The organism is Acinetobacter indicus (assembly GCF_009914475.1).
GTDB classification, from domain to species: Bacteria; Pseudomonadota; Gammaproteobacteria; order Pseudomonadales; family Moraxellaceae; genus Acinetobacter; species Acinetobacter indicus.
The window spans coordinates 461,372-576,714 of sequence record NZ_CP045198.1; the positions used below are offsets into that span (position 1 = coordinate 461,372).

At 45.9% G+C, this 115,343-nt stretch carries 106 protein-coding genes, 2 tRNA genes and 1 pseudogene (2 of these 109 running past the window's edge); 70 read left to right on the forward strand and 39 right to left on the reverse strand.

Annotated elements, in window-relative coordinates:
* Nucleotides 1-329: the 3' portion of a YceI family protein gene (locus GA693_RS02680; RefSeq protein WP_160241483.1), read on the forward strand. The gene continues 256 nt to the left of window position 1, outside the view; 329 of the gene's 585 nt are visible here — the last part of the coding sequence; its start codon lies beyond the left edge, outside the window; it ends in the stop codon at nucleotides 327-329.
* A 75-nt stretch (nucleotides 330-404) separates the two neighbouring features.
* Here GA693_RS02680 and GA693_RS02685 read toward each other — a convergent pair whose 3' ends face one another.
* The 5 genes from GA693_RS02685 to dapD form a co-directional block, all read right to left on the reverse strand.
* The gene (locus GA693_RS02685) at nucleotides 405-866 is read right to left on the reverse strand and encodes a peroxiredoxin (RefSeq protein ID WP_005176635.1); all 462 of its coding nucleotides are present in this window, start codon (nucleotides 864-866) and stop codon (nucleotides 405-407) included.
* Between the two features lie 156 nt (nucleotides 867-1,022).
* Entirely contained in the window at nucleotides 1,023-1,436 is a 414-nt protein-coding gene (locus tag GA693_RS02690) for a hypothetical protein (RefSeq protein WP_005176638.1), read from the reverse strand.
* Between the two features lie 16 nt (nucleotides 1,437-1,452).
* Entirely contained in the window at nucleotides 1,453-2,121 is a 669-nt protein-coding gene (gene queC, locus GA693_RS02695; protein WP_160241482.1) for a 7-cyano-7-deazaguanine synthase QueC, read from the reverse strand.
* 98 nt (nucleotides 2,122-2,219) lie between these two features.
* Nucleotides 2,220-2,930, reverse strand: coding sequence for a 7-carboxy-7-deazaguanine synthase QueE (queE, locus tag GA693_RS02700; RefSeq protein WP_160241481.1), 711 nt, complete (start codon nucleotides 2,928-2,930; stop codon nucleotides 2,220-2,222).
* Between the two features lie 95 nt (nucleotides 2,931-3,025).
* Nucleotides 3,026-3,847, reverse strand: coding sequence for a 2,3,4,5-tetrahydropyridine-2,6-dicarboxylate N-succinyltransferase (dapD, locus tag GA693_RS02705; RefSeq protein WP_005176646.1), 822 nt, complete (start codon nucleotides 3,845-3,847; stop codon nucleotides 3,026-3,028).
* A gap of 303 nt (nucleotides 3,848-4,150) precedes the next feature.
* On the opposite strand from dapD, the gene carO reads away from it, so the two are divergent.
* Complete coding sequence (gene carO / locus GA693_RS02710; protein WP_160241480.1) at nucleotides 4,151-4,879, forward strand: ornithine uptake porin CarO; 729 nt, start codon at nucleotides 4,151-4,153, stop codon at nucleotides 4,877-4,879.
* Nucleotides 4,880-4,924: 45 nt separating this feature from the next.
* On the opposite strand, the gene GA693_RS02715 is transcribed toward carO, so the two are convergent.
* The 7 genes from GA693_RS02715 to GA693_RS02745 all read right to left on the reverse strand — a co-directional run bounded on the left by GA693_RS02715 (nucleotide 4,925) and on the right by GA693_RS02745 (nucleotide 11,935).
* Complete coding sequence (locus GA693_RS02715) at nucleotides 4,925-6,139, reverse strand: OmpP1/FadL family transporter (RefSeq protein ID WP_160241479.1); 1,215 nt, start codon at nucleotides 6,137-6,139, stop codon at nucleotides 4,925-4,927.
* A gap of 274 nt (nucleotides 6,140-6,413) precedes the next feature.
* On the reverse strand, nucleotides 6,414-7,337 hold the full coding sequence (locus GA693_RS02720; protein ID WP_160241478.1) for a CysB family HTH-type transcriptional regulator: 924 nt from the start codon (nucleotides 7,335-7,337) through the stop codon (nucleotides 6,414-6,416).
* 54 nt (nucleotides 7,338-7,391) lie between these two features.
* Entirely contained in the window at nucleotides 7,392-8,453 is a 1,062-nt protein-coding gene (locus GA693_RS02725) for a sulfate/molybdate ABC transporter ATP-binding protein (protein WP_005176652.1), read from the reverse strand.
* A gap of 11 nt (nucleotides 8,454-8,464) precedes the next feature.
* Nucleotides 8,465-9,358, reverse strand: coding sequence for a sulfate ABC transporter permease subunit CysW (gene cysW / locus GA693_RS02730; protein WP_075167788.1), 894 nt, complete (start codon nucleotides 9,356-9,358; stop codon nucleotides 8,465-8,467).
* A complete protein-coding gene (gene cysT, locus GA693_RS02735) occupies nucleotides 9,355-10,188 on the reverse strand; it encodes a sulfate ABC transporter permease subunit CysT (protein WP_005176654.1) in 834 nt (277 codons plus the stop codon). Before cysT ends, cysW begins: the two co-directional genes overlap by 4 nt.
* 83 nt (nucleotides 10,189-10,271) lie before the next feature.
* Entirely contained in the window at nucleotides 10,272-10,877 is a 606-nt protein-coding gene (locus GA693_RS02740; RefSeq protein ID WP_005176655.1) for an alpha/beta hydrolase, read from the reverse strand.
* A gap of 47 nt (nucleotides 10,878-10,924) precedes the next feature.
* Nucleotides 10,925-11,935 carry a sulfate ABC transporter substrate-binding protein gene (locus GA693_RS02745; RefSeq protein ID WP_016660022.1) on the reverse strand — a complete coding sequence of 337 codons (1,011 nt, stop codon included), beginning with the start codon at nucleotides 11,933-11,935 and terminating at the stop codon, nucleotides 10,925-10,927.
* Between the two features lie 161 nt (nucleotides 11,936-12,096).
* Between GA693_RS02745 and pabC the strand changes: the two genes are divergently transcribed.
* The 5 genes from pabC (at nucleotide 12,097) to mtlD (ending at nucleotide 17,577) form a co-directional block, all read left to right on the forward strand.
* Complete coding sequence (gene pabC / locus GA693_RS02750; protein WP_160241477.1) at nucleotides 12,097-12,909, forward strand: aminodeoxychorismate lyase; 813 nt, start codon at nucleotides 12,097-12,099, stop codon at nucleotides 12,907-12,909.
* Between the two features lies 1 nt (nucleotide 12,910).
* The gene (mltG, locus tag GA693_RS02755; RefSeq protein WP_160241476.1) at nucleotides 12,911-13,969 is read left to right on the forward strand and encodes an endolytic transglycosylase MltG; all 1,059 of its coding nucleotides are present in this window, start codon (nucleotides 12,911-12,913) and stop codon (nucleotides 13,967-13,969) included.
* A gap of 2 nt (nucleotides 13,970-13,971) precedes the next feature.
* Nucleotides 13,972-14,583: a dTMP kinase gene (gene tmk, locus GA693_RS02760; protein WP_005176660.1), complete on the forward strand. Its 612-nt coding sequence runs from the start codon at nucleotides 13,972-13,974 to the stop codon at nucleotides 14,581-14,583.
* 61 nt (nucleotides 14,584-14,644) lie between these two features.
* Nucleotides 14,645-15,064, forward strand: a complete 420-nt coding sequence (locus tag GA693_RS02765; protein ID WP_045795123.1) for a PaaI family thioesterase — start codon at nucleotides 14,645-14,647, stop codon at nucleotides 15,062-15,064.
* 368 nt (nucleotides 15,065-15,432) lie between these two features.
* A complete protein-coding gene (mtlD, locus tag GA693_RS02770) occupies nucleotides 15,433-17,577 on the forward strand; it encodes a bifunctional mannitol-1-phosphate dehydrogenase/phosphatase (RefSeq protein ID WP_160241475.1) in 2,145 nt (714 codons plus the stop codon).
* A 105-nt stretch (nucleotides 17,578-17,682) separates the two neighbouring features.
* On the opposite strand, the gene nadB is transcribed toward mtlD, so the two are convergent.
* Nucleotides 17,683-19,329 carry an L-aspartate oxidase gene (nadB, locus tag GA693_RS02775; protein ID WP_160241474.1) on the reverse strand — a complete coding sequence of 549 codons (1,647 nt, stop codon included), beginning with the start codon at nucleotides 19,327-19,329 and terminating at the stop codon, nucleotides 17,683-17,685.
* A 228-nt stretch (nucleotides 19,330-19,557) separates the two neighbouring features.
* Here nadB and GA693_RS02780 point away from each other — a divergent pair, with 228 nt between their 5' ends.
* The 11 genes from GA693_RS02780 to miaE all read left to right on the forward strand — a co-directional run bounded on the left by GA693_RS02780 (nucleotide 19,558) and on the right by miaE (nucleotide 28,806).
* Nucleotides 19,558-20,943 carry a Do family serine endopeptidase gene (locus GA693_RS02780; protein ID WP_005176671.1) on the forward strand — a complete coding sequence of 462 codons (1,386 nt, stop codon included), beginning with the start codon at nucleotides 19,558-19,560 and terminating at the stop codon, nucleotides 20,941-20,943.
* A gap of 117 nt (nucleotides 20,944-21,060) precedes the next feature.
* Complete coding sequence (locus tag GA693_RS02785) at nucleotides 21,061-21,522, forward strand: acyl-CoA thioesterase (protein WP_005176672.1); 462 nt, start codon at nucleotides 21,061-21,063, stop codon at nucleotides 21,520-21,522.
* A 174-nt stretch (nucleotides 21,523-21,696) separates the two neighbouring features.
* Nucleotides 21,697-23,514 (forward strand): translation elongation factor 4, encoded by a 1,818-nt coding sequence (gene lepA, locus GA693_RS02790; protein WP_005176673.1) that lies wholly within the window; start codon nucleotides 21,697-21,699, stop codon nucleotides 23,512-23,514.
* Nucleotides 23,515-23,537: 23 nt separating this feature from the next.
* On the forward strand, nucleotides 23,538-24,365 hold the full coding sequence (gene lepB / locus GA693_RS02795) for a signal peptidase I (RefSeq protein WP_005176674.1): 828 nt from the start codon (nucleotides 23,538-23,540) through the stop codon (nucleotides 24,363-24,365).
* A 25-nt stretch (nucleotides 24,366-24,390) separates the two neighbouring features.
* The gene (locus GA693_RS02800; RefSeq protein ID WP_005176678.1) at nucleotides 24,391-24,762 is read left to right on the forward strand and encodes a DUF4845 domain-containing protein; all 372 of its coding nucleotides are present in this window, start codon (nucleotides 24,391-24,393) and stop codon (nucleotides 24,760-24,762) included.
* Nucleotides 24,734-25,435, forward strand: a complete 702-nt coding sequence (gene rnc / locus GA693_RS02805; protein WP_005176685.1) for a ribonuclease III — start codon at nucleotides 24,734-24,736, stop codon at nucleotides 25,433-25,435. The genes GA693_RS02800 and rnc overlap by 29 nt, the downstream gene beginning before the upstream one ends.
* A complete protein-coding gene (gene era / locus GA693_RS02810; RefSeq protein ID WP_016660033.1) occupies nucleotides 25,432-26,460 on the forward strand; it encodes a GTPase Era in 1,029 nt (342 codons plus the stop codon). The genes rnc and era overlap by 4 nt, the downstream gene beginning before the upstream one ends.
* A 21-nt stretch (nucleotides 26,461-26,481) precedes the next feature.
* Nucleotides 26,482-26,670 (forward strand): NF038104 family lipoprotein, encoded by a 189-nt coding sequence (locus tag GA693_RS02815; protein ID WP_005176688.1) that lies wholly within the window; start codon nucleotides 26,482-26,484, stop codon nucleotides 26,668-26,670.
* A gap of 17 nt (nucleotides 26,671-26,687) precedes the next feature.
* Nucleotides 26,688-27,398, forward strand: a complete 711-nt coding sequence (gene recO, locus GA693_RS02820) for a DNA repair protein RecO (RefSeq protein WP_016660035.1) — start codon at nucleotides 26,688-26,690, stop codon at nucleotides 27,396-27,398.
* 13 nt (nucleotides 27,399-27,411) lie between these two features.
* Entirely contained in the window at nucleotides 27,412-28,137 is a 726-nt protein-coding gene (gene pdxJ, locus GA693_RS02825; RefSeq protein WP_016660036.1) for a pyridoxine 5'-phosphate synthase, read from the forward strand.
* A 15-nt stretch (nucleotides 28,138-28,152) separates the two neighbouring features.
* On the forward strand, nucleotides 28,153-28,806 hold the full coding sequence (miaE, locus tag GA693_RS02830; protein ID WP_005176696.1) for a tRNA-(ms[2]io[6]A)-hydroxylase: 654 nt from the start codon (nucleotides 28,153-28,155) through the stop codon (nucleotides 28,804-28,806).
* A 261-nt stretch (nucleotides 28,807-29,067) separates the two neighbouring features.
* Here miaE and GA693_RS02835 read toward each other — a convergent pair.
* A tRNA-Asn gene (locus GA693_RS02835) sits at nucleotides 29,068-29,143 on the reverse strand.
* 236 nt (nucleotides 29,144-29,379) lie between these two features.
* Between GA693_RS02835 and GA693_RS02840 the strand changes: the two genes are divergently transcribed.
* A complete protein-coding gene (locus tag GA693_RS02840; protein ID WP_160241473.1) occupies nucleotides 29,380-29,838 on the forward strand; it encodes a hypothetical protein in 459 nt (152 codons plus the stop codon).
* A 95-nt stretch (nucleotides 29,839-29,933) separates the two neighbouring features.
* Here the strand turns inward: GA693_RS02840 and GA693_RS02845 are convergent, their stop codons facing one another.
* On the reverse strand, nucleotides 29,934-31,169 hold the full coding sequence (locus GA693_RS02845; RefSeq protein WP_005176698.1) for a pyridoxal phosphate-dependent aminotransferase: 1,236 nt from the start codon (nucleotides 31,167-31,169) through the stop codon (nucleotides 29,934-29,936).
* A gap of 219 nt (nucleotides 31,170-31,388) precedes the next feature.
* Between GA693_RS02845 and GA693_RS02850 the strand changes: the two genes are divergently transcribed.
* Nucleotides 31,389-31,571, forward strand: coding sequence for a hypothetical protein (locus GA693_RS02850; protein WP_005176699.1), 183 nt, complete (start codon nucleotides 31,389-31,391; stop codon nucleotides 31,569-31,571).
* A gap of 46 nt (nucleotides 31,572-31,617) precedes the next feature.
* Here the strand turns inward: GA693_RS02850 and GA693_RS02855 are convergent.
* Both GA693_RS02855 and GA693_RS02860 read right to left on the reverse strand, forming a co-directional pair.
* A pseudogene (locus tag GA693_RS02855) lies at nucleotides 31,618-32,539 on the reverse strand (GGDEF domain-containing protein); the annotation flags it as partial.
* Nucleotides 32,540-32,713: 174 nt separating this feature from the next.
* Entirely contained in the window at nucleotides 32,714-33,493 is a 780-nt protein-coding gene (locus tag GA693_RS02860) for an A1S_2505 family phage non-structural protein (RefSeq protein ID WP_016660041.1), read from the reverse strand.
* Nucleotides 33,494-33,802: 309 nt separating this feature from the next.
* On the opposite strand from GA693_RS02860, the gene uvrB reads away from it, so the two are divergent.
* From uvrB to GA693_RS02890, 6 genes are all read left to right on the forward strand, one after another.
* Nucleotides 33,803-35,824, forward strand: coding sequence for an excinuclease ABC subunit UvrB (uvrB, locus tag GA693_RS02865; RefSeq protein ID WP_045795108.1), 2,022 nt, complete (start codon nucleotides 33,803-33,805; stop codon nucleotides 35,822-35,824).
* 124 nt (nucleotides 35,825-35,948) lie between these two features.
* Nucleotides 35,949-36,536, forward strand: a complete 588-nt coding sequence (locus GA693_RS02870; RefSeq protein ID WP_005176705.1) for a lipocalin family protein — start codon at nucleotides 35,949-35,951, stop codon at nucleotides 36,534-36,536.
* 133 nt (nucleotides 36,537-36,669) lie between these two features.
* Nucleotides 36,670-37,599, forward strand: coding sequence for an EamA family transporter RarD (gene rarD, locus GA693_RS02875; RefSeq protein ID WP_160241472.1), 930 nt, complete (start codon nucleotides 36,670-36,672; stop codon nucleotides 37,597-37,599).
* 269 nt (nucleotides 37,600-37,868) lie between these two features.
* On the forward strand, nucleotides 37,869-39,326 hold the full coding sequence (locus tag GA693_RS02880) for a glyceraldehyde-3-phosphate dehydrogenase (protein WP_075167798.1): 1,458 nt from the start codon (nucleotides 37,869-37,871) through the stop codon (nucleotides 39,324-39,326).
* A gap of 172 nt (nucleotides 39,327-39,498) precedes the next feature.
* Nucleotides 39,499-40,209: an MFS transporter gene (locus GA693_RS02885; protein WP_407646725.1), complete on the forward strand. Its 711-nt coding sequence runs from the start codon at nucleotides 39,499-39,501 to the stop codon at nucleotides 40,207-40,209.
* Between the two features lie 12 nt (nucleotides 40,210-40,221).
* The gene (locus tag GA693_RS02890; RefSeq protein WP_160241470.1) at nucleotides 40,222-40,896 is read left to right on the forward strand and encodes a hypothetical protein; all 675 of its coding nucleotides are present in this window, start codon (nucleotides 40,222-40,224) and stop codon (nucleotides 40,894-40,896) included.
* A gap of 13 nt (nucleotides 40,897-40,909) precedes the next feature.
* Here the strand turns inward: GA693_RS02890 and GA693_RS02895 are convergent, their stop codons facing one another.
* Nucleotides 40,910-41,761: an SDR family oxidoreductase gene (locus tag GA693_RS02895; RefSeq protein WP_160241469.1), complete on the reverse strand. Its 852-nt coding sequence runs from the start codon at nucleotides 41,759-41,761 to the stop codon at nucleotides 40,910-40,912.
* A 115-nt stretch (nucleotides 41,762-41,876) separates the two neighbouring features.
* On the opposite strand from GA693_RS02895, the gene GA693_RS02900 reads away from it, so the two are divergent.
* Nucleotides 41,877-42,251: a winged helix-turn-helix transcriptional regulator gene (locus tag GA693_RS02900; protein WP_016660049.1), complete on the forward strand. Its 375-nt coding sequence runs from the start codon at nucleotides 41,877-41,879 to the stop codon at nucleotides 42,249-42,251.
* Nucleotides 42,252-42,745: 494 nt separating this feature from the next.
* Here GA693_RS02900 and GA693_RS02905 read toward each other — a convergent pair whose 3' ends face one another.
* Nucleotides 42,746-43,933: an MFS transporter gene (locus GA693_RS02905; RefSeq protein WP_160241468.1), complete on the reverse strand. Its 1,188-nt coding sequence runs from the start codon at nucleotides 43,931-43,933 to the stop codon at nucleotides 42,746-42,748.
* Nucleotides 43,934-44,199: 266 nt separating this feature from the next.
* Between GA693_RS02905 and cgtA the strand changes: the two genes are divergently transcribed.
* Both cgtA and proB read left to right on the forward strand, forming a co-directional pair.
* Nucleotides 44,200-45,411 (forward strand): Obg family GTPase CgtA, encoded by a 1,212-nt coding sequence (gene cgtA, locus GA693_RS02910; RefSeq protein WP_005176732.1) that lies wholly within the window; start codon nucleotides 44,200-44,202, stop codon nucleotides 45,409-45,411.
* A gap of 29 nt (nucleotides 45,412-45,440) precedes the next feature.
* On the forward strand, nucleotides 45,441-46,574 hold the full coding sequence (proB, locus tag GA693_RS02915; protein WP_005176735.1) for a glutamate 5-kinase: 1,134 nt from the start codon (nucleotides 45,441-45,443) through the stop codon (nucleotides 46,572-46,574).
* A gap of 83 nt (nucleotides 46,575-46,657) precedes the next feature.
* Here the strand turns inward: proB and GA693_RS02920 are convergent, their stop codons facing one another.
* A complete protein-coding gene (locus tag GA693_RS02920) occupies nucleotides 46,658-47,362 on the reverse strand; it encodes an SIMPL domain-containing protein (RefSeq protein WP_160241467.1) in 705 nt (234 codons plus the stop codon).
* Between the two features lie 468 nt (nucleotides 47,363-47,830).
* Between GA693_RS02920 and GA693_RS02925 the strand changes: the two genes are divergently transcribed.
* The 7 genes from GA693_RS02925 (at nucleotide 47,831) to sohB (ending at nucleotide 57,543) form a co-directional block, all read left to right on the forward strand.
* A complete protein-coding gene (locus GA693_RS02925) occupies nucleotides 47,831-49,204 on the forward strand; it encodes a diaminobutyrate--2-oxoglutarate transaminase (RefSeq protein ID WP_005176742.1) in 1,374 nt (457 codons plus the stop codon).
* A 3-nt stretch (nucleotides 49,205-49,207) separates the two neighbouring features.
* On the forward strand, nucleotides 49,208-50,740 hold the full coding sequence (locus GA693_RS02930) for a pyridoxal phosphate-dependent decarboxylase family protein (protein WP_104988856.1): 1,533 nt from the start codon (nucleotides 49,208-49,210) through the stop codon (nucleotides 50,738-50,740).
* A gap of 598 nt (nucleotides 50,741-51,338) precedes the next feature.
* Entirely contained in the window at nucleotides 51,339-52,364 is a 1,026-nt protein-coding gene (locus tag GA693_RS02935) for a substrate-binding domain-containing protein (RefSeq protein ID WP_005176746.1), read from the forward strand.
* Between the two features lie 101 nt (nucleotides 52,365-52,465).
* On the forward strand, nucleotides 52,466-53,845 hold the full coding sequence (pstC, locus tag GA693_RS02940; protein ID WP_005176748.1) for a phosphate ABC transporter permease subunit PstC: 1,380 nt from the start codon (nucleotides 52,466-52,468) through the stop codon (nucleotides 53,843-53,845).
* Nucleotides 53,845-55,239 (forward strand): phosphate ABC transporter permease PstA, encoded by a 1,395-nt coding sequence (pstA, locus tag GA693_RS02945; protein WP_160241466.1) that lies wholly within the window; start codon nucleotides 53,845-53,847, stop codon nucleotides 55,237-55,239. Before pstC ends, pstA begins: the two co-directional genes overlap by 1 nt.
* 13 nt (nucleotides 55,240-55,252) lie before the next feature.
* Nucleotides 55,253-56,182: a phosphate ABC transporter ATP-binding protein PstB gene (gene pstB, locus GA693_RS02950; RefSeq protein WP_005176754.1), complete on the forward strand. Its 930-nt coding sequence runs from the start codon at nucleotides 55,253-55,255 to the stop codon at nucleotides 56,180-56,182.
* Nucleotides 56,183-56,580: 398 nt separating this feature from the next.
* Nucleotides 56,581-57,543 carry a protease SohB gene (gene sohB, locus GA693_RS02955; protein WP_160241465.1) on the forward strand — a complete coding sequence of 321 codons (963 nt, stop codon included), beginning with the start codon at nucleotides 56,581-56,583 and terminating at the stop codon, nucleotides 57,541-57,543.
* A 32-nt stretch (nucleotides 57,544-57,575) separates the two neighbouring features.
* Here sohB and GA693_RS02960 read toward each other — a convergent pair whose 3' ends face one another.
* From GA693_RS02960 to GA693_RS02980, 5 genes are all read right to left on the reverse strand, one after another.
* Entirely contained in the window at nucleotides 57,576-58,214 is a 639-nt protein-coding gene (locus GA693_RS02960; protein WP_160241464.1) for a DUF2238 domain-containing protein, read from the reverse strand.
* 150 nt (nucleotides 58,215-58,364) lie between these two features.
* Nucleotides 58,365-59,753 carry an adenylosuccinate lyase gene (gene purB / locus GA693_RS02965; protein ID WP_005176761.1) on the reverse strand — a complete coding sequence of 463 codons (1,389 nt, stop codon included), beginning with the start codon at nucleotides 59,751-59,753 and terminating at the stop codon, nucleotides 58,365-58,367.
* Between the two features lie 50 nt (nucleotides 59,754-59,803).
* The gene (hflD, locus tag GA693_RS02970; protein ID WP_005176767.1) at nucleotides 59,804-60,535 is read right to left on the reverse strand and encodes a high frequency lysogenization protein HflD; all 732 of its coding nucleotides are present in this window, start codon (nucleotides 60,533-60,535) and stop codon (nucleotides 59,804-59,806) included.
* Between the two features lie 14 nt (nucleotides 60,536-60,549).
* Nucleotides 60,550-61,683, reverse strand: coding sequence for a tRNA 2-thiouridine(34) synthase MnmA (gene mnmA, locus GA693_RS02975; protein WP_160241463.1), 1,134 nt, complete (start codon nucleotides 61,681-61,683; stop codon nucleotides 60,550-60,552).
* A gap of 4 nt (nucleotides 61,684-61,687) precedes the next feature.
* Nucleotides 61,688-62,173 carry an NUDIX hydrolase gene (locus tag GA693_RS02980; RefSeq protein ID WP_005176771.1) on the reverse strand — a complete coding sequence of 162 codons (486 nt, stop codon included), beginning with the start codon at nucleotides 62,171-62,173 and terminating at the stop codon, nucleotides 61,688-61,690.
* Between the two features lie 318 nt (nucleotides 62,174-62,491).
* On the opposite strand from GA693_RS02980, the gene GA693_RS02990 reads away from it, so the two are divergent.
* Both GA693_RS02990 and GA693_RS02995 read left to right on the forward strand, forming a co-directional pair.
* The gene (locus GA693_RS02990; protein WP_228278815.1) at nucleotides 62,492-63,298 is read left to right on the forward strand and encodes a hypothetical protein; all 807 of its coding nucleotides are present in this window, start codon (nucleotides 62,492-62,494) and stop codon (nucleotides 63,296-63,298) included.
* Between the two features lie 407 nt (nucleotides 63,299-63,705).
* On the forward strand, nucleotides 63,706-64,500 hold the full coding sequence (locus tag GA693_RS02995; RefSeq protein ID WP_160241462.1) for a hypothetical protein: 795 nt from the start codon (nucleotides 63,706-63,708) through the stop codon (nucleotides 64,498-64,500).
* A 142-nt stretch (nucleotides 64,501-64,642) separates the two neighbouring features.
* Here the strand turns inward: GA693_RS02995 and GA693_RS03000 are convergent, their stop codons facing one another.
* The 4 genes from GA693_RS03000 to GA693_RS03015 all read right to left on the reverse strand — a co-directional run bounded on the left by GA693_RS03000 (nucleotide 64,643) and on the right by GA693_RS03015 (nucleotide 67,512).
* A complete protein-coding gene (locus tag GA693_RS03000; RefSeq protein WP_160241461.1) occupies nucleotides 64,643-65,173 on the reverse strand; it encodes a gamma carbonic anhydrase family protein in 531 nt (176 codons plus the stop codon).
* Between the two features lie 106 nt (nucleotides 65,174-65,279).
* Complete coding sequence (dacC, locus tag GA693_RS03005) at nucleotides 65,280-66,428, reverse strand: D-alanyl-D-alanine carboxypeptidase PBP5/6 (RefSeq protein ID WP_160241460.1); 1,149 nt, start codon at nucleotides 66,426-66,428, stop codon at nucleotides 65,280-65,282.
* A 119-nt stretch (nucleotides 66,429-66,547) separates the two neighbouring features.
* A complete protein-coding gene (locus GA693_RS03010) occupies nucleotides 66,548-66,943 on the reverse strand; it encodes an MCR_0457 family protein (RefSeq protein WP_016658407.1) in 396 nt (131 codons plus the stop codon).
* Between the two features lie 197 nt (nucleotides 66,944-67,140).
* On the reverse strand, nucleotides 67,141-67,512 hold the full coding sequence (locus GA693_RS03015) for an MCR_0457 family protein (protein WP_005176804.1): 372 nt from the start codon (nucleotides 67,510-67,512) through the stop codon (nucleotides 67,141-67,143).
* 110 nt (nucleotides 67,513-67,622) lie between these two features.
* On the opposite strand from GA693_RS03015, the gene surE reads away from it, so the two are divergent.
* The 3 genes from surE (at nucleotide 67,623) to GA693_RS03030 (ending at nucleotide 70,369) form a co-directional block, all read left to right on the forward strand.
* Complete coding sequence (gene surE / locus GA693_RS03020) at nucleotides 67,623-68,399, forward strand: 5'/3'-nucleotidase SurE (protein WP_075174788.1); 777 nt, start codon at nucleotides 67,623-67,625, stop codon at nucleotides 68,397-68,399.
* A 110-nt stretch (nucleotides 68,400-68,509) separates the two neighbouring features.
* The gene (locus GA693_RS03025; RefSeq protein ID WP_045795088.1) at nucleotides 68,510-69,346 is read left to right on the forward strand and encodes a peptidoglycan DD-metalloendopeptidase family protein; all 837 of its coding nucleotides are present in this window, start codon (nucleotides 68,510-68,512) and stop codon (nucleotides 69,344-69,346) included.
* Nucleotides 69,347-69,439: 93 nt separating this feature from the next.
* Nucleotides 69,440-70,369 (forward strand): LysR family transcriptional regulator, encoded by a 930-nt coding sequence (locus tag GA693_RS03030; protein ID WP_005176807.1) that lies wholly within the window; start codon nucleotides 69,440-69,442, stop codon nucleotides 70,367-70,369.
* A gap of 82 nt (nucleotides 70,370-70,451) precedes the next feature.
* Here GA693_RS03030 and GA693_RS03035 read toward each other — a convergent pair whose 3' ends face one another.
* A complete protein-coding gene (locus tag GA693_RS03035) occupies nucleotides 70,452-71,663 on the reverse strand; it encodes an aspartate aminotransferase family protein (RefSeq protein ID WP_005176809.1) in 1,212 nt (403 codons plus the stop codon).
* A 162-nt stretch (nucleotides 71,664-71,825) separates the two neighbouring features.
* On the opposite strand from GA693_RS03035, the gene grxD reads away from it, so the two are divergent.
* On the forward strand, nucleotides 71,826-72,167 hold the full coding sequence (grxD, locus tag GA693_RS03040) for a Grx4 family monothiol glutaredoxin (RefSeq protein ID WP_005176812.1): 342 nt from the start codon (nucleotides 71,826-71,828) through the stop codon (nucleotides 72,165-72,167).
* A gap of 55 nt (nucleotides 72,168-72,222) precedes the next feature.
* On the opposite strand, the gene GA693_RS03045 is transcribed toward grxD, so the two are convergent.
* Nucleotides 72,223-74,853, reverse strand: a complete 2,631-nt coding sequence (locus GA693_RS03045; RefSeq protein WP_407646726.1) for a Lon protease family protein — start codon at nucleotides 74,851-74,853, stop codon at nucleotides 72,223-72,225.
* A 202-nt stretch (nucleotides 74,854-75,055) separates the two neighbouring features.
* On the opposite strand from GA693_RS03045, the gene GA693_RS03050 reads away from it, so the two are divergent.
* The 4 genes from GA693_RS03050 to rpmE all read left to right on the forward strand — a co-directional run bounded on the left by GA693_RS03050 (nucleotide 75,056) and on the right by rpmE (nucleotide 79,186).
* Complete coding sequence (locus GA693_RS03050) at nucleotides 75,056-77,212, forward strand: AmpG family muropeptide MFS transporter (RefSeq protein ID WP_160241458.1); 2,157 nt, start codon at nucleotides 75,056-75,058, stop codon at nucleotides 77,210-77,212.
* 1 nt (nucleotide 77,213) lies between these two features.
* Complete coding sequence (gene gloA, locus GA693_RS03055; RefSeq protein ID WP_005176820.1) at nucleotides 77,214-77,615, forward strand: lactoylglutathione lyase; 402 nt, start codon at nucleotides 77,214-77,216, stop codon at nucleotides 77,613-77,615.
* 156 nt (nucleotides 77,616-77,771) lie between these two features.
* Nucleotides 77,772-78,752: a bile acid:sodium symporter family protein gene (locus GA693_RS03060; RefSeq protein WP_104472970.1), complete on the forward strand. Its 981-nt coding sequence runs from the start codon at nucleotides 77,772-77,774 to the stop codon at nucleotides 78,750-78,752.
* Nucleotides 78,753-78,958: 206 nt separating this feature from the next.
* Complete coding sequence (gene rpmE, locus GA693_RS03065; RefSeq protein ID WP_005176824.1) at nucleotides 78,959-79,186, forward strand: 50S ribosomal protein L31; 228 nt, start codon at nucleotides 78,959-78,961, stop codon at nucleotides 79,184-79,186.
* Between the two features lie 71 nt (nucleotides 79,187-79,257).
* On the opposite strand, the gene GA693_RS03070 is transcribed toward rpmE, so the two are convergent.
* The 3 genes from GA693_RS03070 to epmB are packed head-to-tail and all read right to left on the reverse strand — an operon-like array spanning nucleotide 79,258 to nucleotide 84,139.
* Nucleotides 79,258-81,375 (reverse strand): EAL domain-containing protein, encoded by a 2,118-nt coding sequence (locus tag GA693_RS03070; RefSeq protein WP_160241457.1) that lies wholly within the window; start codon nucleotides 81,373-81,375, stop codon nucleotides 79,258-79,260.
* Complete coding sequence (locus GA693_RS03075) at nucleotides 81,357-83,102, reverse strand: GTPase (protein ID WP_171502412.1); 1,746 nt, start codon at nucleotides 83,100-83,102, stop codon at nucleotides 81,357-81,359. Before GA693_RS03075 ends, GA693_RS03070 begins: the two co-directional genes overlap by 19 nt.
* A gap of 20 nt (nucleotides 83,103-83,122) precedes the next feature.
* Nucleotides 83,123-84,139 (reverse strand): EF-P beta-lysylation protein EpmB, encoded by a 1,017-nt coding sequence (epmB, locus tag GA693_RS03080; RefSeq protein ID WP_160241455.1) that lies wholly within the window; start codon nucleotides 84,137-84,139, stop codon nucleotides 83,123-83,125.
* A 378-nt stretch (nucleotides 84,140-84,517) separates the two neighbouring features.
* Here epmB and efp point away from each other — a divergent pair, with 378 nt between their 5' ends.
* From efp to rnhB, 15 genes are all read left to right on the forward strand, one after another.
* Nucleotides 84,518-85,087 (forward strand): elongation factor P, encoded by a 570-nt coding sequence (efp, locus tag GA693_RS03085; RefSeq protein ID WP_005176835.1) that lies wholly within the window; start codon nucleotides 84,518-84,520, stop codon nucleotides 85,085-85,087.
* 172 nt (nucleotides 85,088-85,259) lie between these two features.
* Entirely contained in the window at nucleotides 85,260-87,359 is a 2,100-nt protein-coding gene (locus tag GA693_RS03090; protein ID WP_005176837.1) for a carbon starvation CstA family protein, read from the forward strand.
* 11 nt (nucleotides 87,360-87,370) lie between these two features.
* Nucleotides 87,371-87,670 carry a YbdD/YjiX family protein gene (locus GA693_RS03095; protein ID WP_005176838.1) on the forward strand — a complete coding sequence of 100 codons (300 nt, stop codon included), beginning with the start codon at nucleotides 87,371-87,373 and terminating at the stop codon, nucleotides 87,668-87,670.
* 97 nt (nucleotides 87,671-87,767) lie between these two features.
* A complete protein-coding gene (locus GA693_RS03100; protein WP_005176839.1) occupies nucleotides 87,768-88,718 on the forward strand; it encodes an AAA family ATPase in 951 nt (316 codons plus the stop codon).
* A 2-nt stretch (nucleotides 88,719-88,720) separates the two neighbouring features.
* Nucleotides 88,721-89,632 (forward strand): DUF58 domain-containing protein, encoded by a 912-nt coding sequence (locus GA693_RS03105; RefSeq protein ID WP_005176842.1) that lies wholly within the window; start codon nucleotides 88,721-88,723, stop codon nucleotides 89,630-89,632.
* 2 nt (nucleotides 89,633-89,634) lie between these two features.
* Entirely contained in the window at nucleotides 89,635-91,644 is a 2,010-nt protein-coding gene (locus tag GA693_RS03110) for a transglutaminase family protein (RefSeq protein WP_160241454.1), read from the forward strand.
* A 31-nt stretch (nucleotides 91,645-91,675) separates the two neighbouring features.
* A tRNA-Val gene (locus tag GA693_RS03115) sits at nucleotides 91,676-91,752 on the forward strand.
* Between the two features lie 208 nt (nucleotides 91,753-91,960).
* Nucleotides 91,961-92,389 carry an I78 family peptidase inhibitor gene (locus GA693_RS03120; RefSeq protein ID WP_005176977.1) on the forward strand — a complete coding sequence of 143 codons (429 nt, stop codon included), beginning with the start codon at nucleotides 91,961-91,963 and terminating at the stop codon, nucleotides 92,387-92,389.
* 208 nt (nucleotides 92,390-92,597) lie between these two features.
* The gene (locus GA693_RS03125; protein ID WP_075166657.1) at nucleotides 92,598-92,834 is read left to right on the forward strand and encodes a hypothetical protein; all 237 of its coding nucleotides are present in this window, start codon (nucleotides 92,598-92,600) and stop codon (nucleotides 92,832-92,834) included.
* Between the two features lie 344 nt (nucleotides 92,835-93,178).
* A complete protein-coding gene (locus GA693_RS03130) occupies nucleotides 93,179-94,501 on the forward strand; it encodes an NCS2 family permease (protein WP_005176982.1) in 1,323 nt (440 codons plus the stop codon).
* A 67-nt stretch (nucleotides 94,502-94,568) separates the two neighbouring features.
* Nucleotides 94,569-95,567: an adenosine deaminase gene (locus GA693_RS03135; protein WP_160241453.1), complete on the forward strand. Its 999-nt coding sequence runs from the start codon at nucleotides 94,569-94,571 to the stop codon at nucleotides 95,565-95,567.
* Between the two features lie 145 nt (nucleotides 95,568-95,712).
* Nucleotides 95,713-96,471, forward strand: coding sequence for an HAD-IIB family hydrolase (locus GA693_RS03140; protein WP_160241452.1), 759 nt, complete (start codon nucleotides 95,713-95,715; stop codon nucleotides 96,469-96,471).
* A gap of 13 nt (nucleotides 96,472-96,484) precedes the next feature.
* Nucleotides 96,485-97,696 carry a glycosyltransferase family protein gene (locus GA693_RS03145; RefSeq protein ID WP_005176998.1) on the forward strand — a complete coding sequence of 404 codons (1,212 nt, stop codon included), beginning with the start codon at nucleotides 96,485-96,487 and terminating at the stop codon, nucleotides 97,694-97,696.
* 102 nt (nucleotides 97,697-97,798) lie between these two features.
* The gene (locus tag GA693_RS03150) at nucleotides 97,799-98,176 is read left to right on the forward strand and encodes a hypothetical protein (RefSeq protein ID WP_160241451.1); all 378 of its coding nucleotides are present in this window, start codon (nucleotides 97,799-97,801) and stop codon (nucleotides 98,174-98,176) included.
* Between the two features lie 61 nt (nucleotides 98,177-98,237).
* On the forward strand, nucleotides 98,238-98,816 hold the full coding sequence (gene rnhB, locus GA693_RS03155; RefSeq protein ID WP_104500160.1) for a ribonuclease HII: 579 nt from the start codon (nucleotides 98,238-98,240) through the stop codon (nucleotides 98,814-98,816).
* A gap of 93 nt (nucleotides 98,817-98,909) precedes the next feature.
* Here rnhB and csrA read toward each other — a convergent pair whose 3' ends face one another.
* The 3 genes from csrA to alaS all read right to left on the reverse strand — a co-directional run bounded on the left by csrA (nucleotide 98,910) and on the right by alaS (nucleotide 103,443).
* Nucleotides 98,910-99,164, reverse strand: a complete 255-nt coding sequence (gene csrA, locus GA693_RS03160; protein WP_016658388.1) for a carbon storage regulator CsrA — start codon at nucleotides 99,162-99,164, stop codon at nucleotides 98,910-98,912.
* Nucleotides 99,165-99,408: 244 nt separating this feature from the next.
* Nucleotides 99,409-100,689 (reverse strand): aspartate kinase, encoded by a 1,281-nt coding sequence (locus GA693_RS03165; protein WP_160232502.1) that lies wholly within the window; start codon nucleotides 100,687-100,689, stop codon nucleotides 99,409-99,411.
* A 60-nt stretch (nucleotides 100,690-100,749) separates the two neighbouring features.
* Nucleotides 100,750-103,443, reverse strand: coding sequence for an alanine--tRNA ligase (alaS, locus tag GA693_RS03170; RefSeq protein ID WP_171502411.1), 2,694 nt, complete (start codon nucleotides 103,441-103,443; stop codon nucleotides 100,750-100,752).
* Nucleotides 103,444-103,848: 405 nt separating this feature from the next.
* On the opposite strand from alaS, the gene GA693_RS03175 reads away from it, so the two are divergent.
* The 7 genes from GA693_RS03175 to GA693_RS03205 all read left to right on the forward strand — a co-directional run bounded on the left by GA693_RS03175 (nucleotide 103,849) and on the right by GA693_RS03205 (nucleotide 110,481).
* Nucleotides 103,849-104,883: a type I glyceraldehyde-3-phosphate dehydrogenase gene (locus GA693_RS03175; RefSeq protein WP_016658386.1), complete on the forward strand. Its 1,035-nt coding sequence runs from the start codon at nucleotides 103,849-103,851 to the stop codon at nucleotides 104,881-104,883.
* 163 nt (nucleotides 104,884-105,046) lie between these two features.
* Entirely contained in the window at nucleotides 105,047-105,361 is a 315-nt protein-coding gene (locus GA693_RS03180) for a hypothetical protein (RefSeq protein WP_005177014.1), read from the forward strand.
* Between the two features lie 298 nt (nucleotides 105,362-105,659).
* Complete coding sequence (locus tag GA693_RS03185) at nucleotides 105,660-106,826, forward strand: ATP phosphoribosyltransferase regulatory subunit (RefSeq protein ID WP_160241450.1); 1,167 nt, start codon at nucleotides 105,660-105,662, stop codon at nucleotides 106,824-106,826.
* Between the two features lie 71 nt (nucleotides 106,827-106,897).
* Nucleotides 106,898-108,217 carry an adenylosuccinate synthase gene (locus tag GA693_RS03190; RefSeq protein WP_005177019.1) on the forward strand — a complete coding sequence of 440 codons (1,320 nt, stop codon included), beginning with the start codon at nucleotides 106,898-106,900 and terminating at the stop codon, nucleotides 108,215-108,217.
* A gap of 136 nt (nucleotides 108,218-108,353) precedes the next feature.
* Nucleotides 108,354-109,139 carry a M48 family metallopeptidase gene (locus tag GA693_RS03195; RefSeq protein ID WP_104469896.1) on the forward strand — a complete coding sequence of 262 codons (786 nt, stop codon included), beginning with the start codon at nucleotides 108,354-108,356 and terminating at the stop codon, nucleotides 109,137-109,139.
* An 88-nt stretch (nucleotides 109,140-109,227) separates the two neighbouring features.
* Nucleotides 109,228-109,536: a hypothetical protein gene (locus tag GA693_RS03200; protein WP_005177024.1), complete on the forward strand. Its 309-nt coding sequence runs from the start codon at nucleotides 109,228-109,230 to the stop codon at nucleotides 109,534-109,536.
* A gap of 162 nt (nucleotides 109,537-109,698) precedes the next feature.
* Nucleotides 109,699-110,481 (forward strand): M48 family metallopeptidase, encoded by a 783-nt coding sequence (locus GA693_RS03205; RefSeq protein WP_005177027.1) that lies wholly within the window; start codon nucleotides 109,699-109,701, stop codon nucleotides 110,479-110,481.
* A gap of 82 nt (nucleotides 110,482-110,563) precedes the next feature.
* Here GA693_RS03205 and GA693_RS03210 read toward each other — a convergent pair whose 3' ends face one another.
* Together GA693_RS03210 and crp are read right to left on the reverse strand one after the other, a co-directional pair.
* Complete coding sequence (locus GA693_RS03210; protein WP_160241449.1) at nucleotides 110,564-111,613, reverse strand: NADP(H)-dependent aldo-keto reductase; 1,050 nt, start codon at nucleotides 111,611-111,613, stop codon at nucleotides 110,564-110,566.
* Between the two features lie 170 nt (nucleotides 111,614-111,783).
* Nucleotides 111,784-112,488, reverse strand: coding sequence for a cAMP-activated global transcriptional regulator CRP (crp, locus tag GA693_RS03215; RefSeq protein ID WP_005177031.1), 705 nt, complete (start codon nucleotides 112,486-112,488; stop codon nucleotides 111,784-111,786).
* Between the two features lie 147 nt (nucleotides 112,489-112,635).
* Between crp and GA693_RS03220 the strand changes: the two genes are divergently transcribed.
* Together GA693_RS03220 and clpB are read left to right on the forward strand one after the other, a co-directional pair.
* Complete coding sequence (locus GA693_RS03220; RefSeq protein WP_005177032.1) at nucleotides 112,636-113,058, forward strand: OsmC family protein; 423 nt, start codon at nucleotides 112,636-112,638, stop codon at nucleotides 113,056-113,058.
* A gap of 324 nt (nucleotides 113,059-113,382) precedes the next feature.
* Nucleotides 113,383-115,343 carry the 5' portion of an ATP-dependent chaperone ClpB gene (gene clpB / locus GA693_RS03225; RefSeq protein WP_160241448.1) on the forward strand. 619 nt of this gene lie beyond the right edge of the window, so the window shows 1,961 of its 2,580 coding nt (coding positions 1-1,961); the start codon lies at nucleotides 113,383-113,385; its stop codon lies beyond the right edge, outside the window.

Consider the following 115,343-nt stretch of genomic DNA (forward strand, 5'->3'; position numbering starts at 1 on the left):
TGCAGCTGAGTAAACCGTCTTTAAGACATATGATTCTGGGCGAGGACTTATTCCATGCCCAAAAATATAAAACCGTCAGTTTTAAAAGCACGCGTTTTACTGCTTTAGGTCCTGATCAATATCGTATTGTCGGTAATTTAACCCTACGCGGCGTGACGCGTCCGGTTGTTTTTCATACCAGTTTAAAACCGAATACAGGAAACCCGAAATTGCTGGATGTGCAATCATCAACCCAAATTCAGCGTAGTGATTTCGGTATGAAAAAGGCGATGGGTGGTGTTGGAGAAAAGGTCAATATTCAGCTTAAAGGTCAGTGGCGTGTTCAATAATGAGATAACAATAGACGTGATGAGTGAATTAAAAGCCTGATCTTGTATCAGGCTTTTTTCCGATCCAGCAATTGTTTAACTGTTGGCTTGTAAGGTTTTTAAATCTTCCAGTACCTGCTCGGCATGTCCTGCAGCCTTGACTTTACGGTATTCCTTGACCAGCTGGCCGTTATGGAAAATAAAGGTAGAGCGCTCAATTCCCATGACTTTTTTGCCATACATATTTTTTTCTTTAATCACATCAAAATGCTGGCACAGCACTTCCTCCTTATCACTGATCAGATCAATCGTCAGGTTCTGTTTGGCAGTAAAGTTCTGATGTGCTTTCACCGAATCACGCGACACGCCAAGAATGGTCGCACCCAATGCCTCAAACTGATCTTTCAGGCCAGAAAAATCTACCGCCTGCGTGGTACAGCCTGGAGTGGAATCCTTTGGATAAAAATACACAATTAACCATTCCGCCTGTAGTTCAGCCAGATTGATTTCCGCCGTGGTGGTCGGAAAAGTCTGATTCGGTAAGTTCAAGTCGCTCATGATATCGTCCTTTTAGATTGTGTCAGTTTTTAAATTGCCTCTATCATACCGAATTTCCTGCGTTTTCTCACAAATTACCGGTAGAGAAAAATGAACGCAGCAAACTGGGTAAAAAAAAGCCTGCAATGGATGCAGGCCTCTGGAGGAACTATATGATTATTTCTTTTGCTGCGCTTGCGCGGCTTTCATGGCTTCTTCAGTTAAGGTTTTTAATTTACCGGTTAACTGAGGACCAAAACATGCCTGTAAGTCTTTGTTTTGTTTTTGGACAAAAGCAAGAGTACTTGGGCTTTTCTTCTGGTTAATGGTACTTTGGATTTCCCATTTTTGTGCATTGGTCAGCTTGCCATCTGCTTCAACCGCACAGGTACAGTATTTGCTGACTTCAGCAGCGCTTAACTTTTTACCTTTGGCAGTTTCTTCTTTACAAACATTAATCAGCGCCGATTTTACATTGGTGCTTTTATATGCCTGTTGCAATTTGTCTGTGTTGGCCTGAGCAGATGTTGCGAATACGGCTACAGTAGACACAATCGCAGAAAGGATAATGTTTGATTTTAAATTCTTCATAGATTCTACCTTGTCATTACGGTATATAACGTGTTGGATCAGCCACACCTGCGTCTAGGAAACCCTGTTTACGTAAACGACAGCTATCGCATTTTCCACAAGCACGTCCTTGGTCATCTGCCTGGTAGCAAGACACCGTTTGACTATAGTCTACGCCATGATCAAGACCTAAGCGAATGATATTTGCTTTGGATAAATGTAACAAAGGTGTTTCAAATTTGAGTGATTTTCCTTCTACGCCCACTTTGGTCGCCAAACGCGCCATATTGGCAAAAGCCTCAATAAACTCAGGACGACAGTCCGGATAGCCGGAATAATCCACCGCGTTAATACCAATAACAATGGCTTCTGCATCAAATACTTCCGCTGCTGCCAGCGCATAAGACAGGAAGATGGTGTTACGTGCCGGCACATAAGTCACCGGAATACCATCCTGTTCCTGCTCGGGTACCTCAATATTATGATCGGTCAGGGCAGAGCCACCTAAGTTACCTAAATCTATATTAATGACACGATGTTCTACACCTGCACGCTGGGTTAAGGCTTTGGCAGCGTCCAGTTCAGTGGTTGAACGCTGGCCATAACGAAAACTGAGGGCGATACATTCATAACGCGCTTGCGCCCACGCTAAACAGGTTGTTGAGTCTAAACCACCAGATAACAATACAATGGCACGAGGGCGCATCAGAATCTCCAAAATAATAAAAAGCAATTTGAGCCGTGTATAAAGCTTTGCGTTTCGCAGCTTAATTTTGCAAACAGAGCAATTATACAGCAGCCTGATTAACGACCAGTTTCGTCATTCCACAGCAGTTTGTGTAACTGTAGCTGAAAACGAACAGGGAGATGGTCTTCTAAAATCCATCGGGCCAAATCACGGGCCAGTTGCGGCATGCGTGCGGCACCATTTTCAACTTCAAAGGCAGGGGAAAACCAGACGGTGCTGACTTTTTTATGCAGTTGATATAACTCTACTTGCTGCTTTGACCATTCATAATCTTCACGGTTACAAATTACGAACTTGATTTGATCATGCGCAGTCAAATAGTCCAGATTTGAAAGCAAATTTCGTGCAACTTCCCCCGAGGTTGGGGTTTTTAAATCTAAAACTTTGGAAACACGCGGGTCTACCTTAGATACATCTAAAGCACCGCTGGTTTCTAGGGACACTTCACAGCCTAAATCTGCTAATCGCTGCATTAAAGGCAGTGCATTCGGCTGTGCCAGCGGTTCACCGCCTGTCACGCAGACATATGGTGTGTTAAAGTCCAGCGTGGTCTGAATAATCGCTTCAAGTGACTGACGTTCGCCGCCTTCAAAAGAATAGGTGGTATCGCAATAAGTACAGCGCAGCGGACAACCGGTTAAACGGATAAATACGGTAGGCAGCCCTGAGGTATTGGCTTCGCCTTGTAATGAATAGAAGATCTCCGTAATGCGTAAACCCGCAGACGGATCAGAAACAGGAATAGCGGAAGATCGAAGCGTACTCATAACAAATTAACCACCGGGTAGAAAAACAAAAATCTCTACGATCATTGCTAACCGTAGAGATGAGGAGCGATAGCTCCGCTTAAACTAAAGAAAAATTAGTCTTCGCGTAATAAATCGTTCAGGCTGGTTTTCGCACGTGTTTGCGCGTCAACTTTTTTCACGATAATGGCAGCATATAAGCTGTATGTGCCGCATTTAGATGGCAGGCTACCAGAAACAACTACAGAACCGGCAGGAACACGGCCGTAGTGGATTTCGCCAGTTTCACGGTCATAAATCTTGGTAGATTGACCAATGTAAACGCCCATTGAAATCACAGAACCTTCTTCAACAATCACGCCTTCCACGATTTCAGAACGTGCGCCGATGAAGCAGTTATCTTCAATAATGGTCGGATTGGCTTGTAGTGGCTCAAGTACACCACCAATACCAACACCACCAGACAAGTGTACATTTTTACCAATTTGTGCACATGAACCGACAGTGGCCCAAGTGTCGACCATAGTGCCTTCATCTACGTATGCACCAATGTTGACATACGATGGCATCAGCACCACATTTTTTGCCTGGAACGAACCTTTACGTGCAACTGCAGGGGGTACTACGCGTACGCCAGCCGCTTTAAACTGTTCTTCAGTCCAGCCTTTGAATTTGGTGTCGACTTTGTCATAGAAACGAAGATCACATGACTCAATTGGTTTGTTGTCGTTCAGTTTAAAAGATAACAAAACGGCTTTTTTCAACCATTGGTGTACAACCCATTCACCGTCAATTTTTTCCGCTACACGCAGTGTACCGTTATCTAAGCCAGCAATAGCTTCCTCTACTGCCTGACGGATTTCAGCCGGGCAGTCTGCCGCGGTGAAATTAGCACGATCTTCAAACGCTTGTTCAATAATCGTTGAAAGCTGAGACATGATCTTCCTTCCAAAAAAATTTTCAAGATTTTACACTAAATTGAACACGGGTTAGATGAAAATTGGCACTAAGATCGAAATTAATAATAAAGAAAAATGTTTTCACTTAATATAAGAAACATCTGCTTAAACTTTCGCCTCAAAAAAGAGTTATCTTTCAAAAAGAAACATAGACTTGTATCAAAAAATAACAAAAAATGAGCAAAATGTGCATAAAAACTGTGCGGGAACTTCTTTATATTGTGCTTATCAACAATAGTACTAAACATGAAAAATAAGTTTTTATTTTGAGGAGCACATTACATGAAATCTTTACATAAAATTTTAGCCATTTCCGTGCTTGCAACAGCAGCAGGTTCAGCAATGGCGGCAGATCAGACAATCGTGACAGATGAAGGTGTTTCAACTTTCTCTTTCTTTAAACCCGCTGCAGTTCGTGCTGAAGTTGGTACAACAGGTTATGGTGGTGCGATTTCTTGGAGTGCAAACCCATACGTAGGTGTAACTTTAGGTTATAACGGCGGCGATATTTCCTGGTCAGATGACTTATCTATCAATGGCTCCAAATATGATCTAGATATGGATAATAACCTGACATATTTAAATGCTGAAATTCGTCCATGGGCGAACTGGTTCTATATGGCAGCTGGTGTAGCTTATATTGATAATGACTATGAAGTTGATCGCCGTATCCGTGATGGTGAAACTTTTAGAGTCAATGATGTAGAATTCCGTGCAGAAGGCGATGCTCGTATTAACGGTAAAATGTCTTACAAAAATAATATTGCCCCTTATGTAGGGATTGGTTTCTCTCCAGCAATTACTAACCGTTGGGGTGTATTTGGTGAGATCGGTGCCTACTATAATGGTAACCCAACAGTTGAATTAACTCCTTCAGGTACTGCTGTAAGTACGGATGGCGTTATTGCAGATTTTGGTGATCAAGTTGAGCGTGAAGAGCGAAATATTCGTAATGACAATGAATACGAGTGGTTACCAGTGGCGAAACTGGGTGTAAGCTTCCGCTTCTAAGCCATTTCTATAAAAAAACGAGCTTCGGCTCGTTTTTTTATGCCCTTAGAAATGATGGCCAAATCTTAGTCCATATACCCAGGCATAATTGTCCCGATTGACCGAGGCTAGACTGGAAATTTGAGTACCGGCAAAATCGCTGGGTTGAATATGCGGTTGTTTAAACTTTAAATAATAGACCCCTGCAGCAATAAAACTGTCGGGTCGAAAATAAAATAGCTGGCCTGCGCCGAGGCTATAGTGCCCATCTGCCGGATTTAGGGTCGAGGCCGGATTGCCAATCCCGGAGTCCCAGCCCAGTTCTAATTGACTGATCCAGCGCGCATTCCAGCGATGTAACCCGCCCAGTTTGGCCGACCATTGATCTTTCTGATAATGAATTAATTTAAAGTCTTTAATTTCAGGAACGAATGTTGCGTAAGCATCAATCACGGCGCCAAATTGAGTCGGTTGTATATAAAAATCTTTCCAGTTAACCCAGCGTATACCCGCATAGAGCAGGTTATTGGCACTGATGCCGGTGTGTAAATCCAGATTCAGCGATTCGGGTGTGCGAACCGCGGTATTCTGGTCCGCCACGATCTGCAATTGGCCTTGTGGGGACTGTTCCTGTACCGCTAGCTGATGATGAATGGCCGAACGATAAGTGAACGCCGCACTCATGGCATATTCAGGAATCTGGTAGCGTACCCCGGCCAGCCAACCCCAGGCATCATCTTCAGGGAAATAGGCCTGATAGCCATGAAAAATATAATAGTTTTGTCCCCAAAGCTCTAGGTTTCCCTGAAAAGACTGATGACTGAGTCCTGCATAAAAAGTCCAGTGCGTATCCGGATGATACCCGATAAGTGCGCTAATATTTTCTGTTTTAAAGCGAATGTCGGCAGCTTCGACGTCTAATGGTTGACCATAAAAATCCGGGTTGTAGTTATAGTTGACCTTAACACCAAAGGGCTGATCATAAAGCAGGGCAAAGGAAAACTCTGGATTCAGCTGCAGTTTAAAACCACCGAGCACAAAATGCTGATCGGGTGCCAGGTTGCCGGTGGAATAATCATGAATCCCTAACTCGGCCAGTGCAGCCTGATTTTCGACTTGTCCTGCAACATCGGCCTCTAAATGCACCAGGGAGATTTCGGCATAATGATCGGGCTGGAAAAAAATATGCATGGATTGTCCGGACTGCTCCAGCGCTGCTGCAGAGACAGCTTGCACTGGTAAAAGCAGGCTCATCGACACCCAGAAAAAATGGACCTTCATTGGCTGTCCTTTAATTTTTGGTTAAATTATAAATTCATAAAGTATTGATATTTAAAAATTATCTAGCTATTAAAACTGAATTTGCTGAAAAAATAAACAGGTTTAAGTGATCTTTATCCCATTTTTTTAGGGATGCTGTAATGTAGTTCAAAATAAGCATTAGTATAAAATTTAAGAAGTATGGATTGGGCTAGTCTGATTACTGGATCAACTGGAATGATATAAAAAAGAGGATGCTGATGCCATCCTCTTCATTTCCATTTTTTGTGGGTGTTTAATCTTCTGGATACGCGACTTTTTTCAGGGCTTTAATATCGGCTTCAGGTGAGCACAGGGAAATAAACTCATAGCCATAACCACGTAGTAAATGTCCTTTACGCACCGCCAGCCAGGTGGTATTCAGGCCAAACATATCGGTTTCTATCTGCTTTAAACGATAATCCCGTTCCTGGTCATAAGCCACATTGTTGACTACACCCACGCCCATGCCTAATTCGACATAGGTTTTAATGACGTCGGCGTCCAGGGCAGACATCACGATATCAACATCAATGCCGGCATCTTCAAAGGCTTTGTCAATTTTAGAACGGCCGGTAAAACCGCCGTGGTAGGTAATAATCGGATATTCCGCCAAATCCTGAATGCTGATCTCGGCTTTATGGGCTAGCGGATGGTTTTGCGGGGTAATAATACTGTGCTGCCAGGTATAGTAAGGCACACTGGCTAGATTGCTTTCTGTGGTTAAGGATTCTGTTGCAATACCAATATCGGCTTCGCCTTGTAGCAGCATCTCGGTAATTTCAACCGGACTGGCCTGTTGCAGAATCAGATGGACCTTGGGAAATTCTTTTTTAAACTGGTTCACAATCGGCGGGAGTACATAACGTGCCTGAGTGTGGGTGGTGGCAATGGTTAGGGTGCCTTCATCCACTTTATTAAAATCATCGGCCAGACGTTTAATATTATCGGCATCCACCAACATGCGCTCAACAATACCGAGTAGGGCCTGACCAGGTTCAGTCAAACCGAGCAGGCGTTTGCCTTTACGGATAAACAGTTGCACACCCAGTTCATCTTCCAGGTCTTTAATATGCTTGCTCACCCCGGACTGGGAGGTGTACAGCGCCGCAGAGGCTTCGGTTAAATTGAAGTTCTGGCGCACAGTTTCTCGAATAATTCTGAGCTGTTGGAAGTTCATGTCCTTTTTTCCCTCAAAAAAGGATGGGGCTTGAAATGCCCCATCGGTGCGCGGTTAAGCGACTTGATTTTCAAATAAATGTAATTGACTTGCTGTCAGCCAGACGGTCTGGTTTGGACGGAACTGATGCAAGCGTGCTTCTTCTGGGGTGAGGGAAATTTCAATTAAGTTCCCTTGACGGTCGTTCAGTTCTGCCAGCACTTTACCGGCAATCCAGACTTCACGTAAGAAGGTGGCCTGAATGGCATTGTCCTGTGGCTGGGCATGAATGGTCAGCTCATCCGGGCGGGCAAAGGCAATGATCTCGCCCTGAGGCCCCTGTTGTGCGCTGGCCAGCTGAATACGGTCTTCACCCAGCTGAATCAGGCCATTGCTGTTCTGACCTTCAAAACGGTTGGCCTGACCCAGGAAGTCAAACACAAACGGCGTCGCCGGTTTTTCGTAGACTTCGCGTGGTGAACCAATCTGCTCGATGTTGCCTTTGTTCATCACCACGATTTGATCCGCCACTTCTAAGGCTTCTTCCTGATCATGGGTAACAAAAATTGAAGTGATATGCAATTCATCATGCAGGGTACGTAACCAGCGGCGTAGTTCTTTACGCACTTTGGCATCCAGCGCACCAAACGGTTCATCCAGCAGCAGGACACGTGGTTCAACGGCTAAGGCACGCGCCAGGGCAATACGCTGACGCTGACCGCCAGACAATTGCGCCGGATAACGGTCGGCCAGAAAGCCGAGTTGTACCAGATCAAGCAGGCGGGTCACGCGTTTTTTAATTTCAGCTTCCGATGGACGAGTGGCACGCGGACGTACACGTAAACCAAAGGCAATGTTGTCAAAAACGGTCATGTGACGGAACAGCGCATAATGCTGGAAGACGAAACCGACCTGACGCTCACGCACGTGAACATCGGTGGCATCCTGACCTTCCAGAATCACCTGACCACCATCGGCAGATTCCAAACCGGCAATAATCCGCAGCAGGGTGGTTTTACCACAGCCCGATGGACCTAGGAGAGCCACCAGCTGGCCGTCTGGAAAATCGAGGGAGATGTTGTTCAGTGCATGGAATGCACCAAAGTGTTTTTCAATATTTTTAACTTGAATACTCATGAGGTCATTCCTTAAGAAACTGTTGAATCTTCATTACGTTTGTCCTGCTTTTCCTGACGGATTTCGACCCAGGTTTTCAGGATCAGGGTCACAATTGCCAGTAGGGCCAGCAGGGATGACACCGCAAACGCAGCACTGAAGGTATATTCGTTATAGAGAATCTCAACGTGTAAAGGCAAGGTATTGGTTTCACCGCGAATGTGTCCAGACACGACCGAGACCGCACCAAATTCACCCATCGCCCGGGCATTACACAGAATGACACCGTAAATCAGGCCCCATTTAATATTCGGCAAGGTGACTTTCCAGAAGGTCTGCCAGCCAGATGCACCCAGTACAATGGCCGCTTCTTCTTCTTCGGTGCCTTGCGCTTCCATGAGCGGAATCAGTTCACGTGCTACAAACGGTACGGTAATAAAGATGGTGGCAATGACAATCGCTGGCACCGCATACAAAATCTTGATGTCGTTGTCCATTAACCAGTTGCCCATCCAGCCCTGGGTACCAAAAATCAGTACCAGCATCATCCCGGCAATGACCGGAGAGACCGAGAACGGCAAATCAATGATGGTGGTCAGAATCGATTTACCCGGGAAGTTAAACTTGGCCACCGACCAGGCTGCGGCTACACCAAACACCACGTTGAGTGGAACGGCAATGGCTGCAGTGAGTAAGGTCAGTTTGACTGCAGATAAGGTATCTGGATGTACCAGTGCCTGGGTATACACGCCCACGCCTTGTTTAAAGGCTTCAACGAACACCAGAATTAACGGCAGAATCAGGCAGCTCAGGAAGAAAATCAGGGCAATGGCCAGTAAGGTGTAGCGTACCCAGGTCGGTTCACGGGTGGCATCACGCGATTGCAGCTTGTCGGCCAAAGCATTGCTGTTGGTATTTAAACTCATCGGGCTGTTCTCCCTGTACGACGGCTGGCCCATGCTTGTAACAAGTTAATGAGGAACAGCATCACGAATGAAATCAGCAGCATCACCACCGCAATAGTGGTTGCACCGGCATAATCATATTCTTCTAAACGGGAGATAATCATCAGCGGGGCAATTTCAGTTTCAAAAGGCTGGTTCCCGGCAATGAAGATTACCGAACCATATTCACCCACGCCACGGGCAAAGGCCAGGGCAAAACCAGTAATTAATGCCGGCAGTAAAATCGGGAAAATCACTTTGGTAACAATCTGCAGACGGTTTGCGCCCAAGGCAGATGCAGCTTCTTCCAGCTCGGTTTCCAGATCGCTGAGTACCGGCTGTACGGTACGCACCACAAATGGAATACCAATGAAGATCAGGGCCAGGGTAATCCCGATTGGGGTATAGGCCACCTGAATGCCTAAAGGTTCCAGATACTGACCAATCCAGCCGGTCGGTGCATATAAAGAGGTCAGGGCAATACCGGCCACGGCGGTCGGTAAGGCAAAAGGTAAATCGACCAGCGCATCAATCAGGCGTTTGCCCGGGAAGCGGTAACGCACCAGACACCAGGCCAGCAATAAACCAAAAACGACGTTCACCAGCGCTGCAATCAGCGCAGCACTAAAACTTAACTGCAAAGATTTTAAGATACGTTCAGAACTTAAAATTTCCCATAAACCTTCCCAGCCAATGTCCAGCGATTTTAAAAATACGGCAGACAAAGGAATCAGAACGATTAATGATAAATACGCTAGGGTAAAGCCTAGAGAAAGACCAAATCCTGGCAGCACTCGGGACCGCTGCGACATGATTACTCCTCAAAGAGAGAATGCGGGCTGAAATCAGCCAGCGAAAAATAAATAAATTTCGGCACAAGCATAATTTGCGAGGGTTAAATTGCAAATTTAAATAAATACTTGCTGTCATCAGTAATACTGATATGCTGCATAGCCTTTTCTGAAATCAGGTAATTCCAGAGTTCAGGAAAAGGACCAAAACCAGAGGCGACATTAATATGCCCGACATGGCCCAAGCTTACCGGTTCTAATTGCCAGGACTGCGCCAGTTCCAGTGCATGTTCGGCATTTAACCAGGGATCATTTTCACTGATCAGCATGCTGGCGGGAACCTGCACTTGCAGCTGATGAAAATAGTCCTGATAGTCATGCTGGCTGTCACGGGCAAAACCGGCTTCACCAAAACGGCCCGGGTTGGCCGGTGCCACCAGTACCAGATTCTTGACCTTGCGTTGCAGCGCCGGGTATTGCGCCAGAGCGGCTACGGTAGTCAAACAGCCAAAGCTATGCGCCACAATTTGCAGCGGTGCATCAATCGCCGCCACGGTGCTTCGGAACTGTTCTACCCAGGTTTCGAGTACCGGGGCATTCCAGTCCTGCTGCTCGACGCGGGAGCAGGACATGAGCTGTCGTTGTAACCAGGATTGCCAGTGGCTATATTCACTGCCACCTACGCCCGGAACAATTACGGTATGAATCATGTCGATGCTCCTTTGCTTACCTTACAGTTGCTGATGCTACAGCTGAATTATTTAGCGCTATTGGCTTTTACGATCTGGTCGAAAATACCGCCATTTTCAAAATGTGCAGACTGGACTTTGGCCCAGCCCCCAAATTCCTGATCTACCGTGACCAGCTTTAACGGCTTAAAGACCTGGCTGTATTTCTTTAATGCTGCTTCGCTACGTGGACGATAATAATGTTTGCCGGCTAAATCCTGTCCGAGTGGGGAATACAGGAAGTTTAAATAGCCTTGGGCCAAATATTTGTTGCCGTGTTTTTCGGCATTTTTCTCAACAATGGCCACCGGCGGTTCTGCCAGTACCGACAGGCTAGGGGTAATAATTTCAAATTTACCCGGCTGCTCACGAATGGCTAAGTGCGCTTCATTTTCCCAGGCCAGCAGCACATCACCAATGCCACGCTCGGCAAACGTGGTGGTTGAACCACGGGCGCCCGAATCCAGAACTTTGGTGTTTTTATAAATTTTACGTACAAATTCCTGTGCGCTTTGATCATTGCCACCCGGCTGATGTTTAGCCCAAGCCCAGGCGGCCAGATAGTTCCAGCGTGCACCGCCTGAGGTTTTCGGGTTCGGGGTAATAATGCCCACACCCGGCTTGACCAGATCGCCCCAGTCCTGAATGCCTTTCGGGTTGCCTTTACGCACTAAAAATACAATGGTCGAGGTATAAGGTGTCGAGTTATGTGGTAATTTCTTTTGCCAGTCTGCCGGAAACAGTTTGGCTTTTTCCGCAATTACATCAATATCGGCGGCCAAAGCCAGTGTCACCACATCGGCACTCAGGCCATCAATCACGGCACGGGCCTGCTTGCCTGAACCGCCATGCGACTGTTTAAAATTAATTTTTTGTCCGGTCCGGCTTTCCCAGTATTTGCCGAACTGTTTATTCACATCATCATATAATTCACGGGTCGGGTCATACGACACGTTCAGAAAATCTTTTGCAGCAACACCAAAGGAGGATGCCGAAATTAATGCGGCCAGTACCCCAATTTTTAATTTTGTAAAACTCATGACTAACCTCAAATTTTTCGCTTTTTTGTAACATGAGGCAAGAATAGCGCTAGTCTTATTCCTAAAAAAATAATAAAAAATGAATTTTATATGAATAAAAAAGAAATATAAATAGATCTTCCATTCTTACACTAAAGCCAGCTCAAATGGATACTTGTTGTATGCAATGTTTTAAGAATGCTGAGGAAATATCGGCCGTTTCAGTGCTGGACCGTGCCTTTCATTATGGCGATGGCTGCTTTAGTACCGCGCGCATCCGCAATGGCCAGATTGAACTGGAGGCCTTACATTTGCTGCGGCTACAACGCGGCTGTGAGCATTTGTATTTACATGCCAATCTGGCGTTTATCCAGCAGTCGATTCAACAGCTGCAGCAGCGCTATCCGCAGGTCAATGGCACTTTAAAAATCATCATCAGCCGGGGAGATGGACAGCGCGGTTATAGCCTGCCCGCACAAGAGGCTGATGTCTGGGTCTTCTTTTATCCCAAAGCAGTGGATGATTTTCACTATGAAAAAATCGCCAGTGGTGTGTTGAAACAAGCGATGGGGCTGAGTATGCCACATCTGGTCGGCATCAAAAGCCTGAACCGTTTAGAACAGGTGATACTGAAAAAAGAAGCCGATGCACAGGGCTGGCCGGAAGCCTTAGTGACTGATGTGCAAGGCTCGGTTGTTGAAGGGGTGAGCAGTAATTGTTTCATTCTTATAAACAATGAATGGATTACGCCGGAACTTCGTTATAATGGCGTCCACGGCGTGATGCGGGCTGAAATTCTGGCCCGTATGCAGCAGCACGGCATTTCCTGTCGCCAGCGTTATGTCGATATGGAAGAAATTGCGCAGTTCCAGAGTCTGTTTTTCTGTAATGCGCTCAGTCCGATGAAAATCGTGATCCAGCTCGATGCACGCCTTTTAGATGTTCAAGCCTGTATTGAACTGTTTAATCGTCTTCAATTGAATCAGATGCATTAATATGTCTTCATCCCGCTCTAAAACGAAAAAGAAAAACAAGCCTCGTTCCCCATTGCCGATTAAAGGTATTTTAACCCTGTTACTGGGCGTACTCCTCATTGTCGTAGTCATCCTCTGGTCCAGCCTGTTTAAAGACTATCCGGTAAAAGGCCAGAAAGAATTACTGGCCATTGGCGATGGCGATACCTATTCCGGTTTTATTGATCGTCTGGAAAAAAATGATCAGGTCAGTTTTCCGATTATTCTGAAGCTGTATCAGAAAATCATGATTCATGATTCGATGAAAGCCGGGGTTTATGAAATCCAGCAGGGCATGAGCATCCGTGAAGTCATGGAAATGATCTCCAATGCGGAAAATGCGCAGATGAACCGGATTCTGGTCATTGAAGGCACCACCTTTAAACAATTGGTGCAGCGTCTGCAAAACGATGAGCTGGTGAGCAAAGAAGTCAGCCATCTGCCGACCGATCAGTTGTTAAAAGCGCTGAATATTCCATTTGAGCATCCGGAAGGCCTGTTTGCGCCAGATACCTATTTCTTTGCCAAGGGCGAATCGGACCGTAAAATTCTGACCGATTTGTATCAGCGTCAGATGAAAGCACTGGATGAAGCCTGGGCCAATCGTGCACCAGATTTACCGTACAAGAATAAATATGAAGCGCTGGTGATGGCGTCGATTATTGAAAAAGAAACCCATGTCGATAGCGAACTGCGTCAGGTCTCCGGCGTATTTGTGCGCCGTTTAAAGATTGGTATGCGTTTACAAACTGACCCGACCGTCATTTACGGGATGGGCGACAAATATCAGGGCAATATTACCCGTAAGGATTTACGTACCCCAACGCCGTACAATACCTATACCATCTATGGTTTGCCGCCAACACCAATTGCACTGCCAAGCAAACGCGCGATTGAAGCAGCAATGCATCCGGATGATTCCGACAATCTCTATTTTGTCGCCACCGGTGATGGCGGACATAAATTCAGTACCAATCTGCAAGATCATAACCGCGCAGTTCAGGAATATCTGGCGGTCATTCGTGCGAAGAACAAGGAGTGAGCATGTTTATTAGCTTTGAAGGCACCGAAGGGGTAGGTAAAACCACGCTCATCCGTCGTATTTATGAACATTTGCAGGCTCAAGGCAGTGAAGTAGTGCTAACCCGTGAACCGGGTGGCACCCCGATGGCCGAGCAGATTCGCAGTCTGCTGCTTTCAGTCAATCATGACGAGCAGATGTGTAATGATACTGAATTACTGCTGATGTACGCAGCGCGCGCCCAGCATCTGGCGCAGGTGATTCTGCCTGCACTGGCAGCTGGCAAAACGGTACTCTGTGACCGCTTTACTGATGCCAGCTTTGCCTATCAGTGTGCTGGGCGTGGCCTAAGCCGGGAAAAGTTGCAATTGCTGAACCAGAATTTTGTTTCGCACATGCCGGCTCTGACTTTCTGGCTGGATGCACCGATTGAACTGGGCATGTCCCGTGCGCGTGAACGTGGTGCGCTGGACCGTTTTGAACAGGAAAAAGTCACCTTTTTTGAAAAGGTGCGTGCTGGTTATCAGGAGTTGTGGCAGGCAGAACCAGAACGGATTAAACGTTTAGATGCCACCCAAAGTCCGGATCTGGTCTTTGCCGAGGCGCTCAAATATTTACAGACAGTCGCTGCTTAAATTTGGGTCAAGACTAAAAATCTTCTATAGTAGCGTGATGATAGAGGATTTTTTGATCACAATGAAAAGTAACCGTGCTGAAATTATTGAATTTTTACAACAAGAATTTCCCCAGAGTCTGGAAAAATGTGAGATTGATGCGGTCACGCCAATGGGTGCCTGCTTGACCTATCGGGTTGGGGAAAGTGAATTACGTCCGGGTGGCACGATCTCTGGTCCGACCATGATGACGGCTGCAGATCTGGCTTTATATGTAGCCATTCTGGGCCAGATTGGGATTGTCGGGTTGGCGGTCACCACCAACCTGAATATCAATTTTTTACGCAAACCGGCCGGTGGGCAAAACCTGCGGGCGGAATGCCGGCTCATGAAACTGGGTAAAAGTTTGGCCGTGGGTGAAGTCTGGATTTATTCAGTCGGGCAGGAGGAACCGGTGGCGCATGTGACCGGAACCTATTCCATTCCACCCCAAGTGGCTTGATTCTCAGGTCACTTGTTCTTTTGATCTGGCTCGCTTGATTTTATCCTTTTCTTACTCGTCTTAATTTTGCTTGCTTCAGTTTCTTCGCCAATCTGATGCTTCCAGCTTTTTATTTTTTGAAGCCTATTTAATTCGCCGAAAAGCACCCTCCGAATTATTTAAAACTTATCCTTATATTTCAGCAAAATCGCTTTATTGATTTACATGATGTTACTTATTAATTACTCAAAGTTACATATCTTAAATCTTACTCCAATCAGGTGGTTAATTTTTAACCTTAAATATTTCATTCTTTGTCTAAGGTGTTGTTCCCTCAAAAATTGCTCTAGGCTCTAGGCCTGTTGAAAAATGATCAAATGAGGGGGGAAATGCTTAAATTTAAAAATAAAATGATCCAGGGCGCAATTTTCGATATGGATGGCACAATGTTTGATACTGAGCGTTTACGGTTTCAAACCTTGAAACAGGCATCTCGGGAATTGATTGGAGTCGAGTTCAGCGATGACTATTTAATGGGTTGTCTGGGCTTGAGTGCGCGGAGTGCCAAACAGCTGGCACAGGCTGAATATGGTGAAGATATTCCCTATACCGAAATTCGCCAGCGTGCCGATGAGCTGGAACTGGAAAGTGTGCGTCAGTTTGGCGTGCCGATTAAAACCGGTTTGCTACAGGTGCTGGAGCGCTTGCGTAAATCCGGGCTGCGCATGGCAGTGGCGACGTCCAGTCGCCGTGCCATTGCCGAAGAATATTTAATTAATGCCAATGTCTATAAATTTTTTGATGTACTGGTGTGCGGAGATGAAGTCCAACGTGGCAAACCGCATCCGGAAATTTTCCTGACCGCTGCGCAAAAGCTGAATCTCTCCGCCAGTGACTGTTTCATGTTTGAAGATTCAGACAATGGTGTGACCTCGGCCTATGCAGCGCAGGGCATTACCGTGCTGCTGCGGGACATTAAAGCACCAAATGAACAGATGCTGTCTAAGGCGCATTACTACTATGAAAGCATGGAAGATTATCTGGAAGATTTAAACCTGTATATTCCGGCCTTGGGCATGCCCAGCCTGCAGGAAGCCTTTCCACAAACCTTGAACCAGCTAACTGTCGGAATCCATGGTTTTGGTGCGATTGGTGGCGGTTATCTGGCGCAGGTATTATCGCATTGGGATGGTTATACCCGTCCGAAACGGATTTACGCTTCTACCCGTAACCAGCTGTATCGCTCTGCGGTGAATGCTTTTGGCACCTATTGCATTCGTTATGGGCAAATGTCCTATGATGAACGTATTGAAAACATGAGCATTATTGATGCAGATAACCTGCAGCACATGCAGGAAATGTATATTGAATCCAGCTTGATTGCCTTATGTCTGCCAGAAAAAGCGCTGAGCAGCGAAGCTGAGGTGATTGCGCAAGGCCTGTATGCACGTTATCTGGCCCATCAGGACCAGCCGGCTGCGCCTTTAACCGTGCTGATTATTTTAAATAAAGTCGGTGCCAAGCAGTTATTGCTGGAGCATATCCGTAAAGCCCTGGTGGCCTTAAGTGATGTGCAGACCGCACAAGCCATTTTAGCGCAGCATTATTTCTGCGATACCGTGGTCAACCGTATGGTATCCAAACTGACTGACCAGAACCTGTACCGCCAGCTACGGATTAAATACAACATCTTCAAGCAGTCGCAAACGGAAGATGAAGCCGAGCCGGTTGAAATTGAGGATAACACCCGTTTGCAGCCGGAGCAGGAACGTCAGGCCAGCCTGTATGTGGAAGATTTGCGCCGTAATTTCCAGCCGAGTCATATTCTGCAAACGATGGATCTCATTCTGTTTAATGCAGAAATTGACATGCCAATTTATGTAGAAAATGCCAGCCCGTTACTACAAAAAATGCGGCAGATGATTCTGGTCGAAGACATCAGTGAAATCCAGCTGATTAAAAACCGGCTCTGGAACGGGGTGCATGCCATGCTTGCCTGGTATGCCAGCCTGCGTGGTCATCAAACCATTGGTGTGGCTCTGGCCGACCCGCAGATTGAACAGTTCATGCAGCAGTTGTTGCAGCAGGTTCAGCAGGGACTGGCGGTGGTGTTACCACACCGACAGAAAGATCTACATGCACTGGCACAAAGTTTTGCAAACTCCTGTGTCCATGCCTATAAAGACCCATGTGCGCGGGTGGCGCGTGATCCGCTACGCAAGCTCAGTGCATCCGAGCGGGTGTTAGGTTCAATTGCCAGCAATGCCCAGGCCGGGTTGCCGTATCAGTTTTTGGCACAAGGTGCTTTATTGGGCTATGTCTATGCGGTGCAAACCCATCAGCTGACCGAGGCGCAGGCTTTGGCACATTTACAGACACAATTGCAGCAGCCACATTTCTCGGCACAAGTGGCACTGACTTTACGTAATTATGTGCAGACCTATCTGCCGCAATTGCTGTCCGGAGTGCTAGAACCTGAGCAGTTGCCATTATTAAAGCCAACCTCGAGTGCAGCGCAATATGCTTCAACTTGAGGAACCATCCGGCTGAAACCATTTTTGGCTGATCCCAATAAAAAACCGAATCACATCCTGCGATTCGGTTTTTTATCTTTCAGAACTGAAGATGGCATAAGCGTTTTAAGCCGGCACATCCTCATTCACCAATGGCGTTTCTACCTGGAAGTTTGGCGGCGTGAGGACAGTTTTACGCAGCTCATCTGCCAGTTCTGGATAATCTAGGGTGTAATGCAGGCCACGCGATTCTTTACGCTGCATGGCACAGCGCACAATCATTTCTGAAACCAGCACCAGATTACGCAGTTCAATCAGGTTTTTACTGACTTTGTAGTCCTGATAATACTCGGTAATTTCACGTTTCAGCATTTCAATACGGTGCAGGGCACGTTGCAAACGCTTGGTGGTGCGGACAATTCCGACGTAGTTCCACATGGTGGCGCGCAGTTCATCCCAGTTTTGTAGAATTACCACATCTTCATCGGGATGGGTCACTTGAGAATCATCCCAGGCCGGCACATTTGGTGATTGATAATCGGGCTTGAATTCAGCCTGAATGTGTTCAGCGGCACTCATGCCATATACAAAACATTCTAAAAGTGAGTTACTGGCCATACGGTTAGCACCATGCAGGCCGGTATATGAGGTTTCCCCAATGGCATACAGGCCAGCAATATCGGTCTGGCTGTGTTCATCAACCACTACACCGCCACAGGTATAATGCGCCGCCGGGACCACCGGAATCATGTCTGTGGTGATGTCGATGCCCAGTTCCAGTAAACGCGCATACAGGGTCGGGAAGTGTTCTTTAACAAATTCGGCCGGTTTATGGGTGATGTCTAGCCAGACATGACGAATCCCCAGACGCTTGATTTCAAAGTCAATCGCACGTGCCACAATATCACGTGGCGCCAGTTCGGCACGCTCATCGAAACGTAGCATAAAGCGTTCCCCATCTGGCAGGCGTAAATAGGCACCTTCGCCACGCATGGCTTCGGTAATCAAGAAGGAACGGGCTTGCGGATGGTATAAGCAGGTCGGATGGAACTGGTTAAATTCCATATTGGCGACGCGGCAACCGGCGCGGTAGGCCATGGCAATCCCGTCACCGGTGGCAATATCCGGGTTAGAGGTGTACAGATAGGCTTTCATGGCACCGCCGCAGGCTAGGGCGGTAAAGGGCGCCAGGAAGGTATCAATCTGGTCGGTGTTTTCATCCAGGGCATACAGGCCCAATGCACGATTGTTACCGGTTTGACCGAGTTTCTGTGTGGTAATCAGGTCAATGGCAACAAAGTTTTCAAAAATCTGGATATTCTGTTTTTCTCTGGCCCGCTGGACCAGTGTCGTTGAAATGGCACGTCCCGTGGCATCTGCTGCGTGAATGATCCGGCGCTGGGAGTGGCCGCCTTCACGGGTTAAATGCAGTTGTTCCTGTTCATCGAGGGTAAATTGAACGCCATGTTCAAGCAGGAAATCGACCGAAGGTTTACCGCCCTCTACAGTTTGTTGCACGGCATTCAGTTCACATAAATGCGCGCCTGCAATCATTGTGTCATCTATATGCTGTTGAATAGAGTCGGTTTCATCCAGTACGGCTGCGACCCCACCTTGGGCATAAAAGGTGCTGGCATCAGTCAGGGCCGACTTGGCCAGCACGGCAATTTTAAAATGAGCTGGTAATGACAGTGCCAGACTTAAACCTGCGCCGCCACTACCCACAATGATCACATCAAAATGATGAGTTGCATGTAAATTAGACATGTCCATCAGCTAATTTGAAAAAAGTCTGGTAATGACAACGCTTTTTAAAACAAAAGGCAAGGGTCAAGATGCTTATTAATGATGAGAAAAAGCAATAAAACTCCATTTTATAAAAAATGGCGCAAGCACTTGTATCCTGTTGAGGAATTGAACATATTATTACGAAATCTTAAAAAGCGTTATGTTAAAAACAGAACATCACATTTTTATAAACAAATTGAGTGAATGCTATATATGAATAATCGCTACTTACAGAAGGGTCTCTATGCAGCTGTGTTCACTATGGCATCTGTTCAAGCACAGGCCTCTACTTCAGTAGATTTTTCCAACCTGGTTGAACAGGTCAGCCCCGGTGTTGTCAGTGTCAATGTGGTCAAACGTTTAAGCCAGGAAGAGCTGTTACAACAACAGGTTCCGGAACTGTTACGCCGTTTCTTTGGCGATGGGGTGGTGATTCCGCAGCGTCAGGCGCCACAGGAAAAAACCGGTTATGGCAGTGCCTTCTTTATCAGCAAAGATGGCTACCTGCTCACTAACCACCATGTGATTGAAAATGCCTCCAAAGTCACCATTGTTCTGAATGATCGCCGTGAAATTGATGCCACCGTGGTCGGCAGTGATGAGCGGACCGATGTGGCCTTGCTGAAAGTATCTGGCAGCAATTTCCCTGAACTGCGTACCGGTAATGTTGATCGCCTGAAAGTTGGTGAGCCGGTGCTGGCGATTGGTTCACCATTCGGTTTTGACTATTCCGCCTCTGCCGGTATTGTCAGCGCCAAAATGCGTAACATGATGGGGGAAACCTCGGTACCGTTTATTCAGACTGACGTTGCCTTAAACCCGGGTAACTCGGGTGGACCGCTATTTAACCAGCGCGGTGAAGTGGTTGGGGTCAACTCGCGCATCTTTAGTGGAACGGGCGGCTATATGGGCCTGTCTTTCTCGATTCCGATTGATGTCGCCATGGAAGTGGCAGACCAGTTAAAACAGCATGGTAAAGTCACCCGTTCCTATTTAGGTGTGAGCCTGCAGGATATTGACCGGACGCTGGCAGAATCGTATCGACTGGATAAACCGGAAGGGTCCTTAATTACCCAGGTGGCACCGGATTCTCCAGCCGCCAAAGCCGGCTTGCGTGCGGGTGATGTGATCTTAAAATACAACGGTACCCCAATTTCGCGCACCAGCGAATTACTCAATTATCTGAACCGTACTGCACCTAAACAGACCATCCAGCTGGAAGTTTTACGCGATGACCGTCGCCGGAATATCTCGGCTACTTTAAGTACTGCACCGGATGATACCCCGGCCAAGAGCAATGTTACGCCAAGCCAGAATAAAGGCCCGGTACTTGGGGTCGCAATCCGGAACCTGTCAGCAGCAGAAATGCGTCAGCTGGAAATTAAAGGCGGCGTGCTGATTCAGGAAGTCCGTCCGGGCAGTATTGCAGCGCAGTCGCGAATTTTACCGGGTGATGTCATCGTACAGCTGAACAATAGCCCAGTCACCGACAGCAACAGCTTTGTTCAGGCGGTTTCGCAGCTGAAAAAGGGCAGCGTGGCGCGTGTGACCTTAATCCGTCAGGGACAACGTGCTATTGTCGGCATGCGAATTTCCTGATCTGAGCCAGTTAAAAACCACAGCCTGCTGTGGTTTTTTTATTTTTCAATTTATCCAGGGCCAATTTTCAGTAGACTAGGGGCCTCAATAGCCGATACCACAGTACAGTAACAGAGCATGAGCAGTACATTTTTTGATTTAAAACTTCAGGTTCAACCCGAGCATATTGACAGTCTGGGCCATGTCAACAACGTGGTTTATGTGCAGTGGATGCAGGATGTGGCCAGCGCCCATATTGAAACCTTAGGCCTGGGCATGGCGCAGTTTCTGGAAATGAAACATGCCATGGTGGCGGTGGAGCATCATGTGCAGTATCGCAAGGCAGCATTTGCCGGTGAAGAGCTGATTTTAAGAACCTGGCTCAGTGAAATTAATGCGCTGTACCTGTTTCGCCAGTATGTGTTTTATCGTCCGCAGGACCAGAGCGTGCTGTTTGTCGCGCAGACCAAATGGGCTTGTGTGGAAATTGACAGCGGCCGTCCAAAACGCATGTCGCCAAGTTTTTCCCAGGCGTATCAGCCTATTCCAGCCGATCTGAATCCGATGGATTTTAACCAGTATCCGCCACAGCCGGCATAAGCATCGTCACTGGCCGGTTTGTATCGGATGATCTAAAACCGGCCGGGCCGAAAAGCTTTGCATTATTTTGGATACTTTAAAAAATCCATCTGCTATAATCCTTCGCAATTTCTATTCGGCTTTTGCTGTGCACTGAATCTGGTTTGCATAGCGCGTTATTTTTTAAGGTAGCCCATGGCGCAAGCTAAAAAATCTGTTGATATTAAAAACATTCGTAACTTCTCGATCATTGCACATATCGATCATGGCAAGTCGACCCTTGCGGATCGTTTCATTCAGACCTGTGGCGGTTTGCAGGATCGCGAAATGCAGGCGCAAGTACTGGACTCAATGGAACTTGAGCGTGAACGTGGGATTACCATTAAAGCGACTTCGGTGACCTTGTACTATACCCATCCGAATGGTCAGGAATACCAGTTAAATTTCATTGACACCCCGGGACACGTTGACTTTTCTTATGAAGTTTCACGTTCACTGGCAGCGTGTGAAGGCGCACTACTGGTGGTTGATGCTGCCCAGGGCGTAGAAGCACAATCGGTTGCCAACTGCTATACCGCGATTGAGCAAGGGCTGGAAGTTTTACCAATTCTGAACAAAATTGACCTGCCGCAAGCAGAGCCTGAACGTGTGATTCAGGAAATTGAAGATATTATTGGTATTGAAGCAACCGATGCGCCGACCTGTTCAGCCAAAACCGGTCTGGGGATTGCGGGTGTGTTAGAGCGTCTGGTCGATGTCATTCCAGCACCAACCGGTGATCGTGATGCGCCATTGCAAGCTTTAATCGTCGACTCATGGTTTGATAACTACCTGGGCGTTGTGTCTCTGGTGCGTGTGAAGCAGGGACGTGTGCGTAAAGGCGACAAGATGTTGATGAAATCAACCGGTCAAACGCACATCATTACATCGGTGGGTATTTTCAATCCGAAACATACTGAAACCGATATTCTGGAAGCGGGCGAAGTCGGCTTCGTGATTGCCGGCATTAAAGACATTTTTGGTGCACCAGTTGGTGATACCATTACTTTGGCAACCACGCCAGAAGTGGAAGTGTTACCGGGCTTCAAAAAAGTAAAACCGCAGGTCTATGCTGGTCTGTTCCCGATTGATGCCAGCGATTTTGAACCGTTCCGTGAAGCACTGCAAAAGCTGCAAATCAATGACTCAGCGCTATTCTTCGAACCGGAAAGTTCAGATGCGCTTGGTTTTGGTTTCCGCTGTGGCTTCCTTGGTATGCTGCACATGGAAATCGTTCAGGAACGTTTAGAACGTGAATACGATCTGGACCTGATTTCTTCTGCGCCAACGGTTATTTATGAAGCCGTAATGAAAAATGGCCAGACCGTATATATTGACAGTCCATCGAAAATGCCAGACGGTTCCACCGTTGAAGACTTACGTGAACCGATTGCCGAATGTCATATTCTGGTGCCGCAAGAATACTTGGGTAACGTCATGACCTTGTGTATCGAGCGTCGTGGTGTGCAAAAAGATATGAAATTCATGAGTAATCAGGTATCAATTACCTTTGAAATTCCAATGGCCGAAGTGGTGATGGATTTCTTTGATAAATTGAAATCCTGCTCACGTGGTTTTGCATCACTAGATTACAACTTCGTGCGTTTTGAAAGTTCATCACTGGTGAAAGTCGATGTCTTGATTAACGGTGAAAAAGTCGATGCGCTGGCAATGATCTGTCACCGTCAGGATGCCCGTCACCGTGGTATTGCGCTGGTTGAAAAAATGAAAGACCTGATTCCGCGTCAGATGTTTGATGTCGCAATTCAGGCGGCCATTGGGGCGCAAATTATTGCCCGTTCAACGGTAAAAGCCATGCGTAAGAACGTATTGGCCAAATGTTATGGCGGTGACGTGTCGCGTAAGAAGAAACTGCTGGCCAAGCAGAAAGAAGGTAAGAAACGTATGAAGCAAGTGGGTAGCGTTGAAATCCCACAAGAAGCGTTCTTAGCTGTATTAAAAGTCGAACGCTAATAAGATTAGAAGGATAAACGCCCATGGATTTTGATTTTAATTTGATCCTCGTTCCTGCCACGCTGTTTTTTATTGCTGTGTGGTTGCTGGATAAATTTGTCTTCAAGCAAAGACAGACCAAAGGGCGGGGCAATGAAAATTTCATTATCACATGGGCGTATGACTTCTGGCCGGTACTGGCCGTTGTGCTGGTGCTGCGTTCGTTTTTATATGAGCCGTTTAACATCCCGTCAGATTCAATGGTGCCAACCCTGGAGACCGGGGATTTTATTCTGGTAAATAAATTTGACTATGGCGTGCGTTTGCCAATCGTCAACAGCAAAATTATTGATACCGGTTCGCCAGAACGCGGTGATGTGGCGGTGTTCCGTTATCCGCCACAACCAAGCATTAGCTACATTAAGCGTATTGTGGGTTTGCCGGGTGATCATATTGTTTATGATCATGGCCAATTTACCATTAACGGCGAAAAGGTGCAGAAAGTTGCACTGGAATTTAGCCGTGAAAAAGACAGCCTCGATACACCCAACTCGATTTACCATCAGGAAACTTTAGGCAAGCATACTTTTACCATGCGTGAACTGGAAGGCGTAAACGTGGCGCGTCAGGCACCCTTTATTAATTATGTCGAAAATGGTAAATATGCTTCTACAAATGGTTTATATTGGGAAGTCAAAGTTCCAGAAGGTCATTACTTCGCGTTAGGGGATAACCGCGATCAGAGTGCTGACAGCCGTTTCTGGGGTTTTGTACCTGAAGAAAACCTGACCGGCCGTGCCGTCTATATCTGGATGCACAAAGAGCCTGGTTTTAAATTGCCGTCTTTTAGCCGAAACGGCAGCATAGATTAAAATCATCCATTAGGAAAATAACAAAATGCGTCATCAACAAGGGGCATCGTATATTGCAATTCTGGTTGCAATTATTGGTTTTGCTTTTATGGCAAAAATTGCAGTTGCGGTTTGGGGACCGTATTTCGATGATCGAATGCTGGATAACCAGATTAAAGAGCAGTTGATTCATGGACCCAAAAACCTGAGTCCGCAAAAATTCATTGGGGAAATGGATAAGCGTTTAAGTATGAACAACATTCGTGATATTAAATTTGCGGATGTTGCCCAGGTCACCAATGTAGATGGTCTACAGGTGAAGAAAGACTATGAGATAAGAAAACCGTTCTTATTGAATATTGATATTGTCATGAAATTCGAGAAAAGTTTTGATCAAAGCTCAGTCCAAGCTCAATGAAACGCGTTTGGCCAGCCGCATCGGATACCAGTTTAAACAGCCGGATCTGCTCAAGCTGGCGCTGACGCATCGTTCGGTCAGTCACAAACACAACTATGAACGCCTAGAATTTCTAGGCGATTCACTTTTAGGGATGATTATTGCCAATTATCTCTACACCGCCTATCCGCAGGAAAACGAAGGGCGGCTGACCCGTATGCGCGCAACGCTGGTGCGTCAGGAAGCGCTGGGTAAAATCGCCAATGATTTAAAACTCAGTCAAAATTTAATTCTCAGTACCGGTGAATTGAAATCAGGCGGTCATCATCGCGAGTCTATACTTGCAGATGCAGTCGAGGCGATTATTGGTGCGATTTATATCGACTGTGGGGATTTAAACCTGCTACAGACGATTGTGTTAAAATGGTACGTGCCTTATCTGGATCATATTGAGCCGACCGATCAGCTCAAAGATCCAAAATCACGCCTGCAAGAGTATTTACAAGCACGTAAAAAACCTCTCCCAGTTTACGAGGTTGTAGATATTCAGGGTGATGCCCCGAACCAGCATTTCAAGGTGGAATGCCGGGTCGATGCTTTACCGGTAATGAAAGGTGAAGGTTCTAGCCGCCGCTTTGCCGAGCAGGCAGTTGCCGCGGAAATTTTAAAACTCTTGGAGCAAACGTCTCAATGACAATCCATTCCGATCACAACGATGCTGATCACGAGTCGCAAAGCGACAGCCACGATTTAATCAATCAATTCTTCAGTTCACAAGGTCAGGAAATTCCATCGGATTACCGTAGCGGATTTGTGGCCATTGTGGGCCGGCCAAACGTGGGTAAATCTACCCTGATGAACCACTTGTTGGGTCAAAAACTGTCTATTACTTCACGTAAGCCGCAAACCACCCGCCATAAAATTGTCGGGATTGATTCGCGTGAAAAATCTCAGGCGGTCTATGTTGATACCCCGGGGATGCACAAAAAAGAAGTGCGTGCCATCAACAAAATGATGAACCGTGCCGCGCACTCGGCGCTGCGTGATGTGAACCTGGTATTATTCGTTGTCGATGCACAAAAATGGACCCAGAACGATGAACTCGTACTGGAGAAATTGAAAAATGCAGACATGCCAGTCATTCTGGTGATCAATAAACTGGATACCTTCGAGAATAAAAATCAGGCGCTGCCGCTGATTCAGGAGCGCGCCAAGCTGATGAACTTTGCAGAAATTGTGCCGGTATCTGCGCTGCGTGGTGCCAATCTGGAACATCTGCGTGACACCATTGAGCAATATCTGCCATTCCAGCCACCGCTGTATTCATTTGATCAGGTTACCGACCGTTCCGAGCGCTTCCTGGCCTCTGAAATTATTCGTGAAAAAATCATGCGTCAGCTCGGTGAAGAGTTGCCATACGATTTAACCGTACAGATTGAATCATTTAAAACCGAAGAGCCGGCTTTAAATGAAAAAACCGGTCGTATGAAACCGGCTTGTACCTATATTGATGCCACCATCTTCGTAGACCGTCCGGGCCAAAAAGCCATTGTGATTGGTGAAAAAGGTGCTAAGCTGAAAAAAATCGGGATGGATGCCCGTGTCGATATGGAAAAAATGTTCGAACAGAAAATCATGCTCACGCTTTGGGTGAAAGTCAAAGGTGGCTGGTCAGATGATGAACGTGCATTAAAAAGCTTGGGATATAGCGATATCTAAGCCATGAAACGAGGAACTGTAATGACCAAAATTGCTGTGATTTTAGCCTGCATGTTCATGCTGCAGGGCTGTATTCATAAGGTGGTTACAGTTCCGGTTAAAGTGGCCTATAAAACCACCAAAGGCGTGGTCAAAGGCACGGCCGCTGTGGTCGGTGCAGTCATTCCCGATGGGGATGAAGAAGATGAAAGCAAAAAGAAAGATGATTAGGCTGATATCCTGCCCGCATGCGTAATGAAGTCTTGCATGGCTACCTGATCCATCATCGTAAATACCGCGAGCGTAGTCATATTGTGCATCTGTTTACCCAGGAATATGGGCGGATTGATGGTATTTTAAGACAAACCCCGCCACCACAATATCAACCGATTAGCCTGCAGGCCTCGGGTAAATCTGAACTGAAAAATTTTACCAAACTGGAAATTATCAACCAGCCCGTATTTTTCTTTGGCGATGCCTTTTTCTCCGGTTTTTATCTGAATGAAATTTTGCTGCGTCTGTGTCCGCTCGAAGTCGAGATGCCCGAGACTTTTCTGCAATATGCCACGACTTTGCAGCAATTGCAGCAGCTGTCGAGCCATCCGCAGCCGAACAGCTTTTTAAGACAGATTCTGCGCCAGTTTGAGCATGTGTTGCTGCAAGAACTGGGTTATGCCATCGACTTTGAAGTGGATGCCAACCAGCAGCCGATTGGTGCAACGCAGCAGTACCAGTTTTTATTAAATGAAGGCTTTATGCCAACGGCGCAGGCTTCCCGTTCTGGTTTAAGTGGCGCGCAGATTTTGAGTATGCGTGACCATGAAAAGGGTAGGGATTTTAATCCAGAACAGTTACAATTACTGTCTAAATTATATCGGCAGATGATCAGCTCCCTGCTGGGAGATCGGCCGTTAAAAAGTCGTCAATTGTGGATACAGAACTCCCAAACACAATCGTAATTAGGAAAAGAGTATGGCTGCATTACTTGGTGTAAATATTGACCATGTTGCAACATTGCGACAAGCACGTGGCACCACTTACCCAGATCCGGTCAATGCCGCACTGATTTGTGAACAGGCTGGTGCAGAGGGTATTACCTTGCATCTGCGTGAAGATCGTCGTCATATTCAGGATGATGATGTGCGTCGTATGCGTCCATTGCTGAAAACCCGCATGAATCTGGAAATGGCGGTGACTGATGAAATGGTCGAGTTCGCCAAAGAAATCAAACCGCATCATGTTTGCTTTGTCCCGGAAAAACGCCAGGAAGTCACCACTGAAGGTGGACTGGATGTGGTCGGTAATTTTGCGGCGGTAAAAGCGGCAACGCAGGCTCTCTCTGTTCTGGGTTGTGATGTATCCCTGTTTATTGATGCTGACTTTGCCCAGATTGATGCCGCAGTTGCTTGTGGTGCACCAACCATTGAAATTCATACCGGTGCCTACGCCGATGCTGAAACCGCAGAGGCGCAGCAGGCTGAGCTGGAACGTATTGTGAAAGGTGCCGAATATGCCGCGGCCAAAGGTCTGGTGGTGAATGCCGGCCATGGCCTGAATTTAGATAACGTGACGCCGATTGCCGCAATTCCGCAAATTCACGAACTGAATATTGGTCACTCGCTCATTGCCGATGCGGTGTTTGTGGGTCTGGCCCAAGCTGTACAGCAAATGAAAGCAGCGATTAAAGCTGCACGATAATCCTGAAGTTTTTGTATGTCGACAATCAATTATGATGAACTCATGAAGCCGGTGATCGGCTTCCTGGGCTGTGAAACCCCGCAAGCCTGGCTGGATGAAGCGCTGAACAATCTGGAAATCCTGATGCAGGATCATGCCAACTGCGAGAAAAAAGCCGCCGGTACAGCCATGAACCTGATGTTCCGCTACAGCTTCTTTACCGATTTGCAGGTCAAACTGGCGCAACTGGTTCGTGAAGAAATGCTGCACTATGAACAGGTGCTGGAATTCATGAACAAACGCGGACAGGAGTGGAAAGGCTTAAGCGCAGGTCGTTATGCTGGCGGCTTACGCAAAGAAATCCGTACCTATGAACCAGAAGCGTTAATTGATGTACTGGTGATTGGCGCCTTTGTAGAAGCGCGTTCCTGTGAGCGTTTTTATGCCTTGGCACCGCATGTTGATGAAGAGCTGGGGCGTTACTACCGCTATTTGCTGAAATCTGAATCGCGTCATTATGAAGATTATCTGGCACTGGCATTGGACGTTGCCAAAACTGCCAAGCTAAAAAATCCGGAAGAAGATATTCAGGGCCGGATTCAGCATATTCGTGAAGTGGAAAAAAATCTGATTTTAAGCCCGGATGATACTTTCCGTTTCCATAGCGGTGTGCCGGCGCAGGCAGCTTGAAACAGTCAATATTTTTTGAGAGAAAACGGGACTTCGGTTCCGTTTTTTTATGGCTGCGAGAAGGGGAATCAGGATTGATCTGCCTGTTTGAAGATAGAACTGATCTGCTGATGGACGTCTTGCTATTAGATCGCTCGGGAAGATGTCATCCTCTTTTGGCAGCCTTCAGATGTGAATCGCTGTGGGAATTAAAAAGATTGGAAGCTATAAATTTTGGCAATAAAAAAGCCCAAGTCTTAAATGCTTGGGCTTTCTTGAATTTGGCTCTCCCACCTGGGCTCGAACCAGGGACCTGCGGATTAACAGTCCGTCGCTCTACCGACTGAGCTATGGGAGAATCTGAATGCGATTATAGAGGGATTTTGGCAGGGGTCAAGCGAAAACTGTCATCTTTTTTACATTTAAAGTTTATATGCTTTTTATTTGTGCAAAATAAAATAAAACACGAAAAAATCTTGCAAAGCAAAAAATCTGTTGTTAGATTAAATCCAGAAAGTCGTTTGACCAAATGGTTAAACAGTGTGGATTTAAACCAACTTGCCAGCACAAAAATGGCTAAATCGGAGACAGCGAATGAATACGCTCAGCATCCCTGAAATTTTTGCAAACCTCAATTTTTACAAAGACAACTACCTTTCTCTTATCAGCAATCCAGAAGATTATTATACGCCTGTTGCTTCGGCCTATATCAACGTATGGCCAGTCGGGCATGTCGATCTGTATCTGGGTGATTTACTGCAGCTGTGGTTTAGTGAAAAATGGCTGATCAATGAGCCATGTTTCCAGCTTTCAGAGCATCCGGATCATGCGATCCGCACGCCATTACAGCGCAGCCAGGATTTATACCTGTATCAGCTTGCCGGCAGTGCCTTGTCGGGTAGTAACCGCTGCCGGGTCTGGTCGGCTTCTGAACAAAAAAAACTGCGGGTGAGTCTGGATAGTGCCTTTAAATATTACTGTATTTATAAGGGTACAGACCGTCCTGACATCTCACGCAGTCAGCTCATTCAGGCGCTGAAAAAGGCCATCTAACCGTTATCTATGGTCCGCTGAATTGAGCGTTTAGAGCAAATCAGGCCATAAAAAAACCGCGAACAGGTCGCGGTTTTTTTATTGCTCAGAAGAGATTATTGAGCAGCTTTTTCAGCTTCGATAGACGCAATCGCTTCATCAACGCCTTCGATTGAATCCGCCGCTTTCTTGATACGCGCTAACGCATCTACCAGCACTTCATCAGCCGTTGCATAAGAGATACGCATGAAACCGCCTAAACCGAATGCATCACCTGGAACCACGGCCACGCCCGTTTCTTCCAGTAACCATGCAGAGAATTCTGTGCAAGATTTTAAGCCTTTAGCACGAATCAGTGGTTTGATGTTGGCGTAAGCATAGAACGCACCATCTGCAGGTAAGCAAGAAATACCTTTGATGTCGTTCAGGCCGTTTACCACCAGGTCATGACGGCGTTTGAACGCTTCAATCATTGGTTGTAGAACGTCTTGAGGACCGTTCAATGCAGCTTCCGCAGCTACTTGTGAAATAGACGTCGGGTTAGACGTAGACTGAGACTGGATTTTTTTCATCGCGCCGATCAATTTAGCAGGGCCCGCTGCATAGCCGATACGCCAGCCAGTCATGGCATAGGCTTTAGACACACCGTTTAACACGATAGTGCGGTCATACAGGTCTGGTGCAACAGTAGCGATGTTGTAGAACTCGTCATCCCAGCGGATTGGTTCGTACATGTCGTCAGATGCGATATACACTTCTGGGTATTTACGCAGTACTTCAGCCAGAGCTTCCAGTTCAGCTTTGGTGTAGATCATACCTGTCGGGTTAGACGGGCTGTTCAGTACCACTAAACGGGTTTTGTCTGTGATGGCTGCTTCTAACTGAGCAGGAGTGATTTTGAAGCGTTGTTCTTCGCCACATTTTACAATCACTGGCACGCCTTCAGCGATGATGACCATATCTGGATAGCTTACCCAGAATGGCGCAGGGATGATCACTTCATCACCTTTGTTTAACAGTGCAAGTGCCAAGTTAAAGAATGATTGTTTACCACCGCAAGACACCAGAATCTGGTTGGCTTGGTAGTCAAGGTTATTGTCACGTTTTAGTTTCGCAATAATGGCTTTTTTCAGGCCTGGCGTACCGTCAACAGCGGTATATTTGGTAAAACCGTTGTTAATCGCTGCAATTGCTGCATCTTTGATGTGTTGTGGTGTATCGAAATCCGGTTCGCCTGCACCCAAGCCAATTACGTTATGACCAGCAGCTTTCAATTCAGCAGCTTTGTTTGTCACAGCAAGCGTTGGGGACGGTTTGATGGCATTTACACGATCAGAGAGACGTACGTCCACGGCAGTATTCCTTCTTATAGGGATTAAAAAATAAAAAGCACACTATCTTAGCTCAAAAATAGTCACTTCGTCGTTTAAAATCTCAACAAATTAATAAAAAATCACGAAATTTGTGCTTCTGCGCCTCAAAATAAGGCATTTTTGAGAATAAAAAGCCGGAGGCTCGCTTCTGACTGCAAAAAACCTTAAAATAGCGCTAATTTGATTTGAGTTATCGTCATGAGTAAGCAGCAGCCTACTTCAAAAAAACCTGTGGTAAAACTCCCATTCCCAATGCCATCTGCGGAAGAAAAAGCCCAGATGGATGCCTTGCATAATCAGGTTCGTCCTAAAGATGAAGGTTATGCCGACAAGCTGTTTCCACCACCACGTGGGACCCGTAAATCTATGGGTAAACGCTAAGAAAAATGCCACGTTCTGTGGCATTTTTTATGGGCGCTTGATGGGTTTAATCCTGGGTTTCACGCCGGTCAAACTGGACATAATAGGCGCGTTTTTGGGTGTACATGGCCTGATCGGCGCGTTTTAGCATCTCTTCAATACTTTCCTGTGGTAGTGTGGTCGCAGACCCAATCGACAGATTCAGCATCTGATTACCATGAAACTGACTGTCAATTAACAGCAGTTCCTGCAAGCCTGCCAAACAGTTGTGCAGGGCAATCTCATCGGCACCCGGCAGCAAAATCACAAATTCATCACCACCAATGCGGCAGGCACTGTACTGGGTATTCTGGACAAGCTGATTCAGCAGTTCACCGGTGCGTCTGAGCAGATCATCACCGCTATCATGGCCAAAGGCATCATTCACAACTTTTAAGCCATTCATATCAATATAGATACTGGATACAGGCCGTAGACTGCTGCGCTCTAAGCGATTCACTTCTTCGCTATAATGCGAGCGATTCAGCAGCTTGGTCAGCACATCATGCTTGCCCAGATATTCCAGATAATTTTCGGCTTTTTTTACGCGCGGTAATATCGGTCAAGGCCATCTGAACCGTGCTCCAGTCCTCTTCATAGCCGGGAAATACGGTAAATTGCAGCAATACATGGCGGATGCTGCCATCCAGCGCATAATTGATGGCTTCACGCTGATGGTGAATATTGCCGTTCCAGAGCTCGATCAGCTGTTCCCTGAACGTATGCTGCATTTCACCGGCAAAAATTTTATGAATATTTTGCAGCAGGGTGTTTTTGTCCGGGGCGCCAAATAAATCCAGCGTGGCCTGATTGACATCAATAATCAGTACATCGCGGATACATTGCTGGATAAAATCCGGATGCACATCTAAAAAGGTATTGAAATCATCTATGCCCAAATGGCGCAGCTGATCGAGCCGGCTTTTAATCCGGCTAAAATCTTCCACCCATCCAGTATTGTCATAGTCTGAAGCTCGATTATTCTAGTGAATGAAAAATAGAATTATAATCAAGTTTTTTATTATGTGATAAGAATTGTGTTTATTTTTATAAATGTGATTTGCATCACTGAATTAAAAAGCAGCCGGCTCAGTGGCCGGCTGCTCTGGTATTAAAAAGAGGGATTATTTTTTGGCCCGATGCGCCGGACGCGGTGGGGTAATTTCACGTTGACCATGCCAGACTTCGGCAAAATCCTGTTCATTAATACTATACAGTTCCAGTAAGGCTAGAATCACCCCGCCAAACAGCATGGAACCTTCAGAGTTGCTTTGCCATTCGAAGACCTTGCCTTTCAGGCCATATAAAATATCTTCAATTTCAAAAATCCGGTCACGGCCATTGCTGTCGGTCGGGTACATCTGGGTATTCAGCAAAATTTTAGCCAGACTTTTTTCATTGTCATTTAAAGCCAGTACTTCAATCAGCTCATCCGGATTGCTGGCAAAAATCACCGGATCACGAAAAATGGTATGCAGAAAATGCTGGTTCAGTTTCGGTAAAGATTTCTCGACAAAAGGCCGGAAGGAGGCCGGGAAAATCACATTGTGGGAAATGCCTTTAAACATCGGGGCGATTTCCTCGACTTTATAACCGGCAATACCACAGCCAATTGAAGTCAGAAAATACTTCATTTTCGGATGATTTTTGGTATAGGTTTTAAAGTCATCTATATAGTGCTGAATTTGCGACAGCGGCATTTGCTGCAAATGCTCGTTCATGGTTGGAATGGCAAAGCTTTGTCCGGCCCAGCCACGCCCTACGCCGCGCACGGCGCCAAAGTGTTGCAGGGCAGTGCGCGCTGCACCGCCGGCATGATCACCCGCCAGATTACTGCCAAAGACAAAAATCGTATCTTCAGGCAAGCTTTTAATAATACTTTCATCATGATATCGGTAAGTCATTGTCATTAAATCTATGTGATCCCTTGTGTTCATGTTGCCCGTGAAGCGGGGCAGAATCAAGTGAAAAAGCACAAGACGAGGGTGTTTTTCTGTTTCACATGAAGATTTTGCTTTGATCTGGGTATGTCTGGTGAGAGTGTGCCAAACAGCAGCGGGTGAAGGTCTTTATTTCAGTTGCACTGCGGACTAAAAACAGAACCTTGCCGATGCTGCCGGTGACAAGAAAGTGTACAAAAATTACAATCTGAAGCCAGATAATAGGCTGAATCTGTTAGACTATTTTTTTCGATCTGTATGAGTACGCTATCCGTGAGTGATCATCAACCTTTTGAATTGGTTACCCATTATCAACCTGCTGGAGATCAGCCGCAGGCCATTGAAAAGCTGGTGCGGGGAATTCAAAAGGGCATGCATGATCAGTTGCTGCTGGGGGTAACCGGTTCCGGCAAGACCTATACCATGGCCAACGTGATTGCCCAGTTACAGCGGCCAACTATTGTGATGGCGCATAACAAGACTCTGGCGGCCCAGCTCTACGGCGAATTTAAAGCCTTTTTCCCGCATAACTCGGTTGAATATTTTGTCAGTTATTATGACTACTATCAGCCGGAAGCCTATGTGCCATCTTCCGATACCTTTATTGAAAAAGATGCCGCCATTAATGATCACATTGACCAGATGCGCTTGTCAGCCACGCGGGCATTACTGGAACGTCGTGACTCGATTATTGTGGCATCGGTATCGGCTATTTACGGTCTGGGTGATCCGAATGCCTATATGAGCATGTTGCTGCATGTGGTGCAGGGCGACCGGATTCAACGTGAAGATATCATCCGCCGGCTGGTAGAAATGCAATATAGCCGCAATGAGCTGGAATTTTTGCGCGGGACCTACCGGATTCGCGGTGAAATTATTGATATTTTCCCGGCAGAATCAGAGCAGAATGCCATCCGGATTGAATTGTTTGATGATGAAGTCGATTCGATCCGCTGGTTTGATCCGCTGACCGGCAAAATGATCCGCAAAGTGCCACGCGTCACCATCTACCCGAAAAGCCACTATGTCACGCCCAAAGACCATTTGCAGCGCGCCATTGAAACTATTCGTGAAGAACTGAAAGAACGTTTAGGCTTTTTCCGTGCACATGACAAGCTGCTGGAAGCACAGCGTATTGAGCAGCGTACCCGTTATGATCTGGAAATGATGCAGCAGCTCGGCTATACCAACGGCATTGAAAACTATTCCCGTCATTTATCCGGTCGTCCGGCCGGTGAAGCGCCACCAACCCTGTTTGATTATGTGCCGGATGATGCCTTGCTGATTATTGATGAGTCGCATGTTACCGTGCCGCAAATTGGTGCCATGTATAAAGGGGACCGTTCGCGTAAGGAAAACCTGGTCAATTATGGTTTCCGTTTACCAAGCGCGCTGGATAACCGACCAATGAAATTTGAAGAATGGGAACGGATTATTCCAAGCACTATTTATGTCAGTGCCACACCGGCGCAGTATGAACTGGAAAAAGCTGAACAGATTGTCGAGCAGGTGGTGCGTCCAACCGGTCTGATTGACCCGGAAATTGAAATCCGCCCAGTGCTGACCCAGGTCGATGATGTCCTGTCGGAAATTAACCTGCGTAAAGATAAAAACGAACGGGTTCTGGTCACGACCTTAACCAAGCGCATGGCCGAAGATTTAAGTTCCTATTTAAAAGAATACGGCATTAAAGTGGCCTATCTGCATTCCGATATTGATACGGTCGAGCGGGTCAAGATTATTCATGAGCTGCGCACCGGGATTTATGATGTGCTGGTGGGGATTAACCTGCTGCGTGAAGGTCTGGACATGCCTGAAGTCTCGCTGGTGGCGATTCTGGATGCCGACAAGGAAGGCTTCCTGCGTTCCGAACGTTCGCTGATTCAGACTATTGGTCGTGCTGCACGGAATATTGCCGGCAAAGCAATTTTATATGCCGACCGGATAACCGATTCCATGCAAAAAGCCATTGATGAAACTGAACGTCGCCGTGCCAAGCAAATTGAATTTAACCAGCTACATGGTATTACTCCGCGCAGTGCTGTGCGTCAGGTCATTAAAGAAATTGATACCGGCGAGGTGCTGGAAGAAGATGTAATTGATGAGCAGATGGCAGCCCAAACCTTGGCTTTAACCGCGGATGAGCGGCATATCGTGTCGGACCCGAAACTGTTTGCCAAGCATGTGGCCAAGCTGGAAAAAGAGATGCTCAAAGCCTCAAAAGAATTGCAGTTTGAACAGGCCGCACGTCTGCGTGATGAAATTATTCGTTTGAAGGCACAAATGCTGCAGTAAAGAAAAGTGTGGGAACTGTTAAAAAACTCCTTACATAACACAACAGTAAATACCTGAATTTACCGTTAATTTAGCCAAGTATGCTGAGAACTCCAGAACAATATTGAAGCTATAAGGTGACCTGATGAAAACGAATAATCTCCCTAAAGCGAGTTATAAATTGGCAAAAATTGCCGTAGGCGGGGCAGTGCTGGTCGGTTTAGGGCTGGCCACCATGGCTTATGCCCAGAAAGAGCCACTACCCACCGTTGAAAAAGTGGAATTGGATCGTTACCTAGGGGTCTGGTATGAGGTGGCACGTAAACCGATGTCCTTCCAGAATAAATGTGATCGGGATGTCACGGCGACCTATACCTTAAATGAAAATGGCAATATCAAGGTCGATAATCGCTGTATCACCAAAAATGGCGAACAAACCGTCTCTATTGGTGAAGCCTTTGTACAAAATGCGCCGTTTAATACCAAACTGAAAGTCAGCTTCCTGCCAGAATTTATCCGCTGGATGCCAATTGGTCGCGGTGATTACTGGGTGCTAAAACTGGATGAAGATTATCAGACCGTGCTGGTCGGTGAGCCACATCGCAAATATATGTGGGTGTTGTCGCGTACCCCGCAGGCCAATCCCGAAGTGATCAATGAATATCTCGAATATGCCAAATCTTTAGGCTATAACCTGGATGATATTATTCACACCAAACAGACAGCCCGTTAAAGCAATCTCCTACTAAAAATACACCATGCTCCGGCATGGTTTTTTATTTTTCGGTCAATAATTCATGCACGAACAGAGTTTTCCGGAGATGAACTGAGTATAATCAGCGCTCGGCAAAGATCAGGAGTGAAAGATGTATAAAGGCGTTGCTTTGTCTGTATTGGCATCCATCACTTTTGGTGTGCTGTATTTCTATACCCAGTTTCTGCAACCTTTAGACAGTGAAGAAACTTTTGCCTGGCGCATGCTGTCCACCTTGCCTTTTATCACCCTGTTTATGTGGTGGAGTGGTGATTTAAAGCATGTGGCCGAGATTTTCAGGCGGGTGCTACAACAGCCGCTTTTATTGCTGTGGCTGCTGATCAGTTCGTTCTTATGTACCACGCAACTGTGGCTGTTTTTATGGGGGCCAATTAACGGCCGTGGTCTGGAAGTGTCGCTCGGTTATTTCCTGTTGCCACTGGTGATGGTGCTGGTTGGCTGTGTGCTGTATAAGGAAAAACTGTCCAGCTGGCAAATGCTGGCGGTGGCGCTAGCCGTACTGGGCGTCGGACATGAAATCTGGCGCATTGGCAGTGTGGCCTGGGAAACTGTGTATGTGGCGCTGGCTTATCCTTTGTATTTCTTTTTACGCCGTCAGTTTAAAACCGACAATTTAGGCGGTTTCTGGTGGGATCTGTTCCTGATTTTACCAGTCGCGTTTTATCTGGGCTTTGTTTATAGCGACAGCATGGCATTGCTGTTGAATTACTCGCATCTGATCTGGGCTGTGCTGGGACTGGGCTTTTTAAGTGCCTTAGGTTTGGGCAGTTATATTCTGGCCAGCCGTTATTTGCCTTTTGTGATTTTTGGTTTGCTTAGCTATCTGGAACCGGTGTTGCTGGCTTTCGCCTCGATGATGCTGGGCGAGCGTGTTGAAGCCGATGAATGGCTGACCTATATTCCAATCTGGCTGGCGGTATTGCTGCTGGTGATTGAAGGTATACTGCATGTGCTGAAACAGAAACGGCAGGAACGGGCCTTGCAAAAAAATGTCGAGAACTATCAGGACCGGCTGGAATAGCAAAAAAATATTGTTATCAGTCGGTAAAATTTGTCTGATAAAGCAACAAACAGATAACTTGTTATTTTTTATATGAAAAATAGTATTTTTTTAAGATTTAGGAGCGAAATCATAAAAATAATTACAACTATTTTTCAAATTTATACTGAATATATAGCAAAATAGAGCGGTCTTAGACAGCTTTTGATTCAATCTTGCCGCCAATTCCATTACAATTGTCGGGTTTTGAATTTTATGCCTAGATATACAATTAATTAGAGGACGTATCTGTGAGCAAAGAGACTATCATCGCCCTACACGCAGAGCACCAAGGTCGCTGGAAAAACCGTGAAGAAATCGCGGAACAAATGATCGCTTTGATCGGTAAGCTGTACCGTGAGAAAAATATTGTTGTTTCAGTATTTGGACGTTCTTTAGTTAACCGTTCAGTGATTCAGATTTTAAAAGCACACCGTTTCACGCGTATGATGGACGTTGAGCTTTCAGTTGTACACACTTTCCCGATTCTTGAAGCATTAGCAAAAGTTGAAAACATTGGTACTGCTGAAATTGACCTAGGTAAACTTGCGGTTGCCTTTAAAGAGCAAGGCGGCGATGCAGATGCATTTGTAGCAGCTGCAGTCAAAGCAGTTGAAGGTCGTCCAACTTCTGTAGAAGGCCGTGATGTTGTACTTTACGGTTTCGGTCGTATTGGTCGTATCCTAGCACGTTTAATGATTGGTCAGTCTGGTCTTGGCCGTGGCTTGAACTTAAAAGCCATCGTAGTGCGTAAATCTGCAGATGGTGATCTGGAAAAACGTGCGTCTTTATTACGTCGTGACTCGATCCATGGTCCATTCTCTGGCACCATTTCTGTTGATGAAGAAAACGAAGCAATCATTGCGAATGGTCAGTTCATTAAAGTGATCTATGCCTCTAATCCGTCTGAAGTAGATTACACTGCATACGGTATTAACAATGCACTGGTAATCGACAACACCGGTAAATGGCGTGATGCTGACGGTCTGGCTCAGCACCTGCAATGCCCAGGCGCAGCACGTGTCATTCTGACTGCACCTGGTAAAGGTGACATGAAGAACGTTGTTTATGGTGTAAACCAGGGCGACATTCTTGATGAAGATGCCATCATCTCTGCAGCAAGCTGTACTACAAACGCAATCACGCCAACCTTGAAAGTGTTAGACGACAAATACAAGGTGCTTAACGGTCACGTTGAAACAGTTCACTCGTTCACTAACGACCAGAACCTGATCGACAACTACCACAAAGCTGACCGTCGTGGCCGTGCTGCTACATTGAACATGGTAATTACTGAAACTGGCGCAGCGAAAGCAGTTGCGAAAGCACTTCCAGCGCTGAAAGGCAAGTTAACCGGTAACTCTGTACGTGTTCCAACACCAAACGTATCACTGGCGATTCTGAACCTGACGCTTGAGAAAGAAGTTGAGCGTGACGAAGTGAACGAATACATCCGTCAAATCTCAATCAGCTCGAACCTGCAAGGTCAGATCGGTTATACCAACTCGACTGAAGTGGTATCTTCTGACTTCATCGGTTCACGTACTGCAGGTGTATTTGACGCGCAAGCAACCATCACTTCAGGTAACCGTTTAACGGCTTATGTATGGTACGACAACGAAGTGGGCTATAGCTGCCAGGTACTGCGTATCGCTGAACAGATGGGCGGCGTAAGCTATCCAAAAGTTCCTGCTGAAACAAATGCTTAATTTGTAATGCAGACCAGAAAGAGCCTCATTTGAGGCTCTTTTTTATCTTTCATTAAAATAATAAGCAAAGACGCTATACAAAAAATTGCAAACCGTATCACGGTTTTTGGGCACAATTTCTGTCGAGAAAAACAAAAATGACAGATAGGATAAACCGTTGCCAAACAGATTGATGCTCCGCGGCATAATCTTGATGGTGCTGGCAGCCATGGTAGGTGTAGCAATTGCCTTATGGATTTTTCGGCATTTTCAGATTTATATTCCGCTCGAAAACCAGCAGGTCAATATTGATTTGCAGGAAGCACTCCAAGCCGAAGTTAAAATTCATGATGCACTGGATGTCAATGTCAGTGGCCGGGTCAATGCGGTTATTCCCATTCAGGAAAATCTGGATATTCCGTTGACCCAGACCTTAAATCCACGGGTGTATTTTGATACGCATGTGCCAATTCGTACCACCATTCCGGTGCGGGAAACCTTAAAAATTAACCAGCCCTTGGCGGTTGATACCCAGGTCAAAGTCAGGTTAATGGGTAAAGACATCAGTTTACCGCTCAAAGGCACCATTCCCATTGTGCTGGATGTGCCTATTCATATGGATGTGCCGCTGGCACAAAAAGTCCATTTAAAATTTAATGCGCCGGTAAAAACGGTATTAAAAGAAAACCTGAATATTCCTTTAAAAACCACACTGAATACCCAGATTCCGGTACAAGGTCATTTAAATGTGCCAATTCAAACCGCGCTGAAGGCCTCGGTGGATGTAAAAAATACCTTACCAATTAAGATTGAGCAGGGTGAGCTGAATATTCCTTTAAACAGTATCCGTCTGGCGACGGCCGAAACGGCGCAGCCACAGACTACTGTACAAATGGTCGAGTAGAGGAGCGTGTAGATGTTTTCTTCACTTCGCCATCAGCTTGTGTTGGGCTTGATTGTGGCTGCGCTGGTCGCACTTCTGTTCTGGCTGTATTTAAATATTCAGGCCTCGATGTATGTCAATGCCCAAAAAGCGCGGTTGTTGTTACCGGAAGATTTACCTACTCATATTGAGGTCGGCAATTATTTACAGGCCCATACCCAAGGCCATTTAGATACTGAAATTCAGCTGGATCAGCAGGTGCAATTGCCTTTGGAAGGTAAATATCCGGCCAATCTGCAATTTGTAGTCACCACACCGATTGATGTAAAAGTGGACTATAAAACCCATATTCAAATTGATCAGCTGATGCCGCTACAGACCAGCACCGATTTAATCTATCAGAATCCGTTATTGCCCAAACTGCCGTTACAGCTGGATATTCCAATTAAAATGAGTGTGCCGTTTCATTTGCAGCGCACCTATCGGCTGCCGGTCAAGATTTTATTTAATGGCCCGGTCGGTCTGGAATTTCATGAGCTGTTAAAGGTCCGCTTGCTGCATCAATTTGCGCCGCAATTAAATCTGAATGATCCAATGACCTTGCAGAAAGTTTCCGGTTTTAATGCCACGATGCGTAATGTTGAACGACGCACACATGCCAATCTGGATATGAAAATGGATCTGAAACTGAGCCAGATCCATCCATAAACTGAAGCTGACTTTAGATCAGTTTCTGCAAAATACTTGTGATACTTGCGGTTGGACGTCCCAGTAATGTTTGCAAATCCTGGCTTTGGCTATACATGACGCCATCTTGGGTTTGAGCATCGACATCCGCCAAGAAACTGGCAAAATCCTCATCTAAGCCCACCTGTAGCAACAGTTGCTCAAAGGCTTCAGGGCTTAAGTTATTGTACTGCACTGGTTGTTGACTCACCTCGGAGATGGCTTGAGCAAGATCAGCCTTAGTAAAGCTTTGGCTTGATGCCAACTCATAGGTTTTATTCAGATGGGTATCCGTGAGTAATACACGTGCAATTGCTTCAGCATATTCGTCACGAGACGCGGCACTAATTTGACCATCCCCACTTGCACCATATATTGTGCCATGTTGGATCTCTTGGGTTAAGCCACCCAAATAGTTCTCGATATACCAGTTGTTGCGAAGCAGGGTATAGCTCAATCCACTTTCTTGAATCAATTTTTCAGTTTCACGATGTTCCTGTGCCAAGCCTAGACTGGAGTGATCTGCATTTAACAAACTGGTATAGGCAATATAGGGAACTTGACTCGCCTGGGCGGCTTCAATTACAGCTTGGTGTTGTGCAGTACGACGACCAATTTCATTGGCTGAAATTAAAAGTAACTTATCTACGCCCAATAATGCGGTACTTAAACTTTCAGGCTTGTCGTAGTCGAAATGGCGGATTTCGATGCCTTTCGGTAATTGTGCCTGGGCTTTTTCAATATTACGGACTAATGCAATAAGGTGATGTTCTGAACTTAAATTGAAAAGATGGTGGATCACCAATTGCCCCAACTGACCGGTTGCACCTGTAATCGCAATATTCATATCTCACTCCAACATTGTTTGAAAAATAATCTTGATGGTTAAATACTAATCTGATAACTTACTAAATGTAAGTACGTACCAAAAAGTAAGTCTATTACTCACAGGAAAGATTTTTATGTCAGCTTATGAAACCAGTAAATTACTTGGTCAGGTTTTATCCACAGATTGTCCATCGCGTGAAATTTTGGAACACTTAACCAATAAATGGTCGGTATTGGTTCTGCGCTGTTTAAGTGATGGTGTACATCGCTTTAGTGAGTTAAAGCAGCGTATTGAAGGGGTGAGCGAGAAAATGTTAGCGCAGACTTTAAAAATGCTGGAACAAGATGGTTTTATATTAAGAACGGTTTATCCCGTTGTGCCGCCTAAGGTGGAATATCAGCTGACGATTTTGGGTTCGCAAGCGTCTGAAAAGTTAAATTACTTGATTGGATGGGTAGAGCGTAGTTTGCCTGAGATTTTAGAGAATAAAGCGCGTGTTTCAAAATAGATATTAAGTTGCTTGTGGGGAAGCAATAATGAAACCATCTGGTCGCGTCGCTTTTAGTGGTCTATGTCATTATTTTGACTTTTATTTCATAGATGAATTTTATAACTTAAGCGCAAATATATTGGGTTCATTTTCTATTTCTGGAAGAGGCGACTGGAGATCAAAGATTCAAGGAGAGGATTAAGCAATTTAATCATAAAAGCTTAGGATTATATTCAAGCTATTCGCGGAGGTTAACGTCGAAAAATATCGAGTTTATTGATTATCGAGTATCTAGGCTTGGAAAAGAAATGGGTCATACTTTTATCGCGTTAGGTCAGAAGTTAATGCGCTATGCAATTGATCAACAATAATAAAAAGAAATATTTTTATAAGCTAGTTTAAACTTCTCATTCAGCATAACAGCCCCTCATCCTAGCCTTCTCCCAAAGGGAGAAGGAACTTGCAGGATTTATCTTATGAATGAGTCATGAGCAGTGATGAATCAAAATATTTTAAGCCTGTTTCATCTTTTTAAAATCAAAACGGTCAATCACTAAAATACCAAGCGCAAAGACTAGTCCAAGTGCCACACAGCCAATCCATTCAAAATGTTCCCAGGCATACACCGCACCGAGTGAACCAATGGCTGCCCCTGAAAAGTAAATGGTCATATATACCGCATTAATTCTTGAACGCGCTTTAATATCAATCCGATAGACCAGGTTCTGGTTTAATACGTGAAATGCGGTCAGGCCAAAATAGCTCATCAGTACCCCAATCGCGTAGACCACAATATTCTGCTGGGCAAAAAACAGCGGAATACAGGACAACAGCATCAGGGAAATACATAGCGTTGCAACCAGATTTTCCTTGCCTTGTCCCACCGTTTTCCCCGACCAGCTGGCCGAATAAATCCCGATCACGCCAAGTAAGCCAAACAGGCCAATTTCAAAATCACTAAAATGATAAGGCGCGCTGCCCAAGACAAAGGTCATTGAGGTAAAGACCATCGACAAAATGCCAAAGCCTAAGGCGCCGGCACAGGCACGGCGAATTAAATGCGGATGATGCTGCGCCAGTTTAAATAAGGAACGGTAAATTCCCATCACCGTTAAACCGGATTGTGGCTCGGTATTCGGCAGTTTGTGCCACATCAGCAGGGCAAAGCCCAAGGTCAGTATTCCGCTAGATAAATACACACCTTCCCATGACCAGTAAGTCGATACAAAACCGGCAAAGGTGCGCGACAGAATAATCCCCATTACCAGACCACTCATCAGTTTACCCACAATGGCAGCACTCGATTCCGGCGGACTAATGGTCGAGGCAAACGGAATTAACACCTGCGCAGAAATCGCACCAAAAGTGGCACATAAGGTAAAGAAATACAGTCCAGACAGGCTGCTGCTCAAAGACAGCAGGATTTGTGAAATTGCCGCGAAGACCATCAGACTAACAATTAGCTTGCGTTTATTGAGTAAATCACCCAGTGGCACCAATAGCATAAGTCCTAAACCATAACCAATTTGCGCGACTACTACAGCAAAGCCGGCTTGACTGGTGCTAATGCCCAGACTTTTTTCAATTGAATAAATGAGTGGCTGGTTAAAATAGGCAGAACCGGCACAGAGGCCACAGGCCAGCGCCATCAGTAATACAAATTGAGGGGACAGCACTGGCGTGGCGGTTGGGGAGGACATAACAATTTCTCAAGTCAGCGAGTAGCACACTATAGGTGTTGTGGACTGAAAATAGAAATAAGAAAAAACAATCATTTGATTGCTGAATATCATGCTTGGAAAAAAATAAGCGCTGTCCGGTTTTAGCTAGATTGCGCTTTTTAGATGGCGACACACAAATTGTAAAAAGAATTGTGAGCACAATAGATTTGCTGCATAAATTATTCGAGAAATCCTTTAAAATATGGCAGAATAGGCGGTTTTAAAGTTTTTAGAGGATTGGCAAGATGCGCTTTGTTGATGAAGCAGTCATTACCGTAGAGGCTGGCGACGGTGGCAATGGCGTAGCCAGTTTTCGCCGTGAAAAATTCGTACCATTTGGTGGTCCAGATGGTGGTGATGGTGGTCGTGGCGGTAGCATTTATATTCAGGCCGATGACGACACCAGTACACTCGTAGATTATCGTTATACCCGTAAATTCCGTGCTGAGCGCGGTAAAAATGGTGCAGGCGCAAACTGTGCTGGCCGTGGTGGTGAATCTGTGGTGCTGAAAGTACCGGTAGGCACCACGATTGTAGATACAGATTCTGGTGACATTATTGCTGACTTGGTCGAAGACGGTCAGAAAGTACTGGTTGCCCAGGGCGGTGATGGTGGTTTGGGGAATACTCACTTCAAATCATCGACTAACCGTACCCCGCGTAAATTTACCACAGGTGTGAAAGGTGAATTCCGCGAAATCCGTTTAGAGCTGAAAGTGCTGGCAGATGTTGGCTTACTGGGTATGCCAAACGCCGGTAAATCAACCTTTATTCGTGCAGTATCGGCAGCAAAACCAAAAGTTGCAGACTATCCGTTTACCACCATGGTGCCAAACCTGGGTGTGGTCGATGCCGATCGTCATCGTTCTTTTGTGATGGCCGATATTCCAGGTCTGATTGAAGGTGCGGCAGAAGGGGCTGGTTTAGGGATTCGCTTCCTGAAACACCTGGCGCGTACCCGTATTCTGCTTCACATTGTCGATGTACAGCCAATTGATGGTTCAGATCCGGCACACAATGCCCGTGCCATTTTGAACGAGCTGGAAAAATTCTCGCCAACGCTGGCCAAATTGCCAGTAGTCTTGGTGCTGAACAAGCTCGACCAATTACCGGAAGATTCACGCGAAGAATGGTGTAAACATATTCTGGAAGAACTGCAATGGGATGGTCCAGTATTCCAGACCTCGGGCCTAATGTCTGAAGGTACCAAAGAAGTGGTGTACTACCTGATGGATCAGATTGAACAGCAACGCGAACGCGAAGTTGAAGATCCAGACTATGCAGCAGAAATGAAAGCCTTCCGTGACCAGCTTGAAGCTGAAACACGCGAGCAAACCATCGCCGCTAAAGAAGCTTATCGTGAAATGCGTCGTCAGCAACGTCTGGCGGGTCAGGGCGATGACTTCGATGATGACGATGAAGATGATGGCGAAATGGAAGTATATTACGTACGTTAAGCTCTTGATGAAGAGTAACTGAGGACAAGATGATAGAAGTGGTAGATGGGCAACGTCAGCTCCAGGGTTGTAAACGAATCGTTGTTAAAATCGGATCATCTTTACTCACAGCAAACGGGAAAGGCTTAGATCTGGATGCAATTTCGCATTGGGCGAATCAGATTGCAGATCTGCATAATGCAGGACACGAGATTATTCTGGTGTCCTCCGGTGCTGTGGCTGAAGGCATGGTTCGAATGAAACTAGAGAATCGACCCACTGATCTACCCAGTCTTCAGGCTTGTGCGGCCATTGGTCAAATGGGTCTGGTACAAACCTGGTCCAGCGTGCTGGAAAAACACGACATTAAAACTGCGCAAGTGTTATTAACTCATGATGACCTGGCAGATCGTCGCCGTTATCTCAATTCATGTGATGCCTTGCAGCACCTGATTGACTGGCGCGTGATTCCGGTGATTAATGAAAATGACACGGTTTCCACTGACGAAATCCGTTTTGGTGATAACGATACCCTGGCAGCTATGGTGGCCGGACAGGTACATGCGGATCTGTTGATTATCCTGACCGATCAGCAAGGCATGTTTGATTCTGATCCGCGCTCTAATCCGGATGCCAAACTGTTCCATACCGTACGTGCTTTAGATGAAAGCCTGTTCGATATGGCCGGTGGTGGTGGCAAGTTTGGCCGTGGCGGTATGCTGACCAAAGTCCGTGCAGCGCGTTTAGCAGCCAAATCGGGTTGTCCAACCTTAATTGCCAGCGGTGAAAGTGATAATGTACTGGCCCGTCTGATGGATGGCGAAATGCTCGGTACGCTGTTTATTACCGACAATGATCGTATCACCGCACATCAGCAATGGCTAGCGGCGCATCTGCAAACCGCAGGCCGTCTGGTATTGGATGAAGGTGCGGTAAAAGCCATCAAGGAAAATCATCGTAGCCTGTTACCGGTGGGTGTACGCGCCGTGGAAGGGCATTTCGAGCGTGGTGATGTGGTGGAATGTGTCGATCGTCAAGGCCATCGGGTGGCTGTCGGGCGGGTGAACTTTAGCTCGCGTTCAGCAGACATTATTAAAGGTCTGGCCTCGGACAAAGTGCATCAGGTGTTAGGTGAAGCACGTTCGTTGGAAATGATCCATCGCAATCATATGGCGATTTACTAAGCCATACAGATTCAACTTAAGAAATACAAAAATCCCGCTTCCGAGCGGGATTTTTTATTTTGGAAATAGAGGTAACGAGCAATTTACTTAAACTGAATCGTCCCGTTGGCATTCACCGTCATCTTCGATTCACCGGCAGCCATATCCGGTGCAGGTGCTGCTTCAGCCACTGCAAACTTGGCGGTATTGGCGCGCATTGCAATCGGGCGCGGGGTATAGTTATTGGTATTCATGTTCAGATTGACCAGTTGATAGCCTGATTTATTCCAGGCCTGGGTCAATAACTGTGCGCGTTGCTGGAAGTTTTTCGAAGCTTCAACTAGTAGCTCATTTTCGACTTTCTTAAGCTGGCTATCTGACACACTAAAATGTACTGATTGAGTTTGCAGGCGCTGCTGCAGCTCGCCAATGAGCTGGCTGGCGGCTTTAAAGTCGGTACTTTCCAGATGAATTTCGGCACGACCGCGCCATTCTTTCAGTTTCTGACTGTCATTGTCATAAACCGGATAAGTCGACTGTGAACCACTTTCTACTTTAACCGTTGGATATTTTCGCGCTGTGGCCATCGCCTGATTCATAATTTGGGTGATCTGATTGGCCAGTTCAGAAGGCTGTTTATGACTGCGCTCGATATACAGCACTGCGTTCATCTGGTCATTGGATACCTGACGGCTGGCTTCTGCCTGAACATTGATCAGATTGTAGTTCAGTTTTTCGGTGGTCTGCGCCAAGGCACTACCTGAAACTGCAGCAGCCAATAGGCAACTGGAGAGAGTAATAAAACGCATGATTTTGTCCTGTTTTTATAGGTATTTATCTATCAAAGCATATTAGCCAAGCAATATGGCTAATTTTTGCAGAGTTTGTGGTGGGATTGTAAAAAAATAATAAAATCTACTGACTCGGAATGGCTTGATTATTTATTTTAAAACAATATGTTATATTTAATAGTGGGTTTAATTCTGCAGGCAACTTACATAGGGTTAAAAAAAATATCAAGAATGCGGTTTTCTTTCTGCTGTCACATTGTAAGATGATAATTCAATCTAATGGTTAGACCGATAGAACTTTTCGATAAAATTAGCTCGATAAAATGCCAAAAGCGGTTTATTTTCCTGAAAAATTAGGTATCATCGCGCTCCTAGTTATTGAATATTATCTAGATCATCTAACTAGATTTTTATAAAGCACCGAGTCAAAGGACCACAAGTCACCCGACTTATTTCTTCAACCCATATCAGAGATGGTAATTCGATATGAGCGTTACTTCTGTAAACCCTGCCACCAATTCCACAAACGAATACTACTTGACTCGCCAAAGTCAGATGGAATCGAATGTGCGTAGTTATCCTCGTAAATTACCGTTAGCGATAGCGAAGGCACAAGGTTGCTGGGTTACCGATGTTGAGGGTACGACGTACCTGGATTGTTTAGCTGGGGCAGGTACATTGGCTTTGGGCCATAATCATCCTGCGGTGATTCAAAGTATTCAAGACACCATCGCGAGTGGTCTTCCTTTACATACTTTAGATTTAACTACACCTTTAAAAGATGCATTTACTGAAGCGCTTCTTGCTTACCTGCCAGGTGGTAAAGAAGAGTATTGCTTGCAGTTCTGTGGTCCATCTGGTGCAGATGCAACAGAAGCAGCAATCAAGCTTGCAAAAACATTTACCGGCCGTAGCTCTGTAATCAGCTTCTCAGGTGGCTACCACGGTATGACTCACGGTTCGCTGGCAATGACAGGTAACCTGTCTGCCAAGAATGCCGTAAACGGTTTAATGCCGGGCGTACAATTTATGCCGTATCCACATGAATACCGTTGCCCGTTGGGTCTTGGCGGTGAAGCAGGTGTGGATGCACTGACTTACTATTTCGAAAACTTCATTGAAGATGTGGAAAGCGGTGTTACTAAACCGGCTGCTGTAATTCTTGAAGCAATTCAGGGTGAAGGCGGTGTGGTTACTGCGCCTACCAAATGGCTGAAAAAAATCCGTGAAGTGACTGAAAAACACAACATCGTGTTGATTCTTGACGAAGTTCAAGCAGGCTTTGCGCGTTCAGGCAAAATGTTTGCTTATGAACATGCTGGTATTGAGCCAGACGTAGTGGTTATGTCGAAAGCGGTTGGTGGTAGCTTGCCACTGGCAGTGTTAGGGATTAAACGTAAGTTTGATGCTTGGCAACCAGCAGGCCATACCGGTACTTTCCGTGGTAACCAGCTGGCAATGGGTACTGGTCTTGCGACAATCAACACCATTAAAGAACAAAACCTGGCGCAAAATGCGCAAGAGCGTGGCGACTTCCTGCAAGCTGAACTGAAAAAACTGGCAGTTGAATTCCCATGTATCGGTAACGTACGTGGCCGCGGTTTAATGATTGGTGTTGAAATTGTAGATGAGCGTCAGGAAAAAGACCGTTTAGGTGCTTATCCTGCAGATTCACAACTGGCTGCTGCAATTCAGGCTGCATGTTTTGACAACAAACTGTTGTTAGAAAAAGGTGGTCGTGGCGGTACGGTAATCCGTTTACTTTGCCCGCTGATCATTAATCAGGAAGAATGTGTAGAAGTGATTGCCCGCTTCAAGAAAGCTGTGGCTGAAGCACTGAAAGCAGTACGAGGCGCATAATACATGGTAGATTTTGCAGAACATCGTAAAGCCTTACTCTGCAATGATGCTCAATCTATTGCTGACTATGAGTCAGCAATGGACCAAGCGACAAAAGCTGTCGCAGCATGGTTGCAAAACGATAAAATGTACACCGGTGGTAGCATTAAAGAGCTACGCAGTGCCATTTCATTCAATCCATCGAAAGAAGGTCTGGGTGTACAGAAATCTTTAGAGCGCATGGTCGAGCTGTTCCTGAACAAGAGCTTGAAAGTTCACCATCCGCATTCACTGGCGCATTTGCACTGTCCAACCATGGTGGCCAGCCAGATCGCAGAAGTGTTAATTAACGCCACTAACCAGTCCATGGACTCATGGGATCAAAGCCCGGCCGGTTCATTAATGGAAGTGCAGTTAATCGACTGGTTACGCCAAAAAGTCGGTTACGGTTCAGGTCAGGCCGGTGTATTCACTTCAGGTGGTACGCAGTCTAACCTGATGGGTGTACTGCTGGCGCGTGATGCCTGCATCGCGAAAAACTGGAAAGATGAAAACGGCAAGCCGTGGTCAGTGCAGCGTGATGGTGTACCGGCGGATGCAATGCGTAATGTCAAAGTTATCTGTTCTGAAAACGCACACTTCTCTGTGCAAAAGAACATGGCGATGATGGGCATGGGCTTCCAGTCTGTGGTTACCGTTCCTGTGAATGACAATGCACAGATGGATGTGGTTGCACTTGAGAAAACCATGGCACACCTTCAGTCTGAAGGCAAAATTGTGGCATGTGTGGTGGCAACTGCAGGTACAACCGATGCGGGCGCGATTGATCCATTAAAAGAAATTCGTGAAATCACCAACAAATATGGCGCGTGGATGCACATTGACGCGGCGTGGGGTGGTGCACTGATTTTGTCGAATGACTATCGTTCTATGCTCGATGGCATCGAATTGTCGGATTCTGTGACGCTTGATTTCCACAAGCATTATTTCCAGACCATTTCATGTGGCGCATTCTTGTTAAAAGACGAAGCCAACTACCGTTTCATGCATTATGAAGCCGAGTACTTGAACTCTGCTTATGATGAAGAACATGGCGTACCAAACCTGGTATCGAAGTCACTGCAAACCACGCGTCGTTTTGATGCCTTGAAATTGTGGATGACAGTTGAAGCCTTGGGCGAAGAGCTTTATGGTTCAATGATCGATCATGGTGTGGATTTAACCCGTGATGTTGCTGCTTATATTAGAGCAACAGATGGTCTTGAGCTGCTGGTAGAGCCGCAATTTGCATCGGTATTGTTCCGTGTGGTGCCTGAAGACTATCCGGCTGAATTTGTTGATGCCTTAAACCAGAACGTCGCAGATGAACTGTTTGCGCGTGGTGAAGCCAATATTGGTGTAACCAAAGTGGGTCAGGTGCAATCATTGAAAATGACCACGTTAAGCCCGGTTGCAACACTAGACAACGTGAAAAACCTGCTGGCACTTGTGCTGGCAGAAGCAGAGCGTATTAAAGCTTCAATTGCAGATGGTACTTACACACCACCAATCGCTTAATCGCATGCTGCAAAGAAAGAGAGGCCTACAAGGCCTCTTTTTTTATCTCGGGTCATTGAATTGAAAAAAATGAAGATGAATGTCATGTATCTGTTAACAAGCCAAACGGGCCAAAAGAAGGGGGATAGAAATGAATAAAGTGGCTGAGTACAGTGAAGTGATCAATTGGCTGAGAACGTGTGTTTCAGGCAACAGATGAATATATTAAGTTTAAGAAAAACAATCAATTTCGCTTTTTATAGAATATCGGGTGATTGTCATCAACCAGAGAGAATTATGACAATTGTAAGAAAGCGAACCGGTGCTGGATTGGCATTTTGTCATATTTTTACAGCGCTTTCATATTTTTTTAGACATCTTTCGAAATTTTAATAAGGTAGTGAAATGTTATTAAAATCATTATCTTAAATTAATATTTTGATATAAAGCAGGCTTCTAGAAACTATAAAAACAAGCTGCAAAATAAAACATCATTAAAGTGTCATAAAGGTGTAACTTTATTGTCATATTTTGAACTCACAATGCACATAACGAAATAAGTACAAAACTTAATAAAAAGTGGCGTACTCCGAATTTGCATAAATTGAGAGAGAACAGAATGCGCTTTACCAATATCGCACTTGCATTAGCACTATCTGGGGCAGCTGTAGCAACAACTGCGAACGCAGCTCGTGACACCATCCAAATCGCTGGTTCTTCTACAGTATTGCCATACGCAAGTATTGTAGCAGAAGAGTTCGGTAACACATTCCCACAATTCAAAGCGCCTGTTGTTGGTTCTGGCGGTTCTTCAGGTGGTTTGAAACAGTTCTGTAACGGTGTGGGCGATAACACAATTGATATCGCAAACTCATCTCGTCAAATTAAAGATTCAGAAATCGCTGCATGTAAAAAAGCAGGCGTGAACCAGATCCTAGAAGTTAAAATTGGTTATGACGGTATCGTATTTGCGTCAAACTCAAACAAAGCTGCTTATAAATTAAAACCTTACCATGTATTTGCTGCTTTGGCTGCTGAGCTTCCATCGAAAGGTAAAATGGTTGCTAACCCATATACACGTTGGAACCAGATTGACAAATCACTTCCAAACGAGCCAATTACTCTGGTAATTCCAGCATCTAACCACGGTACACGTGAAGTGTTCCAGGAGAAAATGGTTGATGCAGGTTGTGAAGCTTACGCAGCAATCAAAGCATTAGACAAAGATGCGAAGAAAAAAGCATGTACAACTTTCCGTAAAGATGGCCGTGTGATTGAAATCGCTGGTGACTACACTGAAACACTGGCACGTTTAAGAACTTCTCCAAGTGCAGTGGGTGTATTCGGTCTAGGTTTCTATGACCAAAACCGTGACAAGCTACGTGTTGCAACTGTAAACAACGTTGCGCCATCTGAGCAAACAATTCTGAACGGTTCTTACCCTGTTTCACGTCCATTGTTCTTCTACGTGAAAGGTGAGCACCTGAAATCAATCAAAGGCCTACAACAGTACACAGAATTCTTCTTAAGCAAGAAAGTATCTGGTAAAGGTTCTAAGTTAGACAAAGCAGGTCTGATCTCTTTATCTGACAAAGAACGTGCGCAAATCCTGGCGAACTTCAAAGCAGGTAAAGCTGTTAAATAATTGTGGTTAAAACAGCTGATGGCAGGGTTTCCTGCCATCAGCTTTTTGCGAAGAGAAATGTTTTTTCAAATAATGAAAATTGAAAAAACGGTGGAGAATACATGAATCTGCTACTCATAGGTGTGTTACTGGCAATTATTGCCATAGCCTATCAAATCGGGTTAAGCAAAAGCCGTAACCTAGCAGGTAAGGGAAATAATTCTGCAATGTTGCACTCACGCCCTGGTTATTATGGTGCGTTGGTGGCGTTGTGGTGTGCGATCCCTGCTTTTTTAATTTTGATTGTTTGGAATCTGGTTGAACCAACCATTTTGGAACAGGTAGTACTGAGTCATGTACCGGCAGATGTTGCTGCCAACCTGAATGCAGCCAGCACCAGCGTTCTGGTAGACCGTGTGCAAGCACTAGCTTCTGGCTTTGGTGTCACTGATACACCAGCCGCCTATGAACTGGCAGCTGCTGAACAATTAGCAAAATTTGAAACCATTGGTTCTTATATCAAACTGGCCGTTGTGATTTGTGCAGCGTTAATTGGTTTGCTATGGGCGAAAAAACGTGTCTCTCAACAGTACCGTGCCCGTAACCAGGTTGAAAAGATCATTAACATTTCTTTAGCCCTCTGTTCTGGTGTGGCCATTCTGACCACCGTTGGTATCGTGATGTCGATGTTCGGGGAAGCCATGCGCTTCTTTAGCTTCGTCAGCCCAATGGACTTCTTCTTTGGTACCCAGTGGAACCCAGGTTTTAGTACCACCGGTAGTGCCGATGGTGAATATGGTCTGTTACCGCTGTTATGGGGAACCTTGCTGGTCAGTGCGATTGCATTGCTGGTTGCAGTACCTATTGGTCTGATGATTGCCATTTACCTGGCAGAGTATGCATCTCCGAAATTCCGTTCTTGGGCAAAACCAACCATTGAAGTGTTGGCCGGTATTCCGACCATTGTATATGGTGTATTTGCCTTAATGATTATTGGTCCATTCCTGAAAAGTGCCGGTGCACTGCTGGGTATTGATATCAATGCTACCAGTGCTTTAACTGCCGGTCTGGTAATGGGCATCATGATCATTCCATTTGTATCGTCTTTATCTGATGACATCATTACCCAGGTACCACGTGCTCTACGTGATGGTTCGTTGGGTCTGGGTGCGACTAAGTCGGAAACCATTCGTAAAGTGGTGATGCCGGCTGCCTTGCCAGGGATTATCGGTGCCTTCTTGCTGGCTGCATCTCGTGCAATTGGTGAAACCATGATTGTGGTCCTGGCCGCAGGTAACAGTCCGTTGTTACATGCCAACCCGCTAGAAGCGGTTGCAACCGTGACCATGACGATTGTTAACCAGTTAACCGGTGATACCGACTTCGCAAGTCCGCAGGCATTGGTGGCGTTCGCATTAGGTTTAACCCTGTTTGTTATTACCCTGTGTTTGAACATTGTGGCACTTTACATCGTGCGTAAATATCGTGAGCAATACGACTAATGAGTACTTCAAATACTACTTCAATGGATCAACAACCGCTTGATCCACGGGCGGCCGCTGAATTACGCGCACAACGTAAACAGAAAATTGAAAGCTCGTTAGCAAAACGCCATCGTAAAGAAAGCACTTTCCGCATGTTTGGTCTGGCCTCGGTACTGGCAGGTTTATTCTTTGTCGTGTTGCTGTTCGGCAGTATTCTGGCCAAAGGTTTACCGGCATTCTGGCAAAGCAGTATGGCAGTGCCAGTCTACTTTGACCCAAGCATTATTAATGTGGGCGCCCAGCCAAAACAGCAGGCAGGTGAATCTCCGGCACAATTTAATGACCGTATGATTGCCTGGCAGACTGAAATGGGGATGGTTGATTGGGATGCGCTTATCGTTAATGGTATCGTCGCTAAAGATGCGGCGCTTGAAGCCAAGCGTGATGATTTAGGCTACATGTACACCAGTTCTGAAACCTATCGCTTACGTGATATGGTACTGGCAGATCCATCGCTGATTGGTCAAACCAAAGAAGTGAAAATTCTGGCCGATGCCAATGTAGATGTATGGCTTGCGGGCAATATTGACCGTGACCTGCCGGCAGAACAGCAGCAGCTAAGCCCGGAAATCCGTCAGCTGGCAGATGATCTGAAAGCCCAAGGTATTATAGAAAATACTTTCAATACCAACATCTTTGTCAGCCCGGACTCGCGTAGTTCGCCTGCAACTTCTGGTTTGGCTGGTGCCTTCATGGGTTCATTGTTCATGATGCTGATCGTGATCTTTATCTCGATTCCAATTGGTGTGGCATCTGCAATTTACCTGGAAGAATTTGCACCAAAAAATGTCATTACTGATATTATTGAAGTGAACATTAACAACCTGGCCGCAGTTCCATCGATTGTATTTGGTCTGTTGGGCGCTGCCATCTTCATTGGCTGGATGCATTTACCGTTATCTGCGCCACTGGTGGGTGGTCTAGTTCTAAGTTTAATGACTTTACCGACCGTAATTATTACCACACGTGCTTCACTAAAAGCGGTGCCGCCATCTATTCGTCAGGCTGCATTGGGCTTGGGTGCATCACGTCTACAAACCGTATTCCATCATGTATTGCCACTGGCATTACCAGGGATTTTAACCGGTGCGATTATTGGTGTTGCACAAGCATTGGGTGAAACCGCACCACTTCTATTAATTGGTATGAGTGCCTTCGTTGCGAGCGTACCGGCATCTCCATTTGATCAATCTACCGCATTACCGGTACAAATTTTCCTATGGCAGGGCAATGAATTGCGTAACTTCTTTGAAGGACGTACCGCTGCCGCCATTATCGTACTTCTTGCACTCATGATCGGCCTGAACAGTCTGGCGATCTGGTTACGTAAGAAATTTGAAGTACGTTGGTAATTGAGGGAAAAATATGACTACTGTATTAAGCACAGACAAACCGAATTCCTTAGAACAGGATAAAGCAGTGAATCCAGAGCAAACACAATTTACGTCAACTGAAGGCGAAGAACACAAACAGCCTGCAACTTCGTTTGTGTCTCAGTTTGATACCCAGGCGGCGAGCAAAAAAGAAGCCAAATCGAACAATGTCAAACTCAGCACCTCCGATGTTCATGTGTACTATGGTGAATCTGAAGCAATTAAAGGCATTGACCTGAACATTTATGAAAATGAAGTCATTGCCTTCATTGGTCCATCAGGTTGTGGTAAATCGACTTTCCTTCGTACCTTAAACCGGATGAATGACACCATTGATTCATGCCGCGTTACCGGTAAAGTCATGCTGGATAATCAGGATATTTATGATCCGAACCTGGATGTGGTGTTGCTACGTGCTCAGGTGGGTATGGTGTTCCAGAAGCCAAACCCGTTCCCGAAATCAATTTTTGAAAACGTGGCTTACGGCCCGAAACTGCACGGTTTGGCGCGTGACAAATACGATCTTGAAGAAATTGTTGAAAACAGCCTGCGTAAAGCTGGTCTGTGGGATGAAGTTAAAGACCGTTTAAGCCAGCCAGGTACCGGTCTATCAGGTGGTCAGCAGCAACGTTTATGTATCGCGCGTACCATTGCGGTTTCACCAGAAGTCATTCTGATGGATGAACCATGTTCAGCACTGGACCCGATTGCAACTGCAAAAGTTGAAGAACTGATTTCTGAACTGTCTACCCAGTACACTATTGCGATTGTTACGCACTCGATGCAACAGGCAGCGCGTGTATCAGACCGTACCGCATACTTCCACCTGGGTGATCTGATTGAAGTGAACTCGACTGAAAAAGTCTTTACTCAACCAGACCATCAATTAACGGAAGCGTACATTACAGGTCGTTTTGGTTAATTGCCAACCGCTGTATATCAAAAAACCGCAAATCAATATTTGCGGTTTTTTTATGGCTCTGGTTGAGGGGTAGGGGGGAGGGTCATAGCGGATCTGGTGGATTATCCATCTATCAACACGCTTAAAACAAAGCTCAAAATAGATTTCAGTTTGAAGGGCTGAATCCGGAGCAGATCATTCCATCTGCTATCCAGTTGGTGGTTTTAATGTTGAGCTTTCCCAGCTTTTAAAAATCCCGTCCTGTTCAACAGGGCTGTATTTTTTAGTTGTTGCAAAAATGACACTACGGTTAACACTGAAGTAGATTAAATTAAGCAAATAAATGCGCTAATATTGAATTCTCAATATCCGCCCTCATCTAAAGCTTAGCCAAAATAAAATTGAGAACAGATTTTTATATGTTATTTCATTCCCCAAAACTACCTGCCGAAATTCGTATCCGTCATTTAAATGCGCGTATTAACGAACAACGAAAAAAAATAGCGCAGACTACGGCCTCCAAACTGGAGCTGTTGCAATTTAGCCAGCAATTGTCCAAAGAGGCACGCCTGCGTAAAAAGAATAACCAGAAAATTTATGTACTCGATTTTAAAGGGGATATGGCCGCCTCTGCGGTAGAGAATCTGCGTGAAGAAATTACCTTAATTCTGGCCACAGCCAAAGCTGGACGTGACCGCGTGGTGGTACGTTTGGAAAGTCCGGGCGGGATGGTACATGGTTATGGTTTAGCCGCTGCACAACTGGTACGTCTGCGTGATGCCGGTTTTCATTTGACCATCTGTGTTGATAAGGTCGCAGCCAGCGGTGGCTATATGATGGCTTGTATCGCCAATGAAATTATCTCTGCACCGTTTGCCATTGTCGGTTCAATTGGCGTGGTGGCACAGGTGCCAAACTTTAACCGTCTGCTAAAACAGCATAATATAGATTTTGAACTGTATACGGCTGGTCAATACAAACGCACCGTGACCATGTTTGGTGAAAATACCGAAGAAGGCAAGGCCAAGTTTGAAGAAGAGTTGCAACAAACTCACAGCCTGTTCAAGCACTTTGTTGAAAAGTACCGTCCGCAGCTCAATGTAGAAAAAGTCGCTACAGGTGAACACTGGTATGGTCAGGATGCTTCCGATCTGAACCTGGTCGATAAACTGCAAACCTCAGATGAATACCTGTTAGGGTTATTGCCACAGCATGATGTTTATGTCATTGAAACCCGTCGCAAGCCAACCTTGGGTGAAAAACTCGGCCTACAAGCCGCACAGGTGGCCGATTCTCTGGTGCCTACGGTCATTAACAAGGTGATGGATACTTTAAGCAAAGCCAGTGCCAATCTGGTGCAAATGCGCGATCCTAAGCTCTAATCCAATTTTGCTCATGAAACATGAAAAAGCACTCAATCGAGTGCTTTTTTTCTGTCTTTGTATAAGTTCCAGCTTCCTGCCAGAATCGCGCCGAGCGTAGCCAGGAGCATATCTTTATGTGCATCCCAGACGTCGCCTTGCTGACCGTTATAATTTTCAGCCGCTTCCGGGGAGAGGGTTACCGCGAGTAACCATTCCAGCCATTCGTAAATCAAACTGCTGCTCATGACCCATTGCACGACCAGCAGAAAAATCACCAAGTCTTTGGCTTTTGGAAAGCAGAGCCGATGTAAGCGGAAAAACAGCGGGTAGAGCAGCACGCCATAGGCAAAATGCACAAAACGATCATACATATTGCGTTCCCAGCCCAGCCACTGATTTAAATCAAAGCCGAAGTATTGCAGCAGCCAGTCGTTATAGGGCACATAAGAATAGAGATAATGCGCGCCTAAAATATGAATCAACAGAAAGATGAGATAGAAAACAAAACTGGAAAAGCTTAGACCGACTTTTTTGAAGAGCAGTAGCAGCACAATTAGCATGATAACCGTTCCAACCTGATGCAGCACATAGGCTGAAAATTCCATCGGGTTGATACTGGCAAGCAGCATGGCCAGGCCTAATAGGGCCAGCATTAGCCAATGTTTGGCCTGTAATTGGTAGTCGATCATTCTGGTTATAGGATTGGGATTTGTAATTATCATAATAAAAAAGCGAAACCGGAGCTTCGCTTTTTGATGCTGAGTTTTTCAAAATTACACCCTCTTTATGTTGCTTCCAGAGGAAGAAAGAAGATGGTGTGAAAAACTCAAATCATTTCATTAGATTTTAGCAATCAAATCTTTAATTTGTTTTGCCTGTTCAGCGGCATTACCGGTGTAAGACGCAGGGGTCATTTCAGCTAAACGTGCACGATCCGCAGCCGGAACAGCTTCGAGTTCGTTACCGTTGACGAAGCTCACCATCATGTCGCGAGTCATCGCTTGACCACGAGTCAGCGCTTTTAATTTTTCGTATGGTTTTTCAACGTTGTAACGACGCATAACCGTTTGAATCGGTTCAGCCAATACTTCTTGTGCATTGTCCAGGTCTTCCAGAATACGGTCAGCATTCAGTTCTAGTTTACCAATACCTTTTAAGCAGGCTTCAAATGCGATCAAGCTCTGTGCAAAACCAACACCCATGTTACGAAGTACAGTTGAGTCGGTTAAGTCACGCTGCCAGCGAGAAATTGGAAGTTTTTCGCCCAGGTGCGCAAGAACAGCATTGGCAATACCCAGGTTACCTTCAGAGTTTTCGAAGTCAATCGGGTTGACTTTGTGCGGCATGGTTGAAGAACCGACTTCGCCTTCTTTCAGTTTTTGTTTGAAGAAGCCCAGCGAGATATAACCCCAAACGTCACGGTTAAAGTCGATTAAGATGGTGTTGAAACGACGCAGCGCATCAAACAGTTCCGCCATATAGTCATGCGGTTCAATTTGCGTGGTGTACGGGTTGAAAGTTAAACCTAAAGATTCAACAAATGCTTGTGAATGTGCAGGCCAGTTGATGTCTGGATAGGCAGACAGGTGAGCGTTGTAGTTACCCACTGCACCGTTGATTTTACCCAGCAGTTCAACATTGTTGAATTGCTTGATTTGACGCGCTAAACGGTACGCCACGTTGGCCATTTCTTTACCCAAAGTGGTTGGGCTAGCTGTTTGACCGTGTGTACGAGACAGCATGGGTTGATCAGCATGTTTTTCAGCCAGCGCCACAATTGAGTCAATGATTTGCTGCATAGATGCAACCAGTACATCACGGCCGTTTTTCAGCATTAACGCGTGTGACAGGTTGTTGATGTCTTCAGAAGTACAAGCAAAGTGAATGAATTCACCGGCATTTTTCAGCTCGTCGATGTTGGCGATTTTTTCTTTCAGGAAATATTCAACCGCTTTAACGTCGTGGTTAGTGGTACGTTCAATCTCTTTAATGCGGTTCGCATCTTCTTCAGAGAAATTTGCCACAATCGCATCTAAGGCCGCATTGGTTTCTGCAGAAAAAGCTGGGACTTCAGTAATTTCCGGACGGTTCGCAAGCGCTTGTAACCAACGCACTTCAACAGTCACACGAGCATGGATTAAACCAAACTCAGAAAGGAAAGGACGAAGAGCATCACATTTGCTCGCATAACGTCCATCTAATGGAGAAAGTGCAGTTAAAGCGTTCATAACGATTCCTTAAACTTTGGAACTAAACCTAAAACAAATGTCCGTACAGATCAGACCACCTGATACTGTAAACGGGCAAGATCCTGAATATCTTGAAGCAGTTTGCGTTTGCTAAAAATCATCGCCCATGAGCTGCCACCGAGTTGACGCCACAAATGTGCCATTTGCAGGCCGGTAAATAGCGAGGCACGAATACGGTTGGTATGGGCAGAATCTTTAAAGGCCTCGGCATTGCCACGCACCATAATCCGCGGATTAATCTGTCCAGCAGTATCCACATAGGTTTGGGCAAGATTGGCGAGAATACTTGGATGTAAATAGTTATTATCAAAAAAGGACAGCTGTTTTAAGATTTTTTGCTGAGATTGCTCAATAATTTCAACAAATTGCGGATTACTATAGACTTTCTTTTCCAGTTGCAGCAGCGCCATGGCATAGGACATCGGCAACTTGGCATTGGACATTTTCGGTAATCTGGATTTGGGTGAGGTGGTAAACGGATGGGTAATGCTATTTTCGAGGGTTTTTAAACCAAGGGAGATATCGGCCAGCTGACTAAAAAAGTCTAAGGTTTGGCCACTCTGATTATTACTTGGACGGATATTCAGGCTGGCCTGAATCAGGCGCTCCAGATAAAAGTTACCGCTATCGCCAATACTTTGTCGGCCAGTCAGTGCGGTCATATGGGTCAGCTGCGTGGCCTGAAACACAGCAGCGAGGGCCAAAGCACGATTCTGGCGAACATTCAGAGTTCGAGGCTGTTGAAACGGTAACTCTGTCATGCCGAAACAATCCTTTAAACAAAATCCGGGTGAGGGGCATTGGTATGATGGATCACGCCACCCCCTAAGCACACTTCACCTGCGTAGAACACCACGCTTTGACCTGGTGTTACTGCACGTTGTGGCTGATCAAATTCAACACGTACACCATTTGGTGTTTCTGGATCTTTAAATAATACGCAGTCTTGGTCAGGTTGGCGATAGCGGGTTTTTGCCGTGCAGCGGAAACCGGTGTCAGGAATATCCTGTTCACCTGCGACCCAGTCAATGGATTCGCTCCACAGAATCGTGCTTTGCATCAGTGGATGATCATGACCTTGACCAACCACCAGACGATTGCCGGCTACATCTTTATGCAGTACAAACCAGGCACCTTCAGTTGCACCTTTCATGCCGCCAATACCAATACCACCGCGTTGACCGAGCGTATAGTACATTAAGCCGTGATGTTCACCAACCTCTTTGCCATCTTCCAGCACGATTTTTCCGGGTTGTGCGGGTAAATATTGTTTTAAGAAGTCATTAAAGCGGCGTTCACCAATAAAACAGATACCGGTGGAGTCTTTTTTCTTTGCAGTCGCCAAGCCCAATTCTTCTGCAATTTTACGTACTTGTGGCTTTTCAATTTCACCGACAGGGAACAGGGTCTTGTTAATTTCACGACCATGCACCGCGTGCAGGAAGTAAGTCTGATCTTTGTTGTTGTCGACACCACGCAATAAAGGTGCATATTGATCACCTTTAGAGTTGGTCATGGTTTCACCACGACGGCAGTAGTGACCCGTTGCAATAAAATCAGCACCCAGGTTAATGGCATGATCTAAAAACGCACGGAACTTGATTTCTTTATTGCACAAAATATCCGGGTTAGGGGTACGACCGGCTGCGTATTCTGCCAGGAAATGCTCGAAAACCCGATCCCAGTATTCCATGGCAAAGTTGGCAGTGTGCAGTTTGATGCCAATTTTATCGCATACGGCCTGGGCATCGGCCAGATCTTCCATGGCTGTACAGTATTCCGTGCCATCATCTTCTTCCCAGTTTTTCATGAACAATCCTTCAACCTGATAACCTTGTTGAAGGAGGAGTGCTGCAGAAACAGAAGAATCTACACCACCTGACATACCGACGATGACACGTTGTTGCATAGGATTAGGCATCCACACTATGAATTAAGGGAGAATTTTGGTGCTCGTAAATGAGCGATAAAGGATATTTTTGTCCGGTCTGAGCATCCTGTACGGCTTTAATCACCAAAGGACTGCGGGCGCGGGCCGATTCAAGCAGTTCATCCGGGCTCATCCAGACGGCACGGACAATACCAGTGTCTAGCTGTGCATCTGCATGATGGTGAATGGCTTCGGCCAGAAAGCAGAAACGGTAATAGGTACGATCTGGAAACATGGGCGGGGTATAGGTATAAATGCCCAGTAAAGCCTGAATACGTACATCGTATCCGGTTTCTTCCAGGGTTTCGCGAACCGCTGCTTCAATAATGGTTTCACCGGCTTCTACATGACCTGCAGGCTGGTTAAAGACAGTATGTGTAACGCCTTCAGTCTGTTCTTCTACGAACAGAAATTTACCGTCTTTTTCAACAACGGTGGCAACAGTCACATGCGCAGTCCAAGCGGTCATAAAAAAGCACCATGGGGTAAAACGCATATTCTACAAAATTTAGGGGGATGTGGCTATGAGGGAAGGGGATTTCTTTGGAGAAGATGTTTTTTGTGTTTGAGTAAAAAATTGTGTGAAACAAGGACTTAATAATGAGCGTGGAACATGAAAAATCATAAAAAAAGCCCGAACAGGGATGTTCGGGCTATAAACTAGAAACTACAGCATTGATTTCTATAGATAATTATAACGCATTTCGTATAAGGTGTATTATGTTAATTTTAGGGAAATTTAACTATTCTGATTTTGCTGAAATCATAAATTTATAAGAGATAAATAATGCTAATAAAAAGATATTGGATTATTTCCTCGTATGTCCTGTTACTTATTGGATGTACATCAAAAGATATTTCAAAAGATATTCCTAAAGAAGGGGAAATAGTGACATGGAAGCAGAATCCAAATTTGATAGTAAAAGCAAAGCTTGGTCCACGTAGAAAACATATTCCTGACCAATTTGATAATGAATTTTATCGCCCTGAACGTGAACATTATTTAGGGCAGTTTCCAATTGACTATATTCCTGAAAAATTTCCCGCTATAACTCAAGAGGAAGCAAATACTTTACCAATGCCTGACTCTAATCGACAATTAGAATTTTATTTAACTTTCAATAGGGAAAAAATAGAAGCTACGGATGGTTTTGCACCTGATCATAAAGATCAGGTACGAGTACGAATAAAAGGTTTAGGTTTAGAGATGAGGGAAAATAATACTGATACAAAAAAAGTAATTCTTAATAATATTACTCCGGAATATGTCAAGATGGATTCGAAATTTAAAAAATTCGGCTTGGAATGTTATCGGAGGATTTTTTCTGATGAATATCTATTTTGTTATGCAGATTCGAATATTCCAAATGTTTCTGGTGTCTTTCTTAAAGTTAATACAAGAGGAAGAAGACCAGAAAATGGAGAATCAATTGAAATAATAGGAAATAACTATGAATCAAATAAGTATGGGGATATATGGGTTCAATGGGAAACTAATTTAAACAATTGGGAGAAATGGCAAGATATTGATAATGCAATATGGCGCTTATTAGACACATGGAACTCAGCTCCATCATCTCAAAAAAATAACTAAATTTTACTTATTTAACATAATGGCTGTTATGCGAAATATTAGTCATGACTAAGGAATGACTCTTCTAGTTTGGTAAAAGCTGGAGCAGTTTTTAGCCACTCTTGTACGTATATGCTCACAGCAATTCCGGTCCTTTTCGCCTATACGACCTGGCTTCAATTTCCTATGATGAAGACATGGAGAACAGGAAGTTCCAGAGAAGAATAACAAGAGATAGGCACAAGGAAAGTAAGGTACGACAGGAGTTATACCGAGCGAACCAATACGAAAAACCCCGGCAGGATGCCGGGGTTTTTTATTATTTAAATGATTTGGGGGAGTTAGTACTATGTTAATTTTAGCTTTGCTAAAAGCTAAGTCATTAACTGTTTTTAAATTATATATTTTATAAATATTAAGAGTTTGTAATGAATTATTTTCAAAAAGGAATGGTGCTAATGGCTATGGTGCTTTTAGGAGGTTGTATGCCAAAAGAAAAAGTACATATCCCGAAAGAAGGAGAGATTGTGACATGGAAATTTACAGATCAGCTCATCATCAAAGCTGAGCTTGGACAAAGACGAAAACATATACCTGACACACATTGTACAAAGTGTGAGCGAGAGTTTTATCGACTGCACCTTGAGCATTATCTTGGTCAATTCCCTATTGACTATCAACCTAAAAAGTATCCATCGTTGAGCGAGTCGGAAGCAAAAGAAACGCCTTGGACAATGATAGATATGGGGGGAGGCCTTGAATTTAATTTGATATTAAATGGTTCAACTGTACAGGCAACGGACAACAGTATTCATGGGAATTATACTTTAGATCATTATGATCAAGTCAAAGTATTTGTAAGTACATTAGGAGGCTCTACAGAAAGGAATACAAAGCAATTTTTTGATTCAGAAATAATGAAAAACTTAAATATTGACTCAAAGCAAACTCAAAATGGTGTGGATTGTTATCAGTTTAATAATGGTTCAAAAGGAAAAATGTGTTTCGGGCATTCAATGAATGCTTTGAGTTCAGGGTTTCAGTTTTATGTCTCACCAGACCATAATTTTCAATTATTCGTGCGCTCTCAAGAGTTTATTCTTGGAGGAGTAAAAGTTAATTGGATTGTAGATCAAAAGCATTTTGATAACGTTCAAGAGATTGACGCAAATATATGGCGACTTCTAATGGCTTGGAATATATCACCAGTAGACCAAAAATAGTTTTATAAAAAATATATTTATTTATCAAAAGCTTAGTAAATAATTAAATATATTTTTTTCAGAATTCCTTTCAAATGCTGGACTCTTTTAAATAAATTCTTAGCTTTTATTTAACATAAAATCTCTTATGCGAAATCCAATTTTACTTATAATTCCCCGAAACCTTCACATAATTCTGCGCTGAATACGGCAAAAACGCTTTTTCTTTATCGGTTAGCGGACGTACTTTTTTAACAGGACTACCCATATACAAATAGCCACTTTCCAAAACTTTGTTTGGTGGAACAAGTGAGCCTGCACCAATCATCACATCATCTTCAACAACAACGTCATCCAAAATAATCGTGCCAATACCCACCAAAACGCGGTTCCCAATAGTACAACCATGCAACTTCACATGATGACCAATCGTTACATCTTCACCAATAATCAAAGGTGAACCATTTGGCTTGTCGGCTTTTTTATGGCTGACATGCAACATTGAATGATCTTGCACATTGGAGTTTTTACCAATACGAATAGAATTAACATCCCCGCGAATTACGGCAAACGGCCAAACCGAGACATTTTCGCCTAATACCACATCACCAATGACCACACCCATCGGGTCGATATAACAGGAATCATCAATCTGTGGATGGGTATCTAAATAAGGACGAATGTTCTGGCTCATGGTGATCTGCTCGTAAAAGTGGAATGATCAAGACGATAGTATAAAAGAAAAAGCACCCATTCGCTGAATGAGTGCCTTCACTTAAGTCTAAAGTTGTGCCTTAAACTTAGAACAGGTTGCTAAAGAACTGCTTGATATGGTCAATGAGGCGTGAGAAGAAACCAGCTTCTTCAACCGCGTTTAAAGCCACCAGTGGTTTTTCTGCAATTACTTTACCATCTAAGCTTGCGACATATTTACCAATGACTTGGCCTTTTTGTAGCGGCGCAGTCAATTTCGGCTGAACCACCAATTGCGTTTTAATTTCATTGGCTTTGCCTTTAGGCATGGTCACATTAAAGTTTTCAGCCAGACCAATTTGTACTTCATCCGACTGACCGAACCAGACTTTAGACTTGGCCAGGACCTGATTTGCAGGCTGTACATTTTTGGTTTCAAAGTTGGCATAACCCCAAGCCAGCAATTCACGTGTTTGTGTCGCACGTTCCTGCATGGTTGGCGCACCAAAAATCACAGAAATCAGACGCGTTGGGCCACGTTTTGCAGAAGTCGTTAAACAGTAGCCGGCTTCATTGGTATGACCGGTTTTTAAACCATCAACACTTGGGTCTGTATAGAGCAGGGCATTACGGTTGCCTTGACGGATGCCATTAAAGGTAAATTCTTTTTCTGAATAAATCGGATAATATTTAGAACTGTCTTTAATGATGTGCTGGGCCAAGGTTGCCATATCTTTGGCTGTTGAATAATGGCCGTCTGCTGGCATACCGGTCGAGTTAATAAACTGGGTATTGGTCATGCCAATTTTTTTGGCTTCTTCGTTCATCATGTGTGCGAAGGTGCCTTCATTGCCGGCAATGTGTTCCGCCATGGCTTTAGAGGCATCATTACCCGACTGAACAATAATTCCACGCAGCATTTCAAGTACAGTTGCAGTGCCATTCAGCGGAACATACATACATGATTCCGCGCTACTGCCGCGACACCATGCTGACTCGTTCATGCGCACTTGTTCATCTTCAGTGAGTTCACCGCTCAATAGTTTTTGTTCGATGATGTAGCTGGTCATCATCTTGGTCATTGAAGCAGGGGCTAATTTTTCATTTTCATTTTTTGAAGCGAGAAGTTGCCCTGTCTCGTAGTCCATTAGCACGTAGGATTTATTATTCAATTCTGGTGGTGCAGATAGGACAGTTGCTGCAAAGCTAAAACTAGGAACTAATAATAATGCAGCAAGGGCAGTTTTTTGGGTCATTTCTAGTGGGTTCCTATATCTTGATGTAAGCACGAAGAGCCTAGCATTTTAGGATAAAGCAAAGTCGACTTCTATGGGAGAAATCGGCTTATCGGAAAAAGTATTGTAACCAAATAGTTTTATTTGCTGTACGCGGTCAATTCCTGGCAAATGGCCTTATTTTTCTGGCTTCCCGCTTTTTTGGCATCGGCCTGTGCTTCAACCAGCATCGGCTTAAAACTTTTTTGCTTGCTTAGGGCTTGTAAAGCTGCAACCGGATCTTTTTCTGCCGGCATATATTCTTTGGCCAGTTTGGCATAGCCCTGATTAAATTTAGTCTGGTCTTTGTCCTGAATTAACGCTGGGCACACTTCAGATAATACATAAATGGCTGCCAGTTCCTGCTGGGTGACTTTTTGAAGTGGTGTGACTTCAATATTTTCATTCTGTGCCAGTGCGGTTTGCCCCAAACCCAAAGTAATGGCGATACCAGCCAGAAGTTGCAAAGATTTCGTTTTTAATTGGGAAGTGTACATAAAAAAATAGACCTAAAACTTAAAAATACCACATGCCCATAAGCTTAATGATTTTTGACAGAATGAAAAGAAAAGAAGTGTATCTGAGCAGGCTGACACACAACCAAAATTAAAAAGCCAAATCAGAAATGCAATAAAAAAGAGCAATCAACCTATGCTGATTACTCTTGATGTGAAGATGGTGCGTCAGTACAAACCTAAAGTTCGATTGCAGCAGCATCCTGACAAACAGTTTTCTGTTCATCTGCCGTGGTTTCTTTAGCAGCATCACGTGCTTCAATCAGAATATTCTTATATTCAGCATCAGCCTGCAGTGCGCTGTAGCTTAAAGTCTGACCTTTTAAGTCTGCCAGGTAAGTTTCAATTAAAGCCTGAATATTGCTATCCAGTTTGGCGTTTTTGCCAATAATGGCCGGACAAACCTCAGCCATCACCTGAGCGGCAGCAATGTCTTCTTTCACAATGGTATTGGCTTCTTCTACTGTCAAGCCTTCAGCATTGACCGCTTGAGAGAGAATTACCGCAAAACCAAGCCCCAGTAAACGACGTACAGATAAGCGACGAATCATGTTATACACACTTTTTATTGATGGAAGTTCGACACTAAATATATATACTTCTCATTATATTTCAATGAAATGTGCTGACCGGTCATTTATTTAATTTGAAGAGTAAATTTGTGAATATCTTAATTGCCAATGATGATGGCGTTTTTGCGCCAGGGATCCAGGCGCTTGCACACGCATTAAAACCTTTGGGCCGTGTGGTAATTGTCGCGCCAGAAAGTGAGCGTAGCGGGTTTTCCAGTGCCTTGACCTTAGATCGTCCTTTACGTCCAATTCCGATTGCTGAAGATATCTGGGCGGTGAATGGCACTCCGGCAGACTGTGTCTATTTATCTATGAATGGCCTGTTTGATTTTGAATTTGATCTGGTGGTGAGTGGGATTAACAGCGGCGCCAATCTGGGGGATGATGTGCTGTATTCAGGTACCGTTGGTGCTGCTTTTGAAGGGCGTTTAATGACGCAGCCGGCCATAGCTGTATCACTGGCTGGCCCTAATGTCCGTGCCTATCAGCATCCGGCCGATTATGCAGTTGCCGCGCAGTGGGTGCATGATTTTATTGCCAACGGCTTGCCAACCTTGCCGCCACGCCACATTTTGAATATTAATATTCCAGATGTGGCGGAATTAAAAGGCGCAAAAATTACCTATCAGGGCCGTCGCAGTCAATCTAAACCGATTACCAGCCATGTCGATCCGCGCGGTCGCCAGGTGTACTGGATTGGACTGGCCGGAGAAGCCGTTGCAGACCCGCGTAAAGATGTGGGTGAAATCCAGTCGGATTTCTTTGCTGTGGCCAATGGCTATGTCAGCATCACCCCAATTCAGATGGATGCGACCAATTACGATATTCTGGGGCATCTGCATGACAGCTTGAGTCCAGCCCTGTAAAGAATGTTATAACTTTGTGAAAAAGTACCGTCTGAAACTCTTTTTCGGTGCTTTTTTGTTAATCTTAGCGCAGTTCAATAATTACATTTAAGATGTAGAGAGGAAGATTAATGCCTTTGGTGTCACACGGTCGTTTATTTGCAGCACCGACAACATTGTTGAAAACTTTATTTGTATCTACAGCCGTTATTTCTACGCTCATCATCAGTGGCTGTGCGTCTAAACCTCAAGTACATAATTCTGCACGTTATGCGGCTGCGCCAAATTTCTATACCGTACGCTCAGGTGATACTTTAAGCGGCATTGCAGCACGTTATGGTTTAAGTTATCTCAGTATTGCGGAAATGAACGATATTGCCGCGCCGTACCGGATTTATGTGGGCCAGTCGATTCGTCTGAAAAGTGGCAGTGCACCGCGTACCACCACGACGCGTCCGGTAACGCAGCCAGCACCAATCCAGCGTCAGACCATTGCTATTCCAAAAACTACGCCAGTACCGACTGCACCGGTAACCACGACGACCACAACCACACCACGAACCACTACTCCGGCGCCGACAGTGAGCTCTACCGTAGGTTCTTTACGCTGGGTGAAACCATCTAATGGTGCAGTAATTGAGAACTTTAATTTAGCGTCGAATGTGAAAGGGATTCGCTATGGCGGCAATGTCGGTGATCCGGTCTTTGCAGCTGCAGACGGGCAGGTGGTTTATGCCGCAGATGGCCTGAAAGAATACGGTAACCTGGTGTTAATTAAGCATATTAATGGCTACATTACGGCTTATGCACATAACAGTAAACTTAACGTGAATAGTGGACAAAATGTAGCAGCAGGGCAGAAAATTGCCGAAATGGGCTCATCGGGCACCACCCGCACCATGCTGGAATTCCAGGTCCGCCTTGATGGCAAGCCGATCAACCCGACTAATGTTTTACCAATAAATTAATTTTTTTAAGTGCAAAACGTAAATTTCACCGTATAATACAATGAGTTGCTTTTATTAAAGGTAGGAGCATCTCATAAGTTCAGAGGGAAATTTATGTTAGATCAACTTCGAGCAATGGGTGTATTTGCTTGTGTTGTTGAAAAAAGCTCGTTTAGTGGCGCTGCGCGTGAACTCGGTATCACCACAAGTGCTGTAAGTCAGCAAATTCGTTCTTTGGAAAATGAAATGGAAGTAACGCTGTTACACCGTTCCACCCGAAAACTGAGTTTGACTGAAGCTGGACAAGCTTTTTTCCACAGCTGTCAGGAAATGCTCGCCGCTGCGGAGCGTGGTAAAATACGCATTAATGAATTACGCGATGACCTGGTAGGTGATTTGCGTATCGCAACCACCCCGGAACTGGGTGCAAACCATGTCATTCCGGCATTGTCGCACTGGATGTCAGCCCATCGTGGTCTGGCCATACATGTCGAAGCGGACAATCAGTTTATTGACCTGATTGAAGGTCGGATTGATATTGCTTTGCGCATGAGTTCAAAAATTGAAGATAGTCAGCTGAATGTAGTGCCACTGGCGCGCGTTGAGCAGGTTCTGGTGGCATCACCAAGTTATCTGAACCAGACCACACCGGTGTCACGTCCTGAAGATTTAAAAAATCATGACCTGATTCCAGTAAATTTGATGAAAAATTATGCCAGTTTTTCATTTCATCACGCCAGTACGGGTGAAGTGGTCGGACTGGACATGAGCTCTCGCCTCACCACAAATAATGTTCTGATTGCCAAATCATTATGTTTACAAGGGCACGGAATCGCGAGACTTTTATATCTAGATGTACAAAAAGATTTAATTAACGGTTCTTTGGTCGAAGTATTACCTGAATGGAAATTGCCGACCTTTACATTGTATGCGATTACGCCAAAACGTGAGCAGCAGCCAATGAAAGTGCATCGTTGTCTGGATGCTTTAAAACAGTATTTTTGTCAGTTACCTGGCGGCAGAATTTACCAGGAAGCCTCATAAAATATAACAATTCAGAAATTAAAAAAGCCGCATCATGCGGCTTTTTTATGCAGATTGAGATCTGTTGAGATCAACACGCGGCTTAAGCCAGGAACGTTTTGATCATTTTCACCAGACGTTCAACCAGCTGATCGGCCTGTTCCTGGCTAATGTTCAAGGTTGGCAGTAAACGCACCACGGAGCCGGCGGTCACATTGACAATCAGTTTGTATTCATCACGGGCAATATCCACCAGTTCTGCGCAGGCTTTAGGTAATTCAATCCCGATCATCAGGCCAAAACCACGCACGCTGACATTTTGGTCAGCCAGCTGGTTGCGTAGCTGCTCAACAATATAGCTACCCATTTTTGCGGCATTCTCGACCAGATTTTCTTTCTGGATAATATCAATCACGGTGTAGACCACACGTGACCCCAGGGCAGTACCACTGTAGGTTGAACCATGGTTACCGGCAGTGAGTACACCCACACCGCGACCTTGGGTCATCACTGCACCAATCGGGAAGCCATTGCCCAGGCCTTTGGCAGTGGTTAAGACATCTGGCACAATATTGGTGTGCTGATAGGCAAAATATTTACCGGTACGGCCGTTACCAGTTTGCACTTCATCCAGCATCATCAGCCAGTTGTGCTGGTTACAGATGCGGCGGATATCTTCTAGGTAGCTAAAGCCTTGAGGCGCGGTATTAACACCGCCTTCGCCCTGAATTGGCTCAACCAGAATCGCGACGATGTCCGGATACTGAATGGCGGCTTCTTCAATGGCTTCAACATCACCAAACGGTACACGGATAAAACCTTCTACCAGCGGTGCAAAACCTTCCTGGACTTTTTTATTGCCGGTGGCAGATAGGGTTGCCAGGGTACGGCCGTGGAACGACTGATCGGCGACAATAATTTTCGGATTGGCAATGCCTTGTAAATAACCAAATTTACGTGCAATTTTAATGGCACCTTCATTCGATTCTGCACCACTGTTAGAGAAGAAGACTTCTTCCATACCAGCGACTTCTGCCAGTTTTTGTGCAGCGGCAGTTTGCCAAGGCACTTCAAACAGGTTGCTGGTATGAATCAGGGTCGCGGCCTGATCCGCGATGGCAGCAGCAATTTCCGGATGAGCATGACCTAAACCACAGACTGCAATACCGGTCAGGGCATCCAGATATTCGGTGCCATCTTCAGTGTACAGATAAGCGCCTCGGCCGCGGACAAAGCTGATCGGCTGACGGCCGAAGACGGGCATCAAATGAGACGGTTGATCAGTTTGCACAGGGGCAAGGGTAACGTTGTTCATGACTAACTCTTATCTGTAAGAAAGAAAGGAAAAAACTTATATAAGCAAAATCTGCCCCCGATTGAAAGTGTAAATGTAAATAAAAATGGAAATATTGCTTTAAGCATACTGTTTTGCTGTGTTTTCGGTATAATGCAAAACAGATTAGTTGAGGATTTATCAATGACTGAACAAGCACGCGATACCGAAGCGTTAATTCGTGACCAAATTGCTAAACATGCAGTTCTTCTTTACATGAAAGGCACACCGCAATTCCCACAATGTGGTTTCTCAGCTCGTGCAGTAGAAGCGCTCAGTCAAATTGGTCGTCCATTTGCCTATGTGAATATTCTTGAAAACCAGGATATTCGTGCAACTTTGCCGAAAATTGCCAACTGGCCAACTTTCCCGCAATTGTGGATCAATGGCGAGTTAATTGGCGGTAGCGATATTATGCTGGATATGTTCCAAAAAGGTGAGTTACAGCCTTTGGTTGAACAGTACAGCCCAGCGCCTGAAGCTTAATTCAGTCGTATAAAAAAGCGCCTTTCGGCGCTTTTTTGCTTTTTTAGACCGGCCATTATGAGCCAGTCTGGTTACGGGCATCTTCTACCGGAATAGCCTCAATTGCTGCTTCAGCAGGCTGATCTTTTTTCTTGGCCTTTTTTTCTTTCTTGGCCTTTTTTTCTTTCTTGGCTTTTTTCTTTTTCTTTGGCTCTTCCTCTTCAATTTCTGCGCCATCTTCAATGGCTTGCCAGTATTCCAGCTGCGCCATCACCATGTCATAAATCGAGCCTTTGCTATAACGGCCTTTTTTGTCCAGTTTACCGACCGGACGCGCCATCAGAATTTCTAGCGCCTGATCAATCACATCAATGGCATGAATATGGAATTCGCCTTTTTGCACCGCTTCAATCACATCTTTACGCAGCATGAGATGCTGCATGTTTTGACGCGGAATAATCACGCCTTGCTTGCCGGTTAAACCTTGTAATTTACAGGCATCATAGAAGCCTTCAATTTTGGCATTGACGCCGCCAACAGGTTGCACCTGACCCAGCTGGTTCATGGAACCGGTAATGGCCCAGGACTGATCAATTGGTAACTGGCTGATTGCTGAAATCAGGGCAGACAGTTCCGCAACGGTGGCGCTATCACCATCGACCTGACCATAGCTCTGTTCAAAGGCCAGTGCGGCAGAGAAGTGCAGAATCTGTTCGCGGCCAAAATGGGCTTTCAGGAAGCTGGACATTAACAGCACGCCTTTGGCATGCAGTGAGCCGCCCAATTCAACACTGCGTTCAATATCCAGAATATCGCCGCCGCCCTGATAGACCGATGCCGTCAGGCGCGAAGGCAGGCCAAACTCGACATCGGCATAATGAATCACGGACAGGGCATTGATCTGACCCAGACGATGACCTTTGGTTTCAATCAGCTGGGTGCCGCGTGACAGGTCTTGCCAGTACAGTTCACGTAAATAGCCTAAGCGATATTTGCGATGATCCAGCGCCATGTTGATATGTTCTTCTGACACCATTTTTTTGCCGGCTTGTACCGCATGATGATGTGATTCCCGAATCAGATCACCTAGCGTTAGCGCATGTAAGGACAACGAGCTTTGGTCTTCGGCCAGACGACTCGAGTCGGTTAACAGCGCAGCCAGGGCAGAGCGGTCAAAGGGCAGCAGTTTATCAGCCTGAACATAATCAGCAATCAGCTGCATATAAGCCTGCTCATTGGTGTCATTACGTTGTAATGTATCGGTGAAGTCGGCACGGATTTTAAAGACGCTGCCCAGCTCCGGTTCGACTTCCAGAATTTCATAATAGATTTCCGGCTCGGCCAGCAGAATGACCTTTAAAGTCAGGGGAATTGATTCCGGCTCAATCGAAATACTACCGGTTAAAGTCAGCATATGTTCCAGTGAGGACAGTTTTAGCTGGCCCGATTTCAAGGCACGTTTCAGCCCTTGCCAGGCATAAGGCTGTTCCAGTAACTGTTCGGCTTCCAGAATTAAAAAACCGCCATTGGCACGATGTAAGGCACCGGAACGAATTAAGGTAAAGTCGGTGGTGATAGTGCCATTCTGGGTCATCTGTTCCACATGACCGAGCAGGTTGTAATGGGTCGGGAAATCTTCAAAGATTACCGGTGCACCCGAGTTCGGTTTATGCGTGACAACAATATTGGCCTGATAACGCGCTGGCACCCGGCTAAACACTGCCGGAGTGAAGTCATCTTCTTCCTGTTCCAGCACCATTTCAACATTGTTGATAATGTCTTCGGCATAGTATTTCAGATAGTCTTCAAGCCCTTGAACCTCTGAAAATTTATTCAGTAATAAATCAATCCGCGGCATCACCACCTGTTTGGCAATGTCACGATTCAGGACCTGAACCCGATCGCGGGCATCATCTTCCAGATCGCCCAGATGCAGACCCAGACGTTCCAGTTTTTTATCCATATAGCGCATATTGGCGGCAATTTCGGCGCGCTCTTTGCTGCTTAAGGCATTGACATCTTCCTGGGTCATTTCCTGCAGCTGGTCATCTTTAAACTGCACCGGAATAAAGCAGTGCTCGTCATTGCGCGAGACCAGTTTTAAATCCAGGGTTTCACCTTCTTTGGTCAGTTCAATGAGGGCCTGTTGCTGTTCATCACCGGTTTGCTGGCGAATCTGTTCAATGCGGTTGTGATAGGTTTCGGCGCTAAAACGGCGTTCCAGCTGCTTTAAAATGGTCTGCCAGCTCTGATGCAGCTGGGTCTGGAATTTCGGTGCCTGACCGGCCGGCAGTCGCAGGGCAATGGGCTGGCGCGGGTTTTTAAAATTATTGACATACACCCAGTCATTTGGCGTGGCCATGGTTTTGGCATGTTGCTGCAGTAAACGCCGGATCATGGTGCGTTTGCCCAGTCCTGCCGTACCGACCGCAAAAATGTTATAGCCGGAATACGGCAAGGCAATGCCGGCTTCTACCGAAGCACGGGCACGATCCTGACCCAGAAAATTATTTAAAGGCTTAATCCGTTTGGTGGAGGCCGGAATTTTTTCCAGATCCGGAATATGGGTCAGCTGTTCCGGGCTTAAGCGGGTGTTATTAAGTGTCGTTTGAATTTCGGCTTGTTCGAAGGCTGAGGTAAGAGTTTGTTCTGGTTGTAAAACTAATGTTTGTTGTTCGGTAATTGAAGCAGATAAAGAAGAGGTCATGTGCTCGTGTCTTTGCGTCACTGTGAAATCCAAAACGAAATTATTGCAATAGAGATTTAAGGTATACAGGTTTAATAGAAAATTTCAAGCCAGGCCGCTGCATTTCTCCAGAAAATCACAGGGCGTTTGCATAAATCAGGTTGAAACCAAATCCATTAAACGATTGAATAGCAACATTCAGTTTTTTGACAAAAATAATGTAATGACAACACAATCTACAGGATGGAAATCTGCCTTTACCGCCTTTTTAGATCGGCGTGCGCTGATCATGCTGTTTCTTGGCTTCTCGGCCGGTATTCCCATTCTTCTTATTTTTTCCAGTTTATCGTTATGGTTAGGTGAAGCCGGCATTAGCCGTAATGCCGTAACTTTCTTTAGCTGGGCGGCGCTGGGTTATTCATTTAAGTTTGTCTGGGCACCATTAATTGATGAGTTACCAGTGCCATATTTAACCCAAAAACTGGGCCGGCGCCGGGCCTGGCTTTTAATTGCCCAGGTCCTGATTATATGCGCCATCTGTATTATGGCCTTTTCAGATCCGGCCTTAGGGCAGACGCATCTCTACCAGATGGCGGTGGGTGCGGTGCTGCTCGGTTTTGCTGCGGCCACGCAAGATATTGTGATTGATGCCTATCGTATTGAGCTGGCTGAAACCCAGATGCAAACTGTATTGGCTTCGACCTATAACGCCGGTTATCGTATCGGGATGATTGTAGCTGGTGCGGGCGCTTTATTTCTGGCGGCGTATCTGGGCACGGCTAAAGGCAACTATATTTATGAGGCCTGGAAATACACCTATCTGGTGATGGCGGCGGTGATGCTGATCGGGATGTGTACCACGCTGGTGATTCGTGAGCCGGTGGTGGAGCGTGTCCGTAAAGAATATAAACGCAGCGATTATTATCGACTGGTGGTGGTGTTTTTTGTTGCCGTGATCAGTTTTGTGCTGAGTTATATCTATTCCGGTCAGGCGCTGGATGCGCTGAAAAACCAGCTCAGTATTCAGGATTCCTTCCTGCTGTTTACGCTGGAGGCGATTCGCTTTATTGGCTCGGGTGCGGTGGCTTTACTGGTCGGAACTGTGCTGGTCAAACTGGGTGCAGTCAATAAACAGATGGCTTTTGAAACCTGGGTGCATCCGGTCGCGGATTTCTTTAAGCGCTATGGTTTAAAGCTGGCTTTGGTGTTACTGCTGCTGATCGGGTTTTATCGGGTTTCGGATATTATTGCAGGGGTCATTTCCAATGTGTTTTATCAGGACCTGAACTTCAGCAAAGAACAGATTGCTGAAGCAGTCAAAGTCTACGGGGTGATTTTCTCGTTGGTGGGTGGCTTCCTGGGTGGTTTGCTGGCCCAAAAAATGAATATCATGAAACTGATGTTTCTGGGCGCAGTGCTGGCCAGCTCGACCAACCTGATTTTTATTGGACTGGTCAAATCCGGGCAAAGCCTGAGTGATGTGCAGGTGAATGTCGGGGCGCAGCAATATAAGGTACAGGCTGATGAAGCCGGTTACTGGAGCATACAGGTACCGAGCAATGTGCTGGCTCAGGCCAATCAGATTCAGGTACAGGCACAATATGCCAATCAGTCCGATCAGGCACAATTAAGCATGCCGTATTTGCAGCAGACCGGCACAGCCCAAATCCAGTTATTACCGATTACTTCGGATGACCGGATTTCTGTACAGGAAGCCGAGCAAAGTCTGGTGATTCGTGGTCAGTTGAGTGGTCTTGATGCTGCACAGCTACAACCTGAACAGCCGCTGAGTCTGGTTCTGGATGGCAAGGAATATCCGGCCAAGCTGGAAGAGGGTGGCCTGTTTAGTGGCGTGATTGAAGGCCAGCAGTTACAGACAGCACAAAATAGCACGATTCAGGTCCAGGCCCGATTGCTGGATGGCAGTACACTCAGTGCTAACCGCAGCTATCAGCTGGCACCGCAGCATCCGGTGCTGGATATTGATATTCAGGCCCTGACACCGGTGGATATCAACGCTGATGCAGCGGTAGAAGTTCGCGGTAAGGTGATTAAACCGTATAGCAGTTTATGGCTCTATCTGGCAATTATTATTGATAACCTGGCCTCCGGTCTGGCCGGTGCGGCATTTATTGCCTTCCTGTCCAGCTTAACCAGTGTGTCGTTTACCGCTGTACAATATGCGATCTTTAGTTCGCTAATGACCCTCACTCCTAAAATTTTAGGTGGATATTCAGGTACCATAGTCAATAATATCGGTTATCCGAGTTTCTTCCTCATGACCACGCTGCTTGGAATTCCGATTCTGATTCTGGTGGTGTGGGTGGCAAAATTATTGCGTGCTCATGAACACGCTCAAATTCAACAAAAGGACGAATAATATGCGCATGCTGCATACCATGTTACGTGTAGGCAATTTAGAACGGTCATTGCAGTTCTATACTGAAGTACTTGGCATGACTTTACTCCGTAAACGTGACTACGAAGAAGGCCGCTTTACCCTGGCATTTGTCGGCTATGGTGATGAAGACAACCATACCGTGCTGGAACTGACCCATAATTGGGATACAGACAGCTATGAGCTGGGCAATGGCTATGGTCATATTGCCATTGCAGTGGAAGATGCCTACAAAGCCTGTGAAGAAATCAAGGCACGCGGCGGCAATGTGGTGCGTGAAGCGGGGCCAATGAAAGGCGGCGTGACCGTAATTGCCTTTGTGGAAGATCCGGACGGTTATAAAATCGAGCTGATCCAGCAGGATGACAATGCCCGCAATAACTAAGTTGGCGCAGTAGTATAGCGCCACAAAATAGTGAACATTAAGCCAGCAGACTAGCTTTATTGTTCCAGCCCAGTAAGATGGAACTTTACCGTGAGGTAAAACCCGCTGACTGGGCTTTTTTATGTCGATGCAAAAATAAAATCACAGGATGTAGACATGCTAAAACTACTTGCATTGGATCGCTTTACCATATTGTTAATTGTGATGGTGATACTGGCCAGTATCGTGCCAGTCTCTGGACAGGTGGCTGAAGTCTTTGGCGTTATTACCACGGCGGCTATTGCGGTGCTGTTTTTTTTACATGGGGCAAAATTGTCCAGAGAGGCGGTGGTACAAGGCATCATGCACTGGCAGCTGCATACGCTGGTGTTTGCATTTACCTTCTTGTTATTTCCCGTCTTAGGTCTCATAGCCAAACCCGTATTACTGCCGTTGCTGGGACAGGAGCTGTACTGGGGCTTTTTATTTATGTGCTTCCTGCCCTCTACAGTGCAGTCTTCTATTGCCTTTACCTCGGTTGCACGCGGCAATGTCGCCAGTGCAGTCTGTAGCGCGTCTTTTTCCAATATTGCCGGCATGTTCATTACCCCGGTTCTGGTCAGCCTGTTTATTTTTGGCCAGTCGCAGCACGATTATGATCCGACCTCATCCATTATTCAGATTACCTTATTGTTATTGGTGCCTTTTATTCTGGGGCAATTGCTGCGGCCGTGGGTCTATCCATTTCTGGTCAAGTTCCCAAGTCTGGTTAAAGGCTTTGATCAGGGCACCATTTTAATGGTGGTCTATGGCGCCTTTAGTGGCGCCGTGGTGGCCGGACTGTGGAATGAAGTCAGTGGCACAACGTTACTGATTTTAACTGTGGCCTGTTCGGTACTACTGACTATCATCATGCTGCTGGCGCTGTACATCCCGAAATGGTTGGGCTTTAAACGTGAAGACCAGATCGCGATTTTCTTCTGCGGCTCTAAAAAAACCCTAGCCAGTGGTGTACCGATGGCGCAGATTCTGTTTATTGGCCAGCCTTTGGGCATGATTGTGCTGCCAATCATGATTTTCCATCAAATCCAGCTGATGGTCTGCGGCATTATTGCCAATTACTGGTCGAAGCAGCCTGAAATTGAGAGCAAAGAATAATTCGCATATTGGCATAGATTCACGTATAATATGCCCCAACTTGTTGTGCTTAGCTCTGACGGTATCCGTCTCGGTGGGCCAAAAGAATGGTCTGTTGTGGTGTTGGTCTGCAGTTTATCTCGAATAAACAGCTTTTTTCCTCAGTCTTGAGAGTGATCAATTGCGACGACAGCAAAACCTTCTTTAATCTTATGGAGTAATCGACGATGCGCGCCGATATTCACCCAAAATATGAAAAATTAGTTGCTACTTGTTCATGTGGTAACGTGATCGAAACTCGTTCAGCTGTTGGTAAAGACACTCTTTACCTAGACGTATGTTCAGCTTGCCACCCATTCTACACTGGTAAGCAAAAGAACGTTGACACTGGCGGTCGTATCGACAAGTTCAAACAACGTTTTGCTGGTATGTCACGTTCTATCAAACGTGGTTAATATCCAGAATGAAAAAAACGGGCATTTGCCCGTTTTTTTGTGCCTGCGCTTCAGGTGAAAAGTACAAGACCTTATTGGTCTTGTACATCAATGAGATGATCCAGTTTCTTCTGGAAGTAATCACCCTGAATATAACGGACATCCACATTCCAGGCGTTGGCAAACAGGTTCATATCGTTTAGCTCATGCAGCACCACTTCCACCGGCTTGATTTCGCTAAACTGCTGAATCTGTTCCTGTAACTCCTGAGTCGCGCTATCTTGCATCAGTTTGCTGGTCAGCGATGGATGCAGGGTCACATATTGCACATCCAGCTGTTTAAGAATGGATTCGCTATACATCGACTGGCCAAATTCACGGATAGAAATCTCCGCACCGTGCTGATGCAGCAAATGCATCTGCTTTTGGGCATCCATCAGGTTCTGGCTCACATCTTCTTCAGAGAATTGCAGAACTAACGGATAAGCCTGCTGACTGCCCACAATGGTAATCAGTTTGGACACAAATTCCGGGAACGCGCGGTCTTGTAACAGCACATGCTTGTTCAGGTTAACAATCAGCTTGGCTTCCGGATATTGGGTAATGAAGTTGTGTAGCTGTTTGCAGGCTTCGACCAGAATCCAGCGATCCAGTTTAATTGAGAGTTCCGGATCTTCAGCCAGATCAACCAGCCCGGTCAGACTTTTCCATTCTGCTTGATGAATAAAGCCGCTGCTGACTTCATAGGTATATAAATTGCTGTCCTGTTTGTCATACAGTTGCTGGTATTTCAGATGAATTTCATTACGATCCAGGCTGTGGCGTAAGGCGCTTAATAGCGATGAAGCAGCGGTTTCGACCACAGGTGCAACCTTTGGCTCGACAATTTCCAGCGACAGATCGGTCATGGATAAATCCAGTCCGAGGCTTTGCTCATCTTTTTGCTGATAAGGCAGTGCGGTTACAAAGGCACGTTCCATCAGCTGTTCAAACTGGGTGCTGTCGGCAATTTCACCTTCTAGTACCGCATAGCCCATACGGAAATTCAGCGGATAACTTTGCCCATTGACGCTCAATAACTGCGGTTTACTCAGTGAGCTGAGACCAATCAGTTTGGAATGCAAAATGGTGGTTGATTCTGCCTGAAACAAGCCAATATAGATCGATGAATTGACCTTGAATAAAGGCACATTGGTCTGTTCTTTCAGGAAGGTTTTAATATTACCGAAATAGTTTTTCAGCGTAACCCAGTCCGATTGCAAGACTTTTTCAGGGCAGGAGGCCAGGGCAAATACCACCAGCGCATTAATTTTGGATGGCTGATTGTTCAGGGTGCGGTTAATCAGCTGATGGGTCGGCTGCTGACCAGCTGTGCTTTCATTGCTGGCCTTGGCTGGTGCTGTAGCAGCTTGCTGAATATCAATGGTCAGCTGCAAGGCATCTTCATCAGTGGCCGGTAAAAATTCCAGCTGTAGCGGATTTTGCGCGGCGACATGACTATTTAAAGAGCTGTAGCTGAAACGGCCTAAATCAAACTGACCTTGCGATACTTTTTTAAAGCGCAGTTTAAAATCGGCTAGATCTTCCGGTTGCAACAGGTCAAGCAAAGGCAGACCAATAATCTCATCTTCATTCTGAAAGCCAAACAGCTGTAAATATTCCTGATTGGCCTGTACATGAATGCCTTCCTGAATAATCGCCACCGCCTTGTTGCTGTCTTCCACCAGAGACTGCGCCTGCGTCTGGGCATTTTCCAGCTCTTCTTTGAGCTGGGCATGGGTTTGCTGCAAACGGCTGAAAGAGAGGGCACGAAGCAGACCCAGATAGAAACTGTCACTATCGTTCAGGTTGACCAGATCATAAATGCCTTTGCGGATGAGGGCGCTATATTGGGTGGCATCATAGTCTTCAGGTTGCAATAACACCAGCGGTAAATTCGGCTGTTTTGAGGCGCGAATCAGGGTCAGGGCCTGATCAATTTTCAAGTCGTAGGCGCGGCCAAAAATCACCACATCCCAGGTTAAATTCAGCTGTTTTTCAAAATTTTGCAGGTCATCGAGCAGGGTGGCCTGCACGGTATGTTCCTGTGCATTCAGCTGTTCGCAAATCTGATTAAAACGGATTTGGTTATCATCGATAATGAGTAAACGTGTTTCGGTACGTTTAAATTTTTTAGATAGTAAAGGATTTCTCACTTCAACGCTTCCCATAAATCTTGATTCTTAACGTCATTCATCTGCTTGTGAATAAAGGCATCGACTGTGGCTTGCTGCTGGTCATTTAACAGTTCAAAGTCAAAACGCATAAAGCTTTGAGTAATGAGTAACGGTTTAATTAAAAAGACTTTAATGTCTTCATCCCCCAAACGCAGCTGTACGGTCTGCTTGTCTCTTAATAATTGAATCCCCGGTAAAATAAGATGAGTGCTGACTTCATTCAGCTGAGAACTTTGCATGAGCAGGGCAGGATGATAATGCCCGCTATGCCGGTCAGATTTCACATAGACGGCACATGGAATAATGTCCTGCGCCAGTACTTCAAGGCCCAGTTCCAGGGTTTTGTCAGTCGACTGTTTAATCCAGCGAATCACGCCGCCACGCCACGGACTTTGCGGATTTTCCTGCACAAGAATAAATTCACCGGTTTTAAGATGTTTCGGCGTTTCACCTTCCCATTTAATCCGGTAACCATTCACACTGATATCCAGCACTTCCGCGCCGTAAATCTGTTTGGCTTCACGGTCCAGACTCTGGATTTTGCTGATGTCGGCAGTGGCATGACTGTGCATCTGGTTGATGAACTGGCTTTCACTCTGGAACTGGTAATTTTCACCCAGTTGCAGGGTTTCCTGAAAATTCTTGCCTTTAGACAAATAGAAGTGCGCCACGCTTAAGCCAAAACAGATTTTGACCCGGGCCGAATATTCATAACGTTCATGGCGACGCTCAGGATTATGAGTGAGCAGGGTATGAATATGAAAATGCAGGGCCGGAGTTAAAAACAGCTTTTCATTGCGGGAGAAATGTTCGGCCTTGCGGCCCTGATTTTCACTAATATGATCCAGCAGTGCCTGCGTCGAAATAAAAATACCCGGCTCAAAATCACCCGATTGATGCGAGTTATAAATTGGCGGATAGTCTTTGTTGGTATCGACAATATAGCGTGACAGGGTGGTTTCTTTGGGCAAAATCTGAATCAGCTTGACCCAGTCAAAACTGCAGAGATACAGCCCCTGAATTTCGGCCGGACGAATCTGATGGGAATTGAAAATATCCAGCAGGATTAATTGCGCATATGCCTGACTGATATTTTGCAGCTGATGCTGGGTGCCTTGCAGATGGTTAATATTGTTCTGAAGAAAATTGTGCTGCAGCGCGCAGTTAAACAGTTGATGCGCAGTGAGCCATTGCCCGGAAAATGGCGAGCTATATAGCATCTGTTGCTGATACAGCAATAAGGTCAGTTGTTGCAGCGCATAATAGGTGGCCACAGTCCGCGCAGTCTGCAGGTTCTTTTTCAGGTTAAAGGCAAAAATGGAAAACTTCTGCTGGGCCAGCTGGCGGTGACTGCGGCGCGCGATTTCAATATAGACTTTGGCAAAATGACTACGTAACAACAGCGCCAGCTCGATAATGTGCTCATTGCGGTCGCTGCTAATCAGACCCTGGTTAAAAAAGTGTTTTTCCAGGCTGGTCAGGACATTTTCCAGCGTCGGGTGAATGGCCTGAATCAGGTCAAAGCGCAAGGTTTCCTGACATTTGAGTTCAGAAATTTCCAGTAAGGCTTTGAACAAGGCTTTTGACGAGTCCCCAAGCTGTAAAATGGATAAGTCAGCTGCCCACTCCTGAATACTTTTGACAGAATTCTGGCAAAAACTGAGCTGTTCCAATTTCAGCTCAGTGGCAACCTGAAAAATATCTGAATGATTCATAGTCATCGTTGTTATTTAACTCAAATTCAAGCAGTTGAAACCCCAAAAAGCGGTGTTTTATTCTTTTCGCCCGCAATTTCCCTAACGAGTTTAGGAACCAGATAACCCGGCAAGTTCGCTAAAACCTCTTTATAAATAAGATCGATGTCCTGTGGCATCAGATCGAAATGATGTGCACCTTTCACTTTATCTAATACATGCAAGTAATACGGCATCACCCCAGCATCGAACAGGCGATAACTTAAATCGACCAGAACCTGAGCAGAATCATTCACCCCACGAAGTAAAACTGCCTGATTCAGGACGGTAATTTGATGTTTCACCAGTGTATTTAATGTACGGCAAGTGAAGTCATCCAATTCTGATGCATGATTTGAGTGTACCACCAGAATAATCCGTAGCCTACTGTTTTTTAATATGGAAATCAGCGCTTCATCGACACGGTTGGGGATTACAATCGGAACGCGTGAATGAATTCTCAAAAATTTAATCTGTGGCAGCGATTCCAGACGTTCGATCCAGCTCTGTAAACGTCGATTGGTTAACGTTAATGGATCACCGCCACTTAAAATCACTTCGTTAATGTCGGGCTGAGATTCAATATATTGTTTGATGTTTAGCCAATCTTCATTTTTAGGCAGGTTGTCCTGATAGGGAAAATGGCGGCGGAAACAGTAGCGGCAATGTACTGCACAAGCCCCGGTCAGGGTCAGTAGAAAACGCGACTTATATTTGTGCAGGACACCCGGTTGCTGGTTGGCCTGTTCTTCACCTAAGGGATCGGTGACAAATTCAGGATGATCTTCCAATTCCAGATGATGTGGCAAGACCTGTAACAGCAGCGGATCAAAGGGATCGGCGACTTTCATTTTTCTGACGAATGCACGCGGCACACGTAATTTAAACTGTTCAGATGCCAGAATTGCGCCGGAGAGTAACTGTTCAGGCGACAGTTGCAGAAGATTCAGCAACTCCTGAGGATCGGTAATTAAATCACTGAGCTGTGATTGCCAGTTTTGCTGTTGATACAAATAGTTTGTCATGCCGGAAAAAGAATCATGGAAGTGGGAGGGCAAGGCCTAATCGTGCTAGTTTAACAGTTTGCAGGCGCTGGGAATGTGCTTTGTGTGCGAAAAATCAGGACATCCGGGCCAGGCGGAGTCCAGAACGAGCTGCACTGATTTTAAGCATCTGCCAGTTGGGAATAAAGCCGGTAGATGGATATCTGCTTGTAACTTAGGCAGCAGCGGCCGGTTAAACAAGAATTTTTCATTGCGGCAAGGCATATTGGTCATTTAGAATACGTCACATAAAATGAATGTGCATGTGGCAACTAATGTTCGTGTCAGACTTGCTAAATGACATCGCAACAGCCCGTAGCATCGATAGCTTAAAGTTAGTAAGTTTGGAGTGTGCCAGTCATGGCCAATTATTCTACGAATGAATTCAAGTCAGGCCTTAAGGTTATGCTTGATGGTAACCCATGTTCAATCATGGAAAACGAATACGTAAAACCAGGTAAAGGTCAGGCCTTCAACCGTGTGAAATTACGTAACCTTAAAACAGGTAAAGTATTAGAAAAAACTTTCAAATCTGGTGATTCACTAGAAGCTGCTGACATTGTAGAAGTAGAAATGGACTACTTGTACAACGACGGCGAACTGTGGAACTTCATGGATCCTGTAACATTTGAACAGATCGCAGCTGATAAAACAGCTATGGGCGATGCTGCAAAATGGTTAAAAGACGATTCTAATGAAAAATGTACCATTATGTTGTTCAACGGCGTGCCTTTAAACGTTAGCGCTCCGAACTTCGTGGTATTAAAAATTGTTGAAACTGATCCAGGTGTTCGTGGTGATACTTCTGGCGGTGGCGGTAAGCCAGCGAAACTTGAAACAGGTGCTGTGGTACGTGTTCCATTATTCGTTCAGCAAGAAGAAAGCGTTCGTGTAGATACCCGTACTGGTGAATATTTAGAACGTGCATAATGGTGTAAAAATATACTATTATCGAAGGGATGATGATCAATCATCCCTTTTTTTATGCCAAAGTCTTAGAGGCATAGAAAAATAACAGGCGTAAAGTCGCAAAGGAAAACAGCAGTACCTCGAACAACAACAATCAAGCTGATTTAAATGCATCGAAAATATGAGGGATTGAATGGAAACATTACCAACGAAGTCGAGCCTAACTTCGAAAATTATCTGGCTGCTCGTCGCTATTGTGGGTGCAGTGTCTTTCGGGATTCTGGCGCTCAGCCGTGGTGAGCATGTAAACGCAGTCTGGCTGGTCCTTGCCGCCGCCTGTGTCTATAGCATTGCTTACCGCTTCTACAGTTTATTTATTGCCAATAAAGTCTTTGAGCTCAATGCCAGGCGTTTAACTCCCGCGCATCGGCTGGCCGACGGTTTAGATTATGTGCCGACCAATAAAAGTGTCCTGTTCGGCCATCACTTTGCCGCGATTGCCGGTGCCGGACCGCTGGTTGGTCCTATTCTGGCAGCGCAAATGGGTTATTTACCGGGCACCATCTGGCTATTGGTCGGGGTAGTGCTGGCCGGTGCGGTACAGGATTTCCTGGTGCTGTTTATTTCGACCCGTCGTGACGGCCGCTCACTGGGTGAAATGGCCAAGCAGGAACTGGGCAGCTTTGCCGGTATTATCGTGATGCTGGGTGCACTTGGGGTGATGATTATCATCCTGGCGGTACTGGCGCTGGTGGTGGTGAAAGCCCTGACCAACAGTCCTTGGGGTGTATTCAGTATTGCCGCCACCATTCCGATTGCCATTTTTATGGGCATTTACATGCGTTTTATCCGTCCGGGTAAAATTGCAGAAGTGTCGATTATCGGTTTTGTGCTGATGATGCTTGGCATCATCTACGGTGAAAACATTGCGCAGCATCCGTACTGGGGACCGTTCTTTACCTTGTCAGGGACTGAGCTGACCTGGGCATTGATCATTTACGGTTTTATTGCGTCGGTTTTACCGGTGTGGCTGTTATTGGCACCGCGTGATTATCTGTCAACTTTCTTGAAAATTGGTGTCATTGCAGGTCTGGCGATTGGTATTTTATTTGCCATGCCGGAAATGAAACTGCCAGCGGTCACCAAGTTTGTTGATGGGACTGGTCCGGTATTTGCCGGTTCGCTGTTCCCCTTCCTGTTTATTACCATTGCCTGTGGTGCGATTTCCGGTTTCCACGCCTTGGTGTCTTCGGGAACCACGCCAAAACTGGTCAACAACGAACGCGATATCCGTATGATTGGTTATGGCGGCATGTTGATGGAGTCTTTCGTGGCGATTATGGCACTGATCTGTGCCGCGGTGCTTGATCCGGGTGTGTATTTCGCGATTAACTCGCCAGCGGCTTTACTGGGTACGTCGGTAGATACGGCAGCAGAAGCTGTGCGTAACCTTGGTTTTGTGGTCACGCCTGAAGCCTTGACCTTGCTGGCCCAGGAAGTCGGTGAAAACTCGATTCTGTCCCGTACTGGTGGTGCGCCAACCTTCGCAATTGGTATGGCTCATATCATCACCGAGATTTTCAATAGCCGCGAAATGATGGCGTTCTGGTATCACTTTGCCATTCTGTTTGAAGCGCTGTTCATTCTGACAGCGGTGGATGCTGGTACCCGTGCCTGCCGTTTTATGGTTCAGGATACCGTAGGTATTGTGATTCCTGCGGTGAAAAAATCTCACAACTTCTTTGGTAACTTGCTGGGGACAGCAGTTGCGGTGGCAGGTTGGGGCTTCTTCGTCTATCAGGGCGTGGTCGATCCACTTGGCGGGATTAACAGCTTGTGGCCACTGTTTGGTATTGGTAACCAGATTCTGGCTGCGATGGCGCTCATTCTTGGTACTGTCATCCTGTTCAAGATGAAGAAACAGAAATATGTCTGGGTGACCATCATCCCGACCGTGTTCCTGTTTATCACCTCGATGACTGCTGGCTGGCAGAAGATTTTCCACGAAAATCCGAAGATCGGCTTCCTAGCACAGGCAGAGCGTTTCAATACCGCCATTGCCAATAATGAAATTCTGGCACCAGCCAAAAGTATTGCGGAAATGCAGACTGTGGCAATGTCGAACCAGATTAATGCGGCATTGTGTGGCTTCTTTATGATTGTGGCGTTTGTGATGCTGTTTGCTGCGATTGGGGTGATTCGCCGTGCCTTGGCCAATCCGGAACCAACCGTGCATGAAGCAGAAGCAATTTACCGCGATCCTGAAGATATTCAGCCGGCCAAAGGCCATTAAGGAGCGAGAAGATGAATCTGAAATTTGCTCGAGCGGGTAAAACGGTGATTTATAAAATCATCAAAATGACCGTGATGTCGCAGAAGGATTTAATCCTGAATCCTAAAAACTGGTCGCGGATTGCCACATTGTGGCAGCGCCTGCAGCAAAGTTTCCGGCTGATGGTGGGGGTGCCTGACTATCAGACTTATCTGGAGCATATGCGGCAGCATCATCCGGATCTGGAAGCGATGGATGCCAAAACCTTTTACCGGCACTGTGTCGATTCACGTTATCCATCTTCCGGAAACCTGAAGAAGTGTCCGTGTTAAAAATCTAGAAATCATCTGATTTCTTTAGAAAAAAAACAAAACGGTGTATGTTAGGGCATACACCGTTTTTATTTGGGGAATGAAGGTGATTTGGGGCATGAAACAGGATAAGAAATCGGAACCAGTACACGATCAGGCGCAGCTCCAGAGCGAGCTGCAGCGCTATGCACCCAAAATCCAGCAGTTCCTTGAACAGGTTAATCAGATTGTTCTGGATAAACAGCAGCAGACCAAACTGGCACTGGTCTGTTTACTGGCCGGCGGCCATGTGCTGTTTGAAGATTTACCCGGTCTAGGCAAAACTACCTTATCCAGCAGTCTGGCGCATTTGGCCGGACTGAAATTTCAGCGGATTCAGTTTACCAATGACATGCTGGCCAGTGATGTAATTGGGGTGAACATGTTTAATCAGAAAGAACATCAGTTTGAGTTTAAGCAGGGCCCGATTTTTACCCAGATTTTATTGGCCGATGAAATTAACCGCTGTAGCCCGAAAACCCAGAGTGCCTTGCTGGAAGCAATGGAAGAGGGCAACGTCACGGTCGATGGCGTGCGTTACGAACTGCCGCAACCATTTTGGGTCATTGCTACCCAGAATCCGCTGTTTCAAAGCGGAACCTATGCATTGCCTGAATCACAACTGGATCGCTTTTTAATGCGTTTATCACTGGGCTATCCATCGCGTTATGCAGAAAAACTATTGCTGCAGCAATCTTCCCGGCAGAGCCTGATTGCCAGTTTGCAGCATGTGTTTAGTGAAGATGAAATCCTGGAATTACAACAGCAGGTGCATCGGCTATATGTCAGTGACGCCGTGCAGGATTATATTCTGGATCTGGCCGAAGCCAGCCGTAAAAACCGGCATGGACTATCGACGCGCGGAGTACTGGCCCTGAAAAAAGCCGCCCAGGCACATGCGTTAATTGAACAGCGCAGTTTTGTCACTCCGGATGATGTACAAGCGGTTTTTGTGGCGGTGGTGGCACATCGTATTGGTTTAAGTGAGGGTGAAACCCAGCAGCTGCTGCAACAGGTGCAGGTCAGCTAAGTATGCTCGGGCAGAATTTTTGGCAGCACTGGCTGGAGAAACGCTTTCAATTCCAGCAGAAAAAACGCCTCACGCAAAAAGATGTGCTGGTATTTATTTATCAGCAGGGTTACTTATATCTTGTGCTTATCCTGATTACCTTTGTGGCCGGTATTAACTATGCCAATAACCTGATTCTGGGCTTCTGCTTTTTAATTAGCGCGATTTTATGTATCAGTTTTTATTTGACCTTTAAGCAGCTGCATGGCTTGCAGCTTGAGGTGGTGGCACAGCAGGTCGGGCAGGCCGGGGAAAATGTCCAGCTGCACCTGTTTTTTCAGCAGGATACGCCACAGCTGCGTTATCTATGGATTCAGGTTGATCAGCAATTACATAAACTGGCGCTGAGTGAAGCCAAACAGCAGTATAGCTTAGCTTTTTATACTGCCCAGCGCGGCAAGTTTCATTATCCGGCCATCCAGTTATATTCGGTTTATCCCTTTGGTCTGGTACGTGCCTGGACCTATCTGTATTTCAATGACTTTGCCTGGATTGCACCGAAAGCGGCGCAGCACACCACTGAAAATAAACACAACCGGCACAATGAAGAACCGGATTTAGATGAATTTCGGGAGCTGCGCAGTTATCAGCTCGGAGATTCCTTGCAGGCGGTGTCCTGGAAACAGGTGGCGCGTGGCCAGGGTTTATACGTCAAGGTCTTTGAGCAATATCAGAATCAGCAGCAGCTTGAAATTGACTATGCGCAGATGCCCAGCACATCGCATGAAGAAAAACTCAGCCTAATGATGGGCCTAGTCGAGCAGTGTGAACAGCAGCAATGTGCCTATGCCCTGTATTTACCGCAGGTAGAATTACCGGCCGCCTGTGGCGAGCAGCAATTGCTGCTCGCCAAACAACTGTTGGCGCAGGCATAAAGATGAATTCCAGTATCCGTATTTCGATTCTCTCAAGCCTGGGCCTGCTGTTACTGGCACAGCTGATCTATCTGCCTGTGCTGCTCAGTATAATTTTTATCATCATCCTGATTAGTCTGTATTTCAGTCTGCAGCCCGGGCGTCAGCCGATTGCCAAATACTGGACCTTTAGCCTGATTGCGCTGGCGCTGCTGAGTATTTATTTACAGTACCGCGCCTTTATTGGGGTAGAGGCCGGCGTGGCGGTGTTATCAACCTTTTTATTTGCCAAGGCCCTCGAAACCCGAACCCGGCGCGATGTGATTATCCTGTTCAATTTCGCGCTATTTGTCAGTGCCAGTTCCTTTTTGTTTAGCCAGTCAATCTGGATGGCCTTTATGGTCATTTTAAGCCTGCTCAGCTGTCTGATCGGGCTGTATCGCCTGCAAACCAGCGAATTTGAATATCAGGCTTCGGCTGTACAGGCCTTAAAGCGCGATGCCCGCCATGTGGGACGTTTTGTGCTGTATGCGCTGCCATTTTTTGTCTTGCTGTTTATGTTTTTCCCGCGGCTGCCACCGCTGTGGCATATTCCAATTCCGGAAAATAAAGGTATTACCGGAATTAGTGACAGCATGTCACCGGGCGATATTGCCGAGCTATCACAATCCAGCGCGCTGGCATTTCGAATTGTTGGTAATGTGCAGCAACTGCCACCACGACATGAACTGTATTGGCGGGCGATGGTGCTGGATGAATATGATGGCCAGCGCTGGCGTAGCAGCTTTGTTAACCAGCAGCCTTTAATGCGTAGCGATGTATTGCAGCCGGTACATGCGCGTAGTTTTGATTATCAATATCTGGCGGCTGACCCGGGCGTGCGTTGGGTGATGGGGCTAGAGAAATCGGTTCCGTTGGAGCGCCGTTATTATAGCCAGCAGGATTGGGGCATTGTACCGCGGCGTTTAACCCAGCGGATCGAGCCGATTCCGTTGCGCTGGATTGGCGATATCCAGACCCAGACCGTGAGTAATGCTCACTTGAATTTACGCATCAATACTCAATTTCCGGTACAGCAGGACTTGCAGGCCCAGCAACTGGCCCAGCGTTTATTTTTGCACAGCGGACAAGATCCGGAGCGTTATGTGCAGCAGGTGCTGCGCTGGTATCGGGGAAATGGCTTTGTATATACCTTAACCCCGGGGCGATTAGGGCAACATCGTGTTGATGAGTTCCTGTTTCAGTCACGTCAGGGCTTTTGTGAACATTATGCTTCCAGTTTTGTGATGCTGATGCGTTATGTCGGAATTTCGGCGCGGGTGGTCACCGGTTATCAGGGTGGAGAGCTGGCCCCAGATGGTAAAAGTTGGGAAGTACGCCAGTTAGATGCGCATGCCTGGACCGAAGTGCTGTTAAACGGCAAATGGCAGCGTTTTGACCCCACAGCAATGATTAGTCCGCAGCGGGTTGAGCAGGGCATGCAAAACCTGATTGCGGAAGATCAGGCGGTATTGGGCGAGCGCGGCAGTGGCTGGACTTATCGGCATTATCATTTAATGAATAAACTGCGTATCTGGAGCGACTATGCCAGCTATCAATGGCAAAGCAAGGTGGTGGGCTATAATGCCGAGTCGCAGCGGGGCTGGCTGGCCAAACTGGGGCTACATTCCAGCTATGCCAATATCCTGATGCTGATACTGACCATTTTAGGTCTGCTGGGGCTATATATGGCCTGGTTGTATTATCAGCATCTTCGCCGGCAGCCAAAACTTGCCCAGCTGTTGCAGACGTTTTCGAAGCCGTTACCGCCTGAATTACAGAAAAAGCCTGCTGAAACGTTTAACATGTGGATGTCTCGTTTGGCGGCTCAGGCTGAGTCACAGCAGCATCATGTGTTTAAGCAGACCGTGCAGTTATATGAGCAGATGCAGTATGCATCTGAGCAGGTTTCTGAGGCAGATTTGAAAAAATTCAAAGCATTGCTGAATTCTTGTGCATCTGCATTGAAAAATCATAGAAAAGGCTTGTCATAAAATTTAAAAGTGAATATGATGCGTCACATATAGGCGTATAGCTCAGTTGGTTAGAGCGCTACGTTGACATCGTAGAGGTCTCCAGTTCGAGTCTGGATATGCCTACCAAATTTTAAAGGCTTATAAGTGAAACACTTATAAGCCTTTTTTTATCTCTGTAATTTCTCCATCCACCAATTTATCAGTAATAGCTCTATATAAGTCAAAGCTGTCCCTCATCAAGACTAACAAGAAGCTTTCTCCCTCTTTTGCAAAAAGACACAGCAGGTCCAGTAAAATTTGCTAGGCTAATATTTTTTATACAAGAATACTGCCCATGAAAAATATTGTTCTTTTTGCTGCGCTTGCAGCCTCGCTTATGGCCTGTAGCACCGTACAGCAACCCCCAGCACAGGTAGGACTTGCCAATCCGGCCAGTCAATATTGTATTGAACAGGGCGGCCGACTGGAAATTAAAGACGAACACAGTGGTCAGGTGGGCTATTGCCATTTGCCAGATGGCAGTATCGTTGAAGAATGGGCGCTGTTCCGTCAGCAGCCAGGCCAGTGTGTGGCAGAAGAAGCCAAAAAACTGATTGGGCAATCGGGCAGTTTGCCACAGAGCGAAATCAAGCAGCGGACCCAGGCCAAAATTGTTCGCAGCGTCCATCCTGGCCAGCCGGTCACCATGGATTATCGCGCTGACCGAGTCACAGTAACCATTGATCCGAACAGTAATAAAATTGTGCAAGCATCCTGCGGTTAAGGCTAAACAGTCCGCCCAGTGCGGACTTTTTTATGGGTGTCAGGAAATTGAAATTTCAATAGGTGAGGGTAGGAGTGAGTTAAAGGCCAATTGAATGCTTGAATTGTTAAAATTTGATTAATACACAAACTGAAAGTTGTGACATGGTTCACATATTGTTTATTTTTCTGTTAGTATAAATTAAATTTGTTTAATAATAGTAAAGAACATGAGGCAAATCCTGATCGTGACCTTTATTGTCATGGTTGTCCTGTTAATGGTCTGGGTGTTTCAGCAGGAACAACACCGCAGACAACAAGAAATGCAGAATATTGTGCAGGAGGCACGCGACTCTCTGCATCTGATTGAACAAGATCGGGCTTCACATCGTTCATCGCTGGATGATCACATGCGACAGATCGAACCCTCTATTGAGCGGGCTGGAAGTTTAGGCCAAAAATTCTAATTCAGCATGAAATGCTCTGAATGAAAATTAAAGATAAATTTTAGAAACAATGAAAAATCAGTGTGATATAATTTACCCATTAGACAATTAAATTAGCGTATTTATTTTTTAAATAGTTGATTTAATTATGGTAAGTAAAGCTGCATAAAGTTATGCGGCTTTTTTGTTTAGAATTTATCTGATTTGAGCTGTTAAGGGCTCAAAGCATAATGGCTAAATAGACTTATCCTGTGCGTGTAACTTTTGGCATATCCGTTGCTTGGCAATGCTAGGGGTAGGGATGAATTTTCTCCGTACTTTCGCATCACTGTTGGGTATTTAAGTTTATTTACAAGGGCGAGGTCATGACGACTCCTAATCCATCTTCAGAAAATGTGCTTGAGCGCTTATTTAAGTTAAGCGAAAACAAGACCAGTTTTCGTACTGAGGTTCTTGCCGGTGTAACCACATTCTTAACTATGTGTTACATCATTATTGTCAATCCAATGATTTTATCCGAAACCGGGATGGATCACGGGGCTGTCTTTGTTGCAACCTGTCTGGCAGCCGCAATTGGCTGTCTGGTGATGGGACTGATTGCCAACTATCCGATTGCGCTGGCACCGGGTATGGGCCTGAATGCCTATTTCACCTATTCGGTTTGTCTGGGCATGGGTGTGCCTTGGCAAACTGCGCTGGCTGCGGTGTTTGTATCCGGTCTGGTGTTTATTGCCATCAGCATGTTCAAAATTCGTGAAGCCATTGTCAATGCCATTCCAATGTCCCTGAAACTGGCCATTGGCGGCGGGATTGGTTTATTCCTGGCCTTAATTGCACTAAAAAACGCAGGCATTATTGTCGATAACCCGGCGACTTTGGTGGGTCTGGGTGACTTGAAACAGCCTTCAGTGCTGTTGGCCTTATTTGGCTTCCTGATGATTGTGGTGATGCACCAATTCAAGGTGCGTGGTGCAATTATCATCAGTATTCTGGTATTAACGGCTATTTCTACGGCTTTGGGCTTAAGCGAATTTAAAGGTGTGGTCGGTGAAATCCCGTCTATCGCGCCAACGTTCATGCAAATGGACTTTGAAGGTCTGTTTACTGCCAGCCTGATCGGGGTGATTTTCGTCTTCTTCCTGGTCGATCTGTTTGACTCCACCGGTACCCTGGTCGGTGTTTCACATCGTGCGGGCCTGCTCAAAGATGGTAAATTACCACGTTTGAAAAAAGCCTTATTTGCCGACTCATCTGCCATTGTAGCGGGTGCAGCACTGGGTACCTCTTCAACCACACCGTATATTGAATCGTCTGCCGGTGTTGCTGCGGGCGGGCGTACCGGTCTGACTGCGGTAGTGGTGGCGGTGCTGTTTGTACTGTGTTTATTCCTCGCGCCACTGGCCCAATCGGTACCGGGCTTTGCTACTGCACCTGCCTTGTTATTTGTGGGTGTGCTGATGATTCAGGGTATTGTACATATTGACTGGGAAGATATTACTGAAGCGGTTCCAGCCTTCCTGACCATCGTATTTATGCCATTTACCTACTCGATTGCAGACGGTATTGCCATGGGCTTTATTAGCTATGCGTTGATCAAGCTGTTGACCGGTAAAGCCTCATCTGTGCCATATATGGTGTGGATTATTGCAGTATTGTGGGCATTAAAATTCGCGTTATTTGGCGGTTAATCCCCAGCAACCATTTTGAGGGTGTAAACTCGGTTTGCACCCTTTTTTATTTTCATGAGGATGAGAGATGAATCAACTTGAGCTGATTCGCGCCTTACCCAAGGCAGAGTTGCATGTCCATATTGAAGGGACGTTTGAGCCGGAACTGATGTTTGCCATTGCGCAGCGTAATAATATTGCCATTCCATATCAGTCGGTCGAGGAAGTCAAAGAAGCCTATAACTTTCATAACCTGCAGTCATTTTTAGACATCTATTATGCCGGCGCCAATGTGCTGGTACATGAGCAGGACTTTTATGATCTGGCCTGGGCCTATTTTGAAAAGTGTGCAGAAGATCAGGTGGTACATACCGAAATGTTCTTCGATCCGCAAACCCATACTGACCGCGGTATTGCCTTTGCGACAGTAATTAACGGTTTGCAACGTGCCTGTGATGATGCACAAAGCAAACTGGGCATCAGTTCCCGTTTAATCATGTGTTTCTTGCGTCATCTTAGCGAAGAAGCAGCATTTGTAACGCTGGAACAGGCACTGCCGTATAAAGAACAGATTATTGCAGTCGGTCTGGATTCCAGCGAAGTGGGGCATCCGCCTGCTAAATTTGCCCGCGTTTTTGCCAAAGCCCGTGAATACGGTTTCTTGGTGGTGGCGCATGCCGGTGAAGAAGGTCCACCAGAATATATCTGGGAAGCACTGGACTTGCTGAAAGTGAATCGTATTGACCACGGCGTGCGTTCTGAAGAAGATCCGGCACTGATGCAGCGTCTGATTCAGGATGAAATGCCGCTTACGGTGTGCCCGCTCAGTAATTTAAAACTGTGCGTGGTGCAGGATATGCGGCAGCACAATATCCGCCGTTTGTTACAGCAGGGCGTGAAGGTGACGGTTAACTCGGATGATCCGTCTTATTTCGGCGGCTATATGAATGACAACTTTATTGCCATTACCGAAGCGTTAGATTTAAGTGCAGATGAGCTAAAGCAACTGGCGATTAACTCCTTTGAAGCCTCGTTCCTGCCAGCAGCGCAGAAACAGGCTTGGATTGAAAAAATCCAGGCGCTATAAGCGCATCTAGCTTCATAAAATGATGAAAAAAATAGGCCTACTTCATGTAGGCCTGTTACTTTCTTGTTATAAAAAAGTAAGTTAAACCAATATTAGGCTAAGAATCTTATAGGATTCTACACAGATAAAGCCAATATAAGTACAGATGCCAAAATTTATAATTTTTACAGATTTAGATGGGACTTTATTAAATCATGATAATTACAGCTATGGGCAGAACATAGAGCTGATCCAGCGTTTAATTCCGGATTCTCCGGTTATTTTATGTAGCAGTAAAACCGCAGCGGAAATCCGCCATTTGCAGCAACAGCTCGGTTTAAGCGGCATGCCTTTTGTGGCTGAAAATGGGGCATATATCTATTTTAATGCGCAGCATGACTATCAAAGTCCCTTATCCAGTACCGACATTGCGGTGCAACTACAGCAGTTAAAAGCAGACTATGGCTTAAATTTTCAATGCTTTAGTGATTGTGATGCCGCGCAGATTGCAGCGCTGACCGGTTTGGCGCTGGACGATGCAGCACGGGCTTTAGAGCGTCCGTATAGCGAAGTCATTATCTGGAATCCGGACAGCCGAGCCGAAGATGAAGCGACATTGTCGCAATATCTGGCCAGTAATTTGCATATGCTTCATGGTGGACGCTTTAGCCATATTTTAAGCCGGGACTGTGATAAATCGCTGGCAGTGAACTGGCTGAAACAGTTTTATCCGGCACAAACGGTATGTATCGGGCTGGGGGACAGTGAAAACGATCTCGATATGCTGAAAGCCTGTCAGCATGCTGTGGTGGTCAAACGGCCGTATAAAGCAGCATTGGCATTAGAACACGATTCTGTGTACTTCACCCGGCAGCAGGCACCAGCGGGTTGGGCAGAAGGATTACAGTACTTTTTACAACAATAAACTGGAGAGGATGATGGTCGATTTTGCACAAGAAGGCATGATTACAACAATACATGATTTAAAACAGCGCCATCTACATGAATATGAACAGGAACTTCGCGAATTTACCAAGTCCAAACCGGTCACCTTAATTTTACCTTCCTTATATTCCGAGCTTGAACATCCGGCCTTAACCCAGATTGTCGAAGAGTTGAAAGGCGCCGATTATATCCAGCAGATTATTATCGGTCTGGATCAGGCCAATGCGGAGCAGTTTGCTCATGCGCGGGAATTTTTCTCGGTATTGCCGCAGAACCATGTGATTTTATGGAATGATGGGCCACGTTTGCAGCAGCTGCATCAGCAGTTAAATCAGTTAAATGTCGCGCCTTTGCAGCGTGGCAAAGGTCGTAATGTCTGGTATTGTGCCGGTTATGCCATGGCCGAAGGCAAGAGTCAGGTGGTGGCCATGCACGATTGCGATATTCGTACCTATAAGCGTGACATGCTGGCCCGGCTGATTTATCCGATGGTACATCCACAATTCAGTTTCCAGTTTTCTAAAGGTTATTATGCGAGGGTGGCTGACCGGAAAATGAATGGTCGGGTATCACGTCTGCTGGTGTCACCTTTATTGCAGGCGCTGAAAAAAGTCTTCGGGCCGCTGGATTATCTGCTTTATCTTTCAGCCTTTCGTTATCCCTTGTCGGGGGAAATGGCAATTCATGTCGAAGCGTTACGTGACCTGAAGGTGTCGGGCGATTGGGGGCTGGAAATTGGCGTGCTGTCGGAAATTTACCGCAACTATTCCACCAAGCGTATTTGTCAGGTCGATATTGCCGATGATTATGAACATAAACATCAGGAAGTCACCACCGCCAATGGGGATGGCGGCCTAAAACGGATGAGCCGGGATATCGCACTGGCATTTTTCCGTAAGCTGGCGGCGCTGGGGGTGCAGGTCAGTCTGGACAATATTCGGATTATCCGCGCGGCCTATTATCGTAATGCGCTGGATCTGATTGATCACTATTATTATGATGCCACCACCAATGGCCTGAACTATGACCGGCACAGCGAAGAAAATGTGGTGGAATTATTTGCTCAGAGTATTGTCGAGGCAGGGGAGCAGTTTATGAATTATCCGAACCAGCAGTCTTTTATTCCAAGCTGGAACCGGGTGCAATCGGCCTGTCCAACGGTATTTGCGGATATGAAGCAGGCAGTTGCCCTGGATAATGCTTAAATTTGCCATTTATTTGTGCATTGCGGTCAAAAAGATAAACCGAATCCGCGCTAAAGCCCTTAAAATAGGCCGGTAAAATGACGCAAAACTGAAGGAAAATACATGAAAAAGTTGGCTTATGTTTTAGCACCGCTGGCATTACTGTTAAGCGCATGTGCATCTACAGGCACCACTCAGCCTACAGCGGCAACAACGACCCAGCAATTGGGCGGCGCAGCACTGAAAATTGCGATTAATGCCAAATGTGTCACCGAGCTAAACAACATTCCGGCATGGCAAACGGCCACCAAAGTCATGACCAGCACCCAAAAGCAAAATATCCAGACTGAAATCTGTGGTTGTGTCAGCGAAAAAGCACCACAAAATGTGACTGCGGTAGACTTGGCGACAGCAGCGATTGACCCGGCAGCGCGTGTCACCATTGTGAGCAATGTTGTATCAAAAACCATTCATGCTTGTGTGCAAGAAGCAGTACAATAAGCGCAAGATGAAAGAAATAGGCTGACAGGTTCAGCCTATTTTATTGAAGGTAATAATGTCGATGAAAATTGCTGGTGTAGATGAAGCAGGGCGCGGGCCTCTGGTGGGAACCGTGGTGGCTGCGGCAGTCATTCTGGATCCGAACAATCCGATTGCGGGCTTGAATGATTCCAAGAAACTGAGTGAAAAGAAACGTGAAAAGTTATTCATTGAGATTCAGGAAAAAGCCTTGGCTTGGGCCATTGCTGAAGCCAGTCCGGCTGAAATTGACGAGCTGAATATTTTACAGGCCTCATTGCTGGCTATGCGCCGTGCGGTTGAAGCCTTGCAGGTCCAGCCCGATCAGGTCCTGGTCGATGGCAATAAAATTCCGCAAGGACTAAACATGCCGTGTGAAGCGGTGGTGGGTGGAGATGCCTTGCACGCCGAAATTTCCGCAGCCAGTATTCTGGCCAAAGTCACCCGTGACCGGCAGATGCTGGAACTGGACCAGAAGTTTCCACAGTTTGGTTTTGCCAAACATAAGGGCTATCCGACCAAAGCGCATTTTGAAGCAATAGCTTTGCATGGCGTGACTACAGAGCATCGCCGTAGTTTCGGACCTGTACGTAAAGCGCTGGCTTTGCTGGAGCAACAATAATTTTGAAGCGCTAATTTTGAAGCGCTAATTTTGAAGCGCTAAAAAAACTTAAAGCGGCCGTAGAGCCGCTTTATAACAAGATAACTTTAAGTCTTAACGGTTAAAGTTATTTTGTGGGTAATTATCATCTTCATAAGAAGGCTGATAATCCTGATCGAGATGTTGCAAATGCTCATGCATGGCACGTTCATGTTGAATACGTTGATAAATTTCTTCACGATGAACAGACACTTCTTTTGGCGCATTCACACCAATACGCACCTGGTTGCCTTTGACACCAAGTACAGTAACACTGACTTGATCCCCAATCATTAATGTTTCTCCGACACGTCGGGTCAGAATCAGCATGTTTATCTCCTTGCAAAATGCTAAACCTGCATTGATTTGAAAGTTTTGAAAAGCACAAAATATTTCAAGCGAAATTTTATCAGAACTCTCCCTGACAAAACCTTGTCGGATACAATTCTGTTAAGATTTCTAATTCTCATTATTTCAATATAACAGAGCCACTATAAAAAATACTATAGTGGCTCTGATTTTTTGTAGTTTTTCGCAATATTGTCTGACAATTCCAATAATTGCTGACTACAGATTAAGCACGCGGGCTTGATTCACCTGACTCGCGGTCTAAACCGAACGCCGTGTGCAGTGAACGAACTGCAAGCTCTAAATAGTTTTCTTCAATAATCACTGAAATTTTGATTTCAGAGGTCGAGATCATCAGAATGTTGATGCCTTCGTCTGCAAGTGCGGTGAACATTTTGCTCGCTACGCCAGCATGTGAACGCATACCCACGCCGACAATTGACACTTTCACGATGTCGTCACGGGTTGCAACTTCACGTGCACCAATTTCCTGTGCAGTCGCTTCAAGAATCGCTTTGGCTTTGGCCAGTTCACCGCGATTTACGGTAAAGGTGAAATCAGTGGTGCCATCTTCTTCAACGTTCTGGATAATCATATCCACTTCAATATTGGCAGCGCCAATTGGGGCCAAGATTTTAGAGGCAATACCTGGCTCATCTGGCACACCGAGAATAGTCAGTTTAGCTTCGTCACGGTTAAACGCGATACCTGAGATAATTGGCTGTTCCATGTTGTCTTCCAATTCAGTAGTAATAAGAGTTCCGACGTTGTTTTTAAACTCTTCGTCAAATGCACCATCGTTGTCGTTATCGAAGCTAGATAGTACGCGTAAAGGCACCTGATATTTGCCAGCAAATTCTACAGAACGGATTTGCAGGACTTTTGAGCCTAAAGATGCCATTTCCAGCATTTCTTCAAAGGAAATACGATCCACTTTTTTTGCTTTTGGCGCAACACGCGGGTCAGTGGTGTATACACCATCAACATCGGTGTAGATCTGGCATTCATCTGCTTTTAATGCTGCGGCTAACGCAACACCGGTTGTATCTGAACCACCGCGGCCTAAAGTTGTGGTATTGCCTTGCTCGTCTACACCCTGGAAGCCTGCAACCACAATCACACGGCCGGCATCTAAATGACCGGTCATGACATCGGTGTCAATCGCTTCAATACGGGCTTTGGTGAACGCGCTGTCAGTTTTAATTCCGACTTGGCGACCGGTTAGAGATTTAGCTTCTACGCCAATAGAATTGAGCGCCATAGCTAACATGGAAATCGTTACCTGCTCACCCGTAGAAACCATCTGGTCAAGTTCACGTGGGTCAGGGGTGTCGGTAATGGCTTTCGCGAGAGCGAGCAGGCGATTGGTTTCGCCACTCATTGCTGATACAACAACGACCACCTTGTGGCCATGGTCATGCCAGCGCTTTACGCGACGAGCAACATTTAAAATGCGCTCGGGCGTACCCATAGAAGTACCGCCATATTTTTGAACGATTAATGCCATAGTTGTTCCATATAAGCCATGACCCTGATTGCCGCCAGGGTCAGTTACACAAAAGTGAAGTTATTTTGCTTCCAGCCAGGCAGTTAACTCTGCCATCACGGTTGCAAACTTCTCGTTTAGTGGCGCGCCACCTTGTGCTAAGTCAGGTTTACCACCACCTTTACCACCAAGCTCAGTAGCCAAGTGTTTGATGATGTCACCTGCTTTAATAGACGTAGTGAAGTCTTTTGCAACGGATGCAATCAGGCTCACTTTGTCACCCTCTACACCGGCAAGTACAATCACTGCGTTGTCTAATTTTGATTTCACACCGTCATGCAGGTTGCGCAGTGCTTTGGCATCCATACCCTGAACAGTGGTAATAAGTGTTGCACGGCCAGCAATGGTCTGAACTTGGCTTAAAAGTTCACCCGCTTGCAGGCTGGCCAGTTTCTGATTCAGCTGTTCAATCTGTTTTTGCAGGCTAGATGCTGTTTCAACAATTGCTTCAACTTTCTCAATGGTTTGCTCTTTCTGTGCTTTTAACAGCGCATTAATGGTGTTGATGTCACGATCAGCTTTTTGCGCAGCTTCAATCGCTTTGGTGCCTGTCACCGCTTCAATACGACGCACGCCTGCAGCCACACCACCTTCAGAGGTTATTTTGAACAGACCGATGTCACCGGTGCGTTTCACGTGAATACCGCCACACAGTTCAATCGAGAAGTTTTTCTCTTCAATTACTGAACCCATAGACAGTACGCGAACTTCATCACCGTATTTCTCACCGAACAGCATCATCGCGCCTTTGGCTTTCGCAGATTCGATATCTAACAGCTCAGTGGTCACTTCGGTATTGGCAATCACTTCAGCATTCACCAGACGCTCAATTTCTTGCAGCTGTTCAAATGAAACCGGCTGGTCGTTGGCAAAGTCAAAACGTAATACGTCTGATGCAACCAGTGAGCCTTTTTGCTGTACGTGTGAGCCCAGAATTTGACGCAGCGCAGCGTGCAGCAGGTGAGTCGCCGAGTGGTTGCGTGCAGTTGCAGCACGAATGTCCGCTTTGACAATTGCTTCCACGTTTTGTGCTGCTTTCAGGCTACCCATGGTTACAATACCCTGGTGTACAAAAGCGCCGCCCGATTTTTTGGTGTCTTGCACTTCAAAAATACCGGTGTCGTTTTTGAAAATACCGGTATCACCGATCTGACCACCGCTTTCTGCATAGAATGGCGTCTGGTTCAGGACGATCAGTGCTTCATCACCTTCAGCGACTTCGTCAACCTGTTCGCCATCTTTATAGATGGCAATGATTTGACCTTGACCTGCAGTGGCATCGTAACCATCAAACTGGGTTTCACCATCCACTTTGACTACGCTGTTATAGTCGATGGCAAATTTACCGGCATCACGTGCACGTTGACGCTGTGCTGCCATTTCAACTTCAAAGCCAGCTTCATCAATGGTTAGGTCGCGTTCACGGGCAATATCTGCGGTTAGGTCGGTCGGGAAACCGTAAGTGTCATACAGTTTAAATACCACTTCGCCTGGAATCACAGAACCTTTTAAGTTCGCCAGTTCGCCTTCAAGCAATTTCAAACCTTGCTCAAGTGTTTTGGCGAATTGTTCTTCTTCTTTCAGTAATTGCGCTTCAATACGTGCTTTTTGAGCTTCCAGTTCAGGATACGCCGCACCCATTACTTCAATCAGCGGTTGCAGCATTTTGTGGAAGAATGAACCGGTTGCACCGAGTTTGTTACCATGACGCACGGCACGGCGGATAATACGGCGCAGTACATAACCCCGTCCTTCGTTAGACGGATTGACGCCATCTGCAATCAGGAAGCAGCAAGAACGGGCATGGTCAGCCACCACTTTAAGTGAAGCTGGATATTGTACCGGTGTGCCTTTTTCTTTGGCTTCCGCTTCAAGTGCAGAGGTATCTAGACCAATAATTTCAGCTGCTGCTTTTAAAAGATGCTGGAACAGGTCAATTTCGTAGTTGGAGTTGACGTGCTGTAATACGGCAGAAATACGTTCCAAGCCCATACCGGTATCGACCGAAGGAGCAGGAAGCGGGTGCAATACGCCATCAGCAGTACGGTTGAACTGCATAAAGACGTTGTTCCAGATTTCAATGAAACGGTCGCCATCTTCTTCAGGTGTGCCTGGTAGGCCACCCCAGATATGATCGCCATGGTCAAAGAAAATTTCAGAACATGGACCGCATGGACCGGTATCACCCATAGCCCAGAAGTTATCAGATGCGTATTTCTCGCCTTTGTTGTCGCCAATACGGATAATACGTTCTGGTGCTAAACCGATTTCCTTGTTCCAGATGTCGAATGCTTCGTCATCGGTGTGGTAAACCGTGGCATACAGTTTGTCTTTTGGCAGGGCTAACCATTCATCACCGGTCAGGAATTCCCAGGCAAACTTGATCGCATCACGCTTGAAGTAATCACCAAAAGAGAAGTTACCCAACATTTCAAAGAAGGTGTGGTGACGCGCGGTATAACCGACGTTATCTAAGTCGTTGTGTTTACCACCGGCACGTACACATTTTTGTGAAGATACGGCACGGACATAATCGCGCTTTTCCAGACCTAAGAAACAATCTTTAAACTGGTTCATACCAGCATTGGTGAACAGCAACGTTGGGTCGTTGGCGGGAACCAGAGAACTCGACGCGACACGTGTATGCCCTTGCGATTCAAAGTAACGCAAAAATGCTTCACGAATTTCAGCTGATGTCATAAAACGAGTACTCACAACCAAGTCACTCCATAATTCTCGATTTGGCTAAAAGCATAACAGTCTGACAAGATTTTCTCTGCTGTTATACGGGCTTAAAATTTAAAAACGCCAAATTATAACGGAAAAAGCCACACTCACCAATGATTTTAAAGTGTTTTGATGACAAATCTGCGGCGAAAACCCAAACCTCAAAGTCATCGAATCTGCTGTGAAATCACAAGCTGTTGTCATTGCTGCGGTTTAGCCAGTTACCGTGCATCCTGCTAATTTTTATCAAGCAGAAAATAGTGCTGCTAACTGCTTAAATATTGGACAGGTTTAAATTAATTGCTGAGTTTGGCAGGAATTATTCGCCGTGTCTGGCGGAAATCCTTTAACATAAGCACAGACAAGATTGATGTGCAGTTTGAAGGAATACGGATGCAACGAGTGGCGATTAATGGCTTTGGGCGAATTGGGCGAAATGTACTGCGTGCCTGGTTTGAAAATCCTAAAGAATTTCATTTTGATATTGTCGCGATTAATGACGTCGCCGATGTTGCCACGCTACTACATCTGTTTAAATACGATTCAACCCATGGCCGTTTTCCGGGGCAGGTAGAAATCCAGCTGGAACAGGAACAGATTTATCTGTGCATACACTCGGGGCAGGCCAAGCTGAAAGTTCAGGTGCTGAGCCAGCCACAGCCGGCACAGTTGCCATGGCAGCAGTTAAATATTGATGTGGTGCTGGAATGTACCGGCCTGTTCCGTTCGCGTGAAGCCGCAACCCAGCATATTCATGCCGGTGCCAAACGGGTGATTATTGGCGCAGCACCGTTTGACACGGTTGATGCCGCCATTGTTTACGGGGTCAATCATCATGAGGTCAAAGCCTCAGACCAGATTATTTCCAGTGTTTCCTGTACCACTCAGGCCTTGGTGCCGTTGGTTAAAATTGTGGATGATGCTTTTGGTATTGAAACCGCGCTGATGACCGAAATTCATGCTGTCACGGCTGATCAGTCGGTGCTGGATCATGCGCACCGTGATTTACGCCGCGCACGTGCATCCGGGCAGAATATTATTCCGACCACCTCAAGTGCTTTAGGCGCCTTAAAACAGGTGATGCCTAAAATGGAAAATCGCATTGATGGCTATTCGATTCGGGTACCCACCATTAATGTCGCCGCCATTGATGTCAGCTTTATTTCCCAGTCACCCATTACCGTACATAAGCTGAATGAAGTGCTGGTGAAAGCCGCGCAGCAGGATTATGCCGAAATTATGCAGGTCACCGATGAGCCGCTGGTATCGAGTGACTTTAACCATTCGCCGTATTCTTTAATTGTCGATCTTACCCAGACCATGGTGGTCGGGCATCAGGCCAAAGTCTTTGCCTGGTATGACAATGAATGGGGCTATGCCAACCGTTTACTGGATTTATGTGAATCTTTTGCCCATCAGGCGCATTAATTTCTATCTGTCCAAATCTTTGCCTAAGCTTGGACTGTACGATGGTGGTCTAACCGGGTGAAACACGCTCACAGCCGAGTATTGACAGGCTGGAGGCGATTTTTCGCCTTTTTGCTATATTTTTCGTTAAGATAAAACAAAACAAATAAGTCGAGCACTACACATGATGTTTATTCTACTTTGGGGATTTATTTTACTGTTGGCCGTAGCGGTGATTTTTCTGATCTGGCTGCAGTTTAAAAACCAGCATGATCATTTGAATCGCCAAAGCGATAATCATCAGCTCGAAAACAAAGTCATCAGTCTGGAAGAAAATCTGAAAAAGACTTTAGAGATCATGCAGGATCTGGCCAAGAAAATGCACGTGCAGCAGGAAGCGCTGGATAAATCAGCGCAGCGTATTCATCAGCTGGAAACCCAGAATGTTGAGCTGGTGAATTTAATTACTCAGGTGCTGGATCCGAATAAAGTCAAATAAGACTTTTTTAAGCAGATCAACGCAGGGCAGAGTGAAGGTGATTTCCATCTGCGCTGAAAAAAAGATGATAAGTTTGGGATGTGTCCAGCTCCTTTATCTTCTTCAGTAAAAAACAGCTTTTACTCTCGAAACGACAGCTCCAGTCGGGCAGGATTGTAATGGAATTGATCAGACAGAGAAAATTATCAAATTTGCGATGCACAGCCCATTTGATCGTGCTAAACTAGGAGAAATCGGGTGTGCTCCCGATTTTTTTATGCGGATTTGTTCCGCGCAGACAAGAATTTAGGTTTACAACATGCCCATTTCAGAGACATGGTTATTACCTGATGGTGTAGCTGATGTATTACCAGAACAAGCGCAAGTCATCGAAACATTGCGCCGTAATTCACTGGATTTCCTCGCATCTCGAGGTTATCAGTTGGTGTACACGCCATTTATTGAATATATCGAATCTCTCTCTTCTCTTTCAGAATCGAATCAAGATTTAGACCTGGCCACGTTCAAGGTGATTGACCAGCTGTCTGGTCGTCTGCTTGGCGTGCGTGCCGATATGACGCCACAGGTGGCGCGTATTGATGCGCATGTACATCCGGTAGATGGTGTGGCGCGTTATTGCTACGCTGGTACAGTTTTGCATACCAAGCCACAGGGCTTTAATACCACCCGTGCACCTCTGCAACTGGGTGCCGAACTGTTCGGTTCCGACAGTATTGATGCCGATGTGGAAATGGTTGACCTGATGATCAGCCTGATTCAGGAAGCCGGTCTGGCCGATGGTATCCATCTGGATTTAGGTCATGTGGGTCTGTTCCGCAGTCTGGTACAAAAAGCTGGTCTGAACAAAGCCACTGAGCGTCAGTTATCTGATTTATATCAGCGTAAAGCCTTGCCAGAACTGGCGGACTTTACCCAGGACTTAGCCTTTGGTTCAGATTTCTATGCGCTGGGCCGTTTTGCCAGTGATCTGGATGCACTGGAAGCCCATTTAAGCGCCGATGTGCGGGCGAATGTGGAATTTAAACATGCCTTTGATGCGGTCAAAACCACCCAGGCAGAAATTCAGGCACGCTGGCCAAATCTGCATATCGGGATTGATGTGGTAGAACTGCGTTCGTATCACTACCATACCGGTTTAATGTATGCCGTTTATGCACCAAACCGTGCAGCACCACTGGCTCAAGGCGGCCGTTATGATGGTATTGGCCAGCATTTTGGTCGTGCCCGTCCGGCAACCGGTTTCTCTTGCGACTTATATGCGCTCAGCGCCGGTCGTTTCGAAGCAAAATCGGTGGTGGTTGCACCAAAGGGCAATCAGGCAGATTTATTGGCTGCAATTCAGGCCACCCGTACCCAAGGCTTAAGTGTAATTCAGTTATTGGGTCAGGATGATTTAAGCTCTGTACCGTATGCAACTCACCAGCTGGTGAATCGTAACGGTGAGTGGACGGTCGAAAAAATTTAATCGCCAGCGCATGTGTTCATGTCACATGTGCCTGGTTTTCAATTTTAACAGCATGATGTAATGAGGCTATTATGGGCAAGAATGTTGTGGTACTTGGTACCCAATGGGGCGACGAAGGTAAAGGTAAAATCGTCGACCTGCTCACAGATCAAGCGGCTGCGGTAGTACGTTATCAAGGCGGACACAACGCAGGTCATACTCTCGTGGTTGGTGGTAAGAAAACTGTATTACACCTCATTCCATCTGGTATTTTACGTGAAAACGTACTGTGCTTAATTGGTAACGGTGTGGTGCTTTCACCTGAAGCGCTGATCAAGGAAATGACCATTCTTGAACAGGAAGGCGTGCCAGTTAAAGAACGTTTACGTATTTCTCCAAACTGTCCATTAATTCTTCCGAACCACATTGCGCTGGATCAGGCACGTGAGAAAAAACGTGGCAATGCCAAAATTGGTACTACCGGTCGTGGTATTGGCCCTGCCTACGAAGATAAAGTGGCGCGCCGTGCAGTACGTGTGGCTGACCTGGTACGTGGCGGTGACGCATTACGTGCGCAGCTGGCTGAATTGCTGGATTACCACAACTTCCAGTTAACTCAATACTACGGTGTTGAAGAAGTTAAACTGGACGACGTGATTGCACTGTGTGACCAATGGCGTGAAGTGATTGCACCATTAGTGGTGGATGTAACCACTGAAATTCATAATTACCGTAAAAACGGTGACAACATTATGTTTGAAGGTGCGCAAGGTTCATTGCTGGACGTTGACCACGGTACTTATCCGTACGTGACTTCTTCAAACACCACTGCGGGCGGCGTAAGCTCAGGTTCTGGTTTAGGTCCATTGCATCTTGACTATGTGCTGGGTATTACCAAAGCCTACACCACACGTGTGGGTGCTGGTCCGTTCCCAACTGAGCTGGTCTACGACGCGGCAAATGATGTGGGTGATGCAATTGGTAAACACCTGGGTACAGTGGGTCACGAGTTTGGTGCATCTACTGGCCGTCAACGTCGTTGTGGCTGGTTCGATGCAGAAATCCTGCGCCGTTCAGTGGATGTCAACTCACTGTCTGGAATCTGCCTGACCAAGTTAGACGTATTGGATGGTTTAGAAGAAATTAAAATCTGTGTTGGCTATGAAAACACCGATTCAGGTTGTGTCGGTTCTTCTGACGCGCTGGCTTATGAAAACTTGAAGCCAATTTACGAAACCATGCCAGGCTGGTCTGAGTCAACTGTGGGGGCGACCAGTGTTGAACAATTGCCTGAAAATGCAATCAACTACATCAAGCGTCTTGAGCAGTTAATTGAATGTCCAATCGACATCATTTCAACCGGTCCAGACCGTGCAGAAACCATTATTCTGCGCCATCCGTTTGAAGCTTAATCGTTTAAGCTGAAATGAGAAAACCCTGTGCCTGCACAGGGTTTTTTATTTTTGGCTCAGAAAAATAGCGCACCATCTTGAGAATTCCCTGATTTTGTTTATAGTGCTAGGCACTTTCGAACAATTAGAGAATGTTATGAAATATAAGAACTTAGCCATTGGAATTGTATTGGCAACGCATTTGACGGGCTGCGCCACTGTGGCAGAACTGGCCGGGGCAGATTCAGCGACTTTAAACTTAAACGCCAGCCAGAGCTATCAGCAAATGTTGCAGGAAGCCGAGCAGAAAAAGGTGCTAGATACCCGTTCTGCCACCTATAAGAAGGTTAATCGCGTGTTTTTAAAGATGAAGCCCTATGCCGACCAGATGAACCAGACCGGGCAGACTTTTGAGTGGCAAGTGGCGGTGATTAAGTCACCTGAAATTAATGCCTATGTGGCTCCGGGTGGCAAAGTAGTGTTCTATACAGGCATTGTTGAAAACCTGAAACTGACTGACAATGAAGTCGCGGCGATCATGGGCCATGAAATGGTACATGCACTGGAAGAACATGCCAAAAGTAAAATTGGTGCCCAGACCCTGACCAATCTGGCGGTTAGTATTGGCTCGCAATATGTGGGCCAGTCGGTGGGTGGTTATGGTGGTTTACTGCTGGATTTGGGTAGCCAGTTTGGGGTAGGGTTGCCTTATTCGCGTAATCTGGAAAGCCGCGCCGACAAAGGCGGTTTACTGTTAATGGCCAAAGCCGGTTATGATCCGAATGCAGCAATTACGCTCTGGCAGAAAATGAATGCCAACGATGCCCGTGGAAATAGCGCTATTGCCAAGTTTATGTCGACCCATCCAAGTAACAATGACCGTATTGCCGCGTTACAGCAGATGATGCCGGAAGCAATGCAGTATTACCGCGCTGCGAAGTAATTCAAGACTAAAGTTGCACACATCAGCACTGTCTATTCAGATGGTGCTTGCTAGAATAAAACACAGAAAAAACATTGGGTCAGGCAGGATGCATAAAAATATTTCAAGCACCATTTTCTATTCGTTATTATTTGCCATGGGCGGTGCACCGACCATTGCGATGTTGCTGATTCTGTTACAAAAGCATGATCCGAATATTATGTATCAGGCCTTTATTGGTCTGAGTGTGATTTTTGCCTGTATTTTGGTGCCGCTGGTACTGATCCAAAACGCCTATTTATTCTATAAACGTAAAAATCCGGCACTGGAAGAGAAAATGGAAGTGGTTTCGCAGATGTATCTGGGCCTGAATATTTTCTGTCTGGTATTCTGGATTTTCTATCAGTTTGCCTATTAAGGCCGTATTCCGCTCGTTGCTGCTGATGTAGCTACAGTTTACACAGCACTGCCATTGTTTACATAAATGATATGATTATGAAGCCATTTCAGATTTAAAGCATTGAAATGATTTCATATAATTCATGAGTATGTGTATAGCCGAATGGCGGAGATTATTATAATGAACAAAAAATTGGTATTGAGTTTTTGTGCCGCAAGTGCAATCACTTTTTCAGGCTGTACCACCGTGGCCGATATGGCCGGTGCAGATACCGCAACCCTAAATGCAACCGCGGCGCAAAGTTATAGCCAGATGGTGCAAGATGCGCGTAACAAGGGGCAGCTGGACACCAGTTCAAGTACCTATAAACGTATTAACACGGTGTTCCAGCGTTTAACACCGGTTGCCAACCAGATGAACCAGACTGGTCAGCCATTTAGCTGGCAGCTGGCAGTATTAAAATCTGACCAGATTAATGCCTTTGTCGCGCCCGGCGGTAAAGTGGTGTTCTATACTGGTATCGTCAACAAACTGAACCTGACCGATGCCGAAATTGCTGCGATTATGGGCCATGAAATGGTGCATGCTCTAGAAGAACATGCCAAGAGTAAGATTGGCGCGCAGGCACTGACCAATTTGGCTTTAAATATCGGTTTAAGCGCAGCAGGCAGTAACGTTGGCCAGTTAGGTGCTGCAGCGGCACAATTGGGCGCACAGGTAGGTGTGGGCTTGCCATATTCACGTAATCTGGAAAGTCGTGCCGATGAAGGCGGTTTAATGCTGATGGCGCGTGGTGGCTATAACCCACAAGCGGCAATTACCTTATGGGAAAAAATGAACCGCTTAGAAGGTGGTGGCGGGGCATCGTTCCTGTCGACTCACCCATCGAACAGCCAGCGTATTGCAGCGATGCGTGAGAACTTGCCGGCTGCTCAGGCCATTTATAACCAGAACCGTCGTTAAGCTTCTGGGTTTAAAATAGATTTAAAAATGCCTCATATGATGAGGCATTTTTTTATGCATGAGGTTTTGTTAATACCTGTCATCAAGGTGCCGGGTTGGGCTGCTGACGGTGAATCGCTTCAATGCCTTGTAAAATGTCATCGGACAGATTGACTTCAAAGGCATCAATATTTTCTTTTAGCTGTTCCAGCGAAGTCGCACCAATAATGGTACTGGTGACAAAGAACTGCTGCTTAATAAAAGCCAAAGCCAGTTGGGTTAAGCTGAGGCCATGTTGCTCGGCCAGTTGCGCATATTGTTCAGTGGCCCATTCACTTTCTGGATTGCTGTAGCGGCTAAAGCGTGAATACAGGGTAACACGCGCATTGGTCGGACGGGCACCATGCCGGAATTTCCCGGTTAAATAACCAAAGGCCAGAGGAGAATAAGCCAGTAAACCGACGCCTTCATATTTGGCAATTTCCGACATGCCAATTTCATAGGTACGATTTAGCAGGTTATAGGGGTTTTGTACGCTGACAAATTTGCTTAAACCGAGTTTTTCTGCCAGATGCAAAAACTTCATGGTGCCCCATGGGGTTTCATTGGAGAGCCCAATATAACGAATCCGGCCGTTTTGGATTTCCTGCTGCAAGGCGGTCAGGGTTTCTTCAAGGTCGGTGACATGCTGCTGTGCATGGGCTTCGGCATTGCCATAACCCAGCTTGCCAAAGAAGTTGGTCGGACGCTGTGGCCAGTGCAGCTGGTATAAGTCAATATAATCGGTTTGCAGGCGTTTCAGGTTGCCATCCAGCGCAGTGCGAATATCAGTAGCGTTGTAACGGGTTTGTCCATCACGAATATGGCTGCCACCCTGAGCCGGTCCGGCAATTTTTGAGGCCAAAAAAAGCTTGTCCCGTCCACCGCGCGCCTTGAGCCAGTTGCCAATCATGACTTCGGTGGCACCTTGAGTTTCTGGTTTAGGGGGCACCGGATACATTTCGGCGGTATCCCAGAAATACAGGCCACGTTCCAGCGCATAATCCAGCTGGGCAAAGGCTTCATCCTGGGTGTTTTGTTCACCAAAGGTCATGGTGCCCAGACAGATTTCAGGCAATAAAATACCGGTATCAGCAAGGGGATTGAACTGCATAAGATGTCCTTATTCAAAATATCATCAAGCGAATAGGGACTAGGCTAAACCATCGCAGGCAGACTGTTAAATCAATATTTTAGGTTAGTTTGTAAATATTTTTCACATAGCGAACAGGCATAAAAAAGGCAAATCCGAAGATTTGCCTTAAGCATATAGCAGTTTAAGACTTATTCATCATCAAACTGTTCATCTGCTGCATCATTTTGCTCTAAAGAGGCATCAAAAATCAGAATGGCTTTACCATCAGTTTCGATCATGCCTTGTTCTTCCAGGGTTTTCAGAACACGGCCGACCATTTCACGTGAACAGCCAACAATGCGGCCAATTTCCTGACGGGTAATGCGGATTTGACGGCCATTTGGCAAAATCATGGCTTCAGGCTGCGCAGACAGGTCAATCAGACAACGCGCAATACGGCCTGAAACATCAATGAAGGCCAGATCGGTCACTTTACGCGTGGTATTTTTTAAACGGCGCACCAGTTGGGCAAATACCGCATAGCTTAGATCTGGATATTGCTTGCTGAGCTCGTGGAAGTTTTCATAAGTCACTTCGGCAATTTCACAAACGTCACGTGTGCGTACTTCTGCAGTACGTTGTGGATTTGCTTCGAATAGACCCATTTCCCCAAAGAAGTCACCCGGATTCAAATACGCCACAACAATTTCGCGATCATCATCTTCACGCAGAATGATGGAAACAGATCCTTTCAGAATCAAATAAAGTGATTTTGATTCAGACCCCGCATCAACAATTGTGGTCCGTTTCGGATAACGGTTGATATATGCACGTTTTAATAATGCCTTGACTGAATCTGGTAATTGACCAGGAGACAGGGCATCGGTGCTTAATTGTGAAAAGTTTGAAGTCATGCTAAAGGTTCCGAAAATGGATAAATAATAGATCGCACAAGACCTAGTATGAACTTGTCACACAGTAGAGATGAAATTCCTTATCAACTCAAATTATGTTAGTGTACAGGCACCTTGTAAATTTATAGTTTTTTTGAAGGACTTGCAATGCAAACGAGTGTTCATTGGCTAGAGAATGTTGCTTTTGAAGCAAAATCGGAAAGTGGCCATAGCGTGGTGATGGATGGTTCTGCCGAGTATGGTGGAGAAAACCGTGGACCACGTCCCATGGAGCTCATTTTAATGGGACTTGGTGGTTGTGCATCGTTTGATATTGTGACCATTTTAAAGAAATCACGTCAGGATGTGACTGGTGTGGTTTGTCAGCTGAAAGCAGAACGTGCCGATTCGATTCCGGCGGTGTTCACCAAAATTCATCTGCATTTTGTGGTGACAGGCAAGGCAGTCAAGGAAAAGCAAGTCGCCAAGGCAGTTGAATTATCCGCAGAAAAATACTGTTCAGCCAGCAAAATGCTGTCAGATGGTGGTGTTGAAATTAGCCACGATTTCGAGATTATCGAAGCAGAATAATCATGACTGTAAAGTCATGTAAAAAGTCGGTTAATTACCGGCTTTTTTATTTTTCCATGGTTTTAGACCTCGCAAAAAATTGGCCGCAATGGGCAGAGCTCTCAAAATATGTGTTTCCTATTACATAGGCCGCAGCTGCATTACTGTATAAAAATAATCCTGATGCTGACTTGAAATTGGCCGGTCACAGACCAATATTATAATTGAGTTATATCTGTTGCATTAAAATAACACTTTGAAAAATATATGAAAAATCATTTGAAATTGCCAAAAGTACTCCCATATATGTTTCAAGTGAAAAAATTGTTGTGAGGAATAACAAGAATGCGTTTTGAAAAATTTACAAATCGCTTACAGCAAGCTCTCTCCGATGCGCAATCGCTGGCGATGGGCAAAGACCATACCGCCATTGACGGCATTCATGTCTTGGCCACTCTGTTAGAAGAAGCATCCAATGTCAGCTTGTTACAGCAGGCCGGTGCCCAGTTGCGTGATTTGCAGAGCAAGTTGCAGCAGGCACTGAATGATGCGCCAACGCTAGCCAATCCGACTGGCGACATTAATTTAAGTCCGGAAGCGGTTAAAGCCTTAAACTTGGCCGATAGCTATGCCCAGAAAGCGGGCGATGAATTCCTGTCTACCGACTGGGTATTACTGGGCCTGAGCGAAGTTGGGGCCACTAAAAGCTTATTGAACAGTATCGGTGTCAGCGCAGACAGTCTGCGTCAGGTGATTTTAAAAATTCGAGGTGATGAAAAAGTGATGAGTAATAATCATGAAGATCAACGTGATTCACTCAATAAATACACTGTAGATTTAACCGAACGTGCGCTGGCTGGCAAGCTCGATCCGGTGATTGGTCGTGATGATGAAATCCGCCGTACCGTACAGGTCTTGTCACGTCGGACCAAAAATAACCCGGTACTGATTGGTGAGCCTGGGGTCGGTAAAACCGCAATTGTAGAAGGTCTGGCACAGCGTATTGTGAATGGTGAAGTGCCAGAAAGCTTAAAAGGCAAACGCGTGTTATCGCTGGACCTGGGTTCATTGCTGGCCGGTGCCAAATATCGCGGCGAGTTTGAGGAGCGTTTAAAAGCGGTCCTGAAAGATCTGGCCAAGCATGAAGGCGAAATCATCCTGTTTATTGATGAGTTGCATACCCTGGTTGGCGCAGGTAAAGGTGATGGCGCGATGGATGCCGGCAACATGCTGAAACCGGCGCTGGCACGCGGTGAATTACGCTGCGTGGGGGCAACCACGCTCGATGAATATCGTCAGTACATTGAAAAAGATGCCGCCCTTGAGCGCCGTTTCCAGAAAGTGCTGGTCGATGAGCCAAGTGTCGAAGACACCATTGCCATTTTACGTGGTCTGAAAGAGCGTTATGAAGTCCACCACGGGGTGAAAATTCTCGACTCGGCGATTATTGCTGCAGCGAAAATGTCACATCGTTATATCACTGACCGTCAATTGCCCGATAAAGCCATTGACCTGATTGATGAAGCAGCATCGCGCATCAAGATGGAGCTGGACTCTAAACCGGAAGCGCTGGATAAGCTGGAACGCCGTCTGATTCAGTTAAAGCTGCAACTTGAAGCTGTGAAAAAAGATGAAGATGCCGGCAGCCGTGCAGAAGTCAGTCATCTGGAAAAACAGATCGAAGACGTCCAAAAAGACTATAACGATCTGGAAGAAGTGTGGAAGTCTGAAAAAACTCTGGTCGAAGGCACTAAGCAGATTCAGGCGCAGCTGGATCAGGCGCGTATTGCCTTGCAAAAAGCACAGCGTGAAAATGATCTGGGCGAGATGTCGCGTCTGCAATATGGCGTGATTCCGGAACTGGAAAAACAGCTGGCCCAAGATGAGCTGGTGGAAGAGAAAGAAGAACCGAAGTTATTGCGCAATAAAGTCACCGATAACGAAATTGCGGAAGTGGTCAGCGCAGCCACCGGTATTCCGGTTGCGAAAATGCTGCAAGGCGAGCGTGAAAAACTGCTGCAAATGGAAAGCTTCCTGCATCAGCGTGTGGTAGGGCAGGATGAAGCGGTGATTGCGGTATCCAATGCGGTGCGCCGTTCACGTGCCGGGTTGTCGGATCCGAACCGTCCAAGTGGTTCTTTCCTGTTCCTGGGTCCAACCGGTGTCGGTAAGACCGAGTTAACCAAAGCCTTGGCCAATTTCCTGTTTGACAGCGATGACGCCATGATCCGGATTGATATGTCCGAATTTATGGAAAAACATTCAGTCAGTCGTCTGGTCGGTGCGCCTCCGGGCTATGTCGGCTA

Bases quoted from the DNA above. Each gene is read 5' to 3' on its own strand.
- lepB (WP_005176674.1), top strand. From the start codon at position 23,538: ATGGATTTTGATTTTAATTTGATCCTCGTTCCTGCCACGCTGTTTTTT.
- nadB (WP_160241474.1), bottom strand. From the start codon at position 19,329: ATGGACATGTCTAATTTACATGCAACTCATCATTTTGATGTGATCATT.
- GA693_RS03185 (WP_160241450.1), top strand. From the start codon at position 105,660: ATGCCCATTTCAGAGACATGGTTATTACCTGATGGTGTAGCTGATGTA.
- GA693_RS02715 (WP_160241479.1), bottom strand. From the start codon at position 6,139: ATGAAGGTCCATTTTTTCTGGGTGTCGATGAGCCTGCTTTTACCAGTG.
- pdxJ (WP_016660036.1), top strand. From the start codon at position 27,412: ATGGCTGCATTACTTGGTGTAAATATTGACCATGTTGCAACATTGCGA.
- GA693_RS03150 (WP_160241451.1), top strand. From the start codon at position 97,799: ATGAAAAAGTTGGCTTATGTTTTAGCACCGCTGGCATTACTGTTAAGC.
- GA693_RS03200 (WP_005177024.1), top strand. From the start codon at position 109,228: ATGCATAAAAATATTTCAAGCACCATTTTCTATTCGTTATTATTTGCC.
- GA693_RS02815 (WP_005176688.1), top strand. From the start codon at position 26,482: ATGACCAAAATTGCTGTGATTTTAGCCTGCATGTTCATGCTGCAGGGC.
- GA693_RS02895 (WP_160241469.1), bottom strand. From the start codon at position 41,761: ATGAATATTGCGATTACAGGTGCAACCGGTCAGTTGGGGCAATTGGTG.
- GA693_RS03180 (WP_005177014.1), top strand. From the start codon at position 105,047: ATGATGTTTATTCTACTTTGGGGATTTATTTTACTGTTGGCCGTAGCG.
- pstC (WP_005176748.1), top strand. From the start codon at position 52,466: ATGAATCTGCTACTCATAGGTGTGTTACTGGCAATTATTGCCATAGCC.
- carO (WP_160241480.1), top strand. From the start codon at position 4,151: ATGAAATCTTTACATAAAATTTTAGCCATTTCCGTGCTTGCAACAGCA.
- crp (WP_005177031.1), bottom strand. From the start codon at position 112,488: ATGACTTCAAACTTTTCACAATTAAGCACCGATGCCCTGTCTCCTGGT.
- recO (WP_016660035.1), top strand. From the start codon at position 26,688: ATGCGTAATGAAGTCTTGCATGGCTACCTGATCCATCATCGTAAATAC.
- GA693_RS02860 (WP_016660041.1), bottom strand. From the start codon at position 33,493: ATGACTTACCGATATCATGATGAAAGTATTATTAAAAGCTTGCCTGAA.
- GA693_RS02995 (WP_160241462.1), top strand. From the start codon at position 63,706: ATGAATTATTTTCAAAAAGGAATGGTGCTAATGGCTATGGTGCTTTTA.
- tmk (WP_005176660.1), top strand. From the start codon at position 13,972: ATGTTTATTAGCTTTGAAGGCACCGAAGGGGTAGGTAAAACCACGCTC.
- mnmA (WP_160241463.1), bottom strand. From the start codon at position 61,683: ATGCAACAACGTGTCATCGTCGGTATGTCAGGTGGTGTAGATTCTTCT.
- rarD (WP_160241472.1), top strand. From the start codon at position 36,670: ATGTATAAAGGCGTTGCTTTGTCTGTATTGGCATCCATCACTTTTGGT.
- cysT (WP_005176654.1), bottom strand. From the start codon at position 10,188: ATGTCGCAGCGGTCCCGAGTGCTGCCAGGATTTGGTCTTTCTCTAGGC.
- GA693_RS02960 (WP_160241464.1), bottom strand. From the start codon at position 58,214: ATGATCGACTACCAATTACAGGCCAAACATTGGCTAATGCTGGCCCTA.
- pstB (WP_005176754.1), top strand. From the start codon at position 55,253: ATGACTACTGTATTAAGCACAGACAAACCGAATTCCTTAGAACAGGAT.
- GA693_RS02800 (WP_005176678.1), top strand. From the start codon at position 24,391: ATGCGTCATCAACAAGGGGCATCGTATATTGCAATTCTGGTTGCAATT.
- rpmE (WP_005176824.1), top strand. From the start codon at position 78,959: ATGCGCGCCGATATTCACCCAAAATATGAAAAATTAGTTGCTACTTGT.
- GA693_RS02890 (WP_160241470.1), top strand. From the start codon at position 40,222: ATGTTTTCTTCACTTCGCCATCAGCTTGTGTTGGGCTTGATTGTGGCT.
- GA693_RS03025 (WP_045795088.1), top strand. From the start codon at position 68,510: ATGCCTTTGGTGTCACACGGTCGTTTATTTGCAGCACCGACAACATTG.
- queC (WP_160241482.1), bottom strand. From the start codon at position 2,121: ATGCGCCCTCGTGCCATTGTATTGTTATCTGGTGGTTTAGACTCAACA.
- GA693_RS02905 (WP_160241468.1), bottom strand. From the start codon at position 43,933: ATGTCCTCCCCAACCGCCACGCCAGTGCTGTCCCCTCAATTTGTATTA.
- GA693_RS02870 (WP_005176705.1), top strand. From the start codon at position 35,949: ATGAAAACGAATAATCTCCCTAAAGCGAGTTATAAATTGGCAAAAATT.
- GA693_RS03205 (WP_005177027.1), top strand. From the start codon at position 109,699: ATGAACAAAAAATTGGTATTGAGTTTTTGTGCCGCAAGTGCAATCACT.
- GA693_RS03125 (WP_075166657.1), top strand. From the start codon at position 92,598: ATGAGGCAAATCCTGATCGTGACCTTTATTGTCATGGTTGTCCTGTTA.
- GA693_RS02850 (WP_005176699.1), top strand. From the start codon at position 31,389: ATGAGTAAGCAGCAGCCTACTTCAAAAAAACCTGTGGTAAAACTCCCA.
- GA693_RS02980 (WP_005176771.1), bottom strand. From the start codon at position 62,173: ATGACCGCTTGGACTGCGCATGTGACTGTTGCCACCGTTGTTGAAAAA.
- proB (WP_005176735.1), top strand. From the start codon at position 45,441: ATGATAGAAGTGGTAGATGGGCAACGTCAGCTCCAGGGTTGTAAACGA.
- GA693_RS03095 (WP_005176838.1), top strand. From the start codon at position 87,371: ATGAATCTGAAATTTGCTCGAGCGGGTAAAACGGTGATTTATAAAATC.
- GA693_RS03060 (WP_104472970.1), top strand. From the start codon at position 77,772: ATGCTAAAACTACTTGCATTGGATCGCTTTACCATATTGTTAATTGTG.
- GA693_RS02785 (WP_005176672.1), top strand. From the start codon at position 21,061: ATGAGCAGTACATTTTTTGATTTAAAACTTCAGGTTCAACCCGAGCAT.
- dapD (WP_005176646.1), bottom strand. From the start codon at position 3,847: ATGTCTCAGCTTTCAACGATTATTGAACAAGCGTTTGAAGATCGTGCT.
- GA693_RS02740 (WP_005176655.1), bottom strand. From the start codon at position 10,877: ATGATTCATACCGTAATTGTTCCGGGCGTAGGTGGCAGTGAATATAGC.
- pstA (WP_160241466.1), top strand. From the start codon at position 53,845: ATGAGTACTTCAAATACTACTTCAATGGATCAACAACCGCTTGATCCA.
- GA693_RS02720 (WP_160241478.1), bottom strand. From the start codon at position 7,337: ATGAACTTCCAACAGCTCAGAATTATTCGAGAAACTGTGCGCCAGAAC.
- sohB (WP_160241465.1), top strand. From the start codon at position 56,581: ATGTTATTTCATTCCCCAAAACTACCTGCCGAAATTCGTATCCGTCAT.
- GA693_RS02900 (WP_016660049.1), top strand. From the start codon at position 41,877: ATGTCAGCTTATGAAACCAGTAAATTACTTGGTCAGGTTTTATCCACA.
- GA693_RS03210 (WP_160241449.1), bottom strand. From the start codon at position 111,613: ATGCAGTTCAATCCCCTTGCTGATACCGGTATTTTATTGCCTGAAATC.
- mltG (WP_160241476.1), top strand. From the start codon at position 12,911: ATGTCTTCATCCCGCTCTAAAACGAAAAAGAAAAACAAGCCTCGTTCC.
- GA693_RS02935 (WP_005176746.1), top strand. From the start codon at position 51,339: ATGCGCTTTACCAATATCGCACTTGCATTAGCACTATCTGGGGCAGCT.
- GA693_RS02840 (WP_160241473.1), top strand. From the start codon at position 29,380: ATGAATACGCTCAGCATCCCTGAAATTTTTGCAAACCTCAATTTTTAC.
- GA693_RS03135 (WP_160241453.1), top strand. From the start codon at position 94,569: ATGAATCAACTTGAGCTGATTCGCGCCTTACCCAAGGCAGAGTTGCAT.
- GA693_RS03120 (WP_005176977.1), top strand. From the start codon at position 91,961: ATGAAAAATATTGTTCTTTTTGCTGCGCTTGCAGCCTCGCTTATGGCC.
- era (WP_016660033.1), top strand. From the start codon at position 25,432: ATGACAATCCATTCCGATCACAACGATGCTGATCACGAGTCGCAAAGC.
- GA693_RS02780 (WP_005176671.1), top strand. From the start codon at position 19,558: ATGAATAATCGCTACTTACAGAAGGGTCTCTATGCAGCTGTGTTCACT.
- GA693_RS03045 (WP_407646726.1), bottom strand. From the start codon at position 74,853: ATGACCTCTTCTTTATCTGCTTCAATTACCGAACAACAAACATTAGTT.
- csrA (WP_016658388.1), bottom strand. From the start codon at position 99,164: ATGCTGATTCTGACCCGACGTGTCGGAGAAACATTAATGATTGGGGAT.
- GA693_RS03110 (WP_160241454.1), top strand. From the start codon at position 89,635: ATGAATTCCAGTATCCGTATTTCGATTCTCTCAAGCCTGGGCCTGCTG.
- mtlD (WP_160241475.1), top strand. From the start codon at position 15,433: ATGCTTAAATTTAAAAATAAAATGATCCAGGGCGCAATTTTCGATATG.
- GA693_RS03175 (WP_016658386.1), top strand. From the start codon at position 103,849: ATGCAACGAGTGGCGATTAATGGCTTTGGGCGAATTGGGCGAAATGTA.
- GA693_RS03140 (WP_160241452.1), top strand. From the start codon at position 95,713: ATGCCAAAATTTATAATTTTTACAGATTTAGATGGGACTTTATTAAAT.
- GA693_RS03000 (WP_160241461.1), bottom strand. From the start codon at position 65,173: ATGAGCCAGAACATTCGTCCTTATTTAGATACCCATCCACAGATTGAT.
- GA693_RS02745 (WP_016660022.1), bottom strand. From the start codon at position 11,935: ATGAGTTTTACAAAATTAAAAATTGGGGTACTGGCCGCATTAATTTCG.
- grxD (WP_005176812.1), top strand. From the start codon at position 71,826: ATGACTGAACAAGCACGCGATACCGAAGCGTTAATTCGTGACCAAATT.
- GA693_RS02925 (WP_005176742.1), top strand. From the start codon at position 47,831: ATGAGCGTTACTTCTGTAAACCCTGCCACCAATTCCACAAACGAATAC.
- GA693_RS03015 (WP_005176804.1), bottom strand. From the start codon at position 67,512: ATGATTCGTCGCTTATCTGTACGTCGTTTACTGGGGCTTGGTTTTGCG.
- GA693_RS03165 (WP_160232502.1), bottom strand. From the start codon at position 100,689: ATGGCATTAATCGTTCAAAAATATGGCGGTACTTCTATGGGTACGCCC.
- GA693_RS03050 (WP_160241458.1), top strand. From the start codon at position 75,056: ATGACAACACAATCTACAGGATGGAAATCTGCCTTTACCGCCTTTTTA.
- GA693_RS03090 (WP_005176837.1), top strand. From the start codon at position 85,260: ATGGAAACATTACCAACGAAGTCGAGCCTAACTTCGAAAATTATCTGG.
- queE (WP_160241481.1), bottom strand. From the start codon at position 2,930: ATGAGTACGCTTCGATCTTCCGCTATTCCTGTTTCTGATCCGTCTGCG.
- purB (WP_005176761.1), bottom strand. From the start codon at position 59,753: ATGAACGCTTTAACTGCACTTTCTCCATTAGATGGACGTTATGCGAGC.
- GA693_RS03105 (WP_005176842.1), top strand. From the start codon at position 88,721: ATGCTCGGGCAGAATTTTTGGCAGCACTGGCTGGAGAAACGCTTTCAA.
- GA693_RS03035 (WP_005176809.1), bottom strand. From the start codon at position 71,663: ATGAACAACGTTACCCTTGCCCCTGTGCAAACTGATCAACCGTCTCAT.
- GA693_RS02885 (WP_407646725.1), top strand. From the start codon at position 39,499: ATGCTCCGCGGCATAATCTTGATGGTGCTGGCAGCCATGGTAGGTGTA.
- GA693_RS03145 (WP_005176998.1), top strand. From the start codon at position 96,485: ATGGTCGATTTTGCACAAGAAGGCATGATTACAACAATACATGATTTA.
- lepA (WP_005176673.1), top strand. From the start codon at position 21,697: ATGGCGCAAGCTAAAAAATCTGTTGATATTAAAAACATTCGTAACTTC.
- GA693_RS03220 (WP_005177032.1), top strand. From the start codon at position 112,636: ATGCAAACGAGTGTTCATTGGCTAGAGAATGTTGCTTTTGAAGCAAAA.
- GA693_RS02930 (WP_104988856.1), top strand. From the start codon at position 49,208: ATGGTAGATTTTGCAGAACATCGTAAAGCCTTACTCTGCAATGATGCT.
- GA693_RS03075 (WP_171502412.1), bottom strand. From the start codon at position 83,102: ATGACTATGAATCATTCAGATATTTTTCAGGTTGCCACTGAGCTGAAA.
- GA693_RS02725 (WP_005176652.1), bottom strand. From the start codon at position 8,453: ATGAGTATTCAAGTTAAAAATATTGAAAAACACTTTGGTGCATTCCAT.
- gloA (WP_005176820.1), top strand. From the start codon at position 77,214: ATGCGCATGCTGCATACCATGTTACGTGTAGGCAATTTAGAACGGTCA.
- GA693_RS02920 (WP_160241467.1), bottom strand. From the start codon at position 47,362: ATGCGTTTTATTACTCTCTCCAGTTGCCTATTGGCTGCTGCAGTTTCA.
- GA693_RS02765 (WP_045795123.1), top strand. From the start codon at position 14,645: ATGAAAAGTAACCGTGCTGAAATTATTGAATTTTTACAACAAGAATTT.
- GA693_RS02685 (WP_005176635.1), bottom strand. From the start codon at position 866: ATGAGCGACTTGAACTTACCGAATCAGACTTTTCCGACCACCACGGCG.
- GA693_RS02990 (WP_228278815.1), top strand. From the start codon at position 62,492: ATGCTAATAAAAAGATATTGGATTATTTCCTCGTATGTCCTGTTACTT.
- dacC (WP_160241460.1), bottom strand. From the start codon at position 66,428: ATGACCCAAAAAACTGCCCTTGCTGCATTATTATTAGTTCCTAGTTTT.
- GA693_RS03030 (WP_005176807.1), top strand. From the start codon at position 69,440: ATGTTAGATCAACTTCGAGCAATGGGTGTATTTGCTTGTGTTGTTGAA.
- GA693_RS02690 (WP_005176638.1), bottom strand. From the start codon at position 1,436: ATGAAGAATTTAAAATCAAACATTATCCTTTCTGCGATTGTGTCTACT.
- GA693_RS03010 (WP_016658407.1), bottom strand. From the start codon at position 66,943: ATGTACACTTCCCAATTAAAAACGAAATCTTTGCAACTTCTGGCTGGT.
- hflD (WP_005176767.1), bottom strand. From the start codon at position 60,535: ATGACAGAGTTACCGTTTCAACAGCCTCGAACTCTGAATGTTCGCCAG.
- GA693_RS03190 (WP_005177019.1), top strand. From the start codon at position 106,898: ATGGGCAAGAATGTTGTGGTACTTGGTACCCAATGGGGCGACGAAGGT.
- GA693_RS03070 (WP_160241457.1), bottom strand. From the start codon at position 81,375: ATGGGAAGCGTTGAAGTGAGAAATCCTTTACTATCTAAAAAATTTAAA.
- GA693_RS03195 (WP_104469896.1), top strand. From the start codon at position 108,354: ATGAAATATAAGAACTTAGCCATTGGAATTGTATTGGCAACGCATTTG.
- miaE (WP_005176696.1), top strand. From the start codon at position 28,153: ATGTCGACAATCAATTATGATGAACTCATGAAGCCGGTGATCGGCTTC.
- rnhB (WP_104500160.1), top strand. From the start codon at position 98,238: ATGAAAATTGCTGGTGTAGATGAAGCAGGGCGCGGGCCTCTGGTGGGA.
- pabC (WP_160241477.1), top strand. From the start codon at position 12,097: ATGCAATGTTTTAAGAATGCTGAGGAAATATCGGCCGTTTCAGTGCTG.
- GA693_RS03130 (WP_005176982.1), top strand. From the start codon at position 93,179: ATGACGACTCCTAATCCATCTTCAGAAAATGTGCTTGAGCGCTTATTT.
- cysW (WP_075167788.1), bottom strand. From the start codon at position 9,358: ATGAGTTTAAATACCAACAGCAATGCTTTGGCCGACAAGCTGCAATCG.
- efp (WP_005176835.1), top strand. From the start codon at position 84,518: ATGGCCAATTATTCTACGAATGAATTCAAGTCAGGCCTTAAGGTTATG.
- cgtA (WP_005176732.1), top strand. From the start codon at position 44,200: ATGCGCTTTGTTGATGAAGCAGTCATTACCGTAGAGGCTGGCGACGGT.
- epmB (WP_160241455.1), bottom strand. From the start codon at position 84,139: ATGACAAACTATTTGTATCAACAGCAAAACTGGCAATCACAGCTCAGT.
- GA693_RS03100 (WP_005176839.1), top strand. From the start codon at position 87,768: ATGAAACAGGATAAGAAATCGGAACCAGTACACGATCAGGCGCAGCTC.